We start from the raw sequence: 114,616 nt of genomic DNA, 5'->3' as shown, positions 1-114,616 counted from the left end.
TGCCGGTGACCGCATAACTGCCGTCAGCCTGAGGCACGGCGCGGGTCTTGATGATGCCCAGGTCGGTGCCGCAGTGGGCTTCGGTCAGGCACATGGTGCCGGTCCACTGGCCGGCGGTGAGTTTGCTCAGGTAGGTGTCTTTTTGCTCAGCGCTGCCGTGGGCGTGGATCGCCGACATCGCGCCGTGGGTCAAGCCCGGGTACATGCCCCAAGAGGTATTGCTGGAGCCGACCATTTCGCTGATCACCAGCCCCAGCGAACTCGGCAAGCCCTGCCCGCCATAAGTCGGATCCGCCGCCAGACCGTGCCAGCCGCCCTCGACATATTGTGCGAAGGCTTGCTTGAAGCCTGTAGGCGTTGTCACCACACCGTTGTCGAAATGGCAGCCCTCTTCGTCACCGCTGCGATTGAGCGGCGCCAGAACGTTCTCGCAGAACTTCGCGCCTTCTTCAAGGATCGCGTTGATCATGTCCGGGCTGGCGTCGTGGGCGCCGAGGGCGGCGTAGTTGCTGTGAAAGTCGAAGACGTGGTCGATCAGAAAGCGCATGTCGCGCAGGGGAGCTTTGTACTCAGGCATGGTGGCTTCTCCGTCAGCAGTTTTCTCCAACCTACTGCCGGCCCCCACACCCCACAATCACTGTGCAGACGCTGAATGCGCCGTCATCACTCAACCTGCGGCAGCGTCCATGCGCACCGCGCCACGGCGGTTTTGTCCGTACGCCATCACGCAGTTACGCCCCGCGCCTTTAGCGGCGTAGAGTGCCTCGTCGGCAGACTTGAGCACTTGTTCCGGGTTGCGTTGCTCCACTCGTTCAGCGACGCCGATGCTCACCGTCACCGACACACTGGAGGCACCCGAGCCGGCGCGGCGCTGACGACCTTGCTGATCATCCTGCGGGCGGTTTTCCTGATTTCGCAGCTGAATGTTGTAGGACGCAATCGACTCGCGGATCACCTCAAGGTGCGGCATACACTCCTCAAGGGTTTTGCCTGCAAACACCAAGGCGAATTCCTCACCGCCATAGCGATACGCCCTACCGCCACCGCTGATTTTCGACAGTTTGCTGGCGACTAATCGCAGTACCTGGTCACCGACATCGTGGCCGTGGGTGTCGTTGAATTTTTTGAAGTGATCGACGTCACTCATCGCCAATACGTAGTTGCGACCAAGGCGTTGCATGCGTTCGTTGAGCGCGCGACGGCCCGGCAGACCGGTGAGTTCGTCGCGGAAGGCCATTTGATAAGCCTCGTGCGCAACCGCTGCGGCGATCATCAACATCACTTGGCTGCACATGATGTTCAGGGTGAACGGCAGGATGAAGGTTTTCGGCAGCATCCAGAACACGCCGAGCAGGCCAACCAATTGCGCCGCATGCAGCGGACGCGGATTGCGCCAGTATTGCCAGGCCAGTAGCAGGAACGCCGAAATAAACACCGGATAGGACAGCTGAATCAGACTCATCCACGCGCCGTGCAGCGCCGGCCAACGGATCTCCGACAGCCAGATCAGCAGCGCGTGGGGATAACTTTGTTCAAGTCCCAGCGCCACGCTGCCGAAGGCCAGCAAAACGGCGAAGCGCGCGACCATGTCCTGAAACAGATGCGTGCGCTCCTGCCACGCCGCAAACAGCCCAAACAACAACGGCAGCAATAAACAGACGAGATGGAAGACCACCGCAGCGTCTTCGCGGACCTTGCCGTTGTCGCGGTAATAGTCGGTCTGGGTGTCGAGCAAAAAGTAGGCGATGTACACCGTGAGCATCAGAAACAGTTCGCGCTGACGCCGGTAAACCGCGCAATAAGCGCCGCCCAGCAACAGCACCAAAGTCGGCAACACGTTGAACAGCGACGTGAAGAACACGCTGAGGTCTTTGACGTACGCAGCCGCCAACCCCGCAAGTAACAACAGCAGTGAAGGTAGGAAATGGCTGAAACGTACAGCGGAAGAACGCGGCAAGGGTAAAGCTCCGACCCGTCATATCAAAGAGATGGCATTGTGCCCGCAAAGTGCGGCCAAGCCCACACAATGTGACCCAGATCACACACTGTCTCTTTAACGGCCGGAAGCCCGACTATCTGAGCGATTCACTAACAAAAAAACCGCCGCCCCCTAACAGGAGCAGCGGTTTTCAAAAGACCGCGCTAAGACTTAGTAGCCCAGTGCGAAGTCTTCTTCTTTCATGTCCATCAGGTTGTTGGCGCCCGACAGCATGGTGGCCACGTGGGTACGGGTACGCGGCAGAATGCGCTGGAAGTAGAAGCGCGCGGTTTGCAGCTTGGCGGTGTAGAACGCCGCGTCGCCGGTGCCTTCGGCCAGCTTTTCAGCAGCCAGACGCGCCATGTCGGCCCAGAAGTAAGCCAGGCAGGCATAACCGGAGTACATCAGGTAGTCCACGGAAGCCGCACCGACTTCTTCGCGATCTTTCATGGCGGCCATACCGACCTTCATGGTCAGCTCGCCCCATTCCTTGTTGATCGCGGCCAGCGGTGCGACGAATTCTGCAACGGCTTCGTTGCCTTCGTTGTTCTGGCAGAACTTGTGGACGATCTTGGTGAAGCCTTTCAGGGCTTCGCCTTGAGTCATCAGCACTTTACGGCCCAGCAGGTCGAGTGCCTGGATACCGGTGGTGCCTTCGTACAGCATCGAAATGCGGCTGTCGCGAACGTTCTGCTCCATGCCCCACTCGGCGATGAAGCCGTGGCCGCCGTAGATCTGTACGCCGTGGTTAGCGGATTCGAAACCGACTTCGGTCATGAACGCTTTGGCGATCGGAGTCATGAAGGCCAGCAGTGCGTCAGCTTTCTTTTTCTCTTCTTCATCGACGCCGTATTTGACGATGTCGACCTGTTTGGCGGTGAAGTACACCATCGCACGGTTGCCTTCGGCGAACGCCTTCATGGTCAACAGCATGCGGCGTACATCCGGGTGCACGATGATCGGGTCAGCAGCTTTGTCCGGCGCTTTCGGGCCAGTCAGGGAGCGCATTTGCAGACGATCGCGAGCGTATTTCAAACCGCCCTGGAAACCGATTTCGGCGTGGGCCAAACCTTGCAGCGCGGTACCCAGTCGTGCGGTGTTCATAAAGGTGAACATGCAGTTCAGGCCTTTGTTCGCCGGGCCAATCAGGTAACCGGTGGCGCCGTCGAAGTTCATCACGCAGGTAGCGTTGCCGTGGATGCCCATCTTGTGTTCCAGCGAACCGCAGCTCACTGCGTTGCGTGCACCGACGGTGCCATCAGCATTCGGCATGAATTTCGGAACGATGAACAACGAGATGCCTTTGGTGCCAGCCGGTGCGTCCGGCAGGCGGGCCAGTACGATATGGACGATGTTGTCGGCCATATCGTGTTCACCGGCCGAGATGAAGATCTTGGTGCCGGAAACTTTGTAGGAGCCGTCGGCCTGAGGTTCGGCCTTGGTGCGCAGCATGCCCAGGTCGGTGCCGCAGTGCGGTTCGGTCAGGCACATGGTGCCGGTCCATTCGCCGGAAACCAGTTTGGTCAGATAGGCTTCTTGCTGCTCTGGAGTGCCGTGCTCGGAGATGGTGTTCATCGCGCCGTGCGACAGGCCTGGGTACATGCCCCACGACCAGTTGGCTTCGCCAACCATTTCGCTCACGGCCAGACCCAGCGACTCCGGCAGGCCTTGGCCGCCGTGCTCAACGTCGTGAGCCAGGCTTGGCCAGCCGCCTTCGACGAATTGCTTGTAAGCCTCTTTGAAGCCGGTCGGGGTTTTCACGCCGGACTCGCTCCAGGTGCAACCTTCGAGGTCGCCCACGCGGTTCAGCGGTGCCAGTACCTGCTCACAAAACTTGGCGCCTTCTTCGAGAATGGCGTCAACCATGTCCGGAGTTGCGTCTGCGCAAGCCGGAAGGCTCTGATAGTGCGCTTCGTAGCCGAGCAGTTCGTCACGAACGAAGCGAATATCACGCAAGGGGGCCTTGTAGTCAGGCATAGCGATAAACCTCTGCTGATGTAACCGGGAATGAACGACCGTGTTGATTTGTTGTGACGGTCAAACAGTTGTTTGAAACATACGTTTACGCCGAAATCTTGTCAAGCATCGATCTTTTGCCGTTCGTCATCAGAATTTTCAAACGCAGGGCACAGCAAACCGCCATGAGCTCGCACGAGTCACGGGTGCTGAAAAAAGATTAGTTGAGGGAGAAGGACTTACCATGAAAAACGCCGCGACAGGTCGCGGCGTTCAGCGTGCAGAAGACAGAAAAATCAGGCGAAGGTGTCGATGATCGTACCGAGCACTTCGTCGGAGGCTTTGGCGACCTTCACACCCAGCTCCGCCTGGATCTTGCCCTGAGACATCTCGACCATATTGCTGGCCAGATCCGATTGCTGGGCACGATCGACACCGCGTAGACGGTCAACCTGCACTTCGGACGACTGGCTGGTCACCGAGCGTTCAATCGTATTATTGGCAATCTGGCTGGCCGCCTGATCGACGCGGTTCTGCCCGCTCTGAATCGAGCTCAGACCTGCGTAAAAAGCTGTGTTACCGGAGATTTCCATAACGGTTCTCATCCTTGGGAAGGATCAATGGCGCCATTGAAGCAGAGGCGTCAGAAAAACACCCGTCAAAAACACTAATGGCACAGTGCCTGCCCATAGAGAAAAGCTTAGTCGAGCAGATCCAGTTGCAAATGATCGGCCACCGCCTCTGCACTCAAGGCCTTGAGTTTCGGCACGCGCCCCAGGCACGGCGCCGGAATCCGCTCGGCCAACGTCGCGAGGTTTTCTTCCAGCCGCGAAGTCTTCGCATCGATGATATTCGCCACCCACCCGGCCAACTGCAGCCCATCACGGGCGATCGCTTCCGCCGTCAGCAAGGCATGACTGATGCAACCCAGCCGCACGCCTACCACCAGGATCACCGGCAGTTTCAAGGCAATCGCCAGATCCGACAAATTATCCTGATCCGCCAGCGGCACTCGCCAGCCGCCCGCGCCTTCAATCAAGGTGAAATCGGCATTCATTGCCAGAATCTCACGCATCGGCGCCAGCAACGATTGCACGGTCAACGCTACTCCGGCCTCGCGCGCTGCCAGATGCGGAGCAATCGCCGGCTCGAACGCTACCGGATTGACCTGTTGATAAGTCAGCGGCAGCGAACATTCGGCCAACAGCGCCAACGCATCGGAATTGCGCAGCCCCTTGGGCGTCACTTCGCACCCGGACGCCACCGGTTTGCCCGCCGCCGTACTCAAGCCCGCCGAACGAGCTGCATGCAGCAACCCGGCGGCAACGGTGGTCTTGCCGACATCGGTATCCGTTCCGGTGATGAAATAGGCTGCGCTCATACGGGTTTCTCCAACACGGCGTAGACCACCTGATAAGTCGCCGGCAACCCCGACGCCTCACGGAACTGCTCGTAAGCTTCAACCAAACCGAGAATCCGCGCCCGCCCGGTCAAACCGCCCGGCCGCCCCGGGTTCAGATTGTGCGCGCCCAAGGCTTTCAATTCATGGGTCAGGCTGCGCACATCCGGGTAATGCAGCACGTGTGGTTGATTCTCCAGACTCAGCGTGCGCAAACCACTGGCCGCACACAATTGCTGATAACGGGCGAACTCGCGGAAGCGGTTGACGTGCACCAGCCCGTCGACTTGCCGCCAGCTGTCGCGCAACTCAAACAGCGTCCCTACACAAAGACTAGCAAACGCAAAAATCCCACCCGGTTTCAGCACGCGAAAAGCTTCGCTGAGCACTGCATCGAAATCCGCACACCACTGCACCGCGAGGCTTGAGAAAATCAGGTCGCAGGTCGACTCCTGCAGCGGCAGCCGCTCCGCGTCGCCAGCAATGAAATGCTCGGCACCGCCCAGTGGCCGCGCATGCTCAAGCATGCCTTCGGCGATATCCAGCGCCAGACCATGGCCTTCAACAAAACGCGAGGCCAGCGCCCGGGTGAAATACCCCGTGCCGCAGCCCAGATCCAGCCAGCGCGCTGGTACGAAATCCACCGGCAAGCGCTGCAGCAATTGTGTACCGACATCACGTTGCAACTCGGCGACGCTGTCGTAACTGGCCGCCGCGCGAGAAAAAGAGGCTGCGACCTGACGCTTGTCAGGCAAGCCGCCAGGCAGCACAAGAGACAAATCAGTCATCACCGCACTCGTGTAGAAAAGCCTGGATAGCGCCCGCCAGTCCGTGGGGGTCTTCCAGAAGAAACGCATGACAGGCCTGTTCGATCAGACCTATTTCGATATCCGGCAACAGGGCGAACAACGCCCCTGCCGCTTCCGCCGGGACCAGGGCATCCTGTCCCGCGAACAGATGAAATTGCGGACCGCGAAATGCTTGCAGGGCTTCGCGTGTGTCCATCTGCGCGAGCAATTCCAGTCCCGCCATCAATGCAGTCGGCGCAGTGTGCGGTGCGCCGCCCAACATCAATCGCGACAGGCCGCGCGGATCCTGCGCCCCCTGAGCACAGAGCAGCGAAAAACGTTTGAGGGTCATCCGCGGATCGGCCTGGCAACCGGCGAGAAACACATCGAACGTTTCGCCCGGCATCGCGTTCGGCCATTGTTCATGGGCGATAAAAGAAGGATTGCTCGCCAGCGTCAGCAACCCGCAGCAACGCTCGCCGCGGCGCGCCGCCAGTTCGGACGCAAGCATGCCGCCCAGCGACCAGCCACCGAGCCAGACGTCTTGAGGAATGTTTTCATCGAGTTCCTCGAGCCAGTCTTGCAGATCGCTGGAATCCAGCTCCGGCAGCGGCTCGATGTCGACTTTCAGATGTTCGTCGAGCCCCTGCAACGCCGCAGCCAGAGGCTCCATCGGCGACACACCGAGGCCCCAGCCGGGCAGCAGAATCAGGCGATCACGCATGGCTTGGCTCCGACGACAGTTGGGCAAAGCAATCGGCCAGTCCCTCTAACAATAGCTGCACCTGCGCCTCGCTGTGGGCGGCAGTCAGGGTCACGCGCAAGCGAGCGCTGCCGGCGGGCACGGTCGGTGGGCGGATCGCCGTGACCATCAGGCCGCGCTCGCGCAACATCTGCGACAGCCGCACGGCGCGCCCGGCATCGCCAATCATGATCGGCTGAATCGGCGTGAAGCTGTCCATCAACTCCAGGCCAATCTGCTCGGCGCCATGGCGGAACTGACGGATCAGCGTTTGTAGATGTTCTCGACGCCAATGCTCAGTGCGCAGCAGCTCCAGACTTTTCAGCGTTGCGCAGGCCAGCGCCGGTGGCTGACTGGTGGTGTAGATATACGGACGGGCGAACTGGATCAGGCTTTCGATCAGCTCTTCGCTGCCCGCGACGAACGCGCCAGCGGTGCCGAACGCTTTACCGAGGGTGCCGACCAGCACCGGCACGTCCTCCTGACTCAAACCGAAATGCTCGACAATCCCGCCGCCATTTGCACCCAGCGGCCCGAAACCATGAGCGTCATCGACCATCAGCCACGCGCCTTTGGCCTTGGCTTCGCGGGCCAATGCCGGCAGATCAGCGAGGTCGCCGTCCATGCTGAACACGCCATCGGTGACGACCAACGTATTGCCGGTAGCTTTCTCCAGACGTTTGGCCAGGCTCACCGCGTCGTTGTGCAGATAGCGATTGAAACGCGCGCCGGACAACAGACCCGCATCCAGTAACGAGGCGTGATTGAGCCGATCCTCCAGCACCGTATCGCCCTGCCCGACCAGCGCCGTGACGGCGCCGAGATTGGCCATGTAGCCGGTGGTGAACAACAGCGCACGCGGACGCCCGGTGAGATCGGCCAACGCTTCTTCCAGTGCGTGATGCGGCCCGCTGTGGCCGATCACCAGATGCGAGGCGCCACCACCGACACCCCAACGTTCAGCGCCGGCGCGCCAGGCTTCGATCACTTGCGGGTGATTGGCCAGACCGAGGTAGTCGTTGTTGCAAAAGGCAAGCAGCGGTTTGCCGTCGACCACCACTTGCGGCCCCTGCGGGGACTCGAGCAGCGGTCGCTGGCGATAGAGGTTTTCGGCACGACGGGCAGCAAGGCGTGCGGCGAGATCGAAAGACATGCAGGCCTCACATCTGAAAAATGACTGTGTAGGAGCTGCCGAAGGCTGCGATCTTTTGATGTTGTTTTTTAAAAGACAAGATCAAAAGATCGCAGCCTTCGGCAGCTCCTACATGGAATCCGTATGGCGATCAGACGGCGGCGTTGTAGAACTGCTCGCTGCTCTTCTGCTCCACCAGCGCCTTCTCGATCGCGGCCTGATGCACCTCGTCGGAATGCTCCTCGCGGGCTTCCGGCTGAATACCCAGACGCGCAAACAGTTGCATGTCCTTGTCTGCCTGCGGGTTGGCGGTGGTCAGCAACTTGTCGCCGTAGAAAATCGAGTTGGCCCCAGCAAAGAATGCGAGGGCCTGCATCTGCTCGTTCATCGCTTCGCGGCCGGCGGACAGGCGCACGTGGGATTGCGGCATGAGGATGCGCGCCACGGCGAGCATGCGGATGAAGTCGAACGGGTCGACGTCTTCGGCGTTTTCCAGTGGCGTACCGGCGACTTTCACCAGCATGTTGATCGGCACCGATTCCGGATGCTCCGGCAGGTTGGCCAACTGGATCAGCAGATTGGCGCGGTCATCCAGCGATTCACCCATACCGAGGATGCCGCCGGAGCAGATCTTCATTCCCGACTCACGCACGTAAGCCAGGGTCTGCAGACGCTCGCTGTAAGTACGGGTGGTGATGATGCTGCCGTAGAACTCGGGCGACGTGTCGAGGTTGTGGTTGTAGTAATCGAGACCGGCCTTGGCCAGTGCTTCGGTCTGGTCCTGGTCGAGACGGCCAAGAGTCATGCAGGTTTCCAGGCCCATGGCCTTTACGCCTTCAACCATTTTCAGCACGTACGGCATGTCTTTGGCCGACGGATGCTTCCACGCCGCGCCCATGCAAAAACGTGTCGAGCCGATTGCCTTGGCGCGTGCTGCCTCTTCGAGGACCTTCTGCACTTCCATCAGCTTTTCTTTTTCCAGGCCGGTGTTGTAGTGACCGGACTGCGGGCAGTACTTGCAGTCTTCCGGACAGGCACCGGTCTTGATCGACAGCAGGGTCGAAACCTGAACGCGGTTGGCGTTGAAATGTGCGCGGTGCACCGTTTGCGCCTGGAACAGCAAGTCGTTGAATGGCTGTACGAAGAGTGCTTTGACTTCGGCCAGAGACCAGTCGTGACGCAGGGTGGCAGTGGTGCTCGCGCTCATGGGTAGTTCCTTGGTTATGCTTGGCTGGCGGCTGCGGGAACGGAATACCCACAGGCGCGACACGGATGTTCGGCATATTTAAGGAAGAGTCATGCGCTGTCAACCACGATACGAAGGACAGGTTTACATCTGTTTAAATAATGTACAAACCTGCCTGCTTTGCGATGAGCCGGCAGAAGCAGAAATGCCAATTTGCGTGGCTTGCGAAACTGATCTGCCCTGGCTCGGCGACCACTGCCAGACCTGCGCCTTGCCACTCCTCGCCGCGGGCCTGACCTGCGGCGAGTGCCTGCTAGAGCCGCCGGCGTTCGAACAGGTGGTGGTGCCGTGGCAGTATGGCTTCCCCGTCGACAGTTTGATTACGCGCTTTAAACACAACGCAAAATGGCCGTTTGGCCACCTGCTCGCCGACGTTCTCGGGCAATACCTACAACATCGCTTCGATGAGGGTTTGCCACGGCCTGATGCGTTGTTGCCGGTACCGCTGGCGAACAAACGCCTGCGTCAACGCGGGTTCAACCAGGCAGCTATGTTGGCGCGGTGGTTGAGTGAGTCGCTGGATCTGCCGTGTGAAGAAACGGTTCTGCGCCGAGTCAAGGACACCGATGCCCAGCAGTCGCTCGACGCCAAATCGCGTAAACGTAATCTGCGCAATGCCTTCGACCTCATGCCGGATGCGCAGGTAAAAAACCGACATCTCGCGCTGGTTGATGACGTATTGACCACCGGCGCTACCGCACAGGCTCTCGCCCGGTTGCTGATGAACGCTGGCGCCGCGCGGGTCGATGTCTATTGCCTGGCGCGCACGCCAAAGCCTGGAAGCTGAAGTCGACACAATCCCCCTGTGGGAATGAGCCTGCTCGCGATAGCGTCATCATTGCCAACATTTATGCTGACTGATCCACCGCCATCGCGAGCAGGCTCACTCCTACAATGGATTTGGGTTCGGCTTGACTCTCGCGTTGCGAGCGGCCAACTTCCACGTCCACCGCCACAGCAAAAAAGCACCCCATCCATGTCCATGCCGTCCCTGTTGTCCCAGCACATCGTCCGCCGTCCGCAGCGCATCGCCTTGCTGCAACACATCGCCGAGCAGGGTTCGATCACCCGCGCCGCGAAGAGCGCAGGCCTGAGCTACAAGGCGGCGTGGGACGCCATCGATGAGTTGAACAACCTGGCGCAAAAACCATTGGTCGAGCGTGCCGTCGGTGGCAAGGGTGGCGGCGGCGCGAAACTGTCCAGCGAAGGCGAGCGCGTTTTGCGCCTGTATCAGAAGCTGCAAGCCTTGCAGGCCCAAGTGCTGGAAGCGGCGGAAGATGCCAGCGATCTGGATCTGCTCGGTCGCTTGATGCTCAGAACCAGCGCGCGCAACCAGTTGCACGGCAAAGTCGTGGCGATCGAAGCGCAGGGCCGCAATGACCTGATCCGCCTCGAACTGGCCGAAGGTCTGTGCCTCGACGCGCAGATCACCCACGACAGCACCGTGCATCTTGAGCTGCAAAGCGGTACCGAAGTGGTGGCGCTGATCAAGGCCGGCTGGCTGGAATTGCTCGGCACCGAGCAATCTGCAACGTCTGGTCACAATCTTCTGAAGGGCACTATCGAAGCGATTCTCGACGCCGAGGACGGCCCCAGCGAAGTACGGATTACCCTGCCCAACGGCCATACCCTCTGCGCCTTGGCTGAGCCGCTCGATTTGCGCACTCGCGGGCTGACCGTCGAGCAACCGGTGCAGGTGCAGTTTTCGCCGTCCAATGTGCTGATCGGCACGCCGCTGTAATCAGGCGCTGCAACGAAAGCGTCATCGACGCTCATTAAGGTAGCTGCCAAAACCAAGCAGGGAGCCTGATGTGAGCCTATTAGAAGAAAACCAATCCACTGATCTGGAAAAGATGGTCGGCCTCAGCCGTCGTGGTTTCATCGGCGCCGGTGCGCTGTGCGGCGCGGCGATGTTCCTCGGTGGCAGTCTGTTGAGCCGCAGCGCGCTGGCCACCGGCGTCAGCGCCGGCAACAGCCGCCTGCTCGGTTTCGAGAGCATTCCCGCTGCGACCACCGATGTCATCACGCTGCCCAAAGGCTACAAGTCTTCGGTGCTGATCAGTTGGGGCCAGCCATTGCAGAAAAATGGCCCGGCCTTCGACCCGAGCGGCAACGGCACCGCAGCCGCACAGGAAGTGCAGTTCGGCGACAACAACGACGGCATGAGCCTGTTCGCCTTCCCCGACGACCGCAATCGCGCGTTGATGGCGATCAACAACGAATACACCAACTACCGCTACCTCTACCCGCACGGCGGCATGCCGCAATCGGCCGAAGACGTGCGCAAGGCACTGGCCTGCGAAGGCGTGTCGGTGATCGAAGTGCAGCGCAAGAACGGTCAGTGGCAGTTCGTTCAAGGCTCGCGTTACAACCGCCGCATTCACGGCAACTCGCCGCTGCGCATCAGCGGCCCGGCGGCCGGTCATGACCTGATGAAAACCGCGGCCGACAAGCACGGCAAGAAAGTCCTCGGCACGTTCCAGAACTGCGCCAACGGTAAAACGCCGTGGGGCACTTACCTGACCTGCGAAGAAAACTTCACCGACTGCTTCGGCAGCAGCAACGCCCAGCAGCAGTTCGACCCGGCGCAAAAGCGCTACGGCGTCTCGGTCGCCAGCCGCGAGATCAACTGGCACCCGTACGATCCGCGCTTCGACATGGCGAAAAACCCCAAAGAACTCAACCGTCACGGCTGGGTGGTCGAGATCGATCCGTTCGATCCGCAATCGACTCCGGTCAAACGCACGGCACTGGGCCGCTTCAAACATGAAAACGCCGCCCTGGCCGAGACCGACGACGGTCGCGCCGTGGTCTACATGGGCGACGACGAGCGGGGCGAGTTCATCTACAAATTCGTCAGCCGCGACCGCATCAACCACCGCAACGCCAAGGCCAACCGCGACATCCTCGACCACGGCACCTTGTACGTAGCGAAATTCGACAACGGCGACAGCAACCCCGATCACCCGAAAGGCCAGGGCCAGTGGATCGAGCTGACCCACGGCAAAAACGGCATCGACGCCAGCAGCGGCTTTGCCGATCAGGCCGAAGTGCTGATCCATGCGCGCCTCGCCGCCAGCGTGGTCGGCGCAACGCGCATGGATCGTCCGGAATGGATCGTCGTCAGCCCGAAGGACGGCCAGGTCTATTGCACCCTGACCAACAACGCCAAGCGCGGCGAGGACGGGCAACCGGTGGGCGGACCGAACCCGCGTGAGAAGAACGTTTACGGGCAGATCCTGCGCTGGCGCACCGACCGCGACGATCACGCGTCGAAGTCGTTTGCCTGGGATCTGTTTGTGGTCGCCGGCAATCCGGGCGTACATGCCGGAACGCCGAAGGGTGGCTCGAAAAACATCACCCCGCAGAACATGTTCAACAGCCCGGATGGCTTGGGCTTCGACAAGGCCGGGCGCTTGTGGATTCTCACCGATGGCGACTCCAGTAACGCTGGGGACTTTGCCGGGATGGGCAATAACCAGATGCTTTGCGCCGATCCGAAGACCGGTGAAATTCGTCGGTTCATGGTCGGGCCGATTGGTTGTGAAGTGACGGGCATCAGCTTCTCGCCGGATCAGAAAACCCTGTTTGTCGGGATTCAGCATCCGGGGGAGAACGGTGGTTCGACCTTCCCTGAGCATTTGCCGAATGGCAAGCCGCGGTCTTCGGTGATGGCGATTACTCGCGAGGATGGTGGAATCGTCGGCGCCTGACAGGCCCTCATCGCGAGCAGGCTCACTTCTACATTTGGAATGCGTGCGTTCCCCTGTGGGAGTGAGCCTGCTCGCGATGGCGTCAGCACAGACACCAACCAACTCCCCCGCTGCCATCTGCGCTACCATGCTGGGCCGGACGCGGCAGCCTGCTGCGCGCAGGAGTCAGCATGGCCCACCCGTTTGAAACCCTCACCCCCGACCTCGTGCTTGATGCCGTTGAAAGCATCGGCTTCCTCAGTGATGCACGCATTCTGGCGCTCAACAGCTACGAAAACCGCGTCTATCAGGTCGGCATCGAAGACTCCGAACCGCTGATCGCCAAGTTCTATCGCCCGCAGCGCTGGACCAACGAAGCCATCCTCGAAGAACACAAGTTCACCTTCGAGCTGGCCGACGTCGACATTCCGGTCGTGGCGCCGCTGATCCATAACGGCGAAACCCTGCACGAGCATGCCGGTTTCCGCTTCACCCTGTTCCCGCGGCGCGGCGGCCGTGCGCCGGAGCCGGGCAATCTTGATCAGCTGTATCGCCTCGGCCAGTTGCTCGGGCGCATTCACGCGGTCGGCGCGACCAAGCCGTTCGAACACCGTGAAGCCCTCGCCGTGCAGAACTTCGGCCACGCCTCACTGAACACCTTGCTGGAAGGCAACTTCATTCCGAAAAGCCTGCTGCCGGCCTACGAGTCCGTCGCCCGCGACCTGCTTAAACGCGTGGAAGATGCCTACGCCAACACGCCACACCAGAACATCCGCATGCACGGCGACTGCCACCCCGGCAACATGATGTGCCGCGACGAAATGTTCCACATCGTCGACCTCGACGACTGCCGCATGGGCCCGGCGGTACAGGACATCTGGATGATGCTCGCCGGTGATCGCCAGGAATGCCTGGGGCAGTTGTCGGAGTTGATGGATGGCTACAACGAGTTTCACGACTTCGACCCGCGTGAGCTGGCGCTGATCGAACCGCTACGCGCCTTGCGTCTGATGCACTACAGCGCCTGGCTCGCGCGGCGCTGGGATGACCCGGCGTTCCCGCACAGCTTTCCGTGGTTCGGCACCGAGCGTTATTGGGGTGATCAGGTCCTGGCGTTGCGTGAGCAGCTATCAGCGCTTAACGAAGAACCTTTGAAGTTGTTCTGAATTAAAGATCAAAAGATCGCAGCCTTCGGCAGCTCCTACATGGATCGCATTCCCCTGTAGGAGCTGCCGAAGGCTGCGATCTTTTCGCTTTCTGACACGACACATCTATACAACCTCCTTACAATCCCTCCTTTGTTAGCTGCCTAAGCAAGGATTCTGCATGCAAGCCGCCAACCCGCGTCGCGGGTACATTCTGGGCCTGAGTGCCTACATCATCTGGGGCCTGTTCCCGATCTACTTCAAAGCCATCGCCGAGGTTCCGGCGGTCGAGATCATCATCCATCGGGTGTTGTGGTCGGCGCTGTTTGGTGCGCTGTTGCTGATGGTGTGGAAACACCCGGGCTGGTTGCGCGAGTTGCTCGACAATCCCAAGCGACTGGCGATTCTGGCCTTGAGCGGAACGCTGATCGCGGCCAACTGGCTGACCTACGTGTGGTCGGTAAACAACGGGCGCATGCTTGAAGCGAGTCTCGGTTACTACATCAACCCGTTGGTAAACGTGCTCTTGGGCATGTTGATTCTTGGCGAACGCTTGCGCCGGATGCAGTGGATCGCGGTCGGTCTGGCAGCGGTCGGCGTGGCGCAACAGGTGTGGCAGGTCGGCAGTCTGCCGTGGGTGTCGCTGGTGCTGGCGCTGACGTTCGGCTTCTACGGTCTGATCCGCAAACAGGCGCCAGTCAAAGCGTTGCCGGGGCTGGTGGTGGAAACCTGGATGCTGGTGCCGATCGCGATTGCCTGGCTGCTCTTCAACCAGACCGCGACCAGTGCGCAACCGGAGTTCTGGACCACGTCCCAAGCCTGGTGGCTGGTGGCGGCCGGTCCGGTGACATTGGTGCCGCTGGTGTGCTTCAACGCCGCCACGCGCCACTTGCCTTACACCACCATCGGCTTCCTGCAATACCTGGCGCCGACCCTGGTGCTGCTGCAAGCGGTGTTGCTGTTCGGTGAGCACTTGTCGTCGAGCACGTTAGTCGCGTTTATCTTCATTTGGGCCGGTCTGGCCGTTTACAGCGTCGATGCCGTGATCAGTTTGCGCCGGCGCAGCTGATCAAAAAACGCACAAACCCTCACAGGCCACGGTTCTCGTGGCCTGCATCGTTCCTTCCCAAGGTTATCCACAGCGTGATCCCCGCCGTTTGTGTGCAAGTCACTGAATGTTGGCGGTTTTTTGATCAACTCCAGTAAAGCCACGGCGGGCCTGGCGATGCGGGCAGTCTCTACAGGTTATCCACAGGCAGGTGCACGTTTAAACTGGATAACCCGGTCAGCGCTTAAACGTCTGTGCGTAACACCAGTTCGACCATCAGATCGTCGGCCAGGGTTTCCAGGCGCGACTGCAAGACGTCGAGCGACAAGGTCAGTGGCACTGCAAGAATCGCCTCGGCGTGGAACAGCGGTTCACTGCTCATCGGTGCCGGACGTACCTCTGTCACCAGCCGCTCAAGGTTGACGCCTTGCTCGCTCAACAGCCGGGTGATGTCGCGCACGATGCCGGGACGATCATTGCCCACCAACTCCATGGCGATCGGTTTCCAGGTGCAGGACTGCTCGATACCACTCTCGGCAATCAATACGCGGATGCCATGCGTCGACAGTGCTTGTAGGGAATCGACTAATTCGTCGTAAGCCTCCGCTGGCACGCCCACCCGAAGAATGCCCGCAAACTGCCCGGCCATCCGCGACATGCGGCTTTCCAGCCAGTTACCGCCATGCTCGGCGATGCATTGGGCGATACGCTCGACCTGCCCGGGCTTGTCCGGGGCGAATACGGTGAGTACGAGATGGTCCATGGCGTCGCCCTCTTGTCATGACTTTTGTTATAGAAGGGGAAGTATAGGCAAGGGTCGAATTTGCGTTGAGGCGACCGACGCTTTCGCGAGCAAGCTCGCTCCCACATAAACCGGTGCCATAGAAGCCAAATACCATTTATGTGTACAACTTTTTATATTTAGCTGGAACAATCCAATGGTTTTTTGAGAACATCCCGTTCCGCGATGTGACCGCAATGCGACATGAGGTCGCAGAACGACGTAATTAGTCTGATTTTCACAAGCGCAACTCATCATGTAGTATGCCGCAGCGCGCACTACATAACGCTGGATCGATGTCTGCCCAAGGCCTGTTCGCAACCCTGAAAGCCCCGTCAGCAAGGCCCCCAAGCCGTTGATTGGTCCCAGCCCAGCCGCCCGCAATGGCATGTACTGGTCGGCAGGTTTGTGGTTTAAATGGCCAGAGGCTTCATTGTCAAATAGAAGAGCTGAAAAGCGAAATAGCTGAGCAGAGTGAGGCAAGCAATGACTGAACACGTTCAAGTCGGTGGCCTGCAGGTCGCCAAAGTCCTGTTCGACTTCGTGAACAACGAAGCCATTCCCGGTACCGGCCTCACCGCCGACAAGTTCTGGGAAGGTGCCGACAAGGTCATTCATGACCTGGCGCCGAAGAACAAAGCCCTACTCGCCAAACGCGATGACTTCCAGGCTCGTATCGATGCCTGGCATCAGGAACGCAACGGTCAGGCGCACGACGCCGTGGCCTATAAAGCCTTCCTGCAAGAAATCGGTTATCTGCTGCCAGAAGCGGCTGATTTCCAGGCAACGACACAAAACGTCGATGATGAAATCGCCCGCACCGCCGGCCCACAACTTGTTGTGCCGGTGATGAACGCCCGCTTCGCTCTCAATGCCTCGAACGCCCGCTGGGGTTCGCTGTATGACGCCCTCTACGGCACCGACGCGATCAGCGAAGACGGTGGCGCGGAAAAAGGCAAAGGCTACAACAAGGTGCGTGGCGACAAAGTCATCGCCTTCGCCCGTGCGTTCCTCGACGAAGCTGCGCCATTGGCGGCTGGCTCCCACGTTGATTCGACCGCCTACAAAATCGCTGACGGCAAACTGCTGGTCACCCTCAATGGCGGCAGCAACACTGGCCTGCGCGATGACGCTCAGCTGATCGGTTTCCAGGGCGACGCCAACGCGCCAATCGCCATCTTGCTGAAACACAACGGTCTGCACTTCGAAATTCAGGTCGACGCTACTACCCCCGTTGGCCAGACCGACCCGGCCGGCGTCAAAGACATCCTGATGGAAGCGGCCCTGACCACCATCATGGACTGCGAAGACTCCGTGGCCGCCGTCGATGCTGACGACAAAGTGGTGATCTACCGCAACTGGCTCGGCCTGATGAAGGGCGACCTGTCGGAGTCCGTGTCCAAGGGCGGTCAGACCTTCACCCGCACCATGAACCCGGATCGCACCTACACCGCGCCGAATGGCGGTGAAGTGACGTTGCACGGTCGTTCGCTGCTGTTCGTGCGTAACGTCGGTCACCTGATGACCATCGACGCGATCCTCGACAAAGACGGCAACGAAGTGCCGGAAGGCATCCTCGACGGTCTGGTCACTTGCCTCGCGGCGATGCACAACCTCAACGGCAACACCTCGCGTCGCAACACCCGCACCGGTTCCGTGTACATCGTTAAACCGAAGATGCACGGCCCGGAAGAAGCAGCGTTCACCAACGAGCTGTTCGGCCGCATCGAAGACGTGCTGGGCCTGAAGCGCAATACGCTGAAAGTCGGGATCATGGACGAGGAACGCCGTACCACGGTCAACCTCAAGGCCTGCATCAAAGCGGCCAGCGAGCGCGTTGTGTTCATCAACACCGGATTCCTCGACCGTACCGGCGACGAAATCCACACCTCCATGGAAGCCGGCCCGGTTGTGCGCAAGGCCGACATGAAGGCTGAGAAGTGGATCGGCGCGTACGAAAACTGGAACGTCGATATCGGTCTGAGCACTGGCCTGCAAGGTCGTGCGCAAATCGGTAAAGGCATGTGGGCGATGCCCGACCTGATGGCCGCGATGCTCGAGCAGAAAATCGCGCACCCGCTGGCCGGCGCCAATACCGCTTGGGTACCGTCGCCAACGGCTGCTGCGCTGCACGCGCTGCATTATCACAAGGTCGACGTGTTCGCCCGTCAGGCCGAACTGGCCAAACGTGCTCGCGCTTCGGTGGACGACATCCTGACCATCCCGCTGGCGGTCAACCCGAACTGGACGCCAGAGCAAATCAAGAACGAACTGGACAACAATTCCCAGGGCATTCTCGGTTACGTGGTGCGTTGGATTGACCAGGGTGTTGGCTGCTCGAAAGTACCGGACATCAACGACGTCGGCCTGATGGAAGACCGTGCCACGCTGCGTATCTCCAGCCAGCACATCGCCAACTGGCTGCGCCACGGTGTGGTGACCGAAGCGCAAGTGATGGAAAGCCTCAAGCGCATGGCGCCGGTGGTGGATCGTCAGAACGCCAACGACCCGCTGTACCGTCCGCTAGCACCGAACTTCGACAGCAACATCGCCTTCCAGGCGGCGGTCGAACTGGTGGTTGAAGGCACCAAGCAGCCGAATGGCTACACCGAGCCGGTGCTGCACCGTCGTCGTCGCGAGTTCAAGAAGGCCAACGGCTTGTAACTTGCGCTGAATGCCGGACATGAAAAAGCCCTGATCGAGAGATCAGGGCTTTTTTGTTTGGTTGATCGTTCCCACGCTCCGCGTGGGAATGCAGCCTGGGACGCTCTGCGTCCCTTCCAAAGCCGAACGCGGAGCGTCCGTGGAAGCGTTCCCACGCAGAGCGTGGGAACGATCAGCGAAAGAGCGGCAGGTCCTAGGGTTCGATACCTAATTCATGTTTCACCAACGCCAACAACTTGCCCGTATCAATCGGCTTGAGCAAAAAATCCACCACGCTCAAATGCATCGCCGCAATCGCGTCTTTCACATCAGCATCGCCGGACACGATGATGATCGGCATCGCTGCCCTCACCGACTCACGCACCTGACGGATCAGCTCGAGGCCGTCGACATTGCCCATGCGCAGATCCGTGATCACCAGCCCGATCGAAGGCTTTTCTTCGAGCATCTTCAGCGCCGTCTCGCCACTGGCTGCGGTCATGCAACGAATGCCATCCAACGCGAGAATCTCCGACAACAGCTCCCGGGCGTCCTTGTCGTCATCAACGATCAATACACGCTGAGGTGGCAGGTCAGGTTCGAGCATGACTGCACTGAGCGCTTCTCGCTCGGCATCGCTCAAAATATCGTGGTCGGACATGGCGCTCTCTAAATATTCAAAACAGTCCCTTGGCAAGTGGTCAGACATCGCTGGGCAGAGCTTCAATGTGCACTTCGTCGGATTTTTTTCCAAGGGGGCAAACCAGGGAATTTCCGACTGTTTGCGTAGGGCATCTCCGAAACTGCGCCAATGGTGGCAAAACCTAGACTTACGTCCAATGGGCACCCCGCCCGCAGGGGTCGACCATGGCCAGAACGATCCGACAACAACAATTCGAAAAGACTGCGGTAATGGTTATGAGTAAAGCGGACGCCTTCACCCAGGCAGGGAAAACCGCGGTATTGCAGAACATTCAGGGCACCCTGCAATTCCTTCAGCGCTTCCCGCCCTTCAATCAGATGGAACACGCCCACCTGGCTTATCTGGTGGAGCAATGTCAGCTGCGCTTCTACGGCCAGGGCGAGAGCATCATCAAACCCGCCGACGGCCCGGTCGAACATTTCTATATCGTCAAACAAGGTCGGGTGGTTGGCGAACGCCAGCACATCACCAAACCCGGCACCGAGACCACGTTTGAAATCACCACCGGCGAATGTTTTCCGTTGGCCGCACTGCTCGGTGAACGCGCGACGCGCACCGAACACCTGGCCGGCGAAGATACGTTCTGCCTGCAACTGAACAAACTGGCGTTCATCAAACTGTTCGCCCTGTCCAACGCCTTCCGTGATTTCGCCTTGCGCGGGGTCAGCAGCCTGCTTGATCAGGTCAATCAGCAAGTGCAGCAAAAAGCCGTGGAAACCCTCGGCACGCAGTACTCGCTGAACACCCGACTCGGCGAACTGGCGATGCGTCACCCGGTGACCTGCGGCCCGGACACGCCATTGCGCGAAGCGGTGAAGTTGATGCACGAGCAGCAGGTCGGCAGCATCGTTGCGGTGGATGAACACAAGGCGCCGTTGGGCATTTTCACCCTGCGCGATCTGCGTCATGTGGTGGCCGCCGGTATTGGCGATTTCGGCGAAGCCATCGAGCGCCACATGACACCTTCGCCCTTTTATCTTTCGCCGGATCACAGTGCGTTCGATGCGGCGATTGCCATGACCGAACGGCACATCGCGCATGTCTGCCTGGTCAAGGATCAGCGCCTGTGCGGCGTGGTCTCCGAGCGCGATCTGTTTTCCCTGCAACGGGTCGATCTGGTGCATCTGGCGCGGACGATTCGCAGCGCCCAGCGCGTCGAACAACTGGTGAGCCTGCGCGGCGAGATCGGCCAACTGGTCGAACGCATGCTCGCCCACGGTGCGTCCTCGACGCAGATCACCCACATCATCACCCTGCTCAACGACCACACCGTGTGCCGCGTCATCGAACTGACCCTCGCCGAAAAAGGCGATCCCGGCGTGCCGTTCAGTTGGCTGTGTTTCGGCAGCGAAGGTCGCCGCGAGCAGACGCTGCACACCGATCAGGACAACGGCATTCTGTTCGACGCGCGGGACGCAGCACATGCGGCAGAGATTCGCGGCAAGTTGCTGCCGATTGCCCAGCAGATCAACCAGAGTCTGGCGCTGTGCGGTTTCACCCTGTGCAAGGGCAACATCATGGCCGGCAACCCCGAGCTGTGTCTGTCGCGGGCAGAATGGGCGCGGCGTTTTGCGGCGTTCATTCGCGAGGCGACGCCGGAAAATCTTCTTGGGTCGAGCATCTATTTCGACCTGCGCGTGGTCTGGGGTGATGAAAAAAGCTGCGAACAGTTGCGCCGGGGCATTCTTGACCAAGTCGGCGACAACCGTTTGTTCCAGCGCATGATGGCCGAGAACGCCCTGCGCAATCGTCCACCGGTGGGACGTTTCCGCGAGTTTGTGCTGGCGCGCAAGAATGGCGAGAAAGCCACGCTGGATCTGAAGGTGCAGGGGCTGACGCCATTCGTGGATGGCGCGCGACTGCTCGCGCTGGCTAACGGTATCGACGCCAACAACACCCTCGAACGCTTCCGTCAGTTGGTCGAGAAAGAAGTGATCGAACGGCTGGACGGCGCGGCGTATGAAGAGGCGTATCACTTCATTCAGCAAACGCGCATGCAGCAGCATCAGTTGCAGACCCGCGAGAATCTGCCCTATTCCAACCGCGTAGACCCCGACAGCCTCAATCACCTGGACCGGCGCATCCTGCGTGAATCCTTGCGTCAGGCGCAGCGCCTGCAAAGCAGCCTGACCTTGCGGTATCAGCTATGAGCCTGTTTTCGTGGCTGCGCCCGGCGAGTGCGGTGGTGCCGGTGGATTTCCAGCAGCGTCTGGCTCAGTTGCCAACGATTACACAGCTCAGCGAATGCACACTGCGCGAACAGCGCTGGGTGGTGCTGGATCTTGAAACTACCGGGCTGAATCTGAGCAAAGACCGAGTGTTGTCGATTGGCGCGGTGGTGATCGAGGACGGCGCGATCGATTTCAGTCAGCAGTTCGAACGCACGTTGCAATGTCGCGAATTGAAGCTCAGCCCCAGCGTGTTGATTCACGGGTTGGGGCCGAATGCGATTGCGGCGGGCAGTGAGCCGGCCGAGGCGTTGCTCGAACTCATGGAATTTATCGGCGACAGCCCGGTATTGGCGTTTCATGCGCCGTTTGATCAGCACATGCTCGGGCGCGCGTTGAAGGAGCATCTGGGGCACAAGTTGCAGCAGGTGTTTCTTGATGTCGCCGACATTGCACCGCTGGTGTGTCCGCAGGCGCACATTCGTGAGGCTGGACTGGATGAGTGGATCGACTGGTTCAAGCTTGAGGTGTTCGAGCGGCATAACGCGAGTGCCGATGCGCTGGCGACGGCGGAACTGGCGTTGATTCTGTTCAGCCGGGCGCGGGGGCAGCAAATTCACAGTCCGTTGAATTTGCAGCAGCGGTTGAGTCAGTGGAAGCGTAGGCAGCAGGCGCCTTCGTTTTAAATCAAAAGCCCCTCACCCCAGCCCTCTCCCGGAGGGAGAGGGGGCCGACCGAGGTGTCTCGGGCTTTTCATCGACCTGAAAGACCGAGTTGATTGTGGATTCACTGAAAATCGTTCAGATCGGTGTATCTCCTGAATATCCCCCAATCGGTCCCCTCTCCCCCCGGGAGAGGGCTAGGGTGAGGGGGTCTGCCTTTACATGCCCACCTGACCAGTGGCCAATTGCTAACCATTCCCACCTCTGCCACAATCGCGAACAATTCGCGTTAGTTAACATTTCCCAATCGGTGATGTCCGGTGTCGTCAGTCCCAAGCCCTCACAGTGAGCTCGTCGGTGCGATGTATCGCGACCATCGTGGTTGGCTGCTGGCCTGGCTGCGACGCAATGTGGCGTGCCCAGAGCGTGCCGAGGACCTGAGTCAGGACACCTTTGTGCGCCTGCTCGGTCGCAACGAAATGCTGACACCGCGCGAGCCGCGGGCCTTTCTGGTGGCGATCGCCAAAGGCCTGCTGTTCGACTACTTCCGCCGCGCAGCGCTGGAGCAGGCCTACCTCACCGAATTGATGCTGATCCCCGAAGGCGAGCAACCGTCGGTGGAAGAACAGCAAATGATCCTCGAAGACCTCAAAGCCATCGACCGCTTGCTCGGCAAACTGTCGACCAAGGCCCGTGCCGCCTTCCTTTATAACCGCCTCGACGGGCTCAGCCATGCCGAGATCGCCGACAAGCTCGGCGTCTCGGTGCCGCGTGTGCGTCAGTATCTGGCGCAAGGCATTCGTCAGTGCTACATCGCCCTGTACGGTGAGCCGACATGAGTCCGGCCAGTTCCAGCCCCGTACCGGCGCATGTCCTGGACGCGGCGATTGCCTGGCAACTGACCCTCGACTCGAGCAGCCCGCTAGAGCGCGAGGAGTTTGCCAAATGGCATGCGGCCCATGAAGAACACGCCCGGGCGTGGCGACAACTGGGCATGCTCGATCAGCGTTTCAGCGTGGCTAAAGGCCCGGCACGCAGTGCCTTGCTACAGTCGCGCGAAGGCATTCGCCGGCGCGTGCGCAAGCTTGCCAGTGGGTTGGCCAGCGTTGTAGTGATTGTTGGTTTGGGGTTGTTCGCCAGTGAACGGTTTCTGCCGCTGGATTACTGGCTTGCCGATCAACGCACTGCGACTGGTGAACAGCGCACCGTGCGTCTGGCTGACGGCACGGTGCTGAATCTGAACACCCACAGTGCGGTGGATGTGCGGTTCGATGACAAGCGCCGATTGATCGTGTTGCAGGAAGGCGAAATTCTCGTCGAGACCGGTCATGGCGATGCGCGTCCCTTTATCGTCGAAACCCGCGAAGGCAGCATGCGCGCCTTGGGTACGCGGTTTCTGGTCAAGCGTGAAGACGAAGGCACGCGCCTGAGCGTGTTGCAGTCGGCGGTCGCGGCGCACCCGCAATCCAATCCTGAAGAGCAAATTCTCCATGAAGGCCAGCAAGTGCTGCTGCGCAGTGATGGATTGGGTTCGATCGTCGCGCTCAATCCCGGCGCGGATGCCTGGACGCGTGGCATGTTGGTGGTGGATAACGCGCGCCTTGGCGATCTGGTGCATGAGCTCGGGCGTTATCGTCGTGGGCATCTGGGCGTGGCGCCGGAAGTTGCGGACCTGCGCATCACTGGCAGCTTTCCGCTGCATGACACCGATAAGGCCCTGAGCGCATTGCTGCCGACCCTGCCGGTGCAGATCGAGCGGCATACGCCGTATTGGGTCACTGTCGCGAAGGCCGATATCAAGCCTGAGTAATGCGGTGTCTGAGCGGCCGCCATCGCTGGCAAGCCAGCTCCCACAGGGATCTGCGGTGAGCAGCAATTTTGTGAACAGCACTGAAACCTGTGGGAGCTGGCTTGCCAGCGATGAGGCCCCTACAGCCTCCACTTTCAGTTAATCGAAATTATTTTCATCCAGCCCTATCACTTTTCGCTTTTCATCCGGCACACAGGCAATTGAGAAATATTTCCATTCAGGAGCCGCCGTATGTCCCGTTCGCTAGACACCTTGTTGCGCCCCAGTCTGCTGGCCGTCGCTATCGCGCTCAGCGCGCCGCTGATCAGCAGTCCGTTGCTCGCCGCTGAACAAGCGTCCAGCGTGCGCGCCTACAATCTGCCGGCGGCGCCACTGTCGACCACCTTGAACCAGATCGCCAGCCAGGGCGGCATCGCGCTGTCGCTGAATCCGTCGCTGGCCGCAGGCAAGACCTCGGCACCGGTGAACGGCCAATACGACGCGGCCGGTGCCTTGCGCGCGGCCCTGCGTGGCACCGGTTTGCAACTGGAGCAAAGCAATACCGGTACTTACACCTTGGTCGCCGTGCCTGAAGGGACGTTGGCCCTGCCGGAAACTTCCGTCATCGGTGTGGAGAACTTCGAAAGCGCCTGGGGCCCGGTTGAAGGCTACACCGCCACCCGCACCGCCGCCGGCAGCAAGACCGACACCGCACTGGTCGAAGCGCCGCGTTCGATCTCCGTCGCGACTCGCCAGCAAATGGACGACCGCAGCGTGCACAGTCTCGACGACGCGGTGCGCTACATGCCGGGCATCACCGCCAGCAGCTACGGCAGCGACACCCGCGCCGACTGGCTGCGTGTGCGCGGTTTCGAACCGACCCAGTTCCTCGATGGCCTGCCGCTGCCGAAAGGCGTGTACGCCAACCCGAAACAGGAAACCTGGAACCTCGATCGCCTCGCCCTGCTGCGCGGCCCGGCCTCCTCGGTTTACGGCCAGACTCCGCCGGGCGGTTTGCTGGACATGGTCAGCCGTCGTCCAAGCGCCGAAGCGAGCAACGAAATCCAGCTGCAGTACGGCAGCGACAACCACCGTCAGATCAACTTCGCCAGCACCGGCAAGATCGATGACGCCGGCCAGTTTCTCTACGGTCTCAGCGGTGTGGTGCGCGACAGCGGCACGCAGGTCGATCACGTCGACAACAAGCGCTACAACATCGCACCGAGCCTGACCTGGAACATCGACGACGACACCAAGCTCACCCTGCTGAGCCAGTTCACCCGCGACGATACCGGCATCACCAGCCAGTTCCTGCCGGTGCAGGGCACCAAGATCAAGTCACCGTTCGGCGATATCTCCCACCACAAGAATCTGGGTGATCCGGACTGGGAATATTACGATCGCACCTACTACGCGCTGGGCTACGCCTTCGAACATCGTCTGAACGATGTCTGGCAGTTCAAGCAGAACCTGCGCTACACCAAGTCGGATCTGTCGTTCCAGTCGCTGACGCCGGGTTCCTACCCGTTCACCGAAGTGGATGATCAAGGCAACGTCGGGCGCACCAGCACCAGCGTCGAAGAAGACATCAGTCAGTTCGCCGTGGACAACAACTTCCAGGCCGACTTCGCCACCGGCGACATCCGCCACACCCTGCTGCTGGGCCTGGATCATCAGCGCAGCAACACCAACTACACCTCGATCTTCGGCGACGGTTTGACCACCAACGTGATCACCCCGATCTACGGCCAGCCAATCGTACGTCCAGCGCGCTCCACGGCGTTTTACGATTACGACCAGAAAACCTACCAGACCGGCCTGTACATCCAGGACCAGATGGCCCTCGACCAGTGGCGCCTGACCCTCGGCGGCCGTGAAGACTGGGTGCACACCAGCACAAAGTTCATCAACAAGGGCGATGCCACCAACACCCAGCGTGACAAGGCCTTCAGCGGCAACGCAGCGCTCAGTTATGTCTTCGACAACGGTTTCGTGCCGTACCTGTCGTACGCCGAATCCTTCCAGCCGACCACGGGCGCCGACGCCACCTCGACCGGTTCGCTCAAACCGACCGAAGGCAAGCAGTGGGAACTGGGCATCAAGTACCAGCCACCGGGCAGCAAAACCCTGCTGACCGCCGCCGTGTACGACCTCACCCAGAAGAACGTCTCGGTTAACACCTTCGTCAACAACGTGTCGATCACCAGTCAGACCGGCGAAGTGAAAGTCAAAGGCCTCGAGCTGGAAGCGGTTTCCGACGTCACCGACAACCTGAAAGTCATCGCTGCCTACACCCTGGCCAAATCCGAAGTGCAGAATGGCGTCGACAAGGGCAATCGCCTGCAACTGATGCCGAACCAGCAAGCGTCGCTGTGGACCGATTACACCTGGCACGCCGGCGTCCTCGACGGCTTCGGCATTGGCGGTGGCGTGCGTTACACCGGCAACACCTACGGCGACAAGGCCAATACCTGGCTGGGCAAGGCGGACGCCTACACCGTGTTCGACGCAAGTGTGCATTACGACCTCGGCCGTCTGGACAACAGCCTCAAAGGCGCGTCGCTGGCGGTCAACGCAACCAACCTGTTCGACAAGGAATACATTTCCACCTGCGACAGCTTCTACTGCTACTACGGCGACACGCGCAGTGTCGTCGCCAGCGCCACTTACAAGTGGTAAGCAACTGAGCTGAAACAGGCCCTGTGACCAGGCCGTCCTTCGTGGACGGCTTTGGTGTTTTTGAAGGTCATGAAATGAAAAGTAAAACAATTCGTCGCTGGTCGTTCATCCACACCTGGACCAGCCTGGTCTGTACCGTGTTTTTGCTGATGCTGGCCTTGACCGGTCTGCCGCTGATTTTCCATCACGAGATCGAACATCTGCTCGGCGATGCACCCGAAGTACGCGAGATGCCGGCCGACACGCCGCGGCTGAATCTGGCGCAGTTGGTCGAGGCCGCAGAAAAACATCGTCCCGATGAAGTCGTGCAGTACTTCGGTTTCGATGACGATGAGCCGAATGCCGTACTGACGATCATGGCGAAAACCGCCGGCACCGAGCCGAATTCCTCGCACACCTTCATGCTCGACGCACGTACCGGTGAAGCGCTGGAAACCCCATCGGCCAATGGCGGCTTGATGCTGTTTATCCTGCGCCTGCACGTCGACATGTTCGCCGGGCTGCCGGGCAAATTGCTGCTGGCGTTTATGGGCTTGTTGTTTGTCGTGGCCATCGTGTCCGGAACGGTGCTGTACCTGCCGTTCATGCGCCGTTTGAAGTTCGGCACGGTGCGTCAGGACAAGTCGACACGGCTGCGCTGGCTCGACCTGCATAACCTGATTGGCGTGGTCACCCTGACCTGGGCGTTGGTGGTCGGCGTGACCGGTGTGATCAGCGCCTGCGCCGACCTGCTGATCGCCGCTTGGCGCAACGATGCACTGACTGCGCTGATCGAACCTTACCGCGATGCGCCACCGCTGACCCACTTGGCGCCGGCCACGCGTTTGCTCGATATCGCTGCTGAAGTTGCGCCGGAGATGAAACCGGATTTCATTGCCTTTCCCGGCACACGCTTTTCCAGCGAACACCATTACTCGGTGTTCATGAAGGGCGGCACGCACCTGACCTCGCATCTGCTGACGCCGGTGCTGATCGATGCCACCACGCTGCAGGTTACCGCAGTGGCCGAACGGCCGTGGTACATGGACGCCATGGGCATGTCGCAACCGTTGCACTTCGGTGATTACGGCGGCATGCCGATGAAAATCCTCTGGGCCACGCTCGATGTGTTGACGATCATTGTGCTCGGCAGTGGCGTTTATCTGTGGGTGGTGCGGCGCAAAGCGGCCAAACCCCTGCTGGAAACGGCGGAGGCGTCTGCATGAAGCCGCGTCAGTCGAATTTCTGGAAGGTGTTCAGCACGCCGATCGTGATTGCGTTGCTGAGTGCAGCGGGGTTGTTTGCGGCGTTGCTTGGGGATGGGATTTGGGATGTGTTGAGCTGGGTTGGGCTGGGTGTTCCGGCATTTCTGGCGATCAGGGGATTGTTGCTGCGCAGGTAGTTTTTGTGCTGTCGGTGATGGCCTCATCGCTGGCAAGCCAGCTCCCACAAGGATCTCTGCTGGGCCTGAAATGTGTGTTCACTGCAAAAACCTGTGGGAGCTGGCTTGCCAGCGATGGCGGCCGGATGGGCGCCATAAATTCCCTCGCCAGCCATCGCGGTTCTGACTAGGCTAACCACCTGCTCTTCGACGATTACCGAGGTTTGCCAATGTCTGCCCCCAGCATGACCCTGTACCACAACACGCTCTCTCCGTTTGTGCGCAAAGTGATGGTGTTGCTGCACGAAACCGGCCAGCAGGATCGCGTCGCCTTGCAAGACTGTGTGCTCAGCCCGGTCAGCCCGAGTGCCGAGCTCAATGCCGATAACCCGCTGGGCAAGATTCCCGCCCTGCGTCTGGCCGACGGCAACGTCATCCATGACAGCCGGGTGATCCTCGAATACCTCGACCAGCAGCACGTCGGCAACCCGCTGATCCCCCGCGAAGGCGCGGCCCGCTGGCGGCGTCTGACCCTGGCTTCGATGGCCGACGGGATCATGGACGCGTCGGTGATGGTGCGTTATGAACTGGTTTTACGTGCTCCAGAAAAACATTGGGATGAATGGCTCGACGCTCAGCGCGACAAGATCCGCCGTGCCCTCGCGGTGTTGGAAAAAGATGCCATTGCCGAGCTGACCAGCCATTTCGATGTCGCGGCGATCAGCGTGGCGTGTGCCTTGGGTTATCTCGACTTGCGCTTCCCCGATCTGGGCTGGCGTGATGCCAACCCGCAACTGGCCAACTGGTTTTTTGAAGTGAGTCAGCGACCTTCCATGATCGCGACCATGCCCAAGCCTTAAATCGGCGGCGCCTGTTCCGGCCTCTTCGCTGGCAAGCCAGCTCCCACAGGATTTGTGGTAGATCGGGGATTTATGTCATCACCGAACTCATTGTGGGAGCTGGCTTGCCAGCGATGGCACCCACTCGGTTCCACAGGCAAAAACCCGATAATCCGCGTCACCAGTTCATCCTTCCAGCACTGATCCTCACGCAACCCAAGCGACCGGCTCATTGCATCGCCCCGACATCAAACTCCAACGGCTGCGCCGGTTTCTGCCCGATCCCGTACCAATCCAGTTTGCGCGTCAGCACCATGAACACACCGAGCAGGCCGAACAGCAACAATGAGCCCATCAACAACGCGTAATCCTCTGCGCTCAGCAAGCCATAGAGCAGGCCATACAACGCCGCCAGCCCCGCCGAAAAACTCAAGCCGTGACGCACACTGCGTAGCACGTGGCAGACATAAAACCCGATCAACAGCACGCAAGCACTGGCCGACAACAGATACGCCAGAGCGAAACCAATGTGCTCCGACAGCGACAGCAGCAACAGATAAAAGAACGCCAGGGCCACACCGACCAGCGCGTATTGCACCGGGTGCACGGCCAGACTCTTGAGCACTTCGAACAGAAAGAAACCGGCGAACGTCAGGACGATGAACAGCAGCGCATATTTGATCGCCCGATCACTCTTCAGGTACTGATCCACCGGGTCGATGAAGCTCACACCGAAACTGCGACCATTGAACGCCTCGCAATCATTGCTGCTCACGCAACGGCTCATGGCGTCTTGCAGGTTGGTGGAGAAAAACGTGGTCTGCCAATCGGCGCTGAAACCCTGATCGTTGATCTCACGTTTGGCCGGCAGGAAATTGCCGATGAAACTTGGATGCGGCCAATTCGCAGTGAGGCTGACGCTGCTGCTCTTGCCCACCGGCAGCACCTGCAACGAACCGGTGCCTTGCAGGCGCAAATCAAAACCGAAGCTCAACTCGGTGGTTTTAGTGGTGTCGAGCATCGGCAACGTCACTCGCACGCCTTCACCGAGCCAGCCCACTTGAGTCCCCGGAACAAAGTCCAGACGCTGGCCATCGAGTTCCAGTTTCAGCGCATTTTCGATGCCGCGAATGTCGCTGATGCCGACCGCGAGAAACGGTGCATCGAACTGGTAATCGCTGAAGTCTTCCTTGATGCCCAATTGCGCCGGCAATGAGAAATGGCCGTTGATGCGGTTGTCGGCGTGGAACAACCGCGCTTCATAAATGCCCCGTGCGCGCAGCTCGGTTTGCACCTGACCATCGAGTTCGAAACGCTCCGGCAGGAAGTACAAACGACCGCGCTCTTCGCTCGGCTCGTCGTAGCGCTGGTTGGTCTTGTCGTTGGTTTTCCAGTTGTGAATCACTTTGCGATACGGCACCACCATCACCGGCCCGCTCAGTTGCTGGCTGTAGCTGGAACTGCGGGCGATGTCTTCGAGCACGCCGTCGCGCAACTGTTGGCGGTCGTCGATGACGCCATCGATCATCAATAAAGGTATCAGCAACAGCAAGATGAGCACGGCGATGGCGCCGAGCTTGATGGTCAGATTCTTGTTCATGGGACTCTCCCTGTTTGGATGGGCAGAGTCTGCTGGTGCTGTATGAGGGGAATGTGGGGGGAATATGGAGATTGTGTGGAAAGATGAAAAGATCGCAGCCTTCGGCAGCTCCTACAGGTGTACGCAATCCAATGTAGGAGCTGCCGAAGGCTGCGATCTTTTGACGGTATCAAGGCAAGCGCAATATCACTTCAACACCGTTTTCGACATTGCGAATCTGCATCGCCCCACCATGCAACTTGACCACTTCTTCAACGAAGTTAAGCCCCAAACCCGTGCTTTTGCGCCCACTGTCCGGACGCGGCAACGAGTAGAAACGCTCGGTCAATCGCGGCAAGGCGTAGTCAGGAATCGGCGCCGTTTCATTGAACAATCGAAATTCGATCTGCTCGCCAACCCGCTCGGCACTGAAACGCAGCAGCCCCTGAATCGGCGTGAAATCCAGCGCATTCTCCAGCAGATTGCCCAGTGCCTGACGCAACAGAAACGGCTCGCCAATCAACAGCAGATCCGCTGCCATCGCCCATTCGATGCGCAACTGTTTGCCTTCGATCCGCGCCGCTTGCCCCTGCAGCAATTGCTCAACCAGCGCCGCCAGCGGCACAGCGACCCGTTCTTCAAGGCCCTGACGTTGCTCCACCTGCGCCAGATTCAGTAACCGTTCGATCAACTGCTGCATCCGCGCACTTTCGCTGTCGATGTTGCCGACAAAGCGCAGGCGCTGAACCGGCAACATATCCCCTTGCAGCAACTCCGCCGCGCCACGAATCGCCGCCAGCGGACTTTTCAGCTCATGGGTCAGCGTGTGCACATAACGCTCGACGTAGGCCTTGCCTTCCAGTTGCGTGCGCATCTGTTCCACGGCGGTAGCCAGTTGTTCCAGTTCACCACCCCGGTAATGCGGCACTTCCACCCGCCGGCCCTCACTTACCGCTTGGGCATAACCGGTCAGACGGTGCAGCGCACGGCTCAACCACCACGAGAGCAAAGCACCGAACAACAGACCGAGGCCGATCAGACCAGCACCGTAAAACAGCAAACGCCGCTCGGTGCGATCGACATAAGGCTGCAATGAGCTGTTGGGCTTGGCCACGGTGACCACACCGATGATCTTGCCGTTGTCGCGGATCGGCGCGCCGACGTGCATCACTGACGAACTGGCGTCATCCGGATCACTGCGGCTCGAACGTGCGCCGTACTCACCGCGCAGGGTCAGATAGACATCGTTCCAGCGCGAGTAATCCTGACCGACCGCGACACCACTGGAATCGAGAACGACGATGCCCTTGGCATCAGTCACGTAGATGCGGTGGTTGACCTGATTTTTCGGTAAGCCCCAAATGGTCGCTTGCGGCTGGCGCTCGCCATAGGCGCGGAGCAGCTCGGGCCAGCGGTTCTCGCTGAGGGTGCCGGCCTTGAAATCGTCACGGAGGATTTCCGCCATCAGGTTGGCGGTATCGACCAGGGTTTCTTCGGTGGACTGGCGCACGCCGGGGCGGATTTCTTCCATCACCGTGTTAAGCACGAAATAACCGGTGAGGCCGATAAACAGCACGTACACCAGAAAGATCCGCAGCCCCAGTGACATCAGCTGTGCCCCGGGCTGTAGCTGTAACCGAGGCCGCGATGGGTCTGGATCGGCTCGGCGTCGGCACGCACCAGACGCAGTTTGGCGCGCACGCTTTTGATGTGGCTGTCGATGCTGCGCTCGTAACCGGCGTCGGCCGCCACGCCCAACGCATCGAGCAGTTGTTCGCGACTGAACACCCGCTCGGGTTGTTCGAGCAGGCACTGCAACAGGCGGAATTCGTGGCGGGTCAGGCTTAACGTCTGGCCGCGATAGCTGATTTGTACGCGCTCGGGATCGATGCGAAACAGCGCCGAAGAGGCTTCAATCACTGGACGCGGCGCCATGCGTTTGAGGATGGCCTTGACCCGCGCCGCCACCTCTCGAGGGCTGAACGGCTTGACCACGTAGTCGTCGGCGCCAATCTCCAGCCCCACCACGCGATCAATCTCGGCATCGCGGGCGCTGAGGAACAGCACCGGCACCTCGCTGAAACGCCGCAGCTGCTTGCAAGTCTCGAAACCGCTGATGTCCGGCAGGCCGATGTCGAGGATGATCAGATCGGCCGGGGTCTGCCGCTGATGCTCCAGCGCCGCCGCGCCGAGGCTCAGCCACGTCGTGCTAAAGCCCTCGCCTTGCAGGGCGAAAATCAGCGTGTCGGCAATCGCCGCTTCGTCTTCGACAATCAGGATATGAGGCATGGCGTCCGAGCCCATAGGTTAAGTGCGCGAACGGTGCCCCAAGCCTGACGTTACGTCAATGAGACCACTTAGCAGTCCGGCTTGTCGGCGGTGAAGCGCCGCGCCGGGTTTACCGCAGCGCCAAACTCGCGCAAGGCCTTGGCACCGATCAGCAGCGGATAATTGAAGTTGCTGCGGTCGGTCAGGTTGACCTCAACGGTACGCTTGACGTTGCCCAGGCACAGCTCCAGATCGACCACCGGGCGCTTGGCGACTTCGGTGCTTTCGCCCTCGTCCTCTTCATCCGAACGGCTCTTGATCTTGCTGATGCGCGCGACCTTGTGTTCGTAGACCTTGTTGCTGGCGTCCTTGGTGCCGAGGCGGAAACGCACCCAGTCGTCACCATCACGGGTGAAGGTTTCGATGTCCTTGGCCGACAGCGAGGCGGTCAGTGCGCCGGTGTCCATCTTGGCCTTGAGCACTTCACCGCCGATTTCCGGCAGCGCGATGTATTCGTAGCGCCCGTACAGAGTCGGCTCGGCGGCCATGACCGGCAGAGCGACGAGGGCAAACAGTGCAAGGAGGGATTTCACGTAAGGGGCTTCCTTGGAAAATGAGGGCGGCAGACGCGAGATTTTAGACACCCGGCGAGCAATTCGTTCGCCCGTGAGACCGCATCGCTGGCAAGCCAGCTCCCACAAGGATCTTCAATGAATGCAATTCTCGTGAACACCAGAGAAACCTGTGGGAGCTGGCTTGCCAGCGATGAGGCCAGCACATTCAATACAATATCTGGCACCAGCATACCGCCCCAAAAGTGAAACATTCGTCACCGCCGATTTGGCCTGCCGCGCGAAGCTGCTTATCATGGCGCGCCCATCCGTTTGCAAAGAGTTGCTTATGCGCCGCCTGCTCACCGGCTGTTTCGTCACCCTGCTGCTGTTGCTCAACACCCTGATCCTGATCGGGCCGTTGCTGGTGTTTGCCCTGCTCAAACTGGTCGCACCCGGCCGCTGGCGCGATTACGCGTCGGGCGCAGTGATGTGGATCGCCGAGACCTGGGCCGAGATCGACAAGCTGATTTTCCGCCTGTGCATCCCCACCCAATGGGACATTCGCGGCGGCGAGAATCTGCGCGGTGACACCTCTTATCTGGTAGTCAGCAACCACCAGTCGTGGGTCGATATTCCGGCGCTGATCCAGACCCTCAACCGACGCACGCCGTTCTTCAAATTCTTCCTCAAGAAAGAACTGATCTGGGTGCCGTTTCTGGGGCTGGCGTGGTGGGCGCTGGATTACCCGTTCATGAAGCGCTACACCAAAGCGTTTCTGGCGAAGCACCCGGAGCTGGCCGGCAAGGATCTGGAAATCACCAGACAGGCCTGCGAGCTGTTCAAGCGTCAGCCGGTGACCGTGGTCAATTATCTGGAAGGTACCCGCTACACCGCGGCAAAAAGCGCACAGCAGCAATCACCGTTCAAGCATTTGCTCAAGCCCAAGGCCGGTGGCGTGGCGTTTGTGTTGGCGGCGATGGGTGAACAACTGGATGCGATTCTCGACGTCACCGTGGTTTATCCACAGGAGCGAATTCCGGGTTTCTGGGATTTGATCAGCGGCAACGTGCCGCGCGTGATCATCGACATCAAGACCCGCGAACTCGACCCGGCGCTGTGGCAAGGCGATTACGAGAATGATCCGGCGTTTCGCCAGAAGGTCCAGAGCTGGGTCAACCAGCTCTGGAACGAGAAGGATCAGCGCATCGCCGAACTGCGCAGCGAGCGCGGCTGAATCAGCTACCGGTGCCGGCGCCCCAGATGCTGCCCAGGCTGCTCAACAGCGAACCGCCGACGCCCTGCTGACCGAGGTATTGCAACAGCACAGGGGCAAACTGGCCGATCATGCCGCTGTCCATGCCAAGTGCGCTGAAGGCATTGTTCAGGTCGTTGGTGTCCTTGACGTTACCCAGCGCATTTTCCAGCCCGGCAGACTTGCCGGATGAACCGAGCAAGGCGCCCAGCGCCGCCAGATTGCCGCTGCCACCTGACAGTTTGTCGATGCCCGGCACTTCTTTGGCCAGTTGTGAGTAATCGGTGCTGCTCAACTGATTCTTCGCCAGCCCGAGCATCGCACTGGTGCCGCCCACGGCTTGCTCCGGCGTGACATCCAGCGCACTCAGGGCACTCAACAAACCGGCGGTCTCCGAGGTCGGCGCCGCAGCGGCCGCCTTGTCGCCACCCTGCATGCCCGAAACCGCGCCGGCCACGTCATTCAGACTGAAACCGGCAAACACCGGCCCGGCGGCCAAGGTCAGGAGCGATGCCAAGGCAAAACCGCGTGAAATTTTCATTCAGACATCCTCTTGGGAAAAGCTGCCACCGGACAACGGCGACGAAACTGGCGTTTTGACCGGTAATCCGGTGGCATGTTCCGGTCATTCCAATTCGAAATCGGGTCAATTCCAAAACGTTTCTAAAAACTGTCAAACCTGACAGTTACCGACTCAATTCTAGTGAATTACATTGAATTCGAGCCAGGTTTGCCGCGGATCATTTCGATGGAGGCGCTGCGATGGAGAAGCGATTGTCAGACCGCGACGACTTGATCATTCCGCCGGTGAAGGAACCGTCGAAGGACGTTGCAAAGGAAATGATTGCTCAGCCCTCAGCCATCATCTTTTGCGTTGATCCGGACGATCCCATCATTGGAAAAATCAAGGCCGGACGAAGGGTCAGTTATGAAGTGATGAAAAGCGATACAGGGCAGCAATACGCAATCAATGTTCGATTGGTTCGCGACAGAAGGAACAGATAAATCCTGGTCGCTATCGCTCGGATATGAATCGATACACAACGCAAACAGGAAGCATGGTCATGCCAAATAAACAAACCGGTACCGTAAAGTGGTTTAACGACGAAAAAGGCTTTGGATTTATTACACCTGCTGATGGCGGTGCTGACCTCTTCGTCCATTTCAAGGCTATCCAATCCGATGGATTTAAATCCTTGAAAGAAGGACAAACTGTTTCTTTTATCGCGGTGCCGGGGCAAAAAGGAATGCAAGCGGAACAAGTCGAAGTCGTATAGAAACAATCGTTCGATAAAACGGCGCCTGAATGGCGCCGTTCTGCTACTGCGTAAACCTTACGCCGCACTGAACAACTTATGCGGATCAATCACAAACTTCTTCGGCACCCCCGCATCGAACTCGCCGTAACCTTCCGGCGCCTGATCCAGACTGATCACCTGCACCCCCACCACTTCGGCGATGTTGATGCGATCCCACATGATCGCCTGCATCAGTTGACGGTTGTACTTCATCACTGGCGTCTGGCCGGTGTGGAAGCTGTGCGACTTGGCCCAGCCCAGACCGAAGCGAATGCTCAGGCTGCCCATTTTTGCGGCAGCGTCCACGGCGCCCGGATCTTCGGTGACGTACAGGCCCGGAATACCGATCTTGCCGGCAACGCGGACCACGCCCATCAGCGAGTTGAGCACGGTGGCCGGCGCTTCGGCTTTTACGCCGTCGTGACCATGGCCGCGAGCTTCGAAACCAACACAGTCCACCGCGCAATCCACTTCCGGTTCGCCCAGCAGTGCGGCGATCTGTTCGTGCAGCGGCGTGTCCTTGGACAGGTCGACGATTTCAAAACCCTGCGCCTTGGCGTGGGCCAGGCGGATGGTGTTGACGTCGCCGATGATCACTACCGCAGCGCCGAGCAGACGTGCGGAAGCGGCAGCGGCCAGGCCGACCGGGCCAGCGCCGGCGATGTAAACAGTGCTGCCCGGGCCAACACCCGCCGTCACTGCGCCGTGATAACCGGTCGGGAGGATGTCGGAGAGGCAGGTCAGGTCACGGATTTTCTCCATGGCCTTGTCGCGGTCCGGCAGTTTCAGCAGGTTGAAGTCAGCGTACGGCACCAGCACATATTCGGCTTGGCCACCGGTCCAGTCGCCCATGTCGACGTAACCGTAAGCGCCACCGGCACGGGCCGGGTTGACGGTCAGGCAGACGCCTGTGTGTTGCTCTTTGCAGGAACGGCAGCGCCCGCAAGCGACGTTGAACGGCACGGAAACCAGATCACCGATTTTCAGGTTTTCGACGTCGGAGCCTTTTTCGATCACCTCGCCGGTGATCTCGTGACCCAGCACCAGACCGGTCTGCGCCGTGGTACGGCCGCGCACCATGTGTTGGTCGGAGCCACAGATATTGGTGGAAACCACTTTGAGAATGACCCCGTGCTCGATCTTGCGACCGCGCGGGTCCTGCATTTTCGGATAGTCGATTTTCTGTACTTCGACCTTGCCAGCGCCGAGATACACCACACCACGATTGCCAGACATGCTTTCACCTCGCTGTTGTTTTTATGGAACCGCGTTGCCCAGGCAGGCAGCGCGTTGAGTGCTCGGGTACAGATGCTGTTTATGTGTTGCCTGTCAGGGCCTCATCGCTGGCAAGCCAGCTCCCACAGGGATTTGCGTCGTTTACAGAATCTAAATCCAACACCGAATCCTGTGGGAGCTGGCTTGCCAGCGATGGCGATCTAGAGAACGACCGTACGATTGGCGTTGAGAAACACCCTCCGCTCAATGTGATACCCAACCGCCCGCGCCAGTGTCAGGCCTTCAATATCGCGGCCCTTGGCAATCAGATCCTCAGGGTAATGACTGTGATCCACCGCCTCGACGCCCTGGGCAATGATTGGCCCTTCATCCAGATCGTTATTGATGTAATGCGCCGTCGCGCCGACCAGTTTCACGCCCTTGTTGTAGGCCTGGTGATACGGCTTGGCGCCCTTGAAGCCCGGCAGCAACGAGTGATGAATGTTGATCGCTTTGCCATCGAGCTTGCGGCACAGCTCCGGCGACAGCACCTGCATGTAGCGGGCGAGGATCACCAGTTCAGCGCCGGACTCTTCGATCACCTGCCACACCTGACGCTCCTGCGACGGCTTGTCGTTGGGGTCGAGGGGGAAATGGTAGTAGGGAATCTGGTGCCAGTCGGCCAGCGGTTTGAGGTCCGGGTGATTGGAGACCACCGCCGCCACGTCCATCGACAACTGGCCGATGCGCTGACGGTAGAGCAAGTCGTTAAGGCAGTGATCGGCTTTGGAAACCATGATCACCACTTTCGGCCGGTAGTTCGGCGCGGTCAGCTCGAAGATCATGCCGAAGGCCTGACCGCGTTCGGCTAAGCCTGCGCGGAAGGACTGTTCGTCGAAGCCGTCGGGCTGGCGGAATTCCACGCGAATGAAAAAGCGCCCAGAGAGGCGGTCATCGAACGAATGGTGCTCGGTGACGTAGCAGCCCTGCTCGAACAGAAAACGCGTGACCGCGTCCACCGTGCCGAGGACGCTGGGGCAGTCGGCGGTCAGAATCCATGTGTCTGGGGCGCGGCTCATGGTGCGGTGACTCCTGTTCTTTGTGCGGGGTGTCTGGGGGATTTTTCCCCTCACCCTAGCCCTCTCCCAGAGGGAGAGGGGACTGACCGAGGTGTTCGTTCAAGCTACGCCGACCTGAAAATCTGAAGGTGAATGCAGATCGCAAAAACACCCGAGATCGGCTCCCTTTCCCCCTCTCCCCCTTGGGGGAGAGGGCTGGGGTGAGGGGGTAAGCTTTTAGGCTTGTACGCTCAACCCGTACTCAGCCGAAGCATCCTGCAACCACAACCACCAGTAATCCGAGAAGCTACGACGAATCAGCAGTTCCCAAGTGTCTTCAGCGGTATGGCGAATCATCAACTGCGATTTGGCGAACACCGTGCCGACCGCTTTACCCACCGGGAAGTTATTCGGATGCACGTCATAACTGGTGGACTTCATCAGCACCTGACGCACGTTCGGCCCGCTCAATTCGAGCACTTGCTGGCCGCCGCTGACGTTGACGATTGCGATGTGCAGATCGCCCAGCGCTTCGCGCAGTTTCTGTTCGGCAGCGAACTCTTCACCGCTTGGCACGATCAGCAGCCACTCATCCGGGCCCATCCATTGCAGGCTGGTTTCACCCTTGACGATGACGCTGAGAGCGCCGGGCAGTTCGATACCCAAGGCTTTGTGCACGCCAGCGGCGAAGGCTGCATCGTGGCCATCACCACGGATGGTCAGGTGACCGAGGAGTTTCTTTTCCCGCACGATCACGCCGGCGTTCTTGCGGCCCTTGCCGACCAGGCTGGCGAGGTCGGCATGGTGCAGCGACGACTCGGCCTTGGCGCCAGTGGTCGGGCGTTGTTGGTAAACATTGGCTGTGGTCATAAAGCACCTTCCTGAATTCTTGATCGTTCCCACGCTCTGCGTGGGAATGCCGCCATGGACGCTCTGCGTCCGCTCTTGGGACGCAGAGCGTCCCGGGATGCATTCCCACGCAGAGCGTGGGAACGATCAGTGTCAGATGTTCTGGCGATCACCCTTCGGATCGAAGAACACCGAAGAAACAATCTCCGCCTCGATCACGCTACCGTCGGCCAGCGGTGCAAACACCCGCTCACCGAGGCGCTTCAGACCGCCCTTGACCACACCCATGGCAAACGAATAACCGAGGGAGTTGTGCGCGTAGCTGGAGGTCACGTGGCCGACCATGGTCATCGGGATCGTCTGCTTGGTGTTGAACACCAGTTGCGCGCCTTCCGGCAGCCACACGTTAGGATCGATCGGCTTCAGACCGACCAGTTGCTTACGCTGATCCTTCACGCAGTCTTCACGGTTCATGCCACGCTGGCCGATCCACGAGAACGGTTTAGTGCGACCCACACACCAGCCCATGTTCAAGTCGTCCGGGGTCATCGAGCCGTCAGTGTCCTGGCCGACAATAATGAAACCCTTCTCGGCACGCAGGACGTGCATGGTTTCAGTGCCGTACGGGGTCAGGTTGTATTGCTTGCCGGCCTCGACGATTTTCTCCAGCACGCCCATCGCGTAGTCGGCCTGGACGTTGACTTCGTACGACAGCTCACCGGTGAACGAGATACGGAACACCCGCGCCGGCACGCCGCCGACCAGACCTTCTTTCCAGGTCATGAACGGGAACGCTTCGTTGCTCAGATCAATGTCGGTCACGGCGCTGAGCAGCTTGCGGCTGTTCGGCCCGGACAGGGTCATGGTTGCCCAGTGGTCGGTGACGGAGGTGAAGTAGACCTTCATGTCCGGCCATTCGGTCTGGTGGTACAGCTCCAGCCACTGCAGCACGCGAGCCGCGCCGCCGGTGGTGGTGGTCATGACAAAATGGTTGTCCGCCAGACACGCCGTCACACCGTCGTCGAAGACCATGCCGTCTTCTTTGCACATCAAACCGTAGCGCGCCTTGCCCACGTCGAGTTTGGTCCAGGCGTTGGTGTACACGCGGTTGAGAAACTCGCGGGCATCCGGGCCTTGAATGTCGATCTTGCCGAGGGTCGAGGCGTCGAGCAGGCCGACGCTGTCGCGCACGGCTTTGCATTCACGCTTCACCGCTGCATGCAGGTCTTCACCGTTTTTCGGGAAGTACCATGGACGTTTCCACTGGCCGACGTCTTCAAACTCGGCGCCGTTCTTCACGTGCCAGGCATGCAGTGCGGTGTAGCGAACCGGTTCGAAGATGTGCCCACAGTGACGACCGGCCACGGCGCCGAAGGTCACCGGCGTGTAGTTCGGGCGGAACATCGTGGTGCCCATCTGCGGGATGGTCACATTCAGCGAACGGGCAGCGATGGCCAGACCGTTAACGTTGCCGAGCTTGCCCTGATCGGTGCCAAAGCCCAGCGCGGTGTAGCGTTTGACGTGCTCGACCGACTCGAAACCTTCGCGGGTCGCCAGTTCGATGGCGGCGGCGGTCACGTCGTTCTGCAGGTCGACGAATTGCTTCGGTGCCCGTGCGGTGTTCTTTTCATGTGGCACCTGGAACAGCGCCAGCGTCGGTTCTTCGTGACGGCTCAGGGCTTTCGGCAGCACGCCTTCGACGGTCTGAAAACCGGCTTCAGCGGCAGCGCGCACGCCACCTTCAAAACCGTCAGCCAGCGAATCGCCGAGACCGTAAACACCGTTGATGCCACCGACACACACGCGCTTCTGCGGTGCTTCGCCCGGTACGAAACCGAGGATGTCTTCACGCCAGGTCGGCTTGCCACCAAGGTGCGAAGCCAAGTGAACGACCGGGCTGTAACCGCCGGAACTGGCAACCACATCGCAGTCGAGCCACTCGCCAGGACTGGTCACGGCGTGCGCTTTAACATCAATCGCCGCCACGCGGGCAGCAGTCACACGCTTGCTGCCACGGGCTTCGATCACAGCACTGCCGGTGAGGATGCGGATGCCTTTGGCACGGGCTTCTTCCACCAGCGCACCACGCGGATTGCTACGGGCGTCAGCGATGGCGACGACTTGCAGACTGGCGTCGAGCCAATCCAGAGCAACGCGATAAGCGTGATCGTTGTTGGTCGACAGCACCAGTTTCTTGCCCGGTGCTACGCCGTAGCGGCGCACGTAAGTCGACACCGCACCAGCCAGCATGTTGCCCGGCACGTCGTTGTTGCCGTAGACCAGCGGACGCTCGCAAGCACCGGTCGCCAGCACCACACGCTTGGCGCGGACACGGTGAATACGCTGACGCACCTGGCCAATCGGCGCACGGTCACCGAGGTGATCGGTGAGGCGTTCGTGAATGGTCAGGAAATTGTGGTCGTGGTAACCGTTGACTGTGGCGCGCGGCAACAGCAGCACGTCCGGGGTATTTTTCAGTTCAGTGATGACGCTGGCGACCCAGTCCATCGCCGGTTTGCCGTCGAGGCTTTCGCGCGAGTCGAGCAGGCTGCCGCCGAACTCTTCCTGCTCATCGGCAAGAATCACTCGGGCACCGCTGCGCGCAGCGGCCAGGGCAGCGGCGAGACCGGCCGGGCCGGCGCCGACGATCAGCACGTCGCAGTGCTGGTTCATGTAGTCGTAGGTGTCCGGATCGACTTCGGTCGGCGAACGGCCGAGGCCGGCAGCCTTGCGAATGTACTTCTCGTAGGTCATCCAGAACGATTGCGGGTACATGAAGGTTTTGTAGTAGAAACCCGGCGGCATCAGCTTGCCGCCGACCTTGCCGAGAATGCCCATCATGTCGTTATTGACGCTCGGCCAGCCGTTGGTGCTGGTCGCGACCAAACCTTGATACAGCGCCTGTTGCGTGGCGCGCACGTTGGGGATTTGCGTGGCTTCGGTCGCACCGATCTGCAGCACCGCGTTCGGCTCTTCGGCACCGGCAGCGAAGATCCCGCGAGGACGCGAGTACTTGAAGCTGCGGCCGATGATGTCGACGCCGTTGGCGATCAGTGCGGCGGCCAGCGAGTCACCCTCGAAGCCTTTGTAGCTCTGACCGTTGAAGGTGAAGCTCAGCACTTTGTTGCGGTCGATCCGTCCACCGTTGGACAGGCGATTGGTCTGGCTCATACCTTCTCTCCCAGCGCCGTCGTGGCTGTTTTCGCCGAATCAGCCTTGTCGGTGAATTGCGGCTTGGTGCCGATCTTGTAGGTTTCGAGAATCTCGTAGGTCACGGTGTCGCGGGTGACGTTGAAGTACTGACGGCAACCGGCGACGTGATCCCACAACTCGTGGTGCAGACCACGGGGGTTATCGCGGAAGAACATGTAGTCGCCCCACTCCTCGTCAGTGCAAGCGCCAGGGTCGAGCGGGCGCGGAATGTGCGCCTGACCGGATGCGTGGAATTCCTCTTCGGAGCGCAACTCGCCGCAGTGAGGACAGAAGATATGCAACATGGGGATTTCTCCTGTTAGTGGGCGACGGCAGCAGCGCCGTGTTCGTCGATGAGTGCGCCGTTGTGGAAACGGTCGATGGAAAACGGTGCGGCCAACGGGTGCATTTCACCCTTGGCCAGACTCGCGGCAAACACGTTGCCCGAGCCAGGTGTGGCCTTGAAGCCACCGGTGCCCCAACCGCAGTTGAAGAACATGTTCGGTACCGGGGTTTTCGAAATGATCGGGCAAGCGTCCGGGGTGGTGTCGACGATGCCGCCCCACTGGCGGTTCATGCGCACCCGCGACAGCACCGGGAACATCTCGACGATGGCCTGGATGGTGTGCTCGATCACCGGGTACGAACCGCGCTGGCCGTAGCCGTTGTAACCGTCGATACCGGCGCCGATCACCAGGTCGCCCTTGTCGGACTGGCTGATGTAACCGTGTACGGCGTTGGACATGATCACGCTGTCGATAATCGGTTTGATCGGCTCGGACACCAGCGCTTGCAGCGGGTGGGATTCGATCGGCAGACGGAAACCGGCCAGTTTGGCCATGTGCCCGGAGTTACCGGCGGTGACCACGCCGACGCGCTTGGCGCCGATGAAACCCTTGTTGGTTTCAACACCGATGCACACGCCGTTTTCCTTGCGGAAACCGATCACTTCGGTCTGCTGGATCAAGTCCACGCCCAAGGCGTCGGCGGCACGGGCAAAGCCCCAAGCCACGGCATCGTGACGGGCGACGCCGCCGCGACGCTGCACGGTCGCGCCCATCACCGGGTAGCGGGTGTTTTTCGAGCAGTCGAGGTACGGAATCTCGTCAGCGACTTGCTTGGCGTTGAGCAGTTCGCCATCAACGCCATTGAGGCGGTTGGCGCTGACCCGACGCTCGGAATCACGAATATCCTGCAGGGTGTGGCACAGGTTGTAGACGCCACGCTGGGAGAACATCACGTTGTAGTTGAGGTCCTGGGACAGGCCTTCCCACAATTTCATCGCGTGTTCGTAGAGGTGCGCCGACTCGTCCCACAGGTAGTTGGAGCGAACGATGGTGGTGTTGCGCGCGGTGTTACCGCCGCCCAGCCAGCCCTTCTCGACCACGGCGACGTTGGTGATGCCGTGCTCTTTCGCGAGGTAGTAAGCGGTCGCCAGACCGTGCCCGCCGCCGCCGACGATGACCACGTCGTAGACCTTCTTCGGCGTTGGCGTGCGCCACATGCGCTGCCAGTTTTCGTGGTGGCTGAGGGAGTGTTTGAAGAGGCCGAAGCCCGAATAGCGTTGCATAGTCAGTTACTCCAGAACACTCAGCGATAAACCGGGAAGTCTGCGCACAGGGCCGACACTTGCTGGGCAACATTGGCCTCGACATCGGCATCGCCGAGGTTGTCGAGGATGTCGCAGATCCAGCCAGCCAACACTTCGCACTGGGTCACCTTGAAACCGCGCGTAGTGACAGCCGGGGTGCCGATGCGCAGGCCCGAGGTCACGAACGGCGATTGCGGGTCGTTCGGCACGGCGTTCTTGTTGACGGTGATGTGTGCACGGCCAAGGGCGGCGTCGGCGTCTTTGCCGGTCAGGCCCTGACGGATCAGGCTGACCAGGAACAAATGATTGTCGGTGCCGCCGGACACTACATCGTAGCCACGTTTGATAAACACGCTGGCCATCGCCTGAGCGTTGTCGATCACTTGTTGCTGATAAGCCTTGAAGCCCGGCTCCAGCGCTTCTTTGAAGCACACGGCTTTACCGGCGATGACGTGCATTAACGGGCCGCCCTGAGCGCCGGGGAACACCGCGGCGTTGAGCTTCTTCTCGATCTCTTCGTTGGACTTGGCCAGGATCAGCCCGCCCCGTGGACCGCGCAGGGTTTTGTGCGTGGTGGTGGTGACCACGTCGGCGTACGGCAGCGGGTTCGGGTACAGACCGGCAGCGACCAGACCGGCGACGTGGGCCATATCGACGAAGAGCAGCGCGCCGACTTTGTCAGCAATCTGACGGAAGCGCGGGAAGTCCAGAGTCTTCGAGTAAGCGGAGAAACCGGCGACGATCATTTTTGGCTTGGATTCGACGGCCAGACGCTCGACTTCGTCGTAATCGATCAGCCCGGTGTCGGTGTTGATGCCGTACTGCACGGCGTTGTAGAGCTTGCCCGAGGACGACACTTTGGCGCCGTGGGTCAGGTGACCGCCGTGGGCCAGGCTCATGCCGAGGATGGTGTCGCCTGGCTGGATCAGCGCCAGGTACACGGCGCTGTTGGCCGAAGAACCGGAATGCGGCTGGACGTTGGCGTAATCGGCGCCGAACAGTTGCTTGGCGCGTTCGATGGCCAGCGCTTCAACTTTATCCACATGCTCGCAGCCACCATAGTAGCGCTTGCCCGGGTAGCCTTCGGCGTATTTGTTGGTCAGGCCGCTGCCTTGCGCTTGCATGACGCGTTTGCTGGTGTAGTTCTCCGACGCGATCAGCTCGATGTGATCTTCCTGACGTTGCTCCTCGGCATTCATCGCCGCCAGCAGTGCATCGTCGTAACCCTGGATCTGGTCTTGCTTGCTGAACATCGCGTCTCTCCCAGCGGCATCTGTGCGCCATTCGTCTCGGTAAGGCACTGGCAATGAAGGCAGTGCCCTTTGATGCCGATGGTATGACCGGCGCAGACAGCTCAAATGCCTGCGCGCGCCACGCAAAGGTGCGTTTACGACATGGCCGGAAATGCGTTTTCCAGACTCGATCTCGAAAACACTGGAGAACCCTGTGGGCGCTGGCTTGCCAGCGATGGCGGCGGCACATCCGGCATTGATGGTGGCTGACCCACCGCTATCGCTGGCAAGCCAGCTCCCACAGGGTCATGCGGCAACTTGGCGGATAAGTAGCAGCAGGAGGAAATGTGTGGGGTAGAGGGCGTAAGCCCAACGGCGCATGGGGGGTGGCTGGAGATGTCGTGCATGTCGCAACATGAACATTCCGAGCAGTGGCGCGAACAGGCAGGTGGCAATGCCGAAAATGGCAACGCTATTACCGAAGATTGCCGATTCATACAGCACTTGCCATTGGTTGGCCGCCAGACACACCAACCCCGGCAAAAAGCTGAAATACCACGACCGACGAAACACCAATAGCATCGCCAGCGGCAGCAAAACGCCGAAGAACCCGAACATCAGTCGCTCCGGAAAAACAGCGGCCAGCACCAGCGCCGCAACGCCCAGCAACCGCGACATGATCGAGGGATCCTGCCACCCCCGCGCCACCAGCAACCCCAGCGCCAGCGTCGGCATCACATTCAACGTATCGGGCTCAGGAATGTACAACCGGTAAGGAATTTCACTCACCGCACTGAACAGCAACAACCAGCCCAGGTAGCGCCATTCCGTCTTCTGCGAACCATCACGCGCCAGATTCGCCGCCATCGCCAGACAAAACCACGGAAACGCCAACCGTCCTGGCACATACAGCCAATCGACGGAAAAGCCGACATATCGCAGGTGATCGAACAACATGCTCAGCAGCGCCAGCCACTTGAGCAGATCCAGTGCGCCGTCGCGTTTGCTCAGGTGCATAATCGTCCTACAAACTGGTAATTTCCTGAACGTGACATCCCGTGTGCTCCCCGGAAGATCTTCGGTAAAGTGCGCACCCTCATTGACCACGAGCCTTCACAAGAGTCTCGACCACGGAAGCCGGCCATGACCGACAAGAGCCAACAATTCGCCAGCGACAACTATTCCGGAATCTGCCCTGAAGCCTGGGCTGCAATGGAACAGGCCAACCACGGCCACCAACGCGCTTATGGCGACGATGAATGGACCGCTCGCGCGGCCGACCATTTCCGCCAATTGTTCGAAACCGACTGCGAAGTGTTCTTCGCCTTCAACGGCACCGCCGCCAACTCGCTGGCCCTGTCGTCGCTGTGCCAGAGTTACCACAGCGTGATCTGCTCGGAAACCGCCCACGTCGAAACCGACGAATGCGGCGCCCCGGAATTCTTCTCCAACGGCTCGAAACTGCTGATCGCCGGCACCGAAAACGGCAAGATCACCCCGCAATCGATCCGCGAAGTCGCGCTCAAGCGCCAGGACATTCACTACCCGAAACCGCGTGTGGTCACCCTGACCCAAGCCACCGAAGTCGGCAGCGTCTACACCCCGGAAGAAGTCCGCGCCATCAGCGCCACTTGCAAAGAGCTGGGCCTGCACCTGCACATGGACGGCGCGCGCTTCTCCAACGCCTGCGCCTTCCTCGGCTGCTCCCCGGCCGATCTGACCTGGAAGGCCGGTGTTGATGTGCTGTGCTTCGGCGGCACGAAAAACGGCATGGCCGTGGGTGAAGCGATTCTGTTCTTCAACCACAAACTGGCCGAAGACTTCGATTACCGCTGCAAACAGGCCGGGCAACTGGCGTCGAAAATGCGCTTCCTCTCGGCACCGTGGGTCGGCATCCTCGAAAACGACGCCTGGCTGAAATACGCTCGCCACGCCAACCACTGCGCGCAGCTGCTGGCTGAACTGGTCAGCGACATTCCCGGCGTCGATCTGATGTTCCCGGTGCAGGCCAACGGCGTGTTCCTGCAACTGTCCGAGCCGGCCATCGCCGCGCTGACCGCGAAGAACTGGCGCTTCTACACCTTCATCGGCAAGGGCGGCGCACGCTTCATGTGTTCCTGGGACACCGAAGAAGAACGCGTCCGCGAACTGGCCCGCGACATCCGCGAAGTCATGTCCGCCTGACCTGACGCTACACCCACTGATCGTTCCCACGCTCCGCGTGGGAACGCCTCTAGGGACGCTCCGCGTTCCCGCCTCACCACTGTCGACATGCTTAACACCGCTATAACGCAGAGCGTCGACGGCTGCATTCCCACGCAGAGCGTGGGAACGATCTTCGATCGGGAATGATTCTTCCCACCGCAACACCAGACTTCCCCTATATCGCGAATATCCCACCCGCCTCACCCTGATCGTTCCCACGCTCCGCGTGGTAACGCATCCCGGGACGCTCCGCGTTCCATTCCCGTCGCACCGCAAGATTCAAGGAAGAATCCCATGGGCCGCAGCCGCTACACCATTACCGAAACCGACAAACCGCATTTTCTGACTTGCACGATCATGGAATGGTTGCCGTTATTCATCCGCCCCTACATCGTCGACCATCTGCTCAACTGCTGGCGTTATCAACAGACCCACCATCACTTGAAGCTGTACGGCTACGTGATTCTGGAAAACCATCTTCACTTCGTCGCTCAGGCGCCCGACCTGAGTAAATGTCTCAGCCAATTCAAATCTTTCACCGCGCGACAAATCATCGATGATCTGCAAAGCAAAGGTGCAGACAAAGCCCTGCAACGTCTGCGCTTTAGCAAACGTGCGCACAAGCAAGACCGGGTTTACCAGTTGTGGCAAGAAGGCTCCCACGCAGAGATGGTTTATAGCGAATCAGTCATGCGCCAGAAGCTTGAATACATCCACAACAACCCGGTGAAACGCGGGTATGTGGATTTGCCAGAGCATTGGCGTTATTCGAGTGCCAGGGACTACGCGGGAACGCCGGGGCTGATCGAAGTTCAGCGCTGGTATTGATGGTACGCAGAGCGTCCCGGGCTGCATTCCCACGCAGAGCGTGGGAACGATCATGACAGAGAAAGTGTTAACTCTTCTGCCTGGTCTACATTGTCTGTCGAGCCCTCCGCTCACATAACAATAAGCAGGAGCATCGGCATGTCGTTACAAGGCAAAACCCTGTTCATCACCGGCGCCAGCCGTGGCATTGGTCGTGAGATTGCGCTGCGTGCCGCGAAGGACGGGGCCAACATAGTGATTGCGGCGAAAAGTGCCGAACCCCACGCCAAGTTGCCCGGGACCATTCACAGCGTCGCGGCTGAAGTCGAGGCGGCTGGCGGTAAGGCTTTGGCGCTGCAAGTGGACGTGCGTGATGAAGACGCGGTGCGTCAGGCACTTGCCCAGGCCAACGAGCACTTCGGCGGCATCGATGCATTGGTGAACAACGCCGGGGCTATCAAGCTCACGGGTGTGCAGCACATCGAACTCAAGCGTTTCGACCTGATGCACCAGATCAACACCCGTGCGGTGTTGCTGTGCAGTCAGGCCGCCCTGCCCTACCTGAAGAAATCCGCCGGGCACATTCTCAATCTGTCGCCGCCACTGAATCTGGCGAGCAAGTGGTTTGCGCAGTTCAGTCCGTACACCGTGACCAAGTACGGCATGAGCATGCTGACGCTGGGAATGAGCGAGGAATTTGCCAGTTACGGGATCAGCGTCAATTCGTTGTGGCCGCAGACGATGATTGCCACGGCGGCGATCGAGTTTCAGCTGGGTAATCGGGAGTCGTTCAAGCAGGCGCGTCTGCCTTCGATCATGGCGGATGCGGCGCATGTGATTCTGGATAGCAGCGGGCGGCAGATTACCGGGCGGTTGTTGATTGATGAGGAGATTTTGCGTGAGAACGGTGTGGCGGAGTTTGATCATTATCGGTTTGATCGGGAAAGCGAGGCGGCGTTGATGCCGGATTTGTTTGTTGACTGAAATAGCCCCTCACCCTAGCCCTCTCCCAAAGGGAGAGGGGACTGATCGGGGGATATTTGAGAATTACGCCGACGTGAAACTACTTTGCCGAATCCATAATCGATAAGGTCGTTCAGGTCGATGCAGAACGCCAGACACCTCCGTCGACCCCTCTCCCTCAGGAGAGGGAACTGATTGGGGAATGCTCGAGGAATACGCCGACCTGAAACTGCTTTACCGAATCTATAGTCGATAAGGTCGTTCAGGTCGATGTAGAACGCCAGACACCTCGGTCGGCCCCCTCTCCCTCTGGGAGAGGGCTGGGGTGAGGGTTACCGATCAGAAATCGATACGCACATCCCCCTTCGGCACACTGCAGCACGACAAGATAAACCCTTCGGCCTCGTCGTCCTCGGTAATCCCGCCGTTGTGCTCCATCTCCACCTCACCGCCCAGCTTCAGCACCTTGCACGTCCCGCAAATGCCCATGCCGCACGCCTTCGGAATCATCAGCCCCAGCTTGGCGGCCGCCGCATGCACGGTCTCGCCCGGTGCCACGCGAATGCTCTTGCCAGACGAAGTGAATTCGACCTGATGCAGATCCGCCGCATCGATTTCCGGTGCATCCGCAGCCTGCTCGGCCTGTTCGACCGCATCGGCACGGGCTTCCGGCGGCGTGGCGCCGAAGGATTCCTCGTGATAACGCGACATGTCGTAACCGGCCACTTCGAGCAGGCGCTTGACCGCGTTCATGTACGGCGTCGGGCCGCAGCAGAACACTTCGCGCTCGAGGAAGTCCGGCACCATCAATTCGAGCATCTTGTGGTTCAGGTAACCGCGATACCCGGCCCACGGCTCACCCAAGCCATGTTTCTCGCAAATCAGGTGCAGGCTGAAGTTGTCGATCCGCGACGCCATGTGCTCCAGCTCGCGATGATAAATGATGTCTTTCGGCGAGCGCGCGCTGTGGATAAAGGTCATGTCGACGTTAGCGTTGGTGTCGTAGAACCAGCGCGCCATCGACATGCACGGCGTGATGCCGACGCCGCCGCTCAGATACAGCACTTTCGGGCTCGGGAAGTCGATGGCATTGAACAACCCGACCGGCCCGTGCACCGCCAGTTCCTGGCCTTCATGCAGCGTATCGTGCAGCCAGTTGGAGACCTTGCCGCCCGGCACCCGTTTGATCGTCACCGAAAAACTGTACGGCACCGACGGCGAACTGGAGATCGTGTACGAGCGCATGATCGGCTGGCCTTCGATTTCCAGCTCCAGGGTGACGAATTGCCCGGGCTTGAAGAAGAACAGGATCGGCTGATCAGCCATAAAGCAGAAGGTGCGCACGTCCCAGGTTTCCTGGATGACTTTGACGCAACGGACGATGTGTCGGCCATTGGCCCAGGTCTGGGTGGTGACCGGATTCAGGAAGCTGTTGGACATGCTGTTCTCCACGGCCGACTGTCGGCCTCATGTCGGCGATTCTGCGTATAGCGCGAACCGCCCGTTTACCTATCCGCGACATCGGCATACTTATCGCGACCAGCCCCCAACCACCGGGGGTTGCGCGTCGGGAACAGATTGCACCATGTCGCCCATGGATAAGGTTCGCGGCAGCGCCGGCCCCACACTCGCCCCAACACCAAGACAGATTCTTTACACCTTGCGTAGCAACCGTTAGCAGCACACCTGATCAGCCACTTTTCGCCGGCCACGCAGATGGCCATGAGGATCACATCGATGGACGTCACCGCAAAAATCAGCCTGGGCGATCCGCTGGAACCCGCACGCAAGGCCACCGCACAAATGCTCCAGGAGCGCGAGCGCACGTTTTCGCTGCCGCAACCGTTCTACAGCGATGAGCGGCTGTTCGATATCGACATGCAGGAGATCTTTCAGAAAGAGTGGTTGATCGCCGGCATGACCTGCGAAATCCCGGCCAAGGGCAACTACCTGACCCTGCAGGTCGGCAAAAACCCGATCATCGTCATTCGTGGCGCCGAAGGCGTCGTGCACGCGTTCCACAACGTCTGCCGCCACCGTGGCTCGCGTCTGTGCACCAGCGAAAAAGGCAAAGTCGCCAAACTGGTCTGCCACTACCACCAGTGGACCTATGAGCTGGACGGGCGGCTGCTGTTCGCCGGCACCGAAATGGGCGCCGACTTTGACATGAAGCAGTACGGCCTGAAACCGGTGAACGTGAAGACTGCCGGCGGCTACATCTTCATCAGCCTGGCGGAGAATCCGCCGGCCATTGATGACTTCCTGTCGACGCTGAACCATTACATGGAACCGTACGACATGGAGAACACCAAGGTGGCGATCACCACCACCTTGATGGAAAAGGCCAACTGGAAACTGGTGCTGGAAAACAACCGCGAGTGCTACCACTGCAACGCGTCGCACCCGGAACTGCTGAAAACCCTGCTGGAATGGGACGACGTCACCGACCCACGCGCCGATCAGGCGTTCAAGGATCACGTCGCCGCCTCCGCCGCTGCCTGGGAAGCCGAAAAGATCCCCTACGCCCACGCCAGCTTCGGCCTGCGCAACCGCATCGTGCGCATGCCGCTGCTCAAGGGCACCGTGTCGATGACCCTCGACGGCAAACAGGGCTGCGCGAAACTGATGGGCCGCATCAAGAACCCGGACCTCGGCTCGATGCGCATCCTGCACCTGCCGCACTCGTGGAACCACTGCATGGGCGACCACATCATCGTCTTCACCGTGTGGCCGATCAGCGCGCAGGAAACCATGGTCACCACCAAGTGGATCGTGCACAAGGATGCGGTTGAAGGCGTCGATTACGACGTGGAACGCATGCGTCAGGTATGGGACGCGACCAACGATCAGGATCGTCGACTGGCCGAAGAGAACCAGCGCGGGATCAACTCCACCGCTTACCAGCCTGGGCCTTACTCCAAGACCTATGAGTTTGGCGTGGTCAACTTCGTCGATTGGTACAGCGAGCGCATGCTGAACAACCTTGGGGCCGAGCCTGCGCCGTACCTCAAAGGCGTGCCTGTCCAAGGCTAAAAGCAAAAGCTTCGCGAGCAGGCTCACTCCTACAGGGGAACGCATTCCAATTGTAGGAGTGAGCCTGCTCGCGATAGCCATTTCACATTCACCACATCCCTGAACCTTGATTGCACAAATTCTGATCAACCACCCCACACCCCATACCCACCAAGCCCCCCAGCCTTCCGCAAACAAGTTATCCACATAGCCACCCACAGCAAATGGGGGTAACTGTGGATGAACGAAAAAATAACTGACTGATTTGTGAAGAAAAATCGTGACTTATCCAGAATCACGGTTTGCAAGGCGCATTGGTTGATTTTTGATCACACTCTTGTAAGCCACGTTCTGTATGGCCCGTAGAGGATGACGAACACGTTATCCACAGAAGCGCCAACAGAGTTCGGGGGTAACTTTGCCTTGTCTGTGGAAAAGCGTTGGAGGCTGTGTGAAATCGAGGTTTGCGCGGGAATTAAGTCCGGAAACTGACGAATTGACTGTTTTTTGATCATCCCTGCGAAAGCCACGGTTTGTATGGTCCTCAGCGGATAGCGAACATCTTATCCACAGAAGCGCCAACAGAGATTGGGGGCAACTTATTCAGTTATACAAGATAAAAAGCCCAGAAAATCCGTGACTTAGGCTGGTTGTTTTTTGATCGGAGAGCTGTAGGGCTTGATTGACGTGGGGTGCAGAGAGGGGCGAACACGTTATCCACAGTTCCGCCAACAGGGATTGTGGGTAAACACTCCCCCTCACCCCAGCCCTCTCCCTCCGGGAGAGGGAGCCGACCGTATCGCCTGTTCAAACTCCACCGACCTGAACGAACATTGTGATCTCAGGCTTGGCCAGACCAAGGTCACCGCGCAATCGCAGGTCGATGTAATTAGCCAATACCACTCGGTCGGTCCCCTCTCCCTCTGGGAGAGGGCTAGGGTGAGGGGCTTTTCAGCGAACCACACCTTCTTCAATCAGCAGCTTGAGGATCGCTTCAGCCCCGGCCTGTGCAGTAACACCTTTGAGCACCTGCCCACCGCCGCCACTGGCCTTGGCCGTCGCGGCCTTCATCCGGTCCGCCCCGCTTTTGGCCTTGATCACCTTCAAGCGTTTCGGCCGCGGTTTGGCCGCCTGCAAAGTAGCCACCGACAACAGTTCATCGTCCACCACTTCGACGTCGTCAGCCTGCAAGACCCCGCGCCGCGCCGGACCATAAGCACTCTGCCGAGGCTTCGGCGCAGCGTTATCCACAGTCGCCAGAAACGGCAGCTTCACCTTCAACCGGCGCCGCTGCCCACGCGGCAACGCTTGCAGCACCAGCGCCGAACCGTCATTGATCGACTCGACCTGCGCCAGCCCGACCACCAACGGCCAGCCCAGACCTTCCGCCAGCAGGAACGGCAACATCCCCGAACCTTCACCGGTTTCCGCCTGACTGCCGGTCAACACCACTTGCGCCCCGGCATCACGCAGATACTCGGTCAGCGCCGGCAAGGCATCAGCACCGGCGGGCTGTTCCAATACATGCATCTGCTCAAGACCCATGCCCAGATAGGCGCGCAACGCCGGTTCCGCGACGTCGCCGGCATGCAGCACTTGCAGGTTATCCCCAGCCAGTTGCAGGCCCAGTTCCACGGCGCGGGCATCCTGATCAGCACGGCGTGGCCGCCCGGAAGTCGGGTGAGCGCCGATGGAAACCAGACTGATAACTTTCGTGTTCATAGCGTTTCCTTAAGCCGCATCGCGCTTGGCTTCGTTGCGGTAAGCCGCCACCGCTTCGATCAACGCTTGCAGAATCTCCGCACTCTCGCCGATCACTGAGAGGTCTGCACGCTTGATCATGTCGCAACCCGGGTCGAGATTGATCGCCACCACTTTGTCGCAAGCACCAATACCTTGCAGGTGCTGGATCGCACCAGAGATACCCACAGCCACATAAACCCGTGCGGTGACCCAGGTGCCGGACGCGCCGACCTGGCGATCACGCGCCATGAAGCCATCGTCGACGGCGACCCGCGAAGCGCCTTCGGTCGCGCCAAGTGCAGCGGCCGTTTCGTGGAACAATGCCCAGTCCTTGACGCCGTTGCCGCCGGAGAAAATGAACTCCGCTTCGGCCATCGGAATCGCTGCCGGGTCCACCGCCACCGCACCGAGATCTTCGATCCGCGACAGGCTGCGCGCGACGCTTGTGGATAACTCCACCGGCAACGCTTCGTGGCGAGTTTCGCTGACCGGCTCGGCGCATTCGGCCGCAGCCAGAATCAATCGTGCGACGGGACGCGCGAGGTCTTGCAGCCCGGCGCCCGCGCGGCCAATGCACTCCTGATCCTTGACCTGCCAGACCCGCGTCGCCGGACGCTCGCCAAGTGCAGCGGCAAAACGTCGACCGAGTTCACCGCCACCGCTGCGACTGTCCGGCAGCAGCCAGTGACGTGGGTTGAACTGGTTATCCACAGCGCGCAAGCCCTGCACGCGCTGTTCCGGTGCATAACCGCTGAACTCTTCACCCTCAAGCACCAGCAAGCGATCTACGCCAGCAGTCGCGAAAGCATTTTCCTTGTGCTCGCCAAAGACCACCGCCAACACCGCACCATCAGTGCCAGCGAGTTGATGGGCAAGGCCGAGCAAATCACGGTCGTGACTGCTCAAGCGGCCGCCGACCATGTCCGGCACCACGGTGATATAGAACGCCGGGGCTGGCACTTGATGCAGCGGCAGTTGCACCTCCACAGCAGCCGAACGTTTGACCGCCCCGCCCTGCTGCGCGCCGCTGCGGTCGATACGCTTGATGCCGTTGGGGCCGATAAAACCGATGCCGTGCAGATTCTTGCGGATGATGCCGTTGGGCCCCATCCAGCTGTGTTGCGCCGGTTGCATGGCCGCGTGCAGTGGGTGCAGGCGGTTACGCGCAATCCATTCGGCGCGTGGGTCGCGGCGGATAATGTCGCTCATCAGTGGGCCTCCGCAGGTTCACGTTTGGCCGGGGTGGCAGGCTTGTTCGGCGCGGCGTCTTCGAGCAGCGCGTCGGCGACCAGTTCGGCGATGTCCTTGATCAGCGGACGCGGTTCGACCACGCCTTCGAGCATCGCCGTGCACTGTGGACAACCCACCGCCACCAGTTCGGCGCCGGTCTCGCGGATGTCTTCCATGCGCATGTCGGGAATCCGCTGCTTGCCCGGAATGTCAGTGATCGGCGCCCCGCCACCGCCGCCGCAGCAGCGCGAGCGGAAGCCGGAACGTTGCATCTCTTTGACCTCGATACCGAGTGCACGCAGCACTTCACGCGGCGCTTCATATTCGCCGTTGTAGCGGCCGAGGTAGCACGGATCGTGATAGGTCACGCTGTTGCCTTTGTGCTGACCGAGATTGAGCGCGCCGGCCTGGATGATTTCCGCCATGTAAGTGCTGTGGTGCTGCACCAGGTAGTTGCCGTCGAACGCGCCGTACTCGTTTTTCAGCACGTGGAAGCTGTGCGGATCGCAAGTGACGATGCGGTTGAAGCTGTATTTGGCCAGAGTCTGGATGTTGCGTTTGGCGAGCAACTGGAAGGTCGCTTCATCGCCAAGACGCCGGGCGACGTCGCCGCTGTCACGCTCTTCGAGACCGAGTACGGCAAAGTCGATTTTCGCCGCTTTCAGCACTTTGACGAAGGCGCGCAGGGTGCGCTGATTGCGCATGTCGAAGGCACCGTCGCCGACCCAGAACAGCACGTCGGTGGATTTCTTTTCGCTGAGCAGATTGAGGTTCAAATCCGCCGCCCAGTTCATCCGCCCGCCCGGGGCAAAACCGCCCGGGTTGTCGGTGGCAATGAGGTTCTCGAGGACTTCAGCGCCCTTGTTCGGCGTCGCGCCTTTTTCCAGAGTCAGGTGACGGCGCATGTCGACGATGGCGTCGACATGTTCGATCATCATCGGGCACTCCTCGACGCAGGCACGGCAGGTGGTGCACGACCACAGGGTTTCGGCATCGACCAGACCGTTGACGATCGGTTGATGTGGATTGCCCGAGTGTTCGCCCACAGGCTTGCCGGGATAAGGGCTACCGGCGAACTTGGCGTCAGTGCCACCGGCGAGACCGACGACCATGTCCTGAATCAGCTTTTTCGGGTTCAGCGGCTGGCCGGCAGCAAAGGCCGGGCACGCCGCTTCGCATTTGCCGCACTGCACGCAGGCGTCAAAACCGAGCAACTGGTTCCAGGTGAAATCCTTGGGTTTCTCAACACCCAATGGTGCGCTCGGATCGTTCAGATCCAGCGGCTTCAAACCGGTGGAACGGCCGCCGCCAAAACGTTCGGCGCGACGGTGCCAGGCCAGGTGCAAGGCACCGGCAAAGGCATGCTTCATCGGCCCGCCCCAAGTCATGCCGAAGAACAGTTCCGACACGCCCCACAGCACGCCAATTCCGAGGATGACCGCGAGCACCCAGCCGCCAAAGTTCTCCGGGAGGATTCCGGCCACCGGCAGGGTCAGCAGAAAGAACGACGCCGAGAACGCCAGCAGGCTTTTCGGCAGGCGCATCCACGGGCCTTTCGACAGCCGCGCCGGCGGATTGCGCCGACGCAGGTAAACGAAAATCGCGCCGACGAACATCACCGCCGTCATCAGCAGCAAGGCGTAACCGAGGATGCGGTTATGCAGGCCGAAACCGTGGACCAGCAGCGCCAGCACAATCGACGCCACCGCTCCGCCCGCTGTCGCGACGTGGGTGTTGGCAATGTATTTGTCCCGCGCCACTACGTGGTGCAAATCGACCATGTAACGCTTGGGCATGGCCAACAGGCCGCCGATCAGATCGACCTTCGAGGCCCGGCCCCGGCGCCACATGGCCACCCGCCGCAACGCGCCGAGGACACCAAGGCCCAGAGCGGCGAACAACAGGATTGGAAGAAGGGTGTTCAACATGGTGAAGCTCCCACCAGTACAACCTGGAGAAACACGGCGTTCAATGATCGTTCCCACGCTCTGCGTGGGAATGCATGCCGGGACGCTCCGCGTCCCAAGCGGACGCAGAGCGTCCATTGCGGCATTCCCACGCAGAGCGTGGGAACGATCGGTTCACTAGCCCTTAGAAATCCTTGCAGAGCCGCAGAGCGTCATAAATGGCGGCGTGGGTGTTGCGCTGCGCCACGCAGTCGCCGATGCGGAACAACAAGTAGCCGTCGCCCGCCTCGCTCAGCGAAGGTTGTGGCTGGATCGCGAACAACGCCTCGACGTCGATCTGGCCCTTGTTGCGCGAACCCTCTTTGAGCGCGTAGTAGATCTCCTCATCCGGACGCACGCCGTTTTCCACCACCACCTGATCGACCACCCGCTCCTCTTTGGCGCCGGTGTATTCGTTCTCCAGCACCGCGACCAGTTTGTCGCCTTCGCGGTAGACCTTCTCCAGCATCATGTCGCCGGTCATGATCACTTCTTTCGGGTACATGCTGCGGTAGTAGGTCGGGAACGACGTACCACCGATGGCCACGCCCGGTTTGATGTCGTCGGTGACGATCTCGACCTGGCTGCCCTTGTCGGCGAGGAAGTCGGCGACCGACATCCCGGTGAACTCGCAAATGGTGTCGTAGACCAGCACGTTCTTGCCCGGCGCAACCTTGCCGTCGAGCACGTCCCAACTGCTGACCACCAGCCCTTCGGCGGCGCCCCAGTGCTCGTTCTGTTCCAGATACGGATGCCCGCCGACCGCCAGCACCACTACGTCCGGACGCAGGTCCATGATGGTGTCTGCGTCGGCCGCCGTGCCCAGACGCAGATCGACTTTCAGCCGCGCCAATTCCAGCTGGAACCAGCGGGTGATGCCAGCGATCTGGTCGCGCTGCGGCGCTTTCGATGCGGTGGTGATCTGCCCGCCGATGAATTCCTTCTTCTCGAACAGGGTCACGTCGTGGCCACGCTCGGCGGCAACGCGGGCCGCTTCCATCCCGGCCGGGCCGGCACCGACGATCACAACCTTGCGTTTCGGCCCGGTGGATTTCTCGATGATGTGCGGCACGCCCATGTACTCACGGGACGTTGCGGCGTTCTGGATGCACAACACGTCGAGGCCTTGATACTGGCGGTCGATGCAATAGTTGGCGCCGACGCACTGTTTGATCTGGTCGATCTGACCCATCTTGATCTTGGCGATCAGGTGCGGGTCAGCGATGTGCGCGCGGGTCATGCCGACCATGTCGACGTAACCGCCCTCAAGAATCCGCGTGGCCTGGTTCGGGTCCTTGATGTTCTGTGCGTGCAGCACCGGCACTTTGACCACTTCCTTGATCCCGGCGGCCAGATGCAAGAACGGCTCCGGTGGATAACTCATGTTCGGAATCACGTTGGCCAAGGTGTTGTGGGTGTCACAACCCGAGCCGACGACGCCGATGAAATCGAGCATGCCGGTGTCGTCGTAATACTTGGCGATCTGCTTCATGTCTTCGTGGGACAAGCCGTCTGGGTGGAACTCGTCACCGCAGATGCGCATGCCCACGCAGAAGTCGTCACCGACCTCGGCGCGCACGGCTTTCAGCACTTCCAGGCCGAACTTCATCCGGCCTTCGAAGGTGCCGCCCCATTCGTCGGTACGCTTGTTGACGCGCGGGCTCCAGAACTGGTCGATCATGTGCTGGTGCACCGCCGACAGTTCAACGCCGTCAAGACCACCGGCCTTGGCCCGGCGCGCGGCCTGGGCGTAGTTGCCGATGACCCGCCAGATTTCTTCCGGCTCGATGGTTTTGCACGTGGCGCGGTGCACCGGTTCACGGATGCCCGACGGCGACATCAGGGTCGGCCAGTGGAAACCGTCCCAGCGCGAGCGCCGGCCCATGTGGGTAATCTGAATCATGATCTTGGCGCCGTGCTTGTGCATGGCGTCGGCCAGATTCTGGAAGTGCGGGATGATGCGGTCGGTCGACAGGTTGACCGAACTCCACCACTGCTGCGGGCTGTCGATGGCGACTACGGAGGAACCGCCACAGATCGCCAGGCCGATGCCGCCCTTGGCTTTCTCTTCGTAATATTTGACGTAGCGCTCGGTGGTCATGCCACCGTCAGTCGCGTAGACCTCGGCGTGCGCGGTGCTGAGCACGCGGTTGCGGATGGTCAGTTTGCCGATCTGGATCGGCTGGAACATTGCTTCGAAAGCCATGGCGGGTTCCTCGACTTACAACGGCTTGACGGTGAACAGGCCGTCGTCGTGGCCTTCTTCGGAGCCACCGTAGACTTGCTCGGCGACGGTGCGGATGCTGCTGCCGCGTGCTTGCAGAATCTGGTCCATGGCCCCAGCAAACCAACCGGTGAACATGTAGTCGACCTTGCGCCCGACCTTGCCGTAGACGTAGACGAACGCCGAGTGTTCGAGCTTGACGCTGGCGGTGCCTTTGTCGAGGTCGATGTCCTGGATCTTGAACAGGCCCCAGCCGCGTTGCGACAGACGCTTCATGTAGTGCTCGAACACCGCAACGCCTTCCAGGCCGTGGCATTCAGCTTCCTTCTCGCACCAGTGCCAGGCGGATTTGTAGCCGGCCTTGTAGAGGATTTCGGCATAGGCGTCAGCGCCCAGAACCTCTTCGATGCCCATGTGGTTGTTGACGAAGAAGTGCCGCGGTACGTAGAGCATAGGCAGGGCGTCGGAGGTCCAGACACCGGTCTCGCTGTCGACTTCGATTGGCAATTGCGGGGCGATCTTGGCCATGGAAACTTAACTCCAGAAAATTTTAGATTCAGTGTTGGCCGCGGCCCTCACCCCAGCCCTCTCCCAGAGGGAGAGGGAGCAGATCGGCGGCGGTCTTGAGAAAGCGTTACTCGCCCCAGACGTCTTTGAGGACGTTGACCCAGTTCTCGCCCATGATCTTGCGTACCACGCGCTCGGAATGGCCGCGCTTGAGCAGGGTTTCGGTCAGGTTCGGGAACTCGCCGACGGTGCGGATGCCCAGCGGGTTGATGATCTTGCCGAAACTGGTCAGACGGCGGGCGTAACCCTTGTCGTGGGTCAGGTATTCAAAGAAGTCCTGACCGTGGCCCTGGGTGAAGTCGGTGCCAATGCCGATGGCGTCTTCGCCGACGATGTTCATCACGTATTCGATCGCTTCGGCGTAATCGTCGATGGTCGAATCGATGCCCTTGGCGAGGAACGGCGCGAACATGGTCACGCCGACGAAACCGCCGTGATCAGCGATGAACTTGAGTTCCTCATCGGACTTGTTGCGCGGGTGCTCTTTGAGACCCGACGGCAGGCAGTGGGAATAGCAAACCGGTTTTTTCGATTCGAGGATGACTTCTTCGGAAGTCTTGGAACCGACGTGGGACAGGTCGCACATGACGCCAACACGGTTCATTTCAGCCACGATTTCGCGACCGAAGCCCGAGAGGCCGCCGTCACGCTCGTAGCAACCGGTGCCGACCAGGTTCTGGGTGTTGTAGCACATCTGCACGATGCCGACGCCGAGCTGCTTGAACACTTCGACATAGCCGATCTGGTCTTCAAACGCGTGAGCATTCTGGAAGCCGAAGAGGATGCCGGTCTTGCCTTGCTCTTTGGCGCGGCGGATGTCGGCGGTGGTGCGCACCGGCATGACCAGGTCGCTGTTGTCGCGGATCAGCTTCTGGCTGGCAGCAATATTGTTCACGGTCGCCTGAAAGCCTTCCCACACCGACACAGTGCAGTTGGCTGCCGTCAGACCGCCCTTGCGCATGTCTTCGAACAGCTCGCGGTTCCATTTGGCAATGATCAGACCGTCGATAACGATGCTGTCGGCGTGTAATTCGGCTGGGCTCATCAGGCGTCCCCTTATTGGCGATTCATGCGCCGAATCGTCTGCCGGCGCTTTGGGGCCAGCATATGCCTCGGTGCCGGGGCGACCGGGTGCAAAAACGACAGGGGAATTGCCGAAAGCGTCAATCCGCGACAAAGGGTCGCCAGACGCTCCGATCAGCTACCTGTTCAAGCCCGCAAGCTTGAGCCAGAATCTCCGGCATCTTCGAAACACCACTGGATTAGAGCGGCGACAACAATGAAATCGATCTTCCTGGCTTTGGCTTTGATTGCGACCGGCGTACACGCCGCCGAAGAGTCCGACAACAACCCGTGCGACGCCGTCGAAAACGACGTCCAGACCCTGGAATGCTCGACCTACAGCCGCAGCACCGCCGAAGACCTGCTCAAGGACAACTACGCCAGCCTGACCGAACGCATGCAGACCGCGTACGGCAAAAACGCGACGCAACTGGCGGATATCACCGCCAAACTCAAAACCGCCCAGCAGCAGTGGCTGAAGACGCGGGATGCGGATTGCGCGGTGGAAGCGTTCCCGGCGACGGCGGGGAGCAAGGCGTTCACGATTGCGCAGAATGACTGCGTGGCGCGGATGAGTGATGAACGGTCGGAGTTTTTGGAGTCGATTGGGCAGGAATAGTCCTCAAAATTTGAAGGAAAATTGGCACTGCTTTCTGCAATTGCCTCGTGAATCTCTTCTTACGGCACATGCCGACTTCGCCTACACCTATTGCGTGAAAGCCCCGATCTACGGGCGCTTCACGCAATATCCTGACAACTGTTCTTGATTGGCCACCTTAAAAATATAAGCAAAGATTCGCGAATCTTATAAAAGACTTATATTCTTCCATGAACAGCATCCACTGGACACGAAAGGCCGTTAAGCAACTCTTGAAATTGCACTCTGTGCATCAGGTACAGGTTCGAGATGCCGTTACGGCGCTTGCCGACATGCCTGATGTGGGCAATGTCAAAGCACTGATTGGCCATGACTACTCCTACCGCCTGCGTGTCGGTAATTATCGAGTCATGTTCGACTGGGATGGCGCAATCAAAGTGGTCAGTATTCAAGAGGTCAAGAAACGCGATGAACGCACCTACTGACATCCAAATCATCAACGACGCCGAGGGCAACCCCGCCTTCGTCGTCATTCCCTACGCGCAGTACGTTGCGCAAAAAATGCAGCCCGACCTGATTCCCCATGAGGTCGTCAGCCGGATGGTCGATGGGGCAACACCGATCCGTGCCTGGCGCGAACACCTCAACCTGACTCAGGCAGAAGTCGCCAAACGCATGGGTATTTCGCAACCGGCGTTTGCTCAACAGGAAACGGTGTCCAAGCCACGTAAAGCGACACGCGAGAAAATTGCGTCGGCGTTCGGCATCACCGCCAATCAGCTTGAGCTGTAAGCTGCCCCCTTCACTTCAAGGAATTCCCCATGAACATCTGCGGCATCGAAATCAAAGGCAGCGAAGCGATCATCGCCGTGGCCGCTCTCGACGGTTCGACCCTGAGCCACGTCCCCCTTGCCACCAAGAAAATCGCCCTTGAAGACGATGACGAGGCGGCCAACGTGAAGCTGTTCGCGGCGCAAGTGGCGTCGTTTGTGCGGGAGAATTCGGTTGACCGGATTGCGATCAAGAAGCGCAGCAAGAAGGGTGAATTTGCCGGTGGGCCGACGACATTCAAGATTGAAGGGATTTTGCAGTTGCTCGATGGCTGTGAGGTGACGTTGTTGTCGCCGCAGACGATCAATGCGCAGGCGAAGAAGCACAATTTTGAACTGCCGGGGACATTGAACAAGTATCAGCATGAGGCCTATAAGGCGGCGTGTTCGGCGTTGGTGAAGAAGTAAGCGTTTTTTCAGACAATGAAGATCCAAATGTGGGAGCGAGCCTGCTCGCGAAAGCGGTGGATCAGTCAATCCTGTATTGACTGACACGCCGTCTTCGCGAGCAGGCTCGCTCCCACATTGGTTTTGGGTGCATCCATTCAGGCCTGGGCGGTACGCCGGTCTTCGCGAGGGCAGCGGGCGAAGCGGGCGCGGTAACTGCGGGTGAAGTAGGACGGGGACTCGAAGCCGCAGGCGATGCTCACTTCCAGCACGCTCATGTCGGTCTGGCGCAGTAACTGGCGGGCTTTTTCCAGGCGCAGACGCAGATAGAAATTGCTCGGCGTATCGTTCAAATGCAACCGAAACAAGCGCTCCAGTTGCCGCCGCGTCACCTTGATCGATTCCGCCAATTGCAGCGTAGTCAGCGGCGGTTCGCTGTGCTGCTCCATCTCGCCGATCACTTGCACCAGTTTCTTGTTATTGATGCCGTAACGCGTGGCGACTTCCATGCGCTGGTGGTCTTTGCGTGGACGAATGCGCCCCAGCACAAACTGCTCGCTGACCTGAATCGCCAGTTGCGGCCCATGGGCCTGGGCGATCAGATCGAGCATTAGATCGATAGAAGCCGTACCGCCGGCCGAGGTGATTCGCCGGCGGTCGATCTCGAACAGCTCCTGGGTCACGCTGAGTTGTGGATAAGATTCCTTGAAGGCATCGATGGCTTCCCAGTGCAGGGTCAGGCGATGGCCATCAAGCAGGCCCGCCTCAGCAAGGACGAAGCTGCCGGTGTCGATGGCGCCGAGGGTCACGCCTTCGTTGTCCAGCCGCCGCAACCAGTGTTCAAGGATTGGCGTGGCGAACTTCAGCGGTTCAAACCCGGCCACCACCAGCAGCGTCGCGCCTTTCTTCAGCGGTTCAAGCGCCGCGTCGGCGTTGACCGACATGCCATTGCTCGCCAGCACCGCCCCGCCGTCGGCGCTGAGCACATGCCAGCGATACAACTCGCCACGAAAACGGTTGGCCACGCGCAGCGGTTCAATTGCAGAGATAAAGCCAATGGCGGAGAACCCCGGCATCAGCAAGAAATAGAAATCCTGGGACATGTGCGCCCTCGGTCGGCGGGTAGCGTGGCTCGTTGATACGCCGATTGTCGTCGGCGTTCAAGCGCACAGGTCGCTACAGTGCAAATGCCAGTCGCCGCAGTGCGCTTTTACGGGGGCATAGCTGCGTAACTTTGCATCACCGGCGCGTCAGACGCCGGGAACCACAATAAACGACCTGCCGAGGAACCCGACATGAAACGACTGATCAGCAGCTGTGTTCTTGCACTCAGCGGTACCGCTTTCTTGAGCGCCAGCGTCATGGCGGCCGAACCCGCCTCGTGCCAGAACGTGCGCATGGGCGTGGTCAACTGGACCGACGTGATCGCCACCAGTGCCATGACCCAGGTCCTGCTCGACGGCCTCGGCTACAACACCAAACAGACCAGCGCGTCCCAGCAAATCATCTTCGCCGGGATCCGCGATCAGCGCCTGGACCTGTTCCTCGGTTACTGGAACCCGTTGATGACGCAGACCATTACCCCGTTCGTCGACGCCAATCAGGTCAAAGTCCTCGAAGCGCCGAGCCTGAAAGACGCCCGCGCCACCCTCGCGGTGCCGACTTACCTGGCGGACAAAGGCCTGAAAACCTTCGCCGACATCGCCAAGTTCGAAAAAGAACTGGGCGGCAAGATCTACGGCATCGAACCCGGTTCCGGCGCCAACACCCAGATCAAGGCAATGATCGCCAAGAACCAGTTCGGTCTCGGCAAGTTCCAGTTGGTCGAATCCAGCGAAGCCGGGATGCTCGCTGCCGTCGACCGCGCCGTGCGCCGCAAAGAGGCCGTGGTGTTCTTCGGCTGGGCGCCGCACCCGATGAACGTCAACGTCAATATGACCTATCTGACCGGCAGCGACGGCGCCCTCGGCCCGAACGAAGGCATGGCCACCGTGTGGACCGTCACCGCGCCGAAATACGCCGAGCAGTGCCCGAACATCGGTCGCCTGCTGACCAACCTGACGTTCACCGCCGAGGACGAGAGCCGGATGATGCAGCCGCTGCTCGATCACAAGGATGCTTTCGAATCGGCCAAGCAATGGCTCAAGGATCACCCCGAAGACAAGCAGCGCTGGCTTGAGGGTGTGACCACGTTCGATGGCAAACCGGCCGCTGAAAACCTCCAGCTGACCAGCAAATAACCCTCTATTGAAAAACCCGCTCTCCCAGATGGGAGAGGCAAATGAACCACGCTTCGCAGCCCCGAACAGGGCTGCGGACAGACCCATCACGCCTGAAGGAAACCGCACCATGAACCACGACGTCATCATCACCTGCGCACTCACCGGTGCTGGCGACACGACCGCCAAGAGCCCCCACGTGCCGGTCACCCCGAAACAGATCGCTGCGGCGGCTGTGGAAGCGGCCAAGGCTGGCGCCACGGTTGTGCACTGCCATGTGCGCGATCCGCAGAACGGCAAGTTCAGCCGTGACGTGGCGCTGTACCGCGAAGTGATGGAGCGCATTCGCGAGGCCGACGTCGACATCATCGTCAACCTCACCGCCGGCATGGGCGGCGATCTGGAGATCGGCGCCGGCGAGAACCCGATGGAGTTTGGCCCGAACACCGATCTGGTCGGCCCGCTGACCCGTCTCGCCCACGTTGAAGAGTTGCTGCCGGAAATCTGCACCCTCGATTGCGGCACGCTGAACTTCGGCGATGGCGACACCATTTACGTCTCGACCCCGGCGCAATTGCGCGCCGGCGCCAAGCGCATCACCGAGCTGGGCGTGAAAGCCGAGCTGGAAATTTTCGACACCGGTCACCTGTGGTTCGCCAAGCAGATGATCAAGGAAGGTTTGCTCGATAACCCGCTGTTCCAGTTATGCCTGGGCATTCCGTGGGGCGCCCCGGCGGACACCACCACCATGAAAGCCATGGTCGATAACTTGCCGGCGGATGCGGTGTGGGCCGGGTTCGGGATTGGCCGGATGCAGATGCCAATGGCGGCGCAAGCGGTGCTGCTCGGCGGCAACGTGCGGGTCGGGCTGGAAGACAACCTGTGGCTGGACAAGGGTGTGCTGGCGACCAATGGCCAACTGGTCGAGCGCGCCACAGAAATCCTCAGCCGCCTCGGCGCGCGCGTGCTGACCCCGGCAGAGGGCCGCAAAAAGATGGGCCTGACCCAGCGCGGTTGACCCTCAGCTCAAAAAACGGGGCTCTGACTGCCCCCCAAATTTCACCTGTAGGAGCTGCCGAAGGCTGCGATCTTTTGATTTTGTTTCTCAAGATCAAGATCAAAAGATCGCAGCCTTCGGCAGCTCCTACAGGGATTACCTTCCACGGGAAAATTCCTATGAGCTTTATCACCGAAATCAAAACCTTCGCCGCGCTGGGCAGCGGTGTCATCGGCAGCGGCTGGGTAGCCCGTGCCCTCGCCCATGGCCTCGACGTGGTGGCCTGGGACCCGGCACCGGGCGCCGAAGCGGCACTGCGCAAACGCGTGGCCAATGCCTGGGGCGCGCTGGAGAAAAACGGTCTGGCGCCGGGCGCTTCGCAGGATCGTCTGCGCTTCGTCGCGACCATCGAAGAATGCGTGCGCGATGCCGACTTCATTCAGGAAAGCGCCCCGGAACGTCTGGAGCTGAAACTTGATCTGCACAGCAAAATCAGTGCGGCAGCCAAGCCGAATGCGTTGATCGGCTCAAGCACTTCGGGCTTGTTACCGAGCGAGTTCTATGAGAGTTCGACGCATCCGGAACGCTGCGTGGTCGGCCACCCGTTCAACCCGGTTTATCTGTTGCCGCTGGTGGAAGTGGTCGGTGGCAAGAACACCGCGCCGGAAGCTGTGCAGGCGGCCATGAAGGTTTATGAGTCCCTCGGCATGCGCCCGTTGCACGTACGCAAGGAAGTGCCCGGTTTTATCGCCGACCGCTTGCTCGAAGCGCTGTGGCGTGAGGCATTGCACTTGGTTAACGACGGTGTCGCGACCACTGGCGAGATCGATGATGCGATCCGTTTTGGCGCCGGGTTGCGCTGGTCGTTCATGGGTACGTTCCTCACTTACACGCTGGCTGGGGGTGACGCAGGCATGCGCCACTTCATGTCGCAATTCGGCCCGGCGTTGCAGTTGCCGTGGACGTATCTGCCGGCGCCGGAGCTGACTGACAAGTTGATTGATGATGTGGTCGATGGCACCAGTGATCAGCTCGGTCGTCACAGCATTTCGGCGCTGGAGCGCTATCGTGATGATTGCTTGCTGGCGGTGCTGGAGGCGGTGAAGAGCACCAAGGAGAAGCATGGGATGAGTTTCAGCGAGTGATGTGTCTGGCATGACATCGCTGCCCTCACCCTAGCCCTCTCCCGGGGGGAGAGGGAACTGACCGTGGTGTTTTTGCGAGCTACGCCGATTTGCACTACTGAGTCGAACTCAAGACTTGAAAGACTTGAAGATCTGCTCCCTTTCCCCCTCGCCCCCCTTGGCGGAGAGGGCTGGGGTGAGGGGGTAGCTCTTGATCTTAACGACCCGCCAACTGCCGGAACCCAAACCATGCCCCACCTCACCACCTACCAAACCAAAGTCATCCTCGACTGGGTCGACTACAACGGCCACCTGCGCGACGCCTTCTACTTGCTGATTTTCAGCTACGCCACCGACGCCCTGATGGACCGCCTCGGCATGGACAGCAACCACCGCGAAGCCAGCGGCCACTCGCTGTTCACCCTCGAACTGCACCTCAATTATCTGCACGAAGTGAAGCTCGACACCGAGGTCGAAGTGCACACGCAAATCATCGGTCACGACAGCAAACGTCTGCACCTCTATCACAGCCTGCACAAGGTCGGTGATGCGCAAGAGCTGGCCGGCAACGAACAGATGCTGCTGCACGTCGACCTCGCCGGCCCGCGCTCGGCGCTGTTCAGCCCGGACACCTTGAACCGCCTGCAAGACATCATCGCCGAGCAGAAAGACTTGCCCGCTCCCGCTTACATCGGCCGCGTCATCGCGCTGCCACCTGCAAGGTAAATCCATCAATCGCAAGGAGCCGCTATGAACACCGCTGCCGCTGTTGCCGATTTCCGTACTTATCCGTTGATCAGCGCGCTAAGCGGCGTGCAGACCCTGGCGGATCGCGTTGCCATCGCCTGGGCTGACGGTCGCGTCAGCCCGTTTCACCATGTCTGGTTGCGGGACAATTGCCCGTGCCCGAAGTGCGTCTACAACGTCACCCGCGAACAGGTGTTCGAGATTGTCGACGCCGCTGAAGACCTCAAGCCTGTCGCCGCGCATATCGATACTGACGGCTGCCTGCGCATTGACTGGCAGGACGGCCACCTCAGCCGCTTCGATCCCGGTTGGTTACGCGCACACGCCTACGACGATGATTCCCGCGCCGAACGTCTGGCGGGCAAACCCAAGTCTTACCTGTGGCACAGCGATTTGCAGTTGCCGGTGTTCGACTATTCGGCACTGATGAACGACAACGCCACCCTGCTGCAATGGATGATCGCCATTCGCGACATTGGCCTGACGCAGGTGCGCGGCGTGCCCACTGAACCCGGCTCGCTGAAACTCATCGCGCAGCGCATTTCATTCATCCGCGAGAGCAACTTCGGCGTGCTGTTCAACGTGCAATCCAAAGCCGATGCCGACAGCAATGCCTACACCGCTTTCAACCTGCCCTTGCACACGGATCTGCCAACTCGCGAGCTGCAACCGGGGCTGCAATTTCTGCATTGCCTGGTAAACGCCGCCGAGGGTGGCGAGAGTATTTTTGTCGATGGCTTTGCGATTGCCGATGCGTTGCGCAGTGAAGACCCGGCGTCGTTTCGGGCCTTGTGTGAAATCCCGGTGGAGTTTCGCAATAAGGACCGCCACAGCGACTATCGCTGCCTGGCGCCGATCATTGCGTTGGATGCCTTGGGACGCGTGACGGAGATTCGTATGGCGAACTTTCTGCGCGGCGCGTTTGATACGTCGGTGGAGCAGATGCCGGTGCTGTATCGGGCTTATCGGCGATTTATTGCGATGACCCGTGAGCCACGGTTTCGGCTCATGCAAAGGCTCAATCCCGGTGAGCTTTGGTGCTTCGATAACCGCCGCACCCTGCATGCGCGCAATGCGTTTGACCCGGCGACCGGGGCACGGCATTTTCAGGGTTGCTATATCGACCGGGATGAGTTGTTGTCGCGGATTCTGGTGTTGCAGCGCTAGACCATAAAAAGATCGCAGCCTTCGGCAGCTCCTACAGGGAAATGCATTCCAATGCAGGAGCTGCCGAAGGCTGCGATCTTTGCTTTTCAGCAGGCAAAAAAAGCCCCGATACCAGCCGTGACTGGATCGGGGCTCAAGCTACTGTTGAGGAGCTGCCGTGCGAGGGTGACCAAACCTTCGTGTTGCAAGCTGAGTTCAGTGTGCCCACTCCCTTGAGCGGCAAGTTAGCCGAAAACGACCTGTTCATAGCCGTCGCAGCCACTGCGACAAAACGCCCTTGCCGTGCCCCGGCGTGGCTACCAGAATCGAGCCACGACCTCCGTTATTGAAGAAGGATGCGCGTCATGATGTATGCCGATTTGATCGATCAGGAAGATTTGTTGGGCCAGCTCAAGGCGTTGGGTATTCAAGTACCCAGTGGCACGACCGCCGATCAGGCCTGCGAGTGCGCGGTGCGCGGTCTGGATAATGTGCGCGCGTTTGAACTGCGCAAGATGGTCAAGGACATGTACACCAGCGGCGCCAGCATCCAGCCGGCGGTGCGGCAGGCGATCGACAAGCAGTTGTTGCCGGCATTGGCGGACTACCAGCAAAGCCATAGCGCCTGACAGCAGATCAAAAGATCGCAGCCTTCGGCAGCTCCTACATTGGAACGCATATCCCTGTAGGAGCTGCCGCAGGCTGCGATCTTTTGCCTTACAGCCTTACGCTGGCAAACGTCGATTCATTACGCGCCTGACTCAACGCCGACATCGGCCCCGACAGCGGCGACATCACGATGGCCTGCGGCAGCGGCAACATCGCCACTTGTTGAGTGGTGTTGGAACCTACGCGCTCGTCACGCGGCGGAATGCCGAAGTATTCGCGATAGCACTTGGAGAAGTGCGGCGTCGAGACGAAACCACACACTGACGCCACTTCGATGATCGACATCGGCGTTTGCTTGAGCAATTGCCGGGCGCGGATCAGACGCAGCTTCAAGTAATAGCGCGACGGCGAGCAGTGCAGGTATTTCTGGAACAACCGCTCCAGCTGTCGACGCGACACCGCGACGTACACCGCCAGCTCATCCAGGTCGATCGGCTCTTCGAGGTTGGCTTCCATCAGCGCGACGATTTCCTGCAGCTTCGGCTGGTTGGTGCCGAGCATGTGCTTGAGCGGCACACGCTGGTGATCCTGTTCGTTGCGGATACGTTCGTAGACGAACATCTCCGAGATCGCGGCGGACAGTTCACGGCCGTGATCGCGGCTGATCAGGTGCAGCATCATGTCCAGCGGCGCGGTGCCACCGGAGCTGGTGAAACGATTACGGTCGAGGGTAAACAAACGCGTGCTCATGGCCACGCGCGGGAAAGCTTCCTGCATCGCCGCCAGACATTCCCAGTGCACGCTGCAATCGAAACCGTCGAGCAACCCGGCGCAGGCCAGGGCCCAACTGCCGGTGCACACGGCGCCGAGACGCTTGGACTGACGCGCCTGGCTTTGCAGCCAGGAAACGTGTTCACGGGTAACGGTGCGTTGAATGCCGATGCCGCCGCAGACAATCACAGTGTCCAGTGGCGGGGCTTTGTGCATGGAGGCGTCTGGCGTGATTTGCAGACCGTCACTGGCCCACACCTGGCCGCCATCGACGGTGAGAGTGCTCCAGCGATACAGCTCGCGACCGGACAATTGGTTGGCCATGCGTAGAGGTTCTACTGCGGAGGCCAGAGAAATCAGCGTGAAATTGTCCAGCAGCAGAAAGCCGATGGATTGAGGCGCACGGTTCTGGGGTTGGGCCCCGGAGTTGAACGACGTCATCGCGGTATCTCCTCACACAAAGCGGGTGATGGCCTCAGGCGGAGGCTCTTGTTATTGCCAGCGTTCTCGCGTGGGAGACGGGCTTTGTTATGACAGAGCAATTGCCATGCCTAAAATTGGATGGCCGTTCAATAACTCCTGAAAACGACGTCGCGACGTGTCTATACGAGACGTCCGACAAAAGGTATTTCGAAGTGCCATCAGCGTGGCTGAAAGCCCTGCCCCGCAGCGTGTGAGCAAATCGGTAGCACTTGTGGGAACTGGCCTGCGCGCGGTTTGGGGGGAGTGTCACCGCAAGCACGGGTGACGGACGGTCAGGGCGCGGATCGTATGTAACAGGTGGGAAAGACTCTTATCTGTTTGCGACGCGCTAAAAGGTGGCGTGATTTATTGTCCGTGTTCACTTGGTGAGCAGTTTTGACTGGTCTGACGCTATCGCGAGCAGGCTCACTCCTACAATTGGAATGCGTTCCCCTGTAGGAGTGAGCCTGCTCGCGATTGGGGCAACGCGGTCTCAGCACTCAACCGCGCTGACCGCCAACCCACCACGCGATGTCTCTTTATATTTGTCATGCATGTCGGCGCCGGTATCACGCATGGTGCGGATCACCCGGTCCAGCGAAATAAAATGCTGACCATCCCCCCGCAAAGCCATCTGCGCCGCGTTGATCGCCTTCACGGCGGCGATCGCATTGCGCTCGATGCACGGTACTTGCACCAGGCCACCGACCGGATCGCAGGTCAGCCCAAGGTTATGTTCCAGGCCAATCTCCGCCGCGTTGCACAATTGCTCCGGCGTAGCGCCAAGAATCTCCGCCAGCCCCGCCGCCGCCATCGCGCAGGCAGACCCGACTTCGCCCTGACAGCCCACCTCAGCGCCCGAGATCGAAGCATTCTTCTTGCACAGAATCCCCACCGCCGCCGCACCGAGGAAGTAGTCGACCACGTTGGCGTCCGTCACCGCTTCGCTGAACTTCATAAAGTAGTGCAGCACCGCCGGAATGATTCCCGCAGCGCCATTGGTCGGCGCCGTGACCATGCGCCCGCCGGCCGCGTTTTCTTCATTAACAGCCAACGCAAACAGATTGACCCACTCCATCGCGCTCAGCGTCGAGCCGATCACATTGGGTTTGCCCAACTCCTGAAGACTGCGATGCAACTTCGCCGCGCGCCGACGCACATTCAATCCGCCGGGCAGGATGCCTTCGTGTTTCAAACCCTGCTCGACGCAATCCTGCATCGCCCGCCACAGCTTCATCAGCCCGGCGCGGATTTCTTCCTCGCTGCGCCAGACTTTTTCGTTGGCCATCATCAATTCAGCGACGCGAAGATTGTTCCGCTTGCACAACTCCAGCAACTCGACCGCGCTGGAAAAGTCATAAGGCAATTCAGTGCGATCCAGATCAACGACGCCGCTGGACGCCTGCGCTTGATCGACGACAAAACCACCGCCCACCGAATAGTAGGTGTCGCGATGCAGTTCGCCGTGATCGCCCTCGGCCACAATCGTCATGGCATTGGGGTGGAACGGCAGGTTTTCGTCGTTCAGGCGCATGTCCCGCGCCCAGACAAACGGCACCGACAAACGACCATCCAATAGAAGGGTATGAGTTTCGCGCAGCGCCTGAATGCGCGGGCCGATCTGCGACGGGTCGATTGCGTCCGGCCACTCGCCCATCAAGCCCATGATCACCGCGTTGTCGCTGCCGTGACCGATACCGGTAGCAGACAGCGACCCGAACAATTGCACTTCTATACGGCGCACCTGTTCCAGTTGGTGCTTGTCCCGTAGCGACTCGACGAACAACGCCGCGGCGCGCATGGGTCCGACGGTGTGGGAACTGGAAGGGCCGATGCCGATTTTGAACAGGTCGAAAACACTGATAGCCATTGCTGCAGAGCTCCTGAGGATGCCGGTCCGGGACGCAAAAGCGCCCGCTGGCGGAGCTGCTACGCTCAAGCTGCGATCCGCCGGAATGCCCGCATCATCAGGCTTTTGTCCGGACGCACGGCGTCTGACACCGACGCACTCATGTCCACCAGCGCCGCGCCGTTTTCGCCCCGGTTTTTCGCCGTTTTTGTACGGTTCAGATGGCCATTCGGGGCTGAAAAAAGCTGTAAGCGACGTCACTGACACTGGATGCGACCATCCCTGTACTGGATACGACCCCCCCTGTAGGCGTCAGATTTTCACTGGTACATGATCGTTATGACTCGATTGCAAGGCGCCGTGGTAGAGCTGTCTCCAGAACGCCATCCAACCGCAACCTATAAGTGCGGTGGTCCACAGTCGGAACACTGCCAAAAAAAACACCAAGGAGTCCATCCATGAAAGGTTCCCCGTCGTTGTTGTTGGCCGCCATGCTGAGTCTGCCGTTACTGGCGCAAGCTGCAGAACCGGCACAGTGCAGTACCGTTAACTTCTCTGATGTCGGCTGGACCGACATTACCGCCACCACCGCTACCACCTCTGTTGTGCTCAACGCCCTCGGCTACAAAACCAAGACCACCATGATCTCCGTGCCCGTGACCTACAAGTCGCTGGCCGACGGCAAGAACATGGACGTGTTCCTCGGCAACTGGATGCCGACCATGGAAAACGACATCAAGGCCTACCGCGACGCGGGCACCGTGGAAACCGTGCGCACCAACCTCAAGGGCGCCAAATACACCCTCGCCGTGCCGCAAGCCCTGTATGACAAAGGTCTGCATGACTTCGCCGACATCGCCAAATTCAAGAAAGAGCTCGACGGCAAGATCTACGGCATCGAGCCTGGCAACGACGGCAACCGTCTGATCCAGAGCATGATCGACAAGGACGCCTTCGGCCTGAAGACCGCCGGTTTCAAAGTCGTCGAATCATCGGAAGCGGGCATGCTCTCGCAGGTGGATCGCGCGCAAAAACGCGACACAGCGGTGGTCTTCCTCGGCTGGGCGCCGCACCCGATGAACAAACGCTTCAAGATTCAATACCTGACCGGTGGCGATGATTTCTTCGGCCCCGATTTCGGTGCTGCAACCGTGGCGACCAACACCCGCAAGGGTTACGCCGAGGAATGCAGCAATGTTGGTCAGTTGCTGAAGAACCTGGAGTTCACCGTCGACATGGAAAGCGAACTGATGGGCAACATTCTCGACGACAAGATGAAGCCTGACGCGGCCGCCAAGGCCTGGCTGAAAAAGAATCCACAAGTGCTCGATACCTGGCTCGCTGGCGTGACCACCATTGACGGTAAACCTGGCCTGGAGGCCGTGAAAGCCAAGCTTCAGTAATCGCTTATGCCGGGCGGGTTCGCCCGCCCGGGCTGTTTATTTCCTTGCATGCGGACGTTCACTACCATGCTGATTGATCAGAAAATACCTTTAGGCCAGTACATCGCGGGCTTCGTTGAATGGTTGACGCAACACGGCGCCAACACCTTCGACGCAATCGCCGTGACCCTGGAAACGATGATCCACGGCGTGACGTTTGCGCTGACCTGGTTCAACCCACTGGTCTTGATTGGCCTGATCGCACTACTCGCTCACTTCATTCAGCGTAAATGGGGCCTGACCGCGTTCGTCATCGCCTCCTTCCTGCTGATCCTCAATCTGGGGTACTGGCAGGAGACCATGGAAACCCTCGCCCAGGTCATGTTCGCGACCCTGGTCTGCGTGGTCATCGGCGTGCCGCTGGGCATCGTCGCCGCGCACAAACCGATGTTCTACACGGTCATGCGTCCGGTACTCGATCTGATGCAGACCGTACCGACCTTCGTTTACCTCATTCCTACCCTGACCCTCTTCGGGCTGGGTGTGGTGCCAGGCCTGATCTCCACGGTGGTGTTCGCCATCGCTGCGCCGATCCGCCTGACCTACCTGGGCATCCGCGATGTCCCGCAAGAACTGATGGACGCCGGCAAGGCCTTTGGCTGCTCGCGTCGTCAACTGCTCTCACGGATCGAACTGCCTCACGCCATGCCGAGCATCGCAGCCGGCATCACCCAGTGCATCATGCTGTCGTTGTCGATGGTGGTGATCGCGGCACTGGTAGGCGCCGACGGACTCGGCAAACCGGTGGTCAACGCACTGAACACTGCTGATATCGCCCTGGGCTTCGAAGCGGGCCTGGCGATCGTACTGCTGGCGATCATGCTCGACCGTATCTGCAAACAACCCGACGCCAAAGTAGGGGGTGACGCATGAGCATAATTCGCTTCGAAGACGTCGACGTAATCTTCTCCAAAGATCCACGCGAGGCACTCAAGCTGCTCGATCAGGGCATGACCCGCAACGAGATCCTGAAGAAGACCGGCCAGATCGTCGGCGTGGAAAAAGCCTCGCTGGACATCAACAAAGGCGAAATCTGCGTGCTGATGGGCTTGTCGGGTTCCGGCAAGTCGAGCCTGCTGCGCTGCATCAACGGCCTCAACACCGTGAGCCGCGGCAAGCTGTTCGTCGAGCATGAAAACCGCCAGATCGACATCGCCTCTTGCACCCCGGCCGAGCTGAAAATGATGCGCACCAAACGCATCGCCATGGTGTTCCAGAAGTTCGCCCTGATGCCGTGGCTGACGGTGCGCGAGAACATCAGTTTCGGTCTGGAAATGCAGGGTCGTCCGGAGAAAGAACGCAAGAAACTCGTCGATGAAAAACTCGAACTGGTCGGCCTGACCCAATGGCGCAACAAGAAGCCGGACGAACTCTCCGGCGGCATGCAGCAACGTGTCGGTCTGGCGCGGGCACTGGCGATGGACGCCGATATTCTGCTGATGGACGAACCGTTCTCGGCGCTCGACCCGCTGATCCGTCAGGGTCTGCAGGATGAACTGCTGGAACTGCAACGCAAGCTGAGCAAGACCATCGTGTTCGTGAGTCACGACCTCGACGAGGCGCTGAAACTCGGTAGCCGCATCGCGATCATGAAAGACGGCCGGATCATCCAGTACAGCGTGCCGGAAGAGATCGTGCTGAACCCGGCGGACGACTATGTGCGTACCTTCGTCGCACACACCAATCCGCTCAATGTGCTCTGCGGTCGCAGCCTGATGCGCACGCTGGACAAGTGCAAACGCATCAATGGTTCGGTGTGCCTGGATCCGGGTGGCGATTCGTGGCTGGACCTGGCCGAAGGCAACACCATCAAAGGCGCACGGCAAAATGGTTCGGTGCTGAACCTGCAGAACTGGGCACCGGGGCAAGCGGTGGAAGGCCTGGAGCGCAAGCCGACACTGGTGGACTCGAACATCGGTATGCGTGATGCGCTGCAGATTCGTTATCAGACCGGCAACAAGCTGGTGCTGCACGATGACAATCATGTGGTGGGGATCCTGGGCGACAGCGAGTTGTATCACGCGTTGCTGGGCAAGAACCTCGGTTAAGGAGGGATAAAAAAAGGGATCGCGGTGAGCGATCCCTGATCGTTCCCACGCTCTGCGTGGGAATGCAGCCCGGGACGCTCCGAGTCCCACAACAGCGGACGCGGAGCGTCCATTGATGCGTTCCCACGCGGAGCGTGGGAACGATCACGCAAAAGGGGCTCAATCGAGCCCCTTTTGTTTTAGCGGTTTAGCTGTACACCCGGCCAAGGAGCTGCCGATGGCTTTCAAACTGATCGAGCACATCCCGCGTGATCTGATCCTGCGTGAAGCCCATCAGGTCGTAATCCTGGCTGCCGTTGTGCAGATACACCTCCGCGCGGTAGTAACGCTGACGCGCTTCATCGGACTGCGCCGATTCAGTCGGGGTCGCCAGATAGCCGTCCAGGCTCACTTCGTAAACGAAAGGGTTGCCCTCTTCCATCTCGACGCGCACGCCCATGCAACGCTTGGATTTACCCAACAGCGTCTGCACTTCCAGCCCCTGCGCACGCATCTGCGCGGTGGCATCTTCCAGCGCCGGGCTGACCTGCTTGTCCATGAAACGCTGCACCACCGATTGGCTCGGTTGCAGGTCCAGTTGCGTCAGACGCTCGCTGAAACCACGACGACCGCGCTCCGCCAGTTGCGCTTGCTCCTGTTCGATCTGCACGTCCTGACGCATCGCCTTGTGCAGGCCGAACATGAAGAACACCAGCACCACCGAGAACGGCAGGCCAGCCAACACGACCATGGTTTGCATGGCTTCGAAGTTACCGGCAAACAGCAGACCGATGGTCACCAGGGTGATCACCACCGACCAGAAGATCCGCAGCCAGTGCGGCGCATCTTCATCGACGTTGCCGCCCTTGCAGGACAGATTCGCCATCATCACCGCGCCAGAGTCGGCCGGGGTCAGGAACAGTACGAAACCAACAAAGATCGACACACCGATGACGACTTTCGACGCCGGGTAGTGCTCAAGCAATTGATAAATCGCCATCGACGGCTGTTCCAGGGCCGTCTTGCCCAGCTCCACCGCGCCATGGTTCATCACCAGGTCCAGCGCCGAGTTACCGAAGATCGACAGCCAGGCCAGGGTAAAGCCCAGCGGAATCAACAGCACGCCAGCCACCAGCTCACGCACGGTACGACCACGGGAAATACGCGCGATGAACATGCCAACGAATGGCGCCCAGGAAATCCACCACGCCCAGTAGAACAGCGTCCACAGGCCCATCCAGCGCTCGGACTTGGCGTTATCGCCCTCGTACACATAAAGGTCGAAGGTTTTCAGCACGATGCCATTGAGGTAGTCACCGATGTTCTGCACGAAGCCGTTGAGCAGGTGCAGGGTCGGGCCGAACAGCAATACGAAAATCAGCAGACCACTGAACAGCACGATGTTCAGGTTGGACAGACGACGGATGCCGTTTTCCACGCCGGACACGGCAGCGATGGTCGCCACGGTGCTCATCACGATGATCACGATCAACAGGTTGGTGTTGCTGTGTTCCATGCCGAACAGGTTTTCCAGCCCCGACGACACTTGCAGCGAACCAATCCCCAGGTTCGTCACCAGACCCAGCAGGGTCACGAACATGCCGAAGCCGTCCACCGCGTGACCGGCCGCACCCTTGACCCAACGCTCGCCGACCAGCGGATACAGCGCCGAACGCAGGGCCAGCGGCTGGTTATGCCGGTAAGCAAAGTACGCTACGGCCAGACCAACCAGTGCGTAGATCGCCCAGCCGTGCAGGCCCCAGTGCAAGAAAGTCAGCTGTACAGCCTGACGCGCGGCCATGTTGCTGGCCGATGCGCCTTCCGGCGGATTGAAGTAGTGATCCAGTGGCTCGGATGCGCCGAAATACAACAGCGAAATACCGATACCCGACGAGAACAGCATCCCCGCCCAGGCGCCGTAACTGAAATCCGGGGTGTCGTCCTTGCTGCCCAGTTTGAGTTTGCCGTACGAGGAAAACGCCAGGCCCACCACAAACACCAGGTAGGCGGCGATGACCACCATGTAGTACCAGCCGAAGCTGCGCGACAACCAGGCCTGAGCGATACCCAACAGTCTGCCGGCCTCTTGCGGGGCGATAATCAGAATGGCGGTCAACAAAAGAATCAGCGCGGTAGAGGTGTAAAACACCCAACCGTTGACCGTCACCTTCTCGGGCGGGGTCTTTATAAGCGAGGCAGAACTCATGGCACAAATGCTCCAGGCAGTGCGAGAGAAGAACACAAGGCAACACGGAACCCGACCAATCGGTTAGTTGGCAGCCGACCGGCGGGTGATATAAAGACATCCCGAAAAAAGCCCGAACCTGCCGAAATGGCGCTGCGAATCGCTTTCGTGGCCGAAGGTGGACGGACGTTCATCCGAAACCTGGCCGTGAGCGTCTTGCCCTTTCAACACGTCCATCGAATCGCGAACCGCGCCATGCCCCACGCAGGTTTCGAGCTGTTTCAGATGTCGGTTTTATCGCCACTTACACGTAGGAAAAATCTGTAGGCAGCGACGATTTGTCGCAGATCTTATTCTTTGTTGATTGAACGTTCAATCAAAACAAAATAGACTGGCCGTCAATCCGATAGGCGTCATTCGCCGCTAGGAAGGCCTAAGGAGATGTGCAAGATGCCCAAGGTCGGTATGCAACCCATCCGCCGCCAACAACTGATCGAAGCCACTTTGCAGGCGGTCGATCAGGTCGGAATGGGGGACGCCAGCATTGCGCTGATCGCCCGTTTGGCCGGTGTCTCGAATGGCATCATCAGTCATTACTTTCAGGACAAGAACGGCCTGATTGCCGCCACGATGCGGTATCTGATGACCGCCCTCAGCGAGAGCGTCACCGCGCGCCGTCAGGCGCTGGCAGATGACAGCCCACGGGCGCATCTGCAGGTGATCATCGAAGGCAACTTCGACGCCAGCCAGGTCAATGGCCCGGCAATGAAAACCTGGCTGGCCTTCTGGGCCACCAGCATGCACCAGCCGTCTTTGCACAGGTTGCAGCGGATCAACGATCACCGTCTGTATTCCAACCTGTGCTGCCAGTTCCGCCGTGTGCTGTCGCTCGAAGATGCGCGCAGCGCAGCACGAGGACTGGCAGCGTTGATTGACGGCTTGTGGTTGCGCGGTGCTTTGTCGGGAGACGCTTTCGACACGGCGCAGGCGCAACAGATCGCTTACGAATACATGGATTTCCAATTGGCCAAGAAGGTGAGCTAGAGCACACAGAAAACGCTCGGCCCCTGAACGCCACCGCAGCCTCACCGCGGTGGTCAACGCCAACCACCAATGCACTTGCGAGGACACTATGGCCCGTTTCGAACTGCAAAAACTTTACATCGATGGCGCGTACTCCGACGCCGGCAGCGATGCCACCTTCGAAGCCATCAACCCGGCTAACGGTGAAGTCCTCGCACTGGTGCAACGTGCGACCAAGGAAGACGTCGAGCGCGCCGTAGTCAGCGCTGAAAAGGGCCAGAAAATCTGGGCCGCGATGACCGCAATGGAGCGTTCGCGCATCCTGCGTCGCGCCGTCGACATCCTGCGCGAGCGCAACGATGAACTGGCCGCGCTGGAAACCCTGGACACCGGTAAATCCTTCTCCGAAACCAAGTACGTCGACATCGTTACCGGCGCTGACGTGCTGGAATACTACGCAGGCCTGGTACCGGCCATCGAAGGCGAGCAGATTCCACTGCGCGACACTTCTTTCGTCTACACCCGTCGCGAGCCGCTGGGCGTTGTCGCCGGTATCGGCGCGTGGAACTACCCGATCCAGATCGCCCTGTGGAAATCCGCACCAGCCCTGGCGGCCGGTAACGCGATGATCTTCAAGCCAAGCGAAGTCACCTCGCTGACCACCCTGAAACTGGCCGAGATCTACACCGAAGCCGGCGTTCCAAACGGTGTGTTCAACGTACTGACCGGCAGCGGCCGTGAAGTCGGCACCTGGCTGACCGAGCACCCGCGCATCGAAAAAATCTCCTTCACCGGCGGCACCGACACTGGCAAGAAGGTTATGGCCAGCGCTTCGGCTTCGTCGCTGAAAGACGTGACCATGGAACTGGGCGGCAAGTCCCCGCTGATCATCTGCGACGACGCCGACCTCGATCGCGCTGCCGACACCGCGATGATGGCCAACTTCTACAGCTCCGGTCAGGTCTGCACCAACGGCACTCGCGTGTTCGTTCCGGCGCACCTGAAAGCCGCGTTCGAAGCCAAGATCGTTGAACGCGTTGCGCGCATCCGCGTTGGCAACCCGGAAGACGAAAACACCAACTTCGGCCCGCTGGTCAGCTTCGCGCACATGGAAAGCGTGCTCGGCTACATCGCCAAGGGTAAAGAACAAGGCGCTCGCGTCCTGTGCGGCGGCGACCGTCTGACCGACGGCGAATTCGCCAAAGGCGCATTCGTCGCGCCAACCGTGTTCACCGATTGCACCGACGACATGACTATCGTCCGTGAAGAAATCTTTGGCCCGGTGATGGCGATCCTCTCCTACGAAACCGAAGAAGAAGTGATCCGCCGCGCCAACGACACCGACTTCGGCCTGGCCGCCGGTATCGTCACCAAAGACCTGAACCGCGCACACCGCGTGATTCATCAACTGGAAGCCGGTATCTGCTGGATCAACGCCTGGGGCGAGTCCGACGCAAAAATGCCGGTTGGCGGTTACAAGCAGTCGGGTGTCGGCCGTGAGAACGGCATCAGCTCGCTGAACAACTTCACCCGCATCAAATCGGTACAGGTCGAGCTGGGCGATTACGTTTCGGTGTTCTAAGACCCGAGATTTGCATTGCCCGCGAAGGCCTCTTCGCGGGCAAGCCCGCTCCCACAGGTTTGGAGTCGTCCATCCAATTTGTGGCAGCCCCCAATCCCTGTGGGAGCTGGCTTGCCAGCGATTCGAGTGCACAGCACTCGCCAAGGTCCGACCTGACCACTATCAAAGAGGGTGCATTCAATGTCCCAAGAATTCGATTACATCATCATCGGTGCCGGCTCGGCCGGTAACACCCTGGCGACCCGTCTGACTGAAGACGCCGGCGTCACCGTTCTGCTGCTTGAAGCAGGCGGCCCGGACTACCGTTTCGACTTCCGCACGCAAATGCCGGCTGCCCTGGCGTTCCCGCTGCAAGGTCGTCGTTACAACTGGGCGTACGAAACCGATCCAGAGCCACACATGGACGGTCGCCGGATGGAATGCGGTCGCGGCAAAGGCCTCGGCGGTTCCTCGTTGATCAACGGCATGTGCTACATCCGTGGTAACGCCATGGACTACGACGGCTGGGCAAAACTGCCAGGTCTGGAAGACTGGTCGTACCTCGACTGCCTGCCGTACTTCCGCAAAGCCGAAACCCGCGACATCGGCCCGAACGACTACCACGGTGGCGAAGGCCCGGTCAGCGTGACCACGCCGAAGGCTGGCAACAACCCGCTGTTCCACGCCATGGTTGAAGCTGGCGTACAAGCCGGCTACCCGCGCACCGAAGACTTGAACGGTTACCAGCAGGAAGGCTTCGGCCCGATGGACCGCACCGTGACGCCGAACGGCCGTCGTGCCTCCACCGCCCGTGGCTACCTCGACACCGCGAAAAAGCGTTCGACCCTGACCATCGTCACCCACGCCCTGACCGACAAGATTCTGTTCGAAGGCAAGCGTGCCGTTGGCGTGCGTTACCTGGTTGGCGACGCCGAAGAGCGTGTCGAAGTCAAAGCGCGCAAAGAAGTGCTGCTGTGCTCCGGCGCCATCGCTTCGCCGCAGATTCTGCAGCGCTCCGGTGTCGGTCCTGCCGAACTGCTGAAGTCGCTCGACATTCCGGTCGTTCACGACCTGCCGGGCGTCGGTGAAAACCTGCAGGATCACCTTGAGCTGTACCTGCAATACGCCTGCACTCAGCCGGTTTCGCTGTACCCGTCGCTGCTCTGGTACAACCAGCCGGCCATCGGTGCCGAGTGGCTGTTCAACGGCACCGGCATCGGCGCCAGCAACCAGTTCGAAGCCGGCGGTTTCATCCGTTCGCGTCCGGAATTCGAATGGCCGAACATCCAGTACCACTTCCTGCCAGTGGCGATTAACTACAACGGCAGCAACGGTGTGAAAGAGCACGGTTTCCAGGCGCACATGGGTTCCATGCGCTCGCCAAGCCGTGGTCGCATCCAGGCCAAATCGAAAGACCCGCGCCAGCACCCGAGCATCCTGTTCAACTACATGGCTACCGAGCAAGACTGGCAGGAATTCCGCGACGGCATCCGCCTGACCCGTGAAATCATGCAGCAGCCGGCACTCGACGCTTTCCGTGGCCGCGAAATCAGCCCGGGTATCGAAGTGCAAACCGATGAGCAGTTGGACAAGTTCATCCGTGAGCACGCCGAAACCGCGTTCCACCCGTCCTGCTCGTGCAAGATGGGCACCGACGAGATGGCTGTGGTTGATGGCGAAGGTCGCGTGCACGGCATGCAGAGCCTGCGTGTGGTCGATGCCTCGATCATGCCGATCATCACCACCGGCAACCTCAACGCGCCGACGATCATGATCGCCGAGAAAATCGCCGACAAGATCCGTGGTCGCAAACCACTGCCGCGCAGCAATGCTGCTTACTACGTGGCTGGCGATGCGCCGGTGAAGGGCAAGCCGATGCGTGATATCACCCCGGCGGCTCAGTAAGACGTAATACCGCGTCACGGCTAATCGCTGGCAAGCCAGCTCCCACAGGGTTTTGCGTCGTTCACACATATTGTGTTCACCAAAAAACCTGTGGGAGCCTGGCTTGCCAGCGATGGGGCCCTCAGATTCAGCACAAATTCCCTCGCTGCACAGTAAATCCCCCTACACCCCCTCTTCACTTGATCCTACCCCCACGCAGGCCTACTCTAGACCTCGCGCAACCGTTTCACCCCTCCCCGCCGAGTAGCCTCACCCCGCTTCCCCCTGACAAGGAGGTTCCCGAATGTTCGATTTCCACCCCCAGCTCAAGCAGCGCTTCGCTGCCTTGCGCACGGGCGCTGAGTTCTTTTCCCTGCGATACGTACGCGAGTCCGGGCAGTACCTGTCGGTACGTAAAAACGTCGCCGAACCGCCGAGCCTGAGCCGCGACGAAGGCGCGATGCTCACCGTTCGGGTCAATGGTGTTGAGGCCTACGCGGCGACCAACGATCTGTCGCAACAAGGTCTGCAAGCCGCCCTCGAACGCGCCGAGCTGCAAGCCCGTCGGCTCAAGCCGCACGCCTTGCTCGACCTGCGCGATCAGCCAGTGTCCAGCGATCGCGCTGATTACTTTTCGCCCAATCTCGAACAACCCTTCCCGTCCCTGAGCGAATGCTTCGAGCTGCTCGGTGCGGAATCCGCCTCGGTGCCAAAGGATGAGCGCCTGGTGAATTGGCAGGTGAGCATTGGCATCACCCACGTCGAACAGATCTACCTGAGCAGCGCCGGGGCTGAATTGCGCCAGGCCCAGCGCTTCGTTTATCCAGGCCTCGACGTCACCGCTTACGACGGCAATGACAGCCAGACTCGCAGCCTCGGTCGCGAGAACTTCGGCCAACAGGGCGGCGCTGATGTGATCAGCCGTTGCGGTTTGATCGGCGCCGGTCCGCAAGTTGCCGATCAGGCCCTGCAACTGCTGCTTGCGCCGAACACCCCGCAAGGCCCGCGCGACCTGCTGTTGATGCCGGACCAGATGATGCTGCAGATCCACGAATCCATCGGCCACCCGCTGGAACTCGACCGCATCCTCGGCGACGAACGCAATTACGCCGGCACCAGTTTCGTCAAAGCCAGCGACTTCGGCAGCCTGCAATATGGTTCGAAACTGCTCAACGTGACCTTCGATCCAGGCATTCCCGAAGAACTGGCCAGCTATGGCCACGATGACGACGGCAGCAAGGCCAGCAAACAATTCCTGATCCGCGATGGCCTGTTGCTGCGTCCGCTGGGCGGGGCGCTGTCGCAGTTCCGCGCCGGTCTCGATGGCGTTGCCAACAGCCGCGCCTGCGGCTGGAACCGTGCGCCGATCGATCGCATGGCCAACCTTAATATCGAGCCGGGCGATCAGCCACTGAACAAACTGATCGAAGGCATCGAGAACGGCATTCTGATGAGCACCAACCGTTCTTGGTCGATCGACGATGCGCGCAACAAATTCCAGTTCGGCTGTGAATGGGGCCAGTTGATCGAAAACGGCGAACTCAAAGGCGTAGTAAAAAACCCGAACTACCGGGCGATTTCCGCGCACTTCTGGAAAAGCCTGCGCGCCGTCGGCGACGCCAACACCGTCAAGGTGCTGGGCACGCCGAACTGCGGCAAGGGCGAACCGAACCAGGTGATCCGCGTCGGCCACGCTTCGCCGGCCTGCGTATTCAGCAACGTTGATGTGTTTGGGGGAGACGCCTGATGAGCATTTCGAAGAGTCAGTCCGACGCCTTCAAGGTCATGGTCGAGTGGCTGCGCGACAGCGTGCGCGAGCCGGAACAATTCACCCTCAGCTTTGCCGCCGAATCCTCGGCGTTCGTGCGTTTCAATCACGCCAAGGTACGTCAGGCCGGACAAGTGCAGCAGGCCAATATCGTCCTGAAACTGATCAACGATGGTCGCCACGCCGACCTTCAGGTCACCCTGTCCGGTGATCAGGAAGGCGATCTGCAACGGCTTGCCGAAGGTCTGCAACAACTGCGCGAAACCCTGCCGTTGCTGCCGCAGGATCCGTATCTGTTGCTCAACCACAACGGCTGGCAGAGCCAGAACGTGCAGGAACATCCGCTGCCGGACACTGAACAGGTGGTCGATGAAATCTGTGCTGCCGCTGAGGGTCTGGACTTGGTTGGCTTCTATGCCGCCGGCCCGATCAGCCGTGGCTTCGCCAGTTCTTCGGGAGCGTTTGGCTGGCATCAGGCCAACAGCTTCAACTTCGATTTCAGCCTGTTCCACGAGAACGGTGAAGCGGTGAAAGCCAGCTACGCCGGGCATGACTGGAGCAGCGAAGGTTTCGCCAAGCGTTTCCAGCAGGCACGTGAGCAACTGGAGTTTCTCGGCCGCCCGCTGCGCACCTTGGCGCCGGGGCAGTACCGTGCGTATCTGGCACCGGCGGCGCTGGAAGAAATCATGGGCATGCTGAGCTGGGGCGGTTTCTCGGCGCAGTCAATCGCGAGCAAGAGCAGCCCGTTGCAGAAGTTGTATGTCGGCGATCAGGCGTTCAGTCCGCTGCTGTCGCTGGATGAAAAAGTCAGTGAATCGCTGAGCCCGGCGTTTTCCGGCGAAGGTTATCCGCGCAGCGATCTGCGGCTGATCGTCGAAGGCAAGGCCGGCGATCAACTGGTCGGTTCGCGCAGCGCCGCCGAATATGGCCTGGCCGCCAACGGCGCCGGCGGCGGTGAAATGCCAAGTGCGTTGAATATGGCGGCGGGTGATCTGGCGCAAGCAGAGATCCTCAAGCAGTTGGGCACCGGGTTGTACATCAGCAACCTGTGGTACCTGAACTACTCGGATCAACCAGCGGCGCGCATGACCGGAATGACCCGTTTCGCGACCTTCTGGGTCGAGAACGGCGAGATTCAGGCGCCGGTCAGCACCATGCGCTTTGACGATAGCGCCTACAGCCTGCTCGGTTCGCAGCTGGAAGCGTTGACCGCCGAGCGCGAGTTGCTGCTGTCGGCGAGTACGTACAGCCAGCGCAATACCTCGTCGGCGTTACTGCCGGGGGCGCTGGTCAGCCGTTTAACCCTGACCCTCTGACGGTGATCGTTCCCACGCTCTGCGTGGGAATGCAGCCGGGGACGCTCTGCGTCCCAGCCAAAAGCGGACGCGGGGCGTCCGTTGAGGCATTCCCACGCGGAGCGTGGGAACGATCATTAACCCCAACGACAAGAGGTTCCATGCCCAACCGCCCGCCTCTCGACGCCATCACCGCCCGCTGGTTGCCGTGGGTCGTCGCCATCGCTTTCTTCATGCAGTCCCTCGACGGGACCATCCTCAACACCGCCCTGCCCGCCATGGCTCGCGATCTGGCCGAAGACCCCTTGCGCATGCAGGGCGTGATCATCGCCTACATGCTCACTGTGGCCTTGCTGATCCCGGCCTCGGGCTGGATCGCCGACCGCTTCGGCACCAAGAAAATCTTCTTCGGCGCGATCCTGCTGTTCAGCTTCGGCTCGCTGCTCTGCGCTTTGTCGAGCAGCCTGAGCATGCTGATTGGCGCCCGGGTCATTCAGGGTCTGGGCGGTGCGCTGATGCTGCCGGTCGGCCGACTGGTCGTGCTGCGCGCTTATCCACGATCCGAGCTGGTGCGGATCATGGGTTTCATCACCATCCCCGGCCTGCTCGGCCCGTTGATCGGCCCGACCATGGGCGGCTGGATGGTCGAATACCTGACGTGGCACTGGATCTTCCTGATCAACCTGCCGGTCGGCGTGATCGGCTGCTACGCGGTGTGGAAGTTCATTCCCGACCTGCGCGGCACTGAGCGTACGCGCTTCGATAGTCTGGGTTTTCTGTTGTTCGGCGCGGCGATGATCCTGATCACCATCGCCATGGAAGGCCTTGGCGAGCTGCACTTGCCGCACCTGCGGGTGATGTTGCTGTTGTTCGGTGGCATGGCCTGTCTGGCGGCGTACTGGTTGCGCGCCGGGCACATCGAAAACCCGCTGTTCGCACCGTCGCTGTTCAAGACCCGCACGTTTGCCGTCGGCATTCTCGGCAACCTGTTCGCCCGTCTCGGCAGCGGTGCTCTGCCGTTTCTGGTGCCGTTGCTGCTGCAAGTAGCGCTGGGCTATTCGCCGTCGCAAGCGGGGATGAGCATGCTGCCGCTGGCCGCTGCGGCGATGATTGCCAAGTGGGTGGCGCGGCCGCTGATCGAGCGGCTCGGCTATCGCATCGTCCTCACCGGCAACACCTTGGCGCTGGGGATCATGCTGGCGAGCATGGGTCTGGTCAGCGAGCAAACGCCGTACTGGCTGTTGTTGTGCCTGCTGGCGATTCTCGGCGCGATCAATTCGCTGCAATTCACCGCGATGAATACGGTGACCCTGATCGATCTCGACGATGCCAGCGCCAGCAGTGGCAACAGTTTGCTCTCGGTGGTCGCGCAGTTATCGCTGAGTCTCGGCGTTGCTTGCGCTGGTGCATTGCTCGGTGGGTTTACCGCGGAGATCGGTAACGATGGCGTGGAAACCGTGCTCGGTGCCTTCCAGCTGACCTTCGTCACGGTCGGGATCATGGCAATGCTTGCCGCGACGATCTTCTCGCAACTGTCGAAGGAAGACGGCCGCCGCGCCAAACGCCCGGAAGAACACATCGAACATTAACCACTGTTCGTCCAGAACTTTCGAAGAAAGTGGCACGGGGCTGCTACACTGCGCGACATTTTGTTTTGCAGGCCAGTCCCGTGACCACCATCGCCACCGCTTTTAATACTCTGCCGCTGTCCGCCGCCATGCTGGCTAACCTCGAATCCCTCGGTTATGCCCAGATGACGCCGATCCAGGCGCAGAGCTTGCCGGTGATCCTCAAGGGGATGGACCTGATCGCCCAGGCCAAGACCGGCAGTGGCAAGACCGCCGCGTTCGGCATCGGCCTGCTCAACCCGATCAACCCGCGCTACTTCGGTTGCCAGGCACTGGTGATCTGCCCGACGCGTGAGCTGGCCGACCAGGTCGCCAAGGAAATCCGTCGTCTGGCCCGTGCCGAAGACAACATCAAGGTCCTGACCCTGTGCGGCGGCGTGTCGTTCGGCCCGCAGATTGCTTCGCTGGAGCACGGCGCGCACATCATCGTCGGCACCCCGGGGCGCATCCAGCAGCACCTGCGCAAGGGTTCGCTGGTCCTCGACGGCCTGAACACGCTGATTCTCGACGAAGCCGACCGCATGCTCGACATGGGTTTCTACGATGCCATCGAAGACATCATCGTCAAGACCCCGGAGCGTCGTCAGACCCTGCTGTTCTCCGCGACTTACCCGGTGGGCATCAAGCAACTGGCGTCGAAGTTCATGCGTGATCCGCAAACGGTGAAAGCCGAAGCGTTCCACGATGACACGCAGATCGAGCAGCGTTTCTACGAGATTTCCCCGGAAGATCGCATGAGCGCAGTGACCAAAGTCCTGCACCACTTCCGTCCGGCGTCCTGCGTGGCGTTCTGCTTCACCAAGCAGCAAGTTCAGGAAACCGTTGATCACCTGACCGCCAAAGGCATTTCCGCCGTCGGCCTGCACGGCGATCTGGAACAGCGTGATCGCGATCAGGTGCTGGCGATGTTCGCCAACCGCAGTACCTCGGTACTGGTCGCCACCGACGTCGCCGCCCGTGGTCTGGACATCGATGCGCTGGACATGGTGATCAACGTCGAACTGGCCCGCGATTCGGAAATCCACATTCACCGCGTTGGCCGCACCGGTCGCGCTGGCGAGAAAGGCATCGCGATCAGCCTGGTTGCTCCGGGCGAAGCGCACCGCGCGCAAGCCATTGAGCAGCTGCAGAAGTCGCCGCTGAACTGGGATCAGGTCGATAACCTCAAGTCCCAAGGCCTTGCCCCGCTGCAACCGCCGATGACCACGCTGTGCATCGGCGCGGGCCGTAAAGACAAGGTTCGCCCGGGCGACATTCTTGGCGCACTGACTGGCGATGCCGGTATTCCCGGTGCGCAGGTTGGCAAGATCGCGATCTTCGACTTCCAGGCTTACGTGGCGGTTGACCGCACCGTGGCCATGCAGGCCTTGCAGCGTTTGAACGACGGCAAGATCAAGGGCCGCTCGCTGCGCGTCCGCATCCTTTAAGAACAACGTAACTCCCCTGAAGGAGCTGCCGCAGGCCGCGATCTTTTGACTTTGTTTTTTAAGAGCAAGATCAAAAGATCGCAGCCTGCGGCAGCTCCTACAGTTCGTTTTGTGGTGATATTTCAGAGGACACCGTTTTGCGCTCTACCGAAGTCGTGATCATTGGCGCTGGCGCCGCTGGGTTGATGTGTGCACTGACCGCCGCCGGGCGTGGGCGTCAGGTGTTGCTGCTCGACCATGCGAACAAGGCCGGCAAGAAAATCCTGATGTCGGGCGGTGGCCGCTGCAATTTCACCAACATGTACACGGAGCCGAGCAATTTCCTCTCGCAGAACCCGCATTTCTGCAAATCCGCACTGGCGCGCTACACCCAGTGGGATTTCATCGGCATGGTCGGAAAACACGCCGTGCCGTACCACGAGAAGAAACTCGGTCAGCTGTTCTGCGATAACAAATCCAGCGATATCCTCGAAATGCTCCTGACGGAGTGCGATCAGGCCGGCGTCGAGTTGCATCTGGATACCTCGATCCAGACCATCGAAAAGGTCGAAAGCGGTTACCTGCTCGACACCACCCTCGGTCAGATCCAGTGCGAGTCGCTGGTGATCGCTACCGGCGGTCTGTCGATCCCGACGCTGGGCGCTACCGGTTTTGGTTATCAAGTCGCCAAGCAGTTCGGCCATGAATTGCTGCCGACTCGCGCCGGCCTGGTGCCGTTCACCATCACCGACCAGCTCAAAGAACTGTGCACCGAGTTGTCCGGGACTTCGGTGGATTGTCTGGTCAGCTGCAACGATCAGAGCTTTCGCGAGAACATCCTGTTCACTCACCGAGGCCTCAGTGGTCCGGCGATTTTGCAGATCTCCTCGTTCTGGGAATCTGGCGATACGGTGGAGATCAACCTGCTGCCGGATCACGACGCCGCGAGCTGGCTGCAACAGCAAGTGGCCGAGCGCCCGAACAGTGAATTGAAAACTTTGCTGGGTGAGATTTTCACCAAGAAGATGGCCAATTTGCTGGCAGATAACTGGTTCGTGTCCAAGCCGATGAAGCAGTACACCCACGCAGAACTGGCGGAGATCGCCGAGAAGCTCGGCAGCTGGAAAGTCGTACCGGCGGGGACTGAGGGTTATCGCACGGCCGAAGTAACGCTCGGTGGCGTCGATACCCGCGAGGTATCGTCCAAGACCATGGAATCGCTGAAAAGCCCCGGCCTGTACTTCATCGGCGAAGTGCTCGACGTCACTGGCCATCTGGGCGGTTTCAACTTTCAGTGGGCCTGGGCCTCCGGTTACGCCGCCGCGCAGTACGCCTGACCGAAACAACACTCCCCTGTAGGAGCTGCCGAAGGCTGCTCCTACAGGGGTAGCGGGCGATCAAGGAACACTTTTTGCTGTCAGATGTGATCGGCGCCATTGCGTCGGCGTCATTACTGGCTCAATTTAGCGGCATCGCCTCGGAAGGCCTTCGCACTTCATGTCCTCGACCTCGTTTCGTCAGTCTTTGCGGCGCCTGTGGGCGCTGGATAAATTCAGCTATAGCGTGCGGGTGTTCATCGCCCTGACCGGCAGCATGGCGCTGTGTTGGTATCAGGATGAAATGGGCCTGCTGATCCCGTTGTTCCTGGGGATTATCGCCAGCGCCCTGGCCGAGACCGACGACAGTTGGCAGGGCCGCCTCAACGCCCTCGCCGTGACACTGGTGTGCTTCAGCATCGCCGCACTGTCGGTGGAATTGCTCTTCCCCTACCCCATCGTGTTTGCCATTGCATTGGCGCTGGCCAGTTTCGGCCTGACCATGCTCGGGGCACTCGGCGAGCGTTATGGCGCGATTGCTTCGGCGACGTTGATTCTGTCCGTATACACAATGATCGGCGTTGATCAGCGCGGTGGCGCGGTCACCGATTTTTGGCACGAGCCGATGCTGCTGGTGGCCGGGGCGGCGTGGTACGGCTTGCTCTCGGTGCTGTGGCAGGCGCTGTTTTCCAACCAGCCGGTGCAACAAAGTCTGGCGCGATTATTCCGTGAGCTGGGCTTTTACCTGAAGCTGAAATCCTCGCTGTTCGAGCCGATCCGGCAAATGGATGTGGAAGCGCGGCGTCTGGAACTGGCCCAGCAGAACGGTCGCGTGGTGGCGGCGCTGAACAGTGCCAAGGAAATCATCCTGCACCGCGTCGGCAACGGCCGCCCCGGCTCGAAAGTCAGCCGCTACCTGAAGCTGTATTTCCTCGCGCAAGACATACACGAACGCGCCAGCTCCTCGCACTACCCGTACAACGCGCTGGCCGAAGCGTTCTTCCACAGCGACGTGCTGTTCCGCTGCCAACGCCTGTTGCGCCAGCAAGGCAAGGCCTGCCGCGCTCTGGCCGAATCGATCCAGATGCGCCAGCCATTTATTTATGACGCGAGTTTCGCCGAAGCCCTCAGCGACCTCGACGCCTCCCTCGAACACCTGCGCATCCAGAGCAATCCGGCCTGGCGCGGATTGCTGCGTTCGCTGCGCGCACTGGCGGCCAACCTCGGCACCCTCGATCGTTTGCTCAGCGACGCGAGCAACCCGGATGCCTTGGCCGATGCGACCGACAGCAGCCTGCTCGACCGTTCGCCGCGCAACCTCAAAGACGTCTGGGTGCGCCTGCGCACGCAACTGACGCCGACTTCTCTGTTGTTCCGTCATGCCCTGCGCCTGCCCTTGGCGCTGAGTATCGGCTACGGCATGGTGCACCTGATTCACCCGTCGCAAGGCTACTGGATCATCCTCACCACGCTGTTCGTCTGCCAGCCGAACTATGGCGCGACGCGGCGCAAACTCGGTCAGCGGATCCTTGGCACCGCTATCGGCCTGACCGTGGCGTGGGCGCTGTTCGATCTGTTCCCGAGTCCGTTGGTGCAGTCGTGCTTTGCCATCGCCGCCGGCGTGGTGTTCTTTACCAACCGCACCACCCGCTACACCCTGGCGACGGCGGCGATCACCATCATGGTGCTGTTCTGCTTCAACCAGGTCGGTGACGGTTACGGACTGTTCCTGCCACGCCTGTTCGATACGCTGCTGGGCAGCCTGATTGCCGGCCTGACGGTATTCCTGTTCCTGCCGGACTGGCAGGGTCGACGCCTGAATAAAGTGCTGGCCAACACCCTGACCTGCAACAGCATCTACCTGCGCCAGATCATGCAGCAATACGCCGCCGGCAAGAGCGACGACCTCGCCTATAGGCTGGCCCGACGTAACGCGCACAACGCCGATGCCGCGCTGTCGACGACGCTGGCAAACATGCTCATGGAGCCGGGGCATTTCCGTAAGGAAGCGGATGTCGGCTTCCGCTTTCTGGTGCTGTCGCACACGTTGTTGAGTTATCTGTCAGGGTTGGGCGCGCATCGCGAGACGCAGTTGCCGGCAGATGTGCGTGAGCAGTTGATTGATGGCGCCGGGGTGAAACTGGCGACGAGCATTGATGAAATCGCCCAAGGGCTGGCGAACAAGCAGCCGGTGGCGATTCAGAGTGACGAGGAAGAAGCGCTGGCCAATGAGCTGGAGCAGATGGCCGATGAGATCGATGAGGGGCAGCGGTTGGTGCAGACACAGTTGGCGTTGATCTGCCGGCAACTCGGACCGTTGCGGACGTTGGCGGCGCACCTGATCAAGGACACCTCAGAAATCAGCGGCGGTTGACAGGGCGTCATCGCGTGCAGGCTCACTCCTACAGGGGGACGCATTCCAAATTGTAGGAGTGAGCCTGCTCGCGATAGCGACATCTGCCACACAGAGGATTCTGGATCGACCCTCACATCCCATGCTGCCTCAACAACTTGTCATAACTGCCATCCGCCTTCATCGCCGCAATCGCCTTATCAAACCCCGCGACAATCTGCTCATGCTGCGGATTCTTCAGGCTCACCAGAATGTGCAGGCTGTTCTCACTCAACGGCTTGGGCAAAAACTCCACTGAATTGCGCACCTTGGCTGATTCGCGCGCCAGGTAATACTTCGCCACATACTCATCCTCCAGCGTCAACTTGACCCGATCCGCCGCGAGCATGCGCACGGCCATGGCGAAGTTATGCACAGGGACTTTCTGCAACGCCGTGTCGGCATCGAACGGCGCCGAATAGGCATAGCCGCGCACCACCGCAATCGGGTACGTGTGCAATTGCTGCAGATTGGAATAATCGAGTGGCGTGTCTTTGCGCTTGAGAAAGCGGATGCGGTTGAGCAGGTATTCCCCGGAAAACTCGCCCAGCTTGGTCCGCTCATCGTTGTACCAGGCGTTGACCAACACGTCGTAGCGGCCTTCGCCGACACCGAGCAGCGCCCGCGCCCAAGGCACCTGTTCGTAGCCGCTGGCATAACCGGCCCGGGCCAGGGCAGTCGTGACGATGTCGGTGGCCAGTCCGCCGTTGACCAGCGTGTCGTCGGTAAAGGGTGGCCAGATATCAAACACCAGCCGCAGCTTCTCCGCTGCAGCAGTCTGAGCCAGCAAGAGCAATCCGACCAAAGCAAAGGCTCGATGCAAACGCGGCATGCTTGAAAATCCTTAGCGGGCAGGTTGCCCAGCATGTTTTCAGCCAAAACCCCAAGGCCCCTTACCGGCAAAACCCAGGCCCTAACATTAGCTCATTGCAGCCAGTGCACAGGGCTCTTCAGCAGATTACACAAAGTCGCCGAGACTGCGAGAAAGGAATGATGGCATTTTGACCTTTGTCACAGACTCTTACGCCATAAAGACATCTTTGCCGCAGGCGCTTAGTATCGGGCGACACGTTCAAGGAATCGGCAAATGACAATCGAATGGGTCTGCAAACATCACAGTGATCTGGGCAAGGAACAGCTGTACGCGCTGTTGAAGCTGCGCTCGGACGTGTTCGTGGTTGAACAGAAATGCGCTTATCCGGACCTCGACGGTCAGGATCTGGAAGGCGATACCTATCACCTGATGGGTTGGGAAGATGATCAGTTGATGGCCTACCTGCGCCTGCTGGATCCGGAATCCCAGGGCGGCGACGTGGTGATCGGCCGGGTGATTACTGCACCGCAGGGGCGCGGCAGAGGGCTGGGGCACGAAATGATGGAGCAGGCGCTGAAACAGGCTGAAAAGCATTGGCCGCAGGTGCCGATCTATCTGTCGGCACAGGCGCATTTGCAGGGGTATTACGGCAAGTACGGGTTTGTTGTGGCGGGTGAGGAGTATCTGGAGGATGACATTCCACATATCGGGATGCGTCGCGCCTGAACAGCCCCTCACCCTAGCCCTCTCCCGGAGGGAGAGGGGACTGACCGAGTTGTGCTGCGCTATCCGCCGACCTGAAAAACCGAGTCGATTATGGATTCAACGGCGCTCGCTCACGTCGGCGTAACTCTCAAATATCCCCCAATCGGCTCCCTCTCCCTCCGGGAGAGGGCTGGGCGGGCGGCGGTCCGATGAGGGGCTCTTCAGGGATACTCCAGAACAGCCTTGATCTGCCGCAAATTCCTCTCGATCCACCCACGATCAATCGCCCCCCACTCACGAATCCGATAGCGCCCGGCGTGATTGCGCGCGCCCTCTTCCTGCTCGAACTCACAAACGATATCCAGATCCGCCAACGCCGCAATCGTGTCCTGCGCCGTGCGCCGGGGCATGCCGGTCACTTCGGTCAGCGTCGGCACACTCGGCGCCAGACCGCTGTCGATCAGGTACGCCACATATAAGCGACGGTAGAAACTGCTTTTGGTCTTGCTGACGTCCATCCACACCTTCCTGGTTGCGTACTGTTAAGCCTGCATATCCCGCCACGTCAGGTACACGCGCAGATCAAACTCGACCTGGTGGTACCCCGGCAGCATGTGCTCACACAATTTATAGAACGCCTTGTTGTGATCCGACTCTTTGAAATGCGCCAGTTCATGCACCACGATCATTTTCAGAAAGTCCGGCGCGGCATCCTTGAACAACGAGGCGATACGAATCTCTTTCTTGGCCTTGAGCTTGCCGCCCTGCACCCGCGACACCGTGGTGTGCAGACCGAGGGCGCGGTGCGTCAGGTCGAGGCGATTGTCGAACAGCACCTTGTCGATGGCCGGCGCGTTGCGCAGGTATTCCTGCTTCAAGTCCAGCGCATAGCTGTACAAAGCCTTGTCGCTCTGCACGTCGTGCCGTCCCGAATAGCGTTGATTCAGGTAATCACCCAGACGCCCTTCGGCGATCAATTGGCGCACCTGATCCTGTAATTGCGCGGGATAGGCCTGGAGGTACTTCAACACAGTCATGGACAAGCGACACGGTTCGAAAAAGGTCCGCCAGTGTAGCGAATTCAAACGGGCAGCGCGCTCCAGTCAAACGGCTCGGCGAAGCTGACCGCGTCCTCGGCGATCAATGGCCGGGCCACGAGGAAGCCCTGCACATACTCGCAGCCGTGGGCTTGCAGCCATTGGTATTGCTCGATGGTTTCAACGCCCTCGGCGATCACCAGCAAACCGTATTGCTTGCACAGACTGATGACCGTGCTGACCAGCGAGGCGTCGCGTTTGGAGTCCGGCAATCGCGCGATGAGATGGCGATCAATTTTCAGCGTATCGAGTTCCAGATCGCGCAGATGCGCCAGCGAACACGGCCCGGAACCGAAGTCATCCAGCGCCACCCGCACCCCGAGATTGCGCAGCAAACGCAGCTGTTTGCGGGTTTCGTCGGGGTTTTGCATCAGCGCTTCTTCGGTGACTTCGACCTCCAGTTGCCGAGGCTGCAAGGCGTGTCGCTCCATCACCTGACGCAACTCGGTGACCAGATTCGGCAGACTGAACTGGGTGTTGCTCAAACTCACGCCGAGCACCAGATCCTCGGCAAACAGGGTTTCCCAGGCTTTACGCTGACCGGCGCCGCGATGATAAATCCAGCTGCCGAGGCGGCTGATCAGCCGCGCCTCTTCCAGCAGCGGCAAGAACAACCCCGGCGGCACATCGCCGACACTCGGGTGCTGCCAGCGCAACAACGCTTCAAAGCCACGAATCTGGCCCGTGTCGATAGCCACTTGCGGTTGATAGACCAGATTGAAATCGCGATTCTCGATGGCGGCACGCACGCTCTCTTCGAGCATCAACCGCGAGCGCGCCCTACCGTTCATTTCATGATCATAAAAGCGATATTGCTGACGCCCGGCGCGCTTGGCTTCGTACATGGCGATGTCGGATGCACGCAGCAATCCGTCGAGGTTCGAGCCGCAATCCGGATAAGTGGCGATGCCGATACTCGCGCCCAAAGCGATGTCCAACCCTTCGATCTGCTGACAGATCGACACTCGCTCGATGAGTTTTTCGGCAATCTTCGCCGCTTGCTCGGGGAACTCCAGATCCAGCAGCGCGGTGAATTCATCACCGCCCATGCGCGCGAGAATGTCGAACGGTCGCAGGCAGGCCTTCAATTGCTCGGAGACCCAGCGCAACACCCGGTCGCCGGCATCATGACCGAGTGAATCGTTGACCCGTTTGAAGCCATCAAGATCCAGATACAGCAAGACCCAACTGCTATCACTGCGCTCACCGCGCAGCAACAGGTTTTCAACAGTCTGGTAAAAGCCGCGGCGGTTGAGCAACCCGGTCAGTGGATCGGTCACCGCTTGGAATTCAAGCTGCTGGTGCAAGTGCCGCACCACCGACATGTCCAGCACGGTCACCACCATCGCGTGTTGCTCGGCAGGCAACGCCGCACACGACAAGGCTACCGGCACTTGCTGGCCGGGCGCCGTGCGTAGCAAGGCGTCGTGCAGCCTTAGCGTTTCGCCACGCTTGTAGCTGGCATAAAACTCGGAATCGGCCCACAGCGGAATGTGCGGCTTCTGTAGAAAATCGAGAAACTCTTTACCTTCCAGCTCCTTCACCGGCGCATTCAACAAACGCGAAATCGCCGGATTGGCAAAACGGATCAAACCGTCTTCGCCCACCACCAGAATGCCTTCAGCCGCGTTATCCAGCACCGAGGCATTGAAGGCGCGTGCCACTTCCAGATCATGACTCAGGCGCTGCAAGGCCCGGCGATTGCGCTGGTGCTCCAGCAACGCCTGCACTTTGGGCTTGAGTATCTGCGGGTCGAACGGCTTGAACAGGTAATCCACCGCGCCACTGGCATAGCCCTTGATCACGGCGTCCTGGGACTGTTCGTTGGCGGTCAGAAAGATGATCGGCGTCAGGCGCGTGCGCTGGCTGCCACGCATCAGGCGCGCGACTTCAAAGCCGTCCATGCCCGGCATTTGCACGTCCAGCAGCACCAGATCGACGTCGTGCGAGAGCAGAATATTGAGCGCTTCGAAACCCGAGGCTGCGGTGAGGACGTGCCAATCCTGGCGCTGCAGCAACGCGCGCATGCTGATCAGATTTTCAGGGTAATCATCAACGATCAAAAGGACAGAGTTGCCTTCACCTGGCGGGGGTTGCGCGCATTCCATGCTGCTTCTCTTGTCGGGACTTTTGGTCGGCTTCCGGTAAAAACCGCACACATACTGAGCCTTCACTCTAGTACTGGATCCAAGAAAGCAGAAGCTGTCATCAGGCCATCATTTAACCAAAGCGTGAATTTGCCGACTAACGGTCACCGCTGAAGCCCCCGAAAACCGGCAGAGATGGCATTTCGACAGGATGTTGACGTCAATCATCTGCCAAACGGGCATTAACAAAAAATCCCTCTACGCTTATAAAGGCCGCCCCAAAACGTGCGGGCTAGAGCTTCTGGCACGTACGTGCAGCGAATTTTGAGTGGAAGAACCCGACATGATCGATCTCGCAACCTGGAACCTCAGCGTTCCCGTTGGCAGCCCGCCATACACCGTCGAAACCTCCAAACTGGTGAACGGCTTCAAAGATCAATACTTCCATTCCGACACCGGCACCTTGTTCTTCTGGTCACCGGTTACCGGGTCAAAAACCGAAAACGCCATTTATCCGCGCACCGAACTGCGGGAGACCTACAGCAACGGCACGCTGCGAAACTGGTATTACCCGGATGCCGACAACCTGCTGCGGGCGACCCTCACGGTTAATAAGGTGCCCAGCTCCGGCAAGATCGTCATCGGCCAGATTCACGCTTATGAAAGCCAGAAGCCGATGGTCAAACTTGAGTATCAGTACAAGACAAAAACCGAAACCGGCAACCTGGTGATCAAGGTGCGCATGCATCCGGATGACGACGAAAGCCGCGTCATCACCCTCGCCACCGGGGTCAAACTGGATCGCGAATTCAACTACCTTATTCACCTGAGTCCTGGCGGTGCGTTGGGTGTCAGTGCGGCGGGTTATCAGTGGGATTCACAGATCAGCGCGACCTGGCGCAACAAGCCGTTGTACTTCAAGGCTGGGGTTTATGTGCAGGACAACACCGGGTATACGAGTGAGGGTGGGCAAGTGACCTTCTCCAAACTCGACATCGATCACGACAAATAACCCAATCCCCACGGTAGGAGCTGCCGAAGGCTGCGATCTTTTGATCCTGTTTTTGATTCTGAAAAGACAAAATCAAAAGATCGCAGCCTTCGGCAGCTCCTACCTTTAAACAGTGCTGTTTAGATCTGTCGGCGGTTACTTCCGGATGCCTACAAGGCCTTGCGCCGTTGCCTACCACTACGCCAGAATCCGCCGGCTTGTGCGCCTGGCGGGCCATCGGTAACTTGATTCGCGTCACTGATTTCCAGTGATCGGGTTTAGTAGCCCGTGGTTTCAAGCGTTGTGCACAAGCATCTGTCAGTCAGGTATTCCCATACCTGCGCTTGATGGTAGCTGTGCGCAGGGCACCTTCGGGTGCGCCGGCTTGCTCGAAACCCCGGTCTACTAACCTGCGTACAGTTGCCTCCACTTTGATTTAGTAGCCAGAGCGGGGGCACTCCAATCAGGTTTCGAGCAAATGACAAAATCAACGCCGCACCCGCCAGAAACAGATCCCGCATCCCCCTACGAATCCCTCGATTCCAAAAAACTCAACGACGCCGCCGAGCGCGCCCTCGACCATTACCTCAAACCGTCAGCCTTCATCATGGCCAGCACGCATAAACCCGAACCCATGTACCTCGCCAACCCGAAGTACAACACCGAATCCCTGCTGGCCAACGCCAGCGAAACCCTGGGTTCAGCCAGCGAAATGCTCAACAACTTCGCCGCCATGCTCGACACCTCACACCGCAAGACCGCGCTAGGCATTGCGCAAGTCGTCATGCTCGGTGAATTGGCGGTAAATCAGGCATTGGATCATGTCGAACTAAAGGAATAACCCGCCCACAAAAAAACCCGCCTCATGGCGGGTTTCTTAGGTCAAATAGATTAAATGTTCCGTATACGCTACATTGACATCAAAATGTTACGGTAGCGCAACATGGATTACTCTCTTTTAATTACCCGTCTCGGCAATCAATTACGTGAAAAACGTATAAATCGTGGCCTGACGCAGGCGCAGCTTGCCGATCTGGCGGGACTGACGCGATACAAAGTCATCGCGGTGGAGAAAGGCACCCTTTCTGTCGGCATGATCGCTTATGCGCGGGTTTTAGCTGCGCTGGACTGCGAACTCTCGGCGGTTCCAGCAACGATGCCAACCCTTGAAGAACTTGGAGATTTATTCGAATGAAAATGTCTTCTCTTCAAGTCAGTACCCCTGAAGGTAATAGCGGGAGACTGTTCAGCGATACCGAGGATTTCACTTTCCGTTATCACGAAAATGCATCGCCACAAATGGCGATCAGCCTCTTGATGCCTGTACGGCATGACGAGTTTCGTCGGCGTGAGTTGCACCCTGTATTTCAGCCTCGCGGCGGGCTCCTGAATAGCAATAAGCGCAAAAGCGTAGCTAAACGTTGCTATCTCCCAATACGGGCTTACGCTTCAATCCCGACCCAACCGAGTCGTTCAAGGCAACTGTACGTCCGACATCCCATTCGCGTTGCATCCCCGCAAACAATTCAGCATCCACCCGGGACCGATGAGCAGTCAGTGCCTGGCTCATTGCCTCAGCTATTCGGTCGATGATCAATGCCGGCCTATCCACTGCACAGTGTTTGCGACCGAACTCGATCAGTTGCTGGCGATCCGGGTAGTCTTTGGTTTTATTCATTTTGATTGCCAGGGTACGGTCAACCAGTGAACGCCCTGACTTCGGGTTGTAGTTTTCATAGACCGTGGTGGTCGTAACATCGTAAATCGGGGCTAACTGCACGGTTTCTGGAGCCGCGGGCTGCGTGTATATCACGCCGAAGTTCTTCAAATGTGCATCGCCATTGCGCACCATCACCGAAAGGCAGACTGACGAAAAGTATCGCTCCAGCTCTCGTATCGGTTCGGCATGGCGACATACCTGGCGGATGACTGCCGCGAGGGTTTCATAGCTCTGCGAATACTTGTAATTGTCGTGAGGATCTTTGTTAAGACCCAACAGTACCGCCATGTCTTCGAAGCCGAGCCGGCCGGACGACGTCAGGTCAAACCGCTCCATGACAAATAGTTCACCGCTCTCGGAAAGCCAGAACGGTGGCGTTTCCAATCCTGCCAGCCTCGCCGCCTCCAGACACAGAAACTCGTTCTGGGCCAAGTGCTCATACTCCTCGGCTCCCGATTTGACGATGAGATCGGAACTGAGGATGGTTTTTCGGCCGCCAGTGAGCTTGTCCAGGTCAGGCACCAGTACCTTGGGCTGCACTCCGGAAATACCCGACTCAAAGTAGGTTTCAACCAGAAAGTTGAAAACACCCTGAGAGGCGTCGGCAGACAGAATGTCTTGTAAACCGACCTGGGCACGCACGGCGCTAGGTGGCTCAGTCGGATTTTCATAGGTGAGGCGACCAATCTGATTGCCGCCAATGACCGAAAGCAGGCGCATTTCATCGACCTGCATATGCTTGGCCATCCGACGTTTGATCTGATCGGCCAGAAAACCTTCGGGCACATTCATATCAAATATTGGGTGCAGTACATTGCTCACTGCGGGCGTCGGGTCATAAGGCATGACCAATGAGACTTCCCTGGACGCTTCTGCCGACTGGTAGGTAAACGAGAACTGCGAACCCTTGGACAGCTCACCCGAGCAGCCTTGCGGCGTCATGACGTTGAGCCGCTTGACCTTATTCATCATGCTCTACCAGATCGGCGAGCGACTTGAGATCGATTCGGTTGTCGACGATTTCAAGCGCCATGCCCAACGCGGCAATCACCCGGAACACGGTATAAAAAGTGACGTTTTCACCCGCCTCAAGATCGATAATGGTCTTGCGACTGCATTTGGCCTTATGCGCCAGCATTAGCTGACTGTAGCCCTTGGCTTTTCGCAGCTGACGAATGCGTTCGGCGAAAATTGCAGGATTGCTCAGGATCAAAATGTCACCCATACCGTACTTTAAGCTGATAAAAATCATTAAAGTTCACTATAGGTGACATTTCAAGTGTGGATTCCCAAGTATCACCACCAAACATTTCACCAACAAAAAACCCGCCTCACGGCGGGTTTCTTTTAAAGCAGTCTAACGCTCAGGCTTAGTTAACCTTAGCGTTCAACTCACCCTTCAGATAACGCTGGTACATCGCTTCCAGCGAGATCGGTTTGATCTTCGAAGCATTACCGGCAGTACCAAACGCTTCATAACGAGCGATACACACGTCACGCATTGCAGTAACAGTCGCGCCGAAGAATTTACGTGGGTCGAATTCGCTCGGGTTGGTGGCCATCAGGCGACGCATCGCACCGGTGGATGCCAAGCGCAGGTCGGTGTCGATGTTGACCTTGCGCACGCCGTACTTGATGCCTTCGACGATTTCTTCAACCGGTACGCCGTAGGTTTCTTTGATGTCGCCGCCGTACTGGTTGATGATCGCCAGCCACTCTTGTGGCACCGACGATGAACCGTGCATTACCAGGTGAGTGTTCGGGATGCGCTTGTGGATTTCCTTGATGCGGTCGATCGCCAACACGTCACCGGTCGGTGGCTTGGTGAACTTGTAGGCGCCGTGGCTGGTGCCGATGGCGATGGCCAGGGCATCGACCTGGGTGCGTTTGACGAAGTCAGCGGCTTCTTCCGGGTCGGTCAGCATTTGGCTGTGATCCAGAACGCCTTCGGCGCCGATGCCGTCTTCTTCACCGGCCATGCCGGTTTCCAGCGAACCCAGGCAGCCCAGCTCGCCTTCTACCGAAACGCCGCAGGCGTGCGCCATGGCCACGGTTTGTTGGGTAACGCGGACGTTGTAGTCGTAGTCGGTCGGGGTCTTGCCGTCTTCGCCCAGCGAGCCGTCCATCATCACCGAGCTGAAGCCCAGTTGGATCGAGCGCTGGCAGACATCAGGGCTGGTGCCGTGATCCTGGTGCATGCACACCGGGATGTGCGGGAATTCTTCAATCGCGGCCAGGATCAGGTGACGCAGGAAAGGCGCGCCGGCGTATTTACGGGCGCCGGCCGAAGCCTGAACGATCACCGGGGAGTCAGTCTTGTCAGCGGCTTCCATGATGGCGCGCATCTGCTCAAGGTTGTTGACGTTGAAGGCTGGAACGCCGTAGCCGAATTCGGCTGCGTGGTCCAACATCTGGCGCATGCTGATAAGTGCCATTGTGTGTGTCTCTCCCGGTTGAGGGTCGTTAATCGTGCCAGCCTGCCGGAGCGGCGGCGGCTATTCAAGTGATTGCAGATCGGGGGTTGAGGCCCGGTCTGGTGATTCGATAAAGCCAATTCTTCAGAACTGCGCAGAACCCTTGTAGGAGTGAGCCTGCTCGCGATAGCCATCTTTCAGTCAATATTGCAGCGACTGTCAGGTCGCTATCGCGAGCAGGCTCACTCCTACATTGGGTCTGCGGTGTTGCAATTACTGCGCTTTGCAGCCGCGGCCGATCAGGTCATTGGTGGCGACCCAGTACACCAGGCCTTCCTCTCCCTTGACGTGAAACGCCAGCATGCCGTCGCTGTACAGCGTGCCCGAGGCCCCCAGCTCTTCTTTCAGGCGATAGACCTGATCACCGCCACCCAGTCGAACGTCGACTTCCTTCTGGCCGGCATCGGCGTAACGCCACAGCACTTTGGCCTGGCTGTCGCAGGTCCAGGTGGTCCAGTTGTCCGCCGGAGCAGACGACTGAAACAGGTTCAACTGCGCGCAACCGCCCAACAATGCCAACGCCGCAATGGCGATCAAGCCTTTCATCCGTGTTCCTCGACTGACGGCGCATGCCGCCAGCCCTGAGTTAAAGAGTCAGACCCGTCAAGGACAACCATGTTCCTTGGCCGGGGTTTGCGTCTCGTATTTGTCCAGACCGTCCGGCCCCGAGCGCTTGTTCAGCACCGGGTTGGTTTCGGCCTGCCAGTCGGCCTGATAACAGCCCTTCTGCGACTCGCTCGGCGCCGGCGTGGCCTCGGCCTTCGGGTTACTCCCGCAGGCCGCCAGCGTACCGGTTAGCAACAACAGCGCTAACGACTTGACCATGAAAACACTCCTTTGCCTGGCCAAACGGGCGGCCTTAGGCCTTGGCCCGGCTTTCCAGGACTTCAACGGCTGGCAGCACTTTGCCCTCGACGAATTCGAGGAACGCGCCACCACCGGTGGAAATGTAGGAGATTTGCTCAGCCACGCCATATTTATCGATCGCGGCCAGGGTGTCGCCACCGCCCGCAATGGAGAACGCCGAGCTTTCCGCGATGGCCTGGGCCAGCACTTTGGTGCCGTTGCCGAACTGGTCGAATTCGAACACGCCAACCGGACCGTTCCACAGAATGGTTTTCGACGACTTCAGCAGTTCGGCGAAGTTGGCTGCGGTTTGCGGGCCGATATCCAGAATCATGTCGTCAGCCGCGACGTCGGCGATCAGCTTGACGGTCGCTTCAGCGGTTTCAGCGAATTCTTTGGCAACCACCACGTCAACCGGCAGTGGCACGCTGACTTTGGCAGCGATGGCGCGCGCGGTGTCGAGCAGATCCGGTTCGTACAGCGACTTGCCAACCGGGTGACCGGCGGCCGCGAGGAAGGTGTTGGCGATGCCGCCGCCGACGATCAGTTGATCGCAGATCTGGCTCAGGCTGTTCAGCACGTCGAGTTTGGTCGACACCTTAGAGCCGGCAACGATGGCCGCCATTGGCTGAGCCGGTGCGCCGAGGGCTTTGCCCAGTGCATCCAGTTCAGCGGCCAACAGTGGGCCAGCAGCGGCGACTTTGGCGAACTTGGCCACGCCGTGGGTCGAACCTTCGGCGCGGTGAGCGGTGCCGAACGCGTCCATCACGAACACGTCGCACAGGGCGGCGTATTGCTGGGCCAGTTCGTCAGCGTTCTTTTTCTCGCCTTTGTTGAAGCGCACGTTTTCGAACAGCACGATGTCGCCAGCCTTGACGTCAACGCCACCCAGGTAATCAGCCACCAGCGGCACTTCACGGCCCAGCGCTTTGCTCAGGTAGTCAGCGACAGGCTTGAGGCTGTTCTCGGCGGAGAACTCGCCTTCGGTCGGACGGCCAAGGTGCGAGCAGACCATCACGGCCGCGCCTTTTTCCAGGGCCAGCTTGATGGTCGGCAGCGAAGCCAGGATACGCGCATCGCTGGTGACAACACCGTCCTTGACTGGGACGTTGAGGTCTTCGCGGATCAATACGCGCTTACCTTGCAGATCGAGGTCGGACATCTTCAACACGGTCATGGGTCGCACTTCCTACGGTTTTTTTGAAGTTGCTGTTTGCAGATAGTGTTCTGCAACGTCCAGCATTCGGTTGGCAAAACCCCACTCGTTGTCGAACCAGGCCAGGATGTTCACCAGCTTGGGGCCGGAAACACGGGTCTGACTGGCATCGACGATGGCCGAATGTGGGTCATGGTTGAAATCACAACTGGCGTGCGGCAGCTCGGTGTAGGCGAGCAAGCCTTTGAGCGGGCCATGGGTGGCGGCTTCGCGCAGGATCCGGTTGACCTCATTGGCGTCAGTCGCGGTGGCAGTCTGCATCGTGATGTCGAGGCAGGACACGTTGACCGTCGGCACGCGTACGGCTTTGGCCTGAATTCGCCCGGCAAGTTCCGGCAGCAGGCGCTCGATACCGCGCGCCAGACCAGTGGACACCGGGATCACCGACTGAAACGCCGAACGCGTGCGGCGCAGGTCTTCGTGGTGATAGGCGTCGATCACCGGCTGATCGTTCATCGCCGAGTGAATCGTGGTGATCGACACGTAATCAAGGCCGATCGCCTTGTCGAGCAGGCGCAACAACGGCACGCCGCAGTTGGTGGTGCAGGAGGCGTTGGACACCAGCAGCTCGTCGCCGGTCAGGCAATCCTGATTGACGCCATAAACGATGGTGGCGTCGACATCCGCCTCGCTGGCCATCGGCTGCGAGAACAACACGCGTGGCGCGCCGGCGTCGAGAAAGCGCTGGCCGTCTTCACGGGTGTTGTAGGCACCGGAGCATTCGAGCACCAGATCGACGCCGAGTGACGCCCAATCGATGCCTTCGGGGGTGGCACTGCGCAGAACCTTCACGCAGTCGCCATTAATATGCAGACAATCGCCTTCTACTCGCACCTCGCCCGGAAAGCGGCCGTGGGTGGAGTCGAAGCGTGTCAGGTATTCGATGCTGGCCATGTCCGCCAGATCGTTGATCGCGACAATTTCAAACCCGGCTTTCTCGCCTCGCTCAAACAACGCACGCAAGACGCAACGACCAATCCGGCCGTAGCCGTTGAGTGCAACTTTGTAAGGACGCGGTTGAGGCATGGGGTTCTCGATAATATTCGCTACAACACAACCTCATGTGGGAGCTGCCGAAGGCTGCGATCTTTTGATCCTGTTTTTTTAAGATCAAGATCAAAAGATCGCAGCCTCCGGCAGCTCCTACAGGGGAACGCGGTGGCCGGGGCCACCGCATTCGTACTGCTTAGTCTTCCAGCAGTTCTTCAGCCTGACCCAGGATGTTTTCCAGGGTGAAGCCGAACTCTTCGAACAGTGCCGAAGCCGGAGCCGATTCGCCGTAAGTGGTCATGCCGATCACGCGACCTTCCAGACCCACGTACTTGAACCAGAAGTCGGCGTGAGCCGCTTCGATGGCGATACGCGCGCCAACCTGCAATGGCAGCACGGCTTGCTTGTAGCCGGCGTCCTGAGCATCGAACACGCTGGTGCACGGCATGGAAACCACGCGCACCTTGCGACCTTGTTCGGTTAGTTTGTCGTAAGCCTGAACCGCCAGACCGACTTCCGAACCGGTGGCGATCAGGATCAGCTCAGGCTCGCCTGCGCAGTCCTTCAGCACGTAACCGCCACGGCTGATGTCGGCAATCTGGCCGGCATCGCGTTCCTGGTGTTGCAGGTTCTGACGCGAGAAGATCAGCGCCGATGGGCCGTCCTTACGCTCCAGCGCGTTTTTCCAGGCCACGGCCGATTCCACGGCATCGGCTGGACGCCAGGTGTCGAGGTTCGGCGTGGTACGCAGGCTGGTCAGTTGCTCGATCGGCTGGTGCGTCGGGCCGTCTTCGCCCAGACCGATGGAGTCGTGGGTGTAGACGTGGATCACTTGCTTCTTCATCAGCGCCGACATGCGTACAGCGTTGCGCGCGTATTCCATGAACATCAAGAAGGTCGCGCCGTAAGGCACCAGACCGCCGTGCAGGGTCACGCCGTTCATGATCGCGGTCATGCCGAATTCGCGCACGCCGTAGTACATGTAGTTGCCGCTGGCATCTTCAGCGCTGACGCCTTTGCAACCTTTCCACAGGGTCAGGTTGGAACCGGCAAGGTCAGCGGAGCCGCCGAGCAGTTCCGGCAGCAGCGGACCGAACGCGTTCAGGGTGTTCTGGCTGGCTTTACGGCTGGCGATGGTTTCGCCTTTGGCCGCGACTTCAGCGATGTAGGCCGAAGCTTTTTCGGAGAAGTCGGCCGGCAGTTCACCGCTCAGGCGACGTACCAGTTCGTTGGCTTCGGTCGGGAATGCAGCGGAGTAGGCAGCGAAACGCTGATCCCACTCGGCTTCGGCCGCGCGACCTTTTTCCTTGGCATCCCACTCGGCATAGATGTCGGCCGGGATTTCGAACGGGCCATGGTTCCAGTTCAGCGCCTGACGGGTCAGGGCGATTTCCGCATCACCCAGTGGAGCGCCGTGGCAGTCTTCTTTGCCCTGCTTGTTCGGCGAACCGAAACCGATGGTGGTCTTGCAGCAAATCAGGGTCGGCAGCGGGCTCTTGCGCGCGGTCTCGATGGCGGTCTTGATCTCTTCCGGGTCATGACCGTCAACGTTGCGGATCACTTGCCAGTTGTAGGCCTCGAAACGCTTCGGCGTGTCATCGGTGAACCAGCCTTCGACTTCGCCGTCGATGGAGATGCCGTTGTCATCATAGAAAGCGATCAGCTTGCCCAGACCCAGCGTACCGGCCAGCGAAGCGACTTCGTGGGAAATGCCTTCCATCATGCAGCCATCACCCAGAAACACGTAGGTGTGGTGGTCGACAATGTTGTGGCCAGGACGGTTGAACTGCGCGCCCAGCACTTTTTCAGCCAGAGCGAAGCCCACAGCGTTGGCCAGACCCTGACCCAGCGGGCCGGTGGTGGTTTCAACGCCCGGGGTGTAACCGAACTCCGGGTGGCCCGGGGTGCGGCTGTGCAGTTGACGGAATTGCTTGAGGTCTTCGATCGACAGGTCATAACCGGTCAGGTGCAGCAGCGAGTAGATCAACATCGAGCCGTGGCCGTTGGACAGCACGAAGCGGTCACGGTCGGCGAACGATGGATTGCTCGGGTTGTGCTTGAGGTAGTCGCGCCAAAGCACTTCGGCGATATCTGCCATACCCATAGGGGCACCGGGATGGCCGCTGTTGGCTTTTTGCACGGCATCCATGCTGAGGGCACGAATGGCGTTGGCACGCTCACGACGGCTAGGCATCGCTGATCTCCTGGGTTCTGGTAAGTCGAAACGGAAAAAAGGAGGGCATTTTCCCTCACCGGGGCGCCTCGGGGCAATGACAGATAGTCATCGGGGGGCGTTTTTCCAATGGATAGCGGCGCTTTCTGTTGGTGAAACCTTTCCGCTACTCGTTTGTAGAGTTAACCGGTGGGTGAGAAGTGCAATAAAAAGCGCCATTGATCGAGCAATATCAAAACTTTTTGATATTGCTCTTGCGATGAATTCCCCCCGTCTCTAGACTGCGGCCCTATGAATTTACGCGTGCCTTCCATTCGCCATGACGATTGCGACGAGCTGGCGGCCCTGTGCAAGGCCGGCGGCGATCCGTTGCGGCTGAATGTCCTGCGCGCATTGGCCAACGATTCGTTCGGTGTTCTGGAACTGGCGCAAATTTTCGGCATTGGCCAGTCCGGCATGAGCCACCACCTCAAGGTACTGGCCCAGGCTGATCTGGTGGCAACCCGCCGTGAAGGCAACGCGATTTTCTATCGCCGCGCCCTGCCCCACACCGAACTGCTCGGTGGCAAGCTGCACGCGGCACTGTTAGAAGAAGTCGACAACCTGGATCTGCCTGACGACGTGCAGGCGCGCATCGAACAGGTTCACGGCCAGCGTGCCGCGGCCAGTCAGGACTTTTTCGCCCGGGTGGCGGAGAAATTCCGTGCCCAGCAAGACTTGATCGCAGGCCTGCCGCAGTACCGCGAAAGCGTGCTGGCCCTGCTCGACAAACTGAACTTCAATGGTGCCGCCACGGCCATTGAAGTCGGCCCCGGCGATGGTGCTTTTCTGCCGGAACTGGCCCGTCGCTTCGGCACCGTAACCGCGCTGGACAACAGCCCGGCGATGCTCGAACTGGCGCGTCAGGTATGTGAACGTGAACAGCTGGCTAACGTCAGCCTGCAATTGGCCGATGCATTGAACGGCACCAGCCTTACGGCCGATTGCGTAGTGTTGAACATGGTGTTGCACCATTTCGCCGCGCCGGCCGATGCGCTCAAGCACATGGCCGACCTGCTGCAACCGGGCGGTAGTCTGCTCGTGACAGAGTTATGTAGCCACAACCAGAGTTGGGCCAGGGAGGCCTGCGGTGATCTGTGGTTGGGGTTTGAACAGGACGATTTGGCCCGTTGGGCCACCGCTGCGGGACTCGTTCCCGGGGAAAGCCTCTATGTAGGCTTACGTAATGGTTTCCAGATCCAGGTCCGCCATTTTCAGCGACCGGCTGGCGACACTCACCATCGGTAAATTCAGGAAAACATCGAGATGAGCGAATACTCCCTCTTCACCTCCGAGTCCGTGTCCGAAGGACATCCGGACAAAATCGCCGACCAGATTTCCGATGCGGTGCTGGACGCCATTATTGCCCAGGACAAACACGCACGCGTTGCTGTGGAAACCCTGGTCAAGACCGGCGTAGCCATCGTTGCCGGTGAAGTGACCACCAGCGCCTGGGTCGACCTGGAGCAGATCGTTCGTGACGTGATTTGCGACATCGGCTACACCAGCTCCGAAGTCGGCTTCGACGGCGCGACTTGCGGCGTGATGAACATCATCGGCAAGCAGTCCCCAGACATCAACCAGGGTGTTGACCGTGCCAAGCCTGAAGATCAGGGCGCCGGCGACCAGGGCCTGATGTTCGGCTACGCCAGCAACGAAACCGACGTTTTGATGCCAGCTCCGATCACCTTCTCGCACCAGCTGGTGCAGCGCCAGGCCGAAGCCCGCAAATCGGGTCTGCTGCCTTGGCTGCGTCCGGACGCCAAGTCGCAAGTGACTTGCCGTTACGAAGGCGGCAAGGTTGTTGGTATCGACGCGGTTGTTCTGTCGACCCAGCACAACCCTGAAGTGTCGTACAAAGACCTGCGCGAAGGCGTGATGGAGCTGATCGTCAAGCACGTATTGCCTGCCGAACTGCTGAGCAAAGACACTCAGTTCCACATCAACCCGACCGGCCAGTTCATCATTGGCGGCCCGGTAGGTGACTGCGGTCTGACCGGTCGCAAGATCATCGTCGACAGCTACGGCGGCATGGCCCGTCACGGCGGTGGCGCGTTCTCCGGTAAAGATCCATCGAAGGTTGACCGTTCGGCTGCCTACGCTGGCCGTTATGTTGCCAAGAACATCGTCGCTGCTGGCCTGGCCGAGCGTTGCGAGATTCAGGTTTCCTACGCGATTGGTGTGGCTCAGCCTACTTCGATCTCGCTGAACACCTTCGGCACCGGCAAGATCAGCGATGACAAGATCGTCAAACTGGTGCGTGAAGTGTTCGACCTGCGTCCATACGCAATCACCACCATGCTCGATCTGCTGCACCCGATGTACCAGGAAACTGCAGCGTACGGCCACTTCGGTCGCACGCCAGAGACCAAGACCGTTGGCGAAGACACCTTCACCACGTTCACCTGGGAAAAAACCGACCGCGCCGACGCCCTGCGTTCCGCTGCTGGTCTGTAAGACTTCCCCGGCGGTACAAAAAGCCCCGCACGGTTCGCGCCGTGCGGGGCTTTTTCATGCCTGAAACCGGGAGTTCAACTCAGAACGTTCAGGTCGATGCATATCCAGCAAACCACTCGGTCAGTCCCCTCTCCCACCGGGAGAGGGTTAGGGTGAGGGGCTGTTTTCACTGCACAGAAACAAGCCGTAAAACACCCATCCGGCGGAGTAAATATTTTCGCCTAACCTTCAAACATTCCCCTTGAGCAAGGACGCTCACGATGCTTGCCACGCTGCGCCTGTTATTTATTTTCCTGCTGATGCCCGCCACATTCAGCGCGCAAGCCACCTGCCAAAACTGGCCCGCTGCACACGCCCAACGCGAAATCTCCGCCCTGCAAAACCAGATCGACCAATGGGACGACGCCTACTACCGCGAAGGCCGCTCACTGATTGCCGACGAACTCTACGACCAATCCCTTGCGAAACTGAACGAGTGGCGAGCGTGTTTCAAAGTGCCCTCGCCACCCGATCCTTTGCGCACAGTCTCAGGCTCAAACGCGCACCCCATCGCCCATACCGGCCTGGATAAAATCCACAAAGATGAGGCCGTGGGGGCCTGGCTACGTGATCGCAAGGACGTCTGGATACAACCCAAAGTCGACGGCGTCGCGGTGACACTGATTTACCGCGCGGGCGTTTTGCATCAGGCCATCAGTCGCGGTGACGGAGTTCATGGACAGGACTGGACGCCATCAGCGCAGAACATCGGCGCTATCCCTCAACGCCTGTCACAACCACTGGATCTGCTGGTGCAGGGTGAACTTTACTGGCGGCTGAACCAGCATGTGCAAGCCCGAGCCGGCAGCGTTAACGCCCGCGCCACCGTGGCCGGATTGATGAGCCGAAAATCCTTGAGCACAGAACAAGCCACCGGCATCGGGCTGTTCGTTTGGGACTGGCCACAAGGACCTTTGAACTTGCCCGAGCGCATATCCGGATTGGCAACCCTGGGTTTCACCACGATTGAGCCGTACAGCCATCCCGTTGCCGACTTGGCAGAGGCGCAGAAATGGCGCGATCACTGGTATCGCTCACCTCTGCCGTTTGCCACCGACGGCGTGGTTTTGCGCCAGAGTCGGCGCCCGCCCGCCGAACGCTGGCAGGCTCGCGCGCCGTACTGGGCGGTCGCCTGGAAATATCCGTTTGCGCAAGCCTTGGCTGAAGTGCGCAAGATCAACTTCAAGATCGGTCGCACCGGGCGCATCACACCGGTAATCGAGCTGATTCCCGTTAGGCTCGACGACCGCGAGATCAAACGCGTCAGCGCCAGTTCGTTGAAACGCTGGCAAGCGTTGGACATTCGTCCCGGCGATCAGATTGCGATCAGCCTCGCCGGCCTGACCATTCCTCGGCTCGACAGTGTTGTATGGCGCACCACCGAACGCACGGATATCGATATCCCCAACGCCGATGACTTCCACGCCTTGAGTTGCTGGCAACCGACCCCCGGATGTGAAAGCCAGTTTCTCGCCCGTTTGACCTGGCTCAGTGGCAAACAAGGGCTGGCGATGCAGCATGTCGGTCGCGGTACCTGGGAGAAACTTCTCGAAACACGCCGCGTGAACAACCTGCTTGATTGGTTAACCCTTGATGGGCCGGAGCTTGCTAACATTGCCGGCTTCGGCGAGCGCAGCAGCGAACGCTTGATGCACAGTTTTCACAGCGCCCGCCAACGGCCCTTTGCCCAGTGGCTCAAAGCCTTGGGCCTGCCGCCAACCGGCCAGGCAATACTTACTGATTCCTGGCAGTCGCTGGCACAACGCAACACCGAACAATGGCAGGCTGAAGCCGGTATCGGCCCGGGACGCGCAGCGCAATTGAGCGCATTCTTCCGCGACCCGCAGGTACAGGCTTTGAGCGAAACCTTACATGCCGCCGGAATCGACGGTTTCTGACCACGCAATCCCGGCGCGCCGGGAACCCATCGGCCACCGAGGCGCTCCAACAGCGCAGTGCCTGACCGACCCGACTGCCTTTGCACATGGAGCTTTTATGAAATTTCTCGCACCACTCGCCATGCTGACCCTTTGCGGCGTAATGGTCGCCCCCGTCATGGCCGACGAAGACGCCCCGGGCCTGACCGGTTGCGCCGCCAAGAAGCAGGGCATCATGAATCAGATCGAACAGGCCAAGTCGCGCGGCAACGCCGATCAGCAGGCAGGCCTGGAAACGGCCTTGCGTGAAGTGACCGAGCACTGCACCGACGCCGGCCTGAAGAAAGAACGCGAAAACAAGGTGCTCGAAGCCAAGCACGAAGTGAGCAAGCGTCAGGCGGATCTCGACAAGGCGATGAAAAAAGGCGACCCGGAGAAGATCAACAAGCGCAAAGACAAACTGGCCGAGTCGCGCAAAGAACTGCAGGACGCGCTGGACGAAATCGATAAGTAAGCATTGATGCAGTGAGTTTGATGGCCTATTCGTCAGCTCGTCGCCCGGAACAAGCTCGCTCCCCTATTGATCCGTATTCACCTGTACAACTCGGTCAACTGTGGGAGCGAGCCTGCTCGCGAAGGCGTCAGCTCAAACAATAGAAATCAATGATCGCGAAACTGTTTATGGCAAGCGCTGCAAGCATCTTCAACTTTCTGCACCGCCGGCCCGAGATTGCTGGCCTTGTACGGCTGAACCTGACTGGCAATCACCAATTCACCGGTGGCCGCTTCAAGGTTGCGGGCCATTTCCTGAAAACGCGCCTGCTGTTTCCAGACATCATCCTTGGCGCTGGTGTGATCTTCTTCACGCACCTGCGGAAAATGCTTCCACGGTTCATGGGACAACGCATCGAGTTTTACCGCGCCTTCGGCGAACTTCGGCCCGTCGAACGGAATGCGCCCACGCAACATGCCGCCCAGGTCTTCACCGGTCTTGAGCATCTGTTTGAAGATTGCCTTGCGTTGACCCAGCGGAGAGTTCGGATCGACACCGCCACAGGCGGACAAGGACAGACAGGCCAGCAATACAACAGCAATGCTTTTAAGAGTCATGGTGGCTTCAGGTCACGGAATTCGGCGGCCAGTATCCTCGCGTCACCGCCAAACACCAATAGCCCTATTAAAAATACGGGTTGTTCGAGCGCATGGAGCACGCGGGCAACCGACACAGGAATCACTCCATGAACAGCCGTTTCAAGGCCTGGCGCCACCCGTTGTTCGCAACCCTGCCGCTGCTGGCGATTCTCGCCGGCTGCACCGGTGGCGACAGCGCCAAGCCAAAAACCCACGCACTGGCCACTTACTCCAGCGCTACCTGGGAAGCCCTGCCAGCAGTGTCCGACAGTGATCTGGTTGCCGGTTTCGGTTCGTGGCGCAGCGCGTGCACCCGGCTCAAGGCTGACGCCATCTGGGGCAGCACCTGCGCAGCGGCGGCCAATGTTCCGCAGAGCGCCGCAGAGATTCGTGCGTTCCTCAAACAGAATCTCGATGTCTACGGCCTGCGCGCTGAAAACGACAACGCCAACGGTTTGATCACCGGCTACTACGAGCCGGTCTACCCCGGCAGCCTGACGCCCACCGATGTGGCGAACGTGCCGGTCTATGGCGTGCCGGAAGACATGATCATCGTCTCGCTGGACAGCATTTATCCCGAACTCAAAGGCAAACGCCTGCGCGGTCGCCTCGAAGGCCGCGTGCTCAAGCCTTACGACGACGCGGCAACCATCGAATCCAAAGGTGTGAAAGCGCCAGTGGTGGCGTATCTGACCGATCCGATGAACCTGCAATTTCTACAGATCCAGGGTTCCGGGCGCATTCAGACCGAGGACGGTAAACAGCTGCGCATCGCCTACGCCGATCAGAACGGCCACCCGTACCGCCCAATCGGCCGCTGGCTGGTCGAGCAAGGCGAGCTGAAGAAAGAAGACGTGACCATGAGCGCGATCAGCAACTGGGCCAAGGCCAATCCATCGCGCATCCCCGAACTGCTCGGCAGTAACCCGAGCTACGTGTTCTTCACCCGCAACCCGGACAGCAACGAAGGCCCGCGTGGTTCGCTGAACGTACCGCTAACTGCCGGCTACAGCGCGGCGGTGGATCGCAAGGTGATTCCGTTGGGCAGCCTGTTGTGGCTATCAACTACTAAACCGGATGGCACTGCACTGGTCCGCCCGGTCGCGGCACAGGACACCGGCGGCGCGATTGCCGGCGAGGTTCGCGCGGATCTGTTCTGGGGCACCGGTGATGCGGCCGGTCAATTGGCCGGGGACATGAAACAGCAGGGGCAGATCTGGATGCTTTGGCCTAAAGGTGCGGCATTGCCGCAAGTGCCGCAGGTGGCGGATACAGAGAAGAAGTAAGCCTTGGAATCTGCTGAGGTAATCAGATAGCTATCGCGAGCAGGCTCACTCCTACAGGGGAACGCATTCCAAAATGTAGGAGTGAGCCTGCTCGCGATGAGGCCATCAGCAACACCAGTAAAATAATCAGACCGACACGAAGAAGAACGAAGCAATCAACCCCATCCCCACAAACCACACTAGCGACCGCAAGATCGCCCAGTCCGCTAGGTAGCAAATGATGTACAGCAGGCGACTGGTGATAAACAGCACCGCCAGCACATTGACCGTCACCAGCTCCGCCGTCCCCACCAGGTGCGCGACGATCACTGCCGCCGCGAACGCCGGCGTCACTTCAAAGCTGTTCATCTGCGCCGCATGCGCACGCCTGGCCACACCGTTGAGACTTTCGAGAAAGTCGCGCGGATCGTG

The 114,616-nt window shown here is 59.7% G+C and carries 101 protein-coding genes and 1 pseudogene (2 of these 102 only partly in view); 53 read left to right on the top strand and 49 right to left on the bottom strand.

What is annotated here, in order from left to right:
• From ACM6JQ_RS01055 to bioB, 9 genes are all read right to left on the bottom strand, one after another.
• A protein-coding gene (locus ACM6JQ_RS01055; RefSeq protein WP_414893099.1) for an acyl-CoA dehydrogenase C-terminal domain-containing protein crosses the window boundary here: on the bottom strand, window positions 1–577 show its 5' end (the start). The gene continues 1,220 nt to the left of window position 1, outside the view; 577 of the gene's 1,797 nt are visible here — the first part of the coding sequence; its start codon is at window positions 575–577; its stop codon lies off the left edge, out of view.
• A 90-nt stretch (window positions 578–667) separates the two neighbouring features.
• Window positions 668–1,957, bottom strand: coding sequence for a GGDEF domain-containing protein (locus ACM6JQ_RS01050; protein WP_414893098.1), 1,290 nt, complete (start codon window positions 1,955–1,957; stop codon window positions 668–670).
• A 192-nt stretch (window positions 1,958–2,149) separates the two neighbouring features.
• Complete coding sequence (locus tag ACM6JQ_RS01045; protein WP_095112722.1) at window positions 2,150–3,955, bottom strand: phenylacyl-CoA dehydrogenase; 1,806 nt, start codon at window positions 3,953–3,955, stop codon at window positions 2,150–2,152.
• A 275-nt stretch (window positions 3,956–4,230) separates the two neighbouring features.
• Window positions 4,231–4,527, bottom strand: coding sequence for a hypothetical protein (locus ACM6JQ_RS01040; RefSeq protein ID WP_007910046.1), 297 nt, complete (start codon window positions 4,525–4,527; stop codon window positions 4,231–4,233).
• 107 nt (window positions 4,528–4,634) lie between these two features.
• Complete coding sequence (gene bioD, locus ACM6JQ_RS01035) at window positions 4,635–5,315, bottom strand: dethiobiotin synthase (RefSeq protein ID WP_007910044.1); 681 nt, start codon at window positions 5,313–5,315, stop codon at window positions 4,635–4,637.
• Complete coding sequence (gene bioC, locus ACM6JQ_RS01030; protein WP_007910042.1) at window positions 5,312–6,121, bottom strand: malonyl-ACP O-methyltransferase BioC; 810 nt, start codon at window positions 6,119–6,121, stop codon at window positions 5,312–5,314. Before bioC ends, bioD begins: the two co-directional genes overlap by 4 nt.
• On the bottom strand, window positions 6,114–6,845 hold the full coding sequence (locus ACM6JQ_RS01025) for an alpha/beta fold hydrolase (protein WP_095112724.1): 732 nt from the start codon (window positions 6,843–6,845) through the stop codon (window positions 6,114–6,116). The genes bioC and ACM6JQ_RS01025 overlap by 8 nt, the downstream gene beginning before the upstream one ends.
• Window positions 6,838–8,016 (bottom strand): 8-amino-7-oxononanoate synthase, encoded by a 1,179-nt coding sequence (bioF, locus tag ACM6JQ_RS01020; RefSeq protein ID WP_095112725.1) that lies wholly within the window; start codon window positions 8,014–8,016, stop codon window positions 6,838–6,840. The genes ACM6JQ_RS01025 and bioF overlap by 8 nt, the downstream gene beginning before the upstream one ends.
• Before the next feature lie 130 nt (window positions 8,017–8,146).
• A complete protein-coding gene (bioB, locus tag ACM6JQ_RS01015; RefSeq protein ID WP_414893097.1) occupies window positions 8,147–9,202 on the bottom strand; it encodes a biotin synthase BioB in 1,056 nt (351 codons plus the stop codon).
• A 91-nt stretch (window positions 9,203–9,293) separates the two neighbouring features.
• Between bioB and ACM6JQ_RS01010 the strand changes: the two genes are divergently transcribed.
• The 5 genes from ACM6JQ_RS01010 (at window position 9,294) to rarD (ending at window position 15,147) form a co-directional block, all read left to right on the top strand.
• Window positions 9,294–10,028: a ComF family protein gene (locus ACM6JQ_RS01010; protein ID WP_414893096.1), complete on the top strand. Its 735-nt coding sequence runs from the start codon at window positions 9,294–9,296 to the stop codon at window positions 10,026–10,028.
• A 189-nt stretch (window positions 10,029–10,217) separates the two neighbouring features.
• A complete protein-coding gene (locus tag ACM6JQ_RS01005) occupies window positions 10,218–10,982 on the top strand; it encodes a TOBE domain-containing protein (RefSeq protein WP_007910027.1) in 765 nt (254 codons plus the stop codon).
• 70 nt (window positions 10,983–11,052) lie between these two features.
• Window positions 11,053–12,954, top strand: coding sequence for a PhoX family protein (locus ACM6JQ_RS01000; RefSeq protein WP_414893095.1), 1,902 nt, complete (start codon window positions 11,053–11,055; stop codon window positions 12,952–12,954).
• A gap of 170 nt (window positions 12,955–13,124) precedes the next feature.
• Window positions 13,125–14,099 (top strand): serine/threonine protein kinase, encoded by a 975-nt coding sequence (locus ACM6JQ_RS00995; RefSeq protein WP_007910023.1) that lies wholly within the window; start codon window positions 13,125–13,127, stop codon window positions 14,097–14,099.
• Window positions 14,100–14,259: 160 nt separating this feature from the next.
• Entirely contained in the window at window positions 14,260–15,147 is an 888-nt protein-coding gene (gene rarD / locus ACM6JQ_RS00990; RefSeq protein ID WP_007910020.1) for an EamA family transporter RarD, read from the top strand.
• Window positions 15,148–15,370: 223 nt separating this feature from the next.
• Here rarD and ACM6JQ_RS00985 read toward each other — a convergent pair whose 3' ends face one another.
• Window positions 15,371–15,889, bottom strand: coding sequence for a glycine cleavage system protein R (locus tag ACM6JQ_RS00985; RefSeq protein WP_007910018.1), 519 nt, complete (start codon window positions 15,887–15,889; stop codon window positions 15,371–15,373).
• A 504-nt stretch (window positions 15,890–16,393) separates the two neighbouring features.
• On the opposite strand from ACM6JQ_RS00985, the gene ACM6JQ_RS00980 reads away from it, so the two are divergent.
• Window positions 16,394–18,571, top strand: a complete 2,178-nt coding sequence (locus ACM6JQ_RS00980; protein ID WP_414893094.1) for a malate synthase G — start codon at window positions 16,394–16,396, stop codon at window positions 18,569–18,571.
• 193 nt (window positions 18,572–18,764) lie between these two features.
• On the opposite strand, the gene ACM6JQ_RS00975 is transcribed toward ACM6JQ_RS00980, so the two are convergent.
• Window positions 18,765–19,211, bottom strand: a complete 447-nt coding sequence (locus tag ACM6JQ_RS00975) for a response regulator (RefSeq protein WP_007910016.1) — start codon at window positions 19,209–19,211, stop codon at window positions 18,765–18,767.
• 257 nt (window positions 19,212–19,468) lie between these two features.
• Between ACM6JQ_RS00975 and ACM6JQ_RS00970 the strand changes: the two genes are divergently transcribed.
• The 8 genes from ACM6JQ_RS00970 (at window position 19,469) to ACM6JQ_RS00935 (ending at window position 28,771) form a co-directional block, all read left to right on the top strand.
• Window positions 19,469–21,403, top strand: coding sequence for a putative nucleotidyltransferase substrate binding domain-containing protein (locus ACM6JQ_RS00970; protein WP_311196957.1), 1,935 nt, complete (start codon window positions 19,469–19,471; stop codon window positions 21,401–21,403).
• The gene (locus ACM6JQ_RS00965; RefSeq protein ID WP_123375963.1) at window positions 21,400–22,107 is read left to right on the top strand and encodes a PolC-type DNA polymerase III; all 708 of its coding nucleotides are present in this window, start codon (window positions 21,400–21,402) and stop codon (window positions 22,105–22,107) included. The genes ACM6JQ_RS00970 and ACM6JQ_RS00965 overlap by 4 nt, the downstream gene beginning before the upstream one ends.
• Window positions 22,108–22,445: 338 nt before the next feature.
• The gene (locus ACM6JQ_RS00960; protein ID WP_007910013.1) at window positions 22,446–22,922 is read left to right on the top strand and encodes an RNA polymerase sigma factor; all 477 of its coding nucleotides are present in this window, start codon (window positions 22,446–22,448) and stop codon (window positions 22,920–22,922) included.
• Window positions 22,919–23,893 (top strand): FecR domain-containing protein, encoded by a 975-nt coding sequence (locus ACM6JQ_RS00955; protein WP_414893093.1) that lies wholly within the window; start codon window positions 22,919–22,921, stop codon window positions 23,891–23,893. Before ACM6JQ_RS00960 ends, ACM6JQ_RS00955 begins: the two co-directional genes overlap by 4 nt.
• A gap of 231 nt (window positions 23,894–24,124) precedes the next feature.
• Entirely contained in the window at window positions 24,125–26,551 is a 2,427-nt protein-coding gene (locus ACM6JQ_RS00950) for a TonB-dependent siderophore receptor (protein ID WP_414893092.1), read from the top strand.
• Between the two features lie 74 nt (window positions 26,552–26,625).
• Window positions 26,626–27,756 (top strand): PepSY-associated TM helix domain-containing protein, encoded by a 1,131-nt coding sequence (locus tag ACM6JQ_RS00945; RefSeq protein ID WP_007910008.1) that lies wholly within the window; start codon window positions 26,626–26,628, stop codon window positions 27,754–27,756.
• Complete coding sequence (locus ACM6JQ_RS00940; RefSeq protein WP_007910007.1) at window positions 27,753–27,932, top strand: hypothetical protein; 180 nt, start codon at window positions 27,753–27,755, stop codon at window positions 27,930–27,932. The genes ACM6JQ_RS00945 and ACM6JQ_RS00940 overlap by 4 nt, the downstream gene beginning before the upstream one ends.
• Before the next feature lie 209 nt (window positions 27,933–28,141).
• Complete coding sequence (locus tag ACM6JQ_RS00935) at window positions 28,142–28,771, top strand: glutathione S-transferase (RefSeq protein ID WP_414893091.1); 630 nt, start codon at window positions 28,142–28,144, stop codon at window positions 28,769–28,771.
• Window positions 28,772–28,979: 208 nt separating this feature from the next.
• Here the strand turns inward: ACM6JQ_RS00935 and creD are convergent, their stop codons facing one another.
• The 4 genes from creD to ACM6JQ_RS00915 form a co-directional block, all read right to left on the bottom strand.
• Window positions 28,980–30,350, bottom strand: coding sequence for a cell envelope integrity protein CreD (creD, locus tag ACM6JQ_RS00930; protein ID WP_414893090.1), 1,371 nt, complete (start codon window positions 30,348–30,350; stop codon window positions 28,980–28,982).
• Between the two features lie 169 nt (window positions 30,351–30,519).
• On the bottom strand, window positions 30,520–31,938 hold the full coding sequence (gene creC, locus ACM6JQ_RS00925; RefSeq protein WP_414893089.1) for a two-component system sensor histidine kinase CreC: 1,419 nt from the start codon (window positions 31,936–31,938) through the stop codon (window positions 30,520–30,522).
• Window positions 31,938–32,618: a two-component system response regulator CreB gene (gene creB / locus ACM6JQ_RS00920; protein ID WP_042704954.1), complete on the bottom strand. Its 681-nt coding sequence runs from the start codon at window positions 32,616–32,618 to the stop codon at window positions 31,938–31,940. The genes creC and creB overlap by 1 nt, the downstream gene beginning before the upstream one ends.
• Window positions 32,619–32,686: 68 nt before the next feature.
• On the bottom strand, window positions 32,687–33,190 hold the full coding sequence (locus ACM6JQ_RS00915; protein ID WP_008078089.1) for an ATP-dependent zinc protease: 504 nt from the start codon (window positions 33,188–33,190) through the stop codon (window positions 32,687–32,689).
• A 307-nt stretch (window positions 33,191–33,497) separates the two neighbouring features.
• Between ACM6JQ_RS00915 and ACM6JQ_RS00910 the strand changes: the two genes are divergently transcribed.
• A complete protein-coding gene (locus ACM6JQ_RS00910; RefSeq protein WP_095112739.1) occupies window positions 33,498–34,385 on the top strand; it encodes an acyltransferase in 888 nt (295 codons plus the stop codon).
• Window position 34,386: 1 nt separating this feature from the next.
• Here ACM6JQ_RS00910 and ACM6JQ_RS00905 read toward each other — a convergent pair whose 3' ends face one another.
• Window positions 34,387–34,944, bottom strand: a complete 558-nt coding sequence (locus ACM6JQ_RS00905; protein ID WP_095112740.1) for a DUF2780 domain-containing protein — start codon at window positions 34,942–34,944, stop codon at window positions 34,387–34,389.
• Between the two features lie 221 nt (window positions 34,945–35,165).
• On the opposite strand from ACM6JQ_RS00905, the gene ACM6JQ_RS00900 reads away from it, so the two are divergent.
• Both ACM6JQ_RS00900 and ACM6JQ_RS00895 read left to right on the top strand, forming a co-directional pair.
• The gene (locus tag ACM6JQ_RS00900; RefSeq protein WP_414893088.1) at window positions 35,166–35,408 is read left to right on the top strand and encodes a hypothetical protein; all 243 of its coding nucleotides are present in this window, start codon (window positions 35,166–35,168) and stop codon (window positions 35,406–35,408) included.
• Between the two features lie 59 nt (window positions 35,409–35,467).
• The gene (locus ACM6JQ_RS00895; protein WP_095112742.1) at window positions 35,468–35,680 is read left to right on the top strand and encodes a cold-shock protein; all 213 of its coding nucleotides are present in this window, start codon (window positions 35,468–35,470) and stop codon (window positions 35,678–35,680) included.
• 57 nt (window positions 35,681–35,737) lie between these two features.
• Here ACM6JQ_RS00895 and fdhA read toward each other — a convergent pair whose 3' ends face one another.
• The 8 genes from fdhA to ACM6JQ_RS00855 all read right to left on the bottom strand — a co-directional run bounded on the left by fdhA (window position 35,738) and on the right by ACM6JQ_RS00855 (window position 45,855).
• Window positions 35,738–36,937, bottom strand: coding sequence for a formaldehyde dehydrogenase, glutathione-independent (gene fdhA / locus ACM6JQ_RS00890; protein ID WP_007909990.1), 1,200 nt, complete (start codon window positions 36,935–36,937; stop codon window positions 35,738–35,740).
• A 200-nt stretch (window positions 36,938–37,137) separates the two neighbouring features.
• On the bottom strand, window positions 37,138–37,995 hold the full coding sequence (gene purU / locus ACM6JQ_RS00885) for a formyltetrahydrofolate deformylase (RefSeq protein WP_008086918.1): 858 nt from the start codon (window positions 37,993–37,995) through the stop codon (window positions 37,138–37,140).
• A gap of 216 nt (window positions 37,996–38,211) precedes the next feature.
• Complete coding sequence (locus ACM6JQ_RS00880) at window positions 38,212–38,844, bottom strand: sarcosine oxidase subunit gamma (protein ID WP_008086919.1); 633 nt, start codon at window positions 38,842–38,844, stop codon at window positions 38,212–38,214.
• A 132-nt stretch (window positions 38,845–38,976) separates the two neighbouring features.
• Complete coding sequence (locus tag ACM6JQ_RS00875; RefSeq protein WP_414893087.1) at window positions 38,977–41,994, bottom strand: sarcosine oxidase subunit alpha; 3,018 nt, start codon at window positions 41,992–41,994, stop codon at window positions 38,977–38,979.
• Window positions 41,991–42,320: a sarcosine oxidase subunit delta gene (locus tag ACM6JQ_RS00870; RefSeq protein ID WP_007913119.1), complete on the bottom strand. Its 330-nt coding sequence runs from the start codon at window positions 42,318–42,320 to the stop codon at window positions 41,991–41,993. Before ACM6JQ_RS00870 ends, ACM6JQ_RS00875 begins: the two co-directional genes overlap by 4 nt.
• A 14-nt stretch (window positions 42,321–42,334) precedes the next feature.
• Window positions 42,335–43,585: a sarcosine oxidase subunit beta gene (locus ACM6JQ_RS00865; RefSeq protein WP_003206307.1), complete on the bottom strand. Its 1,251-nt coding sequence runs from the start codon at window positions 43,583–43,585 to the stop codon at window positions 42,335–42,337.
• Between the two features lie 20 nt (window positions 43,586–43,605).
• Entirely contained in the window at window positions 43,606–44,859 is a 1,254-nt protein-coding gene (locus tag ACM6JQ_RS00860; protein ID WP_007913117.1) for a serine hydroxymethyltransferase, read from the bottom strand.
• A 285-nt stretch (window positions 44,860–45,144) separates the two neighbouring features.
• Window positions 45,145–45,855, bottom strand: coding sequence for a TraX family protein (locus tag ACM6JQ_RS00855; RefSeq protein ID WP_414893086.1), 711 nt, complete (start codon window positions 45,853–45,855; stop codon window positions 45,145–45,147).
• Between the two features lie 126 nt (window positions 45,856–45,981).
• Here ACM6JQ_RS00855 and ACM6JQ_RS00850 point away from each other — a divergent pair, with 126 nt between their 5' ends.
• The 3 genes from ACM6JQ_RS00850 to ACM6JQ_RS00840 all read left to right on the top strand — a co-directional run bounded on the left by ACM6JQ_RS00850 (window position 45,982) and on the right by ACM6JQ_RS00840 (window position 48,834).
• Window positions 45,982–47,022, top strand: coding sequence for a low specificity L-threonine aldolase (locus ACM6JQ_RS00850; protein WP_414893085.1), 1,041 nt, complete (start codon window positions 45,982–45,984; stop codon window positions 47,020–47,022).
• Window positions 47,023–47,337: 315 nt separating this feature from the next.
• Window positions 47,338–47,871, top strand: a complete 534-nt coding sequence (locus ACM6JQ_RS00845; RefSeq protein WP_414893084.1) for an REP-associated tyrosine transposase — start codon at window positions 47,338–47,340, stop codon at window positions 47,869–47,871.
• Between the two features lie 138 nt (window positions 47,872–48,009).
• Window positions 48,010–48,834 (top strand): SDR family oxidoreductase, encoded by an 825-nt coding sequence (locus ACM6JQ_RS00840; protein WP_095112746.1) that lies wholly within the window; start codon window positions 48,010–48,012, stop codon window positions 48,832–48,834.
• 318 nt (window positions 48,835–49,152) lie between these two features.
• Here ACM6JQ_RS00840 and gbcB read toward each other — a convergent pair whose 3' ends face one another.
• Entirely contained in the window at window positions 49,153–50,253 is a 1,101-nt protein-coding gene (gene gbcB / locus ACM6JQ_RS00835; RefSeq protein WP_007911227.1) for a glycine-betaine demethylase subunit GbcB, read from the bottom strand.
• A 297-nt stretch (window positions 50,254–50,550) separates the two neighbouring features.
• Between gbcB and gbcA the strand changes: the two genes are divergently transcribed.
• Complete coding sequence (gene gbcA, locus ACM6JQ_RS00830; RefSeq protein WP_007911229.1) at window positions 50,551–51,846, top strand: glycine-betaine demethylase subunit GbcA; 1,296 nt, start codon at window positions 50,551–50,553, stop codon at window positions 51,844–51,846.
• Between the two features lie 930 nt (window positions 51,847–52,776).
• On the opposite strand, the gene ACM6JQ_RS00825 is transcribed toward gbcA, so the two are convergent.
• The 6 genes from ACM6JQ_RS00825 to ACM6JQ_RS00800 form a co-directional block, all read right to left on the bottom strand.
• Window positions 52,777–53,547, bottom strand: a complete 771-nt coding sequence (locus ACM6JQ_RS00825) for an electron transfer flavoprotein subunit beta (protein ID WP_095112748.1) — start codon at window positions 53,545–53,547, stop codon at window positions 52,777–52,779.
• 9 nt (window positions 53,548–53,556) lie between these two features.
• Window positions 53,557–54,777 (bottom strand): electron transfer flavoprotein subunit alpha/FixB family protein, encoded by a 1,221-nt coding sequence (locus tag ACM6JQ_RS00820; RefSeq protein WP_414893083.1) that lies wholly within the window; start codon window positions 54,775–54,777, stop codon window positions 53,557–53,559.
• Window positions 54,777–56,726: a dimethylglycine demethylation protein DgcB gene (gene dgcB, locus ACM6JQ_RS00815; protein ID WP_095112750.1), complete on the bottom strand. Its 1,950-nt coding sequence runs from the start codon at window positions 56,724–56,726 to the stop codon at window positions 54,777–54,779. Before dgcB ends, ACM6JQ_RS00820 begins: the two co-directional genes overlap by 1 nt.
• 163 nt (window positions 56,727–56,889) lie before the next feature.
• Complete coding sequence (gene dgcA / locus ACM6JQ_RS00810) at window positions 56,890–58,950, bottom strand: dimethylglycine demethylation protein DgcA (RefSeq protein WP_007911244.1); 2,061 nt, start codon at window positions 58,948–58,950, stop codon at window positions 56,890–56,892.
• A gap of 15 nt (window positions 58,951–58,965) precedes the next feature.
• Window positions 58,966–59,496: a DUF5943 domain-containing protein gene (locus tag ACM6JQ_RS00805; protein WP_007907543.1), complete on the bottom strand. Its 531-nt coding sequence runs from the start codon at window positions 59,494–59,496 to the stop codon at window positions 58,966–58,968.
• Window positions 59,497–59,602: 106 nt separating this feature from the next.
• Window positions 59,603–60,580, bottom strand: a complete 978-nt coding sequence (locus ACM6JQ_RS00800; protein ID WP_095112751.1) for a dipeptidase — start codon at window positions 60,578–60,580, stop codon at window positions 59,603–59,605.
• 234 nt (window positions 60,581–60,814) lie between these two features.
• On the opposite strand from ACM6JQ_RS00800, the gene ACM6JQ_RS00795 reads away from it, so the two are divergent.
• The 4 genes from ACM6JQ_RS00795 to ACM6JQ_RS00780 all read left to right on the top strand — a co-directional run bounded on the left by ACM6JQ_RS00795 (window position 60,815) and on the right by ACM6JQ_RS00780 (window position 62,433).
• The gene (locus ACM6JQ_RS00795; protein WP_007911252.1) at window positions 60,815–61,216 is read left to right on the top strand and encodes a lysozyme inhibitor LprI family protein; all 402 of its coding nucleotides are present in this window, start codon (window positions 60,815–60,817) and stop codon (window positions 61,214–61,216) included.
• A gap of 209 nt (window positions 61,217–61,425) precedes the next feature.
• Window positions 61,426–61,680: a type II toxin-antitoxin system RelE family toxin gene (locus ACM6JQ_RS00790; protein WP_007911254.1), complete on the top strand. Its 255-nt coding sequence runs from the start codon at window positions 61,426–61,428 to the stop codon at window positions 61,678–61,680.
• A complete protein-coding gene (locus tag ACM6JQ_RS00785; protein WP_414893082.1) occupies window positions 61,664–61,987 on the top strand; it encodes a helix-turn-helix domain-containing protein in 324 nt (107 codons plus the stop codon). Before ACM6JQ_RS00790 ends, ACM6JQ_RS00785 begins: the two co-directional genes overlap by 17 nt.
• Window positions 61,988–62,016: 29 nt before the next feature.
• Window positions 62,017–62,433 (top strand): DUF3010 family protein, encoded by a 417-nt coding sequence (locus ACM6JQ_RS00780; RefSeq protein WP_150729892.1) that lies wholly within the window; start codon window positions 62,017–62,019, stop codon window positions 62,431–62,433.
• A gap of 137 nt (window positions 62,434–62,570) precedes the next feature.
• Here ACM6JQ_RS00780 and ACM6JQ_RS00775 read toward each other — a convergent pair whose 3' ends face one another.
• Window positions 62,571–63,515 (bottom strand): GlxA family transcriptional regulator, encoded by a 945-nt coding sequence (locus ACM6JQ_RS00775; RefSeq protein WP_007911268.1) that lies wholly within the window; start codon window positions 63,513–63,515, stop codon window positions 62,571–62,573.
• Window positions 63,516–63,707: 192 nt separating this feature from the next.
• Between ACM6JQ_RS00775 and choX the strand changes: the two genes are divergently transcribed.
• The 6 genes from choX to ACM6JQ_RS00745 all read left to right on the top strand — a co-directional run bounded on the left by choX (window position 63,708) and on the right by ACM6JQ_RS00745 (window position 69,274).
• Window positions 63,708–64,652, top strand: coding sequence for a choline ABC transporter substrate-binding protein (gene choX, locus ACM6JQ_RS00770; protein ID WP_414893081.1), 945 nt, complete (start codon window positions 63,708–63,710; stop codon window positions 64,650–64,652).
• A 109-nt stretch (window positions 64,653–64,761) separates the two neighbouring features.
• Window positions 64,762–65,649, top strand: coding sequence for a 3-keto-5-aminohexanoate cleavage protein (locus ACM6JQ_RS00765; RefSeq protein WP_414893080.1), 888 nt, complete (start codon window positions 64,762–64,764; stop codon window positions 65,647–65,649).
• Window positions 65,650–65,807: 158 nt separating this feature from the next.
• Window positions 65,808–66,773, top strand: coding sequence for an L-carnitine dehydrogenase (locus ACM6JQ_RS00760; protein ID WP_095112755.1), 966 nt, complete (start codon window positions 65,808–65,810; stop codon window positions 66,771–66,773).
• Between the two features lie 228 nt (window positions 66,774–67,001).
• Complete coding sequence (locus tag ACM6JQ_RS00755) at window positions 67,002–67,478, top strand: thioesterase family protein (RefSeq protein ID WP_095112756.1); 477 nt, start codon at window positions 67,002–67,004, stop codon at window positions 67,476–67,478.
• Between the two features lie 24 nt (window positions 67,479–67,502).
• Window positions 67,503–68,666 (top strand): gamma-butyrobetaine dioxygenase, encoded by a 1,164-nt coding sequence (locus ACM6JQ_RS00750; RefSeq protein WP_414893079.1) that lies wholly within the window; start codon window positions 67,503–67,505, stop codon window positions 68,664–68,666.
• A gap of 344 nt (window positions 68,667–69,010) precedes the next feature.
• Complete coding sequence (locus ACM6JQ_RS00745; RefSeq protein WP_016983943.1) at window positions 69,011–69,274, top strand: hypothetical protein; 264 nt, start codon at window positions 69,011–69,013, stop codon at window positions 69,272–69,274.
• 88 nt (window positions 69,275–69,362) lie between these two features.
• Here the strand turns inward: ACM6JQ_RS00745 and ACM6JQ_RS00740 are convergent, their stop codons facing one another.
• Together ACM6JQ_RS00740 and ACM6JQ_RS00735 are read right to left on the bottom strand one after the other, a co-directional pair.
• Complete coding sequence (locus ACM6JQ_RS00740) at window positions 69,363–70,466, bottom strand: GlxA family transcriptional regulator (protein WP_007949927.1); 1,104 nt, start codon at window positions 70,464–70,466, stop codon at window positions 69,363–69,365.
• Window positions 70,467–70,980: 514 nt separating this feature from the next.
• Window positions 70,981–72,357: an L-serine ammonia-lyase gene (locus tag ACM6JQ_RS00735; RefSeq protein ID WP_414893078.1), complete on the bottom strand. Its 1,377-nt coding sequence runs from the start codon at window positions 72,355–72,357 to the stop codon at window positions 70,981–70,983.
• Between the two features lie 437 nt (window positions 72,358–72,794).
• Here ACM6JQ_RS00735 and ACM6JQ_RS00730 point away from each other — a divergent pair, with 437 nt between their 5' ends.
• The 3 genes from ACM6JQ_RS00730 to choV all read left to right on the top strand — a co-directional run bounded on the left by ACM6JQ_RS00730 (window position 72,795) and on the right by choV (window position 75,826).
• Window positions 72,795–73,739, top strand: coding sequence for a choline ABC transporter substrate-binding protein (locus ACM6JQ_RS00730; RefSeq protein WP_007918300.1), 945 nt, complete (start codon window positions 72,795–72,797; stop codon window positions 73,737–73,739).
• Between the two features lie 66 nt (window positions 73,740–73,805).
• A complete protein-coding gene (choW, locus tag ACM6JQ_RS00725) occupies window positions 73,806–74,651 on the top strand; it encodes a choline ABC transporter permease subunit (RefSeq protein WP_007918299.1) in 846 nt (281 codons plus the stop codon).
• Window positions 74,648–75,826: a choline ABC transporter ATP-binding protein gene (choV, locus tag ACM6JQ_RS00720; protein ID WP_007918297.1), complete on the top strand. Its 1,179-nt coding sequence runs from the start codon at window positions 74,648–74,650 to the stop codon at window positions 75,824–75,826. Before choW ends, choV begins: the two co-directional genes overlap by 4 nt.
• Before the next feature lie 187 nt (window positions 75,827–76,013).
• Here the strand turns inward: choV and betT are convergent, their stop codons facing one another.
• On the bottom strand, window positions 76,014–78,011 hold the full coding sequence (gene betT / locus ACM6JQ_RS00715; protein WP_008085768.1) for a choline BCCT transporter BetT: 1,998 nt from the start codon (window positions 78,009–78,011) through the stop codon (window positions 76,014–76,016).
• 429 nt (window positions 78,012–78,440) lie between these two features.
• Between betT and betI the strand changes: the two genes are divergently transcribed.
• The 9 genes from betI (at window position 78,441) to yccS (ending at window position 92,245) form a co-directional block, all read left to right on the top strand.
• Window positions 78,441–79,034, top strand: a complete 594-nt coding sequence (gene betI, locus ACM6JQ_RS00710; protein WP_007918292.1) for a transcriptional regulator BetI — start codon at window positions 78,441–78,443, stop codon at window positions 79,032–79,034.
• An 88-nt stretch (window positions 79,035–79,122) separates the two neighbouring features.
• On the top strand, window positions 79,123–80,595 hold the full coding sequence (betB, locus tag ACM6JQ_RS00705) for a betaine-aldehyde dehydrogenase (protein WP_077574839.1): 1,473 nt from the start codon (window positions 79,123–79,125) through the stop codon (window positions 80,593–80,595).
• A gap of 180 nt (window positions 80,596–80,775) precedes the next feature.
• On the top strand, window positions 80,776–82,479 hold the full coding sequence (gene betA, locus ACM6JQ_RS00700) for a choline dehydrogenase (protein WP_414893077.1): 1,704 nt from the start codon (window positions 80,776–80,778) through the stop codon (window positions 82,477–82,479).
• Window positions 82,480–82,762: 283 nt separating this feature from the next.
• A complete protein-coding gene (locus ACM6JQ_RS00695) occupies window positions 82,763–84,205 on the top strand; it encodes a TldD/PmbA family protein (protein WP_095112762.1) in 1,443 nt (480 codons plus the stop codon).
• Window positions 84,205–85,542 (top strand): TldD/PmbA family protein, encoded by a 1,338-nt coding sequence (locus ACM6JQ_RS00690; RefSeq protein WP_414893076.1) that lies wholly within the window; start codon window positions 84,205–84,207, stop codon window positions 85,540–85,542. The genes ACM6JQ_RS00695 and ACM6JQ_RS00690 overlap by 1 nt, the downstream gene beginning before the upstream one ends.
• Window positions 85,543–85,682: 140 nt before the next feature.
• The gene (gene mdtD / locus ACM6JQ_RS00685) at window positions 85,683–87,110 is read left to right on the top strand and encodes a multidrug transporter subunit MdtD (RefSeq protein ID WP_007913788.1); all 1,428 of its coding nucleotides are present in this window, start codon (window positions 85,683–85,685) and stop codon (window positions 87,108–87,110) included.
• A 128-nt stretch (window positions 87,111–87,238) separates the two neighbouring features.
• Complete coding sequence (dbpA, locus tag ACM6JQ_RS00680; RefSeq protein WP_230669476.1) at window positions 87,239–88,576, top strand: ATP-dependent RNA helicase DbpA; 1,338 nt, start codon at window positions 87,239–87,241, stop codon at window positions 88,574–88,576.
• Window positions 88,577–88,713: 137 nt separating this feature from the next.
• A complete protein-coding gene (locus tag ACM6JQ_RS00675; RefSeq protein ID WP_042704924.1) occupies window positions 88,714–89,892 on the top strand; it encodes an NAD(P)/FAD-dependent oxidoreductase in 1,179 nt (392 codons plus the stop codon).
• Between the two features lie 160 nt (window positions 89,893–90,052).
• On the top strand, window positions 90,053–92,245 hold the full coding sequence (gene yccS / locus ACM6JQ_RS00670) for a YccS family putative transporter (RefSeq protein WP_007913783.1): 2,193 nt from the start codon (window positions 90,053–90,055) through the stop codon (window positions 92,243–92,245).
• Window positions 92,246–92,357: 112 nt separating this feature from the next.
• Here the strand turns inward: yccS and ACM6JQ_RS00665 are convergent, their stop codons facing one another.
• Window positions 92,358–93,095, bottom strand: coding sequence for a substrate-binding periplasmic protein (locus tag ACM6JQ_RS00665; protein ID WP_007913782.1), 738 nt, complete (start codon window positions 93,093–93,095; stop codon window positions 92,358–92,360).
• Between the two features lie 255 nt (window positions 93,096–93,350).
• Here ACM6JQ_RS00665 and ACM6JQ_RS00660 point away from each other — a divergent pair, with 255 nt between their 5' ends.
• Window positions 93,351–93,803, top strand: coding sequence for a GNAT family N-acetyltransferase (locus ACM6JQ_RS00660; protein WP_007913781.1), 453 nt, complete (start codon window positions 93,351–93,353; stop codon window positions 93,801–93,803).
• A gap of 200 nt (window positions 93,804–94,003) precedes the next feature.
• Here ACM6JQ_RS00660 and ACM6JQ_RS00655 read toward each other — a convergent pair whose 3' ends face one another.
• The 3 genes from ACM6JQ_RS00655 to ACM6JQ_RS00645 are packed head-to-tail and all read right to left on the bottom strand — an operon-like array spanning window position 94,004 to window position 96,987.
• Window positions 94,004–94,300 carry a winged helix-turn-helix domain-containing protein gene (locus ACM6JQ_RS00655; protein WP_007913779.1) on the bottom strand — a complete coding sequence of 99 codons (297 nt, stop codon included), beginning with the start codon at window positions 94,298–94,300 and terminating at the stop codon, window positions 94,004–94,006.
• Between the two features lie 24 nt (window positions 94,301–94,324).
• Complete coding sequence (locus tag ACM6JQ_RS00650; protein WP_099757394.1) at window positions 94,325–94,819, bottom strand: M48 family metallopeptidase; 495 nt, start codon at window positions 94,817–94,819, stop codon at window positions 94,325–94,327.
• 44 nt (window positions 94,820–94,863) lie between these two features.
• The gene (locus tag ACM6JQ_RS00645) at window positions 94,864–96,987 is read right to left on the bottom strand and encodes a putative bifunctional diguanylate cyclase/phosphodiesterase (protein ID WP_095112767.1); all 2,124 of its coding nucleotides are present in this window, start codon (window positions 96,985–96,987) and stop codon (window positions 94,864–94,866) included.
• 322 nt (window positions 96,988–97,309) lie between these two features.
• Between ACM6JQ_RS00645 and ACM6JQ_RS00640 the strand changes: the two genes are divergently transcribed.
• From ACM6JQ_RS00640 to ACM6JQ_RS00625, 4 genes and pseudogenes are all read left to right on the top strand, one after another.
• Window positions 97,310–97,978, top strand: a complete 669-nt coding sequence (locus tag ACM6JQ_RS00640; RefSeq protein ID WP_007913770.1) for a polysaccharide lyase family 7 protein — start codon at window positions 97,310–97,312, stop codon at window positions 97,976–97,978.
• 457 nt (window positions 97,979–98,435) lie between these two features.
• On the top strand, window positions 98,436–98,798 hold the full coding sequence (locus ACM6JQ_RS00635; protein ID WP_007913768.1) for a DUF6124 family protein: 363 nt from the start codon (window positions 98,436–98,438) through the stop codon (window positions 98,796–98,798).
• Window positions 98,799–98,900: 102 nt separating this feature from the next.
• Window positions 98,901–99,152: a helix-turn-helix domain-containing protein gene (locus ACM6JQ_RS00630; protein WP_414893075.1), complete on the top strand. Its 252-nt coding sequence runs from the start codon at window positions 98,901–98,903 to the stop codon at window positions 99,150–99,152.
• Window positions 99,149–99,316: pseudogene (locus ACM6JQ_RS00625) on the top strand (HipA N-terminal domain-containing protein); the annotation flags it as partial. The gene ACM6JQ_RS00630 and the pseudogene ACM6JQ_RS00625, both read left to right, overlap by 4 nt.
• A 55-nt stretch (window positions 99,317–99,371) precedes the next feature.
• Here the strand turns inward: ACM6JQ_RS00625 and ACM6JQ_RS00620 are convergent.
• From ACM6JQ_RS00620 to tkt, 8 genes are all read right to left on the bottom strand, one after another.
• The gene (locus tag ACM6JQ_RS00620) at window positions 99,372–100,646 is read right to left on the bottom strand and encodes a type II toxin-antitoxin system HipA family toxin (RefSeq protein ID WP_414893074.1); all 1,275 of its coding nucleotides are present in this window, start codon (window positions 100,644–100,646) and stop codon (window positions 99,372–99,374) included.
• Window positions 100,639–100,929 carry a helix-turn-helix transcriptional regulator gene (locus ACM6JQ_RS00615; RefSeq protein WP_414893073.1) on the bottom strand — a complete coding sequence of 97 codons (291 nt, stop codon included), beginning with the start codon at window positions 100,927–100,929 and terminating at the stop codon, window positions 100,639–100,641. Before ACM6JQ_RS00615 ends, ACM6JQ_RS00620 begins: the two co-directional genes overlap by 8 nt.
• Window positions 100,930–101,047: 118 nt before the next feature.
• Window positions 101,048–102,112: a class II fructose-bisphosphate aldolase gene (fba, locus tag ACM6JQ_RS00610; RefSeq protein ID WP_007913760.1), complete on the bottom strand. Its 1,065-nt coding sequence runs from the start codon at window positions 102,110–102,112 to the stop codon at window positions 101,048–101,050.
• Between the two features lie 252 nt (window positions 102,113–102,364).
• Complete coding sequence (locus ACM6JQ_RS00605) at window positions 102,365–102,697, bottom strand: MliC family protein (RefSeq protein WP_414893072.1); 333 nt, start codon at window positions 102,695–102,697, stop codon at window positions 102,365–102,367.
• Between the two features lie 57 nt (window positions 102,698–102,754).
• Window positions 102,755–102,976, bottom strand: coding sequence for a hypothetical protein (locus tag ACM6JQ_RS00600; protein ID WP_007913756.1), 222 nt, complete (start codon window positions 102,974–102,976; stop codon window positions 102,755–102,757).
• Window positions 102,977–103,010: 34 nt separating this feature from the next.
• Window positions 103,011–104,174, bottom strand: coding sequence for a phosphoglycerate kinase (locus ACM6JQ_RS00595; RefSeq protein ID WP_007913753.1), 1,164 nt, complete (start codon window positions 104,172–104,174; stop codon window positions 103,011–103,013).
• A gap of 12 nt (window positions 104,175–104,186) precedes the next feature.
• The gene (gene epd, locus ACM6JQ_RS00590) at window positions 104,187–105,239 is read right to left on the bottom strand and encodes an erythrose-4-phosphate dehydrogenase (RefSeq protein ID WP_007913751.1); all 1,053 of its coding nucleotides are present in this window, start codon (window positions 105,237–105,239) and stop codon (window positions 104,187–104,189) included.
• 160 nt (window positions 105,240–105,399) lie between these two features.
• Window positions 105,400–107,397, bottom strand: a complete 1,998-nt coding sequence (gene tkt / locus ACM6JQ_RS00585) for a transketolase (protein ID WP_007913749.1) — start codon at window positions 107,395–107,397, stop codon at window positions 105,400–105,402.
• 270 nt (window positions 107,398–107,667) lie between these two features.
• Here tkt and ACM6JQ_RS00580 point away from each other — a divergent pair, with 270 nt between their 5' ends.
• The 4 genes from ACM6JQ_RS00580 (at window position 107,668) to ACM6JQ_RS00565 (ending at window position 112,302) form a co-directional block, all read left to right on the top strand.
• Window positions 107,668–108,663, top strand: a complete 996-nt coding sequence (locus ACM6JQ_RS00580; RefSeq protein WP_095112771.1) for an ArsR/SmtB family transcription factor — start codon at window positions 107,668–107,670, stop codon at window positions 108,661–108,663.
• Window positions 108,664–108,681: 18 nt separating this feature from the next.
• Window positions 108,682–109,872: a methionine adenosyltransferase gene (gene metK / locus ACM6JQ_RS00575; protein WP_007913745.1), complete on the top strand. Its 1,191-nt coding sequence runs from the start codon at window positions 108,682–108,684 to the stop codon at window positions 109,870–109,872.
• Between the two features lie 260 nt (window positions 109,873–110,132).
• The gene (gene ligB / locus ACM6JQ_RS00570; RefSeq protein ID WP_414893071.1) at window positions 110,133–111,809 is read left to right on the top strand and encodes an NAD-dependent DNA ligase LigB; all 1,677 of its coding nucleotides are present in this window, start codon (window positions 110,133–110,135) and stop codon (window positions 111,807–111,809) included.
• A 97-nt stretch (window positions 111,810–111,906) separates the two neighbouring features.
• Window positions 111,907–112,302, top strand: coding sequence for a DUF1090 domain-containing protein (locus ACM6JQ_RS00565; RefSeq protein ID WP_007913741.1), 396 nt, complete (start codon window positions 111,907–111,909; stop codon window positions 112,300–112,302).
• Window positions 112,303–112,448: 146 nt separating this feature from the next.
• Here the strand turns inward: ACM6JQ_RS00565 and ACM6JQ_RS00560 are convergent, their stop codons facing one another.
• Window positions 112,449–112,898, bottom strand: coding sequence for a c-type cytochrome (locus ACM6JQ_RS00560; RefSeq protein ID WP_007913740.1), 450 nt, complete (start codon window positions 112,896–112,898; stop codon window positions 112,449–112,451).
• Window positions 112,899–113,026: 128 nt separating this feature from the next.
• Between ACM6JQ_RS00560 and ACM6JQ_RS00555 the strand changes: the two genes are divergently transcribed.
• Complete coding sequence (locus ACM6JQ_RS00555; RefSeq protein ID WP_414893070.1) at window positions 113,027–114,205, top strand: murein transglycosylase A; 1,179 nt, start codon at window positions 113,027–113,029, stop codon at window positions 114,203–114,205.
• Window positions 114,206–114,331: 126 nt separating this feature from the next.
• On the opposite strand, the gene ACM6JQ_RS00550 is transcribed toward ACM6JQ_RS00555, so the two are convergent.
• A protein-coding gene (locus ACM6JQ_RS00550; RefSeq protein WP_008081053.1) for an MAPEG family protein crosses the window boundary here: on the bottom strand, window positions 114,332–114,616 show its 3' portion. The gene runs 99 nt beyond the window's last position; the window shows 285 of its 384 coding nt (coding positions 100–384); its start codon lies off the right edge, out of view — the gene reads right to left on this strand; the stop codon is at window positions 114,332–114,334.

The organism is Pseudomonas sp. IT-232MI5 (assembly GCF_949767845.1).
In the GTDB taxonomy this organism is placed as follows: domain Bacteria; phylum Pseudomonadota; class Gammaproteobacteria; order Pseudomonadales; family Pseudomonadaceae; genus Aquipseudomonas.
The sequence above is the reverse complement of the archived record's forward strand: the minus strand, read 5'-3'. Positions and strand labels throughout refer to the sequence as shown.

What these genes read in the sequence shown, in the direction of transcription:
- ACM6JQ_RS01045 (WP_095112722.1), bottom strand. Translation starts at nt 3,955, where the DNA reads ATGCCTGACTACAAGGCCCCCTTGCGTGATATTCGCTTCGTTCGTGAC.
- ACM6JQ_RS01040 (WP_007910046.1), bottom strand. Translation starts at nt 4,527, where the DNA reads ATGGAAATCTCCGGTAACACAGCTTTTTACGCAGGTCTGAGCTCGATT.
- bioD (WP_007910044.1), bottom strand. Translation starts at nt 5,315, where the DNA reads ATGAGCGCAGCCTATTTCATCACCGGAACGGATACCGATGTCGGCAAG.
- bioC (WP_007910042.1), bottom strand. Translation starts at nt 6,121, where the DNA reads ATGACTGATTTGTCTCTTGTGCTGCCTGGCGGCTTGCCTGACAAGCGT.
- ACM6JQ_RS01025 (WP_095112724.1), bottom strand. Translation starts at nt 6,845, where the DNA reads ATGCGTGATCGCCTGATTCTGCTGCCCGGCTGGGGCCTCGGTGTGTCG.
- bioF (WP_095112725.1), bottom strand. Translation starts at nt 8,016, where the DNA reads ATGTCTTTCGATCTCGCCGCACGCCTTGCTGCCCGTCGTGCCGAAAAC.
- bioB (WP_414893097.1), bottom strand. Translation starts at nt 9,202, where the DNA reads ATGAGCGCGAGCACCACTGCCACCCTGCGTCACGACTGGTCTCTGGCC.
- ACM6JQ_RS01010 (WP_414893096.1), top strand. Translation starts at nt 9,294, where the DNA reads ATGCGCTGTCAACCACGATACGAAGGACAGGTTTACATCTGTTTAAAT.
- ACM6JQ_RS01005 (WP_007910027.1), top strand. Translation starts at nt 10,218, where the DNA reads ATGTCCATGCCGTCCCTGTTGTCCCAGCACATCGTCCGCCGTCCGCAG.
- ACM6JQ_RS00995 (WP_007910023.1), top strand. Translation starts at nt 13,125, where the DNA reads ATGGCCCACCCGTTTGAAACCCTCACCCCCGACCTCGTGCTTGATGCC.
- rarD (WP_007910020.1), top strand. Translation starts at nt 14,260, where the DNA reads ATGCAAGCCGCCAACCCGCGTCGCGGGTACATTCTGGGCCTGAGTGCC.
- ACM6JQ_RS00985 (WP_007910018.1), bottom strand. Translation starts at nt 15,889, where the DNA reads ATGGACCATCTCGTACTCACCGTATTCGCCCCGGACAAGCCCGGGCAG.
- ACM6JQ_RS00980 (WP_414893094.1), top strand. Translation starts at nt 16,394, where the DNA reads ATGACTGAACACGTTCAAGTCGGTGGCCTGCAGGTCGCCAAAGTCCTG.
- ACM6JQ_RS00975 (WP_007910016.1), bottom strand. Translation starts at nt 19,211, where the DNA reads ATGTCCGACCACGATATTTTGAGCGATGCCGAGCGAGAAGCGCTCAGT.
- ACM6JQ_RS00970 (WP_311196957.1), top strand. Translation starts at nt 19,469, where the DNA reads ATGAGTAAAGCGGACGCCTTCACCCAGGCAGGGAAAACCGCGGTATTG.
- ACM6JQ_RS00965 (WP_123375963.1), top strand. Translation starts at nt 21,400, where the DNA reads ATGAGCCTGTTTTCGTGGCTGCGCCCGGCGAGTGCGGTGGTGCCGGTG.
- ACM6JQ_RS00960 (WP_007910013.1), top strand. Translation starts at nt 22,446, where the DNA reads ATGTATCGCGACCATCGTGGTTGGCTGCTGGCCTGGCTGCGACGCAAT.
- ACM6JQ_RS00955 (WP_414893093.1), top strand. Translation starts at nt 22,919, where the DNA reads ATGAGTCCGGCCAGTTCCAGCCCCGTACCGGCGCATGTCCTGGACGCG.
- ACM6JQ_RS00950 (WP_414893092.1), top strand. Translation starts at nt 24,125, where the DNA reads ATGTCCCGTTCGCTAGACACCTTGTTGCGCCCCAGTCTGCTGGCCGTC.
- ACM6JQ_RS00945 (WP_007910008.1), top strand. Translation starts at nt 26,626, where the DNA reads ATGAAAAGTAAAACAATTCGTCGCTGGTCGTTCATCCACACCTGGACC.
- ACM6JQ_RS00940 (WP_007910007.1), top strand. Translation starts at nt 27,753, where the DNA reads ATGAAGCCGCGTCAGTCGAATTTCTGGAAGGTGTTCAGCACGCCGATC.
- ACM6JQ_RS00935 (WP_414893091.1), top strand. Translation starts at nt 28,142, where the DNA reads ATGTCTGCCCCCAGCATGACCCTGTACCACAACACGCTCTCTCCGTTT.
- creD (WP_414893090.1), bottom strand. Translation starts at nt 30,350, where the DNA reads ATGAACAAGAATCTGACCATCAAGCTCGGCGCCATCGCCGTGCTCATC.
- creC (WP_414893089.1), bottom strand. Translation starts at nt 31,938, where the DNA reads ATGTCACTGGGGCTGCGGATCTTTCTGGTGTACGTGCTGTTTATCGGC.
- creB (WP_042704954.1), bottom strand. Translation starts at nt 32,618, where the DNA reads ATGCCTCATATCCTGATTGTCGAAGACGAAGCGGCGATTGCCGACACG.
- ACM6JQ_RS00910 (WP_095112739.1), top strand. Translation starts at nt 33,498, where the DNA reads ATGCGCCGCCTGCTCACCGGCTGTTTCGTCACCCTGCTGCTGTTGCTC.
- ACM6JQ_RS00905 (WP_095112740.1), bottom strand. Translation starts at nt 34,944, where the DNA reads ATGAAAATTTCACGCGGTTTTGCCTTGGCATCGCTCCTGACCTTGGCC.
- ACM6JQ_RS00900 (WP_414893088.1), top strand. Translation starts at nt 35,166, where the DNA reads ATGGAGAAGCGATTGTCAGACCGCGACGACTTGATCATTCCGCCGGTG.
- ACM6JQ_RS00895 (WP_095112742.1), top strand. Translation starts at nt 35,468, where the DNA reads ATGCCAAATAAACAAACCGGTACCGTAAAGTGGTTTAACGACGAAAAA.
- fdhA (WP_007909990.1), bottom strand. Translation starts at nt 36,937, where the DNA reads ATGTCTGGCAATCGTGGTGTGGTGTATCTCGGCGCTGGCAAGGTCGAA.
- purU (WP_008086918.1), bottom strand. Translation starts at nt 37,995, where the DNA reads ATGAGCCGCGCCCCAGACACATGGATTCTGACCGCCGACTGCCCCAGC.
- ACM6JQ_RS00880 (WP_008086919.1), bottom strand. Translation starts at nt 38,844, where the DNA reads ATGACCACAGCCAATGTTTACCAACAACGCCCGACCACTGGCGCCAAG.
- ACM6JQ_RS00875 (WP_414893087.1), bottom strand. Translation starts at nt 41,994, where the DNA reads ATGAGCCAGACCAATCGCCTGTCCAACGGTGGACGGATCGACCGCAAC.
- ACM6JQ_RS00870 (WP_007913119.1), bottom strand. Translation starts at nt 42,320, where the DNA reads ATGTTGCATATCTTCTGTCCTCACTGCGGCGAGTTGCGCTCCGAAGAG.
- ACM6JQ_RS00865 (WP_003206307.1), bottom strand. Translation starts at nt 43,585, where the DNA reads ATGCAACGCTATTCGGGCTTCGGCCTCTTCAAACACTCCCTCAGCCAC.
- ACM6JQ_RS00860 (WP_007913117.1), bottom strand. Translation starts at nt 44,859, where the DNA reads ATGTTCAGCAAGCAAGACCAGATCCAGGGTTACGACGATGCACTGCTG.
- ACM6JQ_RS00855 (WP_414893086.1), bottom strand. Translation starts at nt 45,855, where the DNA reads ATGCACCTGAGCAAACGCGACGGCGCACTGGATCTGCTCAAGTGGCTG.
- ACM6JQ_RS00850 (WP_414893085.1), top strand. Translation starts at nt 45,982, where the DNA reads ATGACCGACAAGAGCCAACAATTCGCCAGCGACAACTATTCCGGAATC.
- ACM6JQ_RS00845 (WP_414893084.1), top strand. Translation starts at nt 47,338, where the DNA reads ATGGGCCGCAGCCGCTACACCATTACCGAAACCGACAAACCGCATTTT.
- ACM6JQ_RS00840 (WP_095112746.1), top strand. Translation starts at nt 48,010, where the DNA reads ATGTCGTTACAAGGCAAAACCCTGTTCATCACCGGCGCCAGCCGTGGC.
- gbcB (WP_007911227.1), bottom strand. Translation starts at nt 50,253, where the DNA reads ATGTCCAACAGCTTCCTGAATCCGGTCACCACCCAGACCTGGGCCAAT.
- gbcA (WP_007911229.1), top strand. Translation starts at nt 50,551, where the DNA reads ATGGACGTCACCGCAAAAATCAGCCTGGGCGATCCGCTGGAACCCGCA.
- ACM6JQ_RS00825 (WP_095112748.1), bottom strand. Translation starts at nt 53,547, where the DNA reads ATGAACACGAAAGTTATCAGTCTGGTTTCCATCGGCGCTCACCCGACT.
- ACM6JQ_RS00820 (WP_414893083.1), bottom strand. Translation starts at nt 54,777, where the DNA reads ATGAGCGACATTATCCGCCGCGACCCACGCGCCGAATGGATTGCGCGT.
- dgcB (WP_095112750.1), bottom strand. Translation starts at nt 56,726, where the DNA reads ATGTTGAACACCCTTCTTCCAATCCTGTTGTTCGCCGCTCTGGGCCTT.
- dgcA (WP_007911244.1), bottom strand. Translation starts at nt 58,950, where the DNA reads ATGGCTTTCGAAGCAATGTTCCAGCCGATCCAGATCGGCAAACTGACC.
- ACM6JQ_RS00805 (WP_007907543.1), bottom strand. Translation starts at nt 59,496, where the DNA reads ATGGCCAAGATCGCCCCGCAATTGCCAATCGAAGTCGACAGCGAGACC.
- ACM6JQ_RS00800 (WP_095112751.1), bottom strand. Translation starts at nt 60,580, where the DNA reads ATGAGCCCAGCCGAATTACACGCCGACAGCATCGTTATCGACGGTCTG.
- ACM6JQ_RS00795 (WP_007911252.1), top strand. Translation starts at nt 60,815, where the DNA reads ATGAAATCGATCTTCCTGGCTTTGGCTTTGATTGCGACCGGCGTACAC.
- ACM6JQ_RS00790 (WP_007911254.1), top strand. Translation starts at nt 61,426, where the DNA reads ATGAACAGCATCCACTGGACACGAAAGGCCGTTAAGCAACTCTTGAAA.
- ACM6JQ_RS00785 (WP_414893082.1), top strand. Translation starts at nt 61,664, where the DNA reads ATGAACGCACCTACTGACATCCAAATCATCAACGACGCCGAGGGCAAC.
- ACM6JQ_RS00780 (WP_150729892.1), top strand. Translation starts at nt 62,017, where the DNA reads ATGAACATCTGCGGCATCGAAATCAAAGGCAGCGAAGCGATCATCGCC.
- ACM6JQ_RS00775 (WP_007911268.1), bottom strand. Translation starts at nt 63,515, where the DNA reads ATGTCCCAGGATTTCTATTTCTTGCTGATGCCGGGGTTCTCCGCCATT.
- choX (WP_414893081.1), top strand. Translation starts at nt 63,708, where the DNA reads ATGAAACGACTGATCAGCAGCTGTGTTCTTGCACTCAGCGGTACCGCT.
- ACM6JQ_RS00765 (WP_414893080.1), top strand. Translation starts at nt 64,762, where the DNA reads ATGAACCACGACGTCATCATCACCTGCGCACTCACCGGTGCTGGCGAC.
- ACM6JQ_RS00760 (WP_095112755.1), top strand. Translation starts at nt 65,808, where the DNA reads ATGAGCTTTATCACCGAAATCAAAACCTTCGCCGCGCTGGGCAGCGGT.
- ACM6JQ_RS00755 (WP_095112756.1), top strand. Translation starts at nt 67,002, where the DNA reads ATGCCCCACCTCACCACCTACCAAACCAAAGTCATCCTCGACTGGGTC.
- ACM6JQ_RS00750 (WP_414893079.1), top strand. Translation starts at nt 67,503, where the DNA reads ATGAACACCGCTGCCGCTGTTGCCGATTTCCGTACTTATCCGTTGATC.
- ACM6JQ_RS00745 (WP_016983943.1), top strand. Translation starts at nt 69,011, where the DNA reads ATGATGTATGCCGATTTGATCGATCAGGAAGATTTGTTGGGCCAGCTC.
- ACM6JQ_RS00740 (WP_007949927.1), bottom strand. Translation starts at nt 70,466, where the DNA reads ATGACGTCGTTCAACTCCGGGGCCCAACCCCAGAACCGTGCGCCTCAA.
- ACM6JQ_RS00735 (WP_414893078.1), bottom strand. Translation starts at nt 72,357, where the DNA reads ATGGCTATCAGTGTTTTCGACCTGTTCAAAATCGGCATCGGCCCTTCC.
- ACM6JQ_RS00730 (WP_007918300.1), top strand. Translation starts at nt 72,795, where the DNA reads ATGAAAGGTTCCCCGTCGTTGTTGTTGGCCGCCATGCTGAGTCTGCCG.
- choW (WP_007918299.1), top strand. Translation starts at nt 73,806, where the DNA reads ATGCTGATTGATCAGAAAATACCTTTAGGCCAGTACATCGCGGGCTTC.
- choV (WP_007918297.1), top strand. Translation starts at nt 74,648, where the DNA reads ATGAGCATAATTCGCTTCGAAGACGTCGACGTAATCTTCTCCAAAGAT.
- betT (WP_008085768.1), bottom strand. Translation starts at nt 78,011, where the DNA reads ATGAGTTCTGCCTCGCTTATAAAGACCCCGCCCGAGAAGGTGACGGTC.
- betI (WP_007918292.1), top strand. Translation starts at nt 78,441, where the DNA reads ATGCCCAAGGTCGGTATGCAACCCATCCGCCGCCAACAACTGATCGAA.
- betB (WP_077574839.1), top strand. Translation starts at nt 79,123, where the DNA reads ATGGCCCGTTTCGAACTGCAAAAACTTTACATCGATGGCGCGTACTCC.
- betA (WP_414893077.1), top strand. Translation starts at nt 80,776, where the DNA reads ATGTCCCAAGAATTCGATTACATCATCATCGGTGCCGGCTCGGCCGGT.
- ACM6JQ_RS00695 (WP_095112762.1), top strand. Translation starts at nt 82,763, where the DNA reads ATGTTCGATTTCCACCCCCAGCTCAAGCAGCGCTTCGCTGCCTTGCGC.
- ACM6JQ_RS00690 (WP_414893076.1), top strand. Translation starts at nt 84,205, where the DNA reads ATGAGCATTTCGAAGAGTCAGTCCGACGCCTTCAAGGTCATGGTCGAG.
- mdtD (WP_007913788.1), top strand. Translation starts at nt 85,683, where the DNA reads ATGCCCAACCGCCCGCCTCTCGACGCCATCACCGCCCGCTGGTTGCCG.
- dbpA (WP_230669476.1), top strand. Translation starts at nt 87,239, where the DNA reads ATGCTGGCTAACCTCGAATCCCTCGGTTATGCCCAGATGACGCCGATC.
- yccS (WP_007913783.1), top strand. Translation starts at nt 90,053, where the DNA reads ATGTCCTCGACCTCGTTTCGTCAGTCTTTGCGGCGCCTGTGGGCGCTG.
- ACM6JQ_RS00665 (WP_007913782.1), bottom strand. Translation starts at nt 93,095, where the DNA reads ATGCCGCGTTTGCATCGAGCCTTTGCTTTGGTCGGATTGCTCTTGCTG.
- ACM6JQ_RS00660 (WP_007913781.1), top strand. Translation starts at nt 93,351, where the DNA reads ATGACAATCGAATGGGTCTGCAAACATCACAGTGATCTGGGCAAGGAA.
- ACM6JQ_RS00655 (WP_007913779.1), bottom strand. Translation starts at nt 94,300, where the DNA reads ATGGACGTCAGCAAGACCAAAAGCAGTTTCTACCGTCGCTTATATGTG.
- ACM6JQ_RS00650 (WP_099757394.1), bottom strand. Translation starts at nt 94,819, where the DNA reads ATGACTGTGTTGAAGTACCTCCAGGCCTATCCCGCGCAATTACAGGAT.
- ACM6JQ_RS00645 (WP_095112767.1), bottom strand. Translation starts at nt 96,987, where the DNA reads ATGGAATGCGCGCAACCCCCGCCAGGTGAAGGCAACTCTGTCCTTTTG.
- ACM6JQ_RS00640 (WP_007913770.1), top strand. Translation starts at nt 97,310, where the DNA reads ATGATCGATCTCGCAACCTGGAACCTCAGCGTTCCCGTTGGCAGCCCG.
- ACM6JQ_RS00635 (WP_007913768.1), top strand. Translation starts at nt 98,436, where the DNA reads ATGACAAAATCAACGCCGCACCCGCCAGAAACAGATCCCGCATCCCCC.
- ACM6JQ_RS00630 (WP_414893075.1), top strand. Translation starts at nt 98,901, where the DNA reads ATGGATTACTCTCTTTTAATTACCCGTCTCGGCAATCAATTACGTGAA.
- ACM6JQ_RS00620 (WP_414893074.1), bottom strand. Translation starts at nt 100,646, where the DNA reads ATGAATAAGGTCAAGCGGCTCAACGTCATGACGCCGCAAGGCTGCTCG.
- ACM6JQ_RS00615 (WP_414893073.1), bottom strand. Translation starts at nt 100,929, where the DNA reads ATGATTTTTATCAGCTTAAAGTACGGTATGGGTGACATTTTGATCCTG.
- fba (WP_007913760.1), bottom strand. Translation starts at nt 102,112, where the DNA reads ATGGCACTTATCAGCATGCGCCAGATGTTGGACCACGCAGCCGAATTC.
- ACM6JQ_RS00605 (WP_414893072.1), bottom strand. Translation starts at nt 102,697, where the DNA reads ATGAAAGGCTTGATCGCCATTGCGGCGTTGGCATTGTTGGGCGGTTGC.
- ACM6JQ_RS00600 (WP_007913756.1), bottom strand. Translation starts at nt 102,976, where the DNA reads ATGGTCAAGTCGTTAGCGCTGTTGTTGCTAACCGGTACGCTGGCGGCC.
- ACM6JQ_RS00595 (WP_007913753.1), bottom strand. Translation starts at nt 104,174, where the DNA reads ATGACCGTGTTGAAGATGTCCGACCTCGATCTGCAAGGTAAGCGCGTA.
- epd (WP_007913751.1), bottom strand. Translation starts at nt 105,239, where the DNA reads ATGCCTCAACCGCGTCCTTACAAAGTTGCACTCAACGGCTACGGCCGG.
- tkt (WP_007913749.1), bottom strand. Translation starts at nt 107,397, where the DNA reads ATGCCTAGCCGTCGTGAGCGTGCCAACGCCATTCGTGCCCTCAGCATG.
- ACM6JQ_RS00580 (WP_095112771.1), top strand. Translation starts at nt 107,668, where the DNA reads ATGAATTTACGCGTGCCTTCCATTCGCCATGACGATTGCGACGAGCTG.
- metK (WP_007913745.1), top strand. Translation starts at nt 108,682, where the DNA reads ATGAGCGAATACTCCCTCTTCACCTCCGAGTCCGTGTCCGAAGGACAT.
- ligB (WP_414893071.1), top strand. Translation starts at nt 110,133, where the DNA reads ATGCTTGCCACGCTGCGCCTGTTATTTATTTTCCTGCTGATGCCCGCC.
- ACM6JQ_RS00565 (WP_007913741.1), top strand. Translation starts at nt 111,907, where the DNA reads ATGAAATTTCTCGCACCACTCGCCATGCTGACCCTTTGCGGCGTAATG.
- ACM6JQ_RS00560 (WP_007913740.1), bottom strand. Translation starts at nt 112,898, where the DNA reads ATGACTCTTAAAAGCATTGCTGTTGTATTGCTGGCCTGTCTGTCCTTG.
- ACM6JQ_RS00555 (WP_414893070.1), top strand. Translation starts at nt 113,027, where the DNA reads ATGAACAGCCGTTTCAAGGCCTGGCGCCACCCGTTGTTCGCAACCCTG.